The sequence below is a fragment of the Emticicia aquatilis genome, from assembly GCF_014644295.1.
GTDB lineage: Bacteria > Bacteroidota > Bacteroidia > Cytophagales > Spirosomataceae > Emticicia > Emticicia aquatilis.
In genome coordinates, this window is record NZ_BMKK01000002.1 from 288,357 (window position 1) to 403,699 (window position 115,343).

Below are 115,343 nucleotides of genomic sequence, written 5' to 3' on the forward strand. Positions count from 1 at the left end.
TGTTTGTAAATGAAAACACAAATGTTGTAAAAATACTATCATATATTTTCATTAAACATAAAAAATATTTGTTTATGAAAATATAAATATTTATGTTTGTACCCAAAGTATTCTTATTTCATTTAAAAATGGTCGAATGGGAGCGTAAAGAAATAATACTATTAGCCAAAGGGTTAGGACTTTTTTCAATAGGCATTTTTCTTATAGCATGGTTTGGAAACTGGGCTATTTATTTTTGGATGAATGATGTTACGACACTTCCAATCAAAGAGTTGAGAGGTGTATTGTTAGGGCTTTCATGCTTCTTTTTGGGTATAGGGTTCATCTTTGGGTCAGTTTTTATTTTTGAAAAAACAGTAAAATACAAACGGTCGGCGTTCCGAGAGGCGGTATTCCTATGGACAGTACTTAGACATTGGACACTGGAGTGGGTAGGCATAAAACAAAAGGAAGAAATATTAGCGGTAGAATGGCAACATTTCAAAGTCAAAGAATTAACCAAAGAAACTAATAATCCTGAGAAAAATATCCTTAAAGTTATTGACGAACAAAAAACTTCACCTAAACCTCAAATGCTAACAAGGTCAAACAAGGAGATAATCAAGACCACCCAAGCAACCGCAGTATTGAATGAGGAAGACGTTGCCAAAATCAAAATCAGTTTAAATTTTACAAACATCAATTCAAAATTATGAAAACACTAAAACTTCGTGTAACCAATCAAAACTTACAATTGTTTAGCATCTACCTAATTCTGAGCATCATTTTTTCTGTGTTGCCAAATGAAGTCATGGCACAAGGCGTTGTTGGCGGCTTAAAAAATATTAGTAAAACGGTGCAGCTTGTAGTAAATGTTGTTTTCACGATTGCTATTGTCCTCGGACTTATTTCTGTCATTATTGGATTCATCAGTGATAGCCCCAATAAAATCATGCGATTGGTTTATTTGATAGTGGCGGTTCTGCTTTGGTTCGGATTTACGTTTGTTTTTGAGCAAATCAAAACCGATGTGGGCGGACAAGGTGGCTTTAATGGTAATTGAGGTGAATATCAGAAAATCATTAGAAAAACCAACCCTTATTGCAGGAGTAGAAATGAGTGATTTGATGCTATTTCTTATTACAAGTTTTGGGTTTGTAATTGTGCTTAGTATCATGCGTACATTTTTGCCGATTCCTTCATGGGTTAATATGGTTTTGTTGGGATTACTGATAGCAGGTTTTATTGCTTTACGAAAAATAACAGCGAAGAAGCACGCCACATTTTTGAAAAGTCTAATCTATTGGTATTTGTCTGCTCCCAAAAAAGTAGAAATGTCTAAACCTAAATTATTCAGAGAGTATCATTCTAAATTTCTAAAATCAAACCAATGATAGACCAGCACAGAAATTTCGAGCAAGTGTTTCCCTATTTCGCTTTTGAAGACAATCTATTGATAATGTCTGATGGAAGAGTGGGAATTGGCTACCGTGTGCAAGGTGTTGAAATAGAGCGATTAAGCACGGGTGAATATAACAAGATTGGTGAAAATGTTTCGCAAGTCTTGAAAAGTTTAGAAATCGGTGCTTGTGTTCAAATGATGGGTTTTTATTATTATGACCAAGCTAATCTTTCGATGAAGGATAAAAACTATTACGAGCAGCGTTTCATTCATTCTTTTGGTGAAAGACCTATTCAACGCCACGAACAATACTTGTTTATCAGTTTTGGGGAAGAAAAAAACAAGGATTATACCTTGACCAATAATTGGTTTGGTCGGGGCGGTCGGGTCTTTGAAAATACATTTAAAGACATCTCATCGTACAAAAGAAAAATAGAAACGATTGCCAATCATTTTATTTCGATTGTCAGCATAGGCGATTTGAGCTACCAACGCTTGACTGAAGATGAGGTAATGAAAGTTCTTTGTCAATATTTCAACCTTGATTTTACACCTGACCAATATACTATCTTCAAAACCTTCACACCCGATAAAGAACGCTTGATTTTGGGAACGGATACTGTCAATATCATCAGTATGTCGGGGCAACCTACGAATGTCAATAATGACATGGATAATGGTTATAATGTCTCTTCTCCACAGTTGTATGCCTTGATGAATGAGTTAGAAATTCCTCATGTGCTGAGTGTTACATTCAAACCTTTGGATACCCAAAAGGCATATAACAAGATTGAATTTGAAGCAAAGAACATTGCTCGTCTGGATTTTTTGATGTCGGAACAGCACCGTGCCAAAAGTAGAGATATGTTCGAGTTCTTGAATGAGATTACAACCAATGGCAATTCTTTGTTGAATGTCTCTGTGCAATGTTTGGTTTGGAAGCCTTCGGGCGGTATGCCGCCCAGCGGCGTTCCACACAAACAAATAGAAGATTCCATTCAAAAAGTAATGAAAGCCTATCGAGAAATCGGAGCGGAATCTTATTTAGAAAATTTGGATACTACTAACCTTTTTGTCAGTAATGCCCCTTGTAATTCGTATCAGAATTTTCGTTGGTTATTAATGGATAATATGGTGGCAGCTTGTTATTTCACTACGACTGCCTTACTAAAAAGCGACAAGAAAGGTGATTTATTGTGCGATAGAATGGGCAATCCACTATTGGTTGATTTTTACGATACGATAAGATTTGAAAACAATAATTCTTTGACAATTGGGGTGCCAGGTTCGGGCAAAAGTTTCACGATGGGTAATTTGATTTTACAAAGATTTTATAGAGGTGAAAGACAAATAATTATTGATGTGGGTGGTACGTATCTTTCTATCTTTTATGCCATTCCGCCTGATAAATGCCGCTATTACGAGTACGACCCCGAAAAGCCATTAAGGTATAACCCTTTTTTAGTAAACTATGACGAAATCTCTGGCGAGTTCAGATTGACAGAAGCAAAAATGGAGTTTTTGATTAATTTGATTGCTACGATTTGGCGAGGTAATTCAAATCTTACTAATGCTGAAAGGAGTATTCTGAACAAGTTTTTGAATCAATACTTCGACGAGTATAACCAACAAAAACAAAGTACAATGCCTTGTATTTGTGGCTTTTATGATTTTTTAAATACTTTTCAGCAAGAAAACGATGGGAAAGATGTATATACAAAGATTGAAAAGAGTCTCAATATAGATGAATTACTCATCACTTTAGAACCCTTTGCAGTTGGGAGTTATCAAGCAATTTTGAATTCTGATAATAACTTCGACTTAGAACAACCGATAGCCTCTTATCCATTGATTTGCTTCGATTTAGCCAAAATAAAGGCTAACCCTACATTATATCCAGTTGTCGGAATGCTCATCATTGAACTATCCTGCGATATTATAGATAAATATCCCAAAGTAATCAAACGCATTTATATTGATGAAGCATGGTCGATGTTAGATGGTTTGTTGGGTGGTTTTATAGAATATATGTATCGAACTGTTAGAAAATGTGAGGGGACAATAAGCATCATTACCCAAGGCATTTCGGAAATCCAAAACTCTTCCATTGGTACTGTTGTCAAAGATTTATCTTCAACAGTTTTCATCCTTCGACATACCGATTCCAACATGATTGATAAAAACGTCAAATTCTTTGGATTGAACAAACACGCCGAAGACTTATTGAAGTCTTTACGAAAAGATGCCGCTGATAAATGGCGAGAAATTTTTGTCAAAAGAGCAGATTTAATCAATGTTTATCGGGTAGAAGTGCCGTCGAAAATTATCCCATTGCTTACCTCTCGTGCAGAAGAGCGTAACAAAATTCGAGAAATGGCAGAAGGTGGAAAATACTTTGATTATGCTATTAACCGCTTCGTAGAAGAATGGGAAGCAGAATACCATCCAGAGTGGCGATTCCCGACGGAACGCCGCCCGAAAGAACATGAAATTTAAACTAAATAATTATGACAGACACTATTTTGCAAGTTACCATTAGTGGTGATGCCTTATTTAAAACGGCTCAATTACTCGCCACCAAAGCAAAAGGAAATTGCTTAGAATTAGCAGGAATCATGCTATTCATTCATTTTGCTTATATGCTATTCAAGGTCTTAGTTTTTGGCGAATCTTATGGTTCAAATGTATTGAATCTAATTCGTGTCGTGGCATTAATGTTTCTGATTGGTTATTACAATGAATTGATGGGCTTGGTGGTTGGTGCAATCAATGAATTAGCCAATACCTACACGAAAGTTGATGACATATTGGCTCAAATGAAAAAGGTTTCAGGCGATGCCAACAATCCTTCTACCGAAGCAAGCGGTTGGGATTTATTAACAATGGATTTTGGAAAACTAATCAATGTAGTGCTGACCGCTATTCAGAATGGTTTATCTATGATTATTAGGCTTTTGTTAGAAAATGTCAAAAATGTGTTAGTCGCATTTACTTACTCGGTAGGTATTTTTGCCACTGCCCTCAGTACCGTTCCAGGTTTAGGAGGAACAATTACACATTGGTTTCGCTCAATGCTGAACATTCTCTTTTGGACACTTACGCTATCTGTTTTGGACAACTTGGTGGTTGGTTTATCAACCACAATTCAAACCACAACACAAGGAAGTGATATTGTCAATATGTTGGTTATCAACCTTGCTTTGATTCTGATGTATCTCGGAGTTCCGCTTTTAACCACACTTTACATTGGCTCTTCGGCGATTGGTGGCATTATCAGAAGTATTCAAGGAGTAACAGGGGGCATGGTCGCTGCTGGGGCAAGTGTAGCAGGAAAGTCAGTTTGGGAAAAATCAGCAGGAGCAAGAACCAAAGCATGGGAAGCAACTAAACAAGGCTTTTCAGATGTTTTTAGTAGAAATAACACTACAAATCGTACAAAACCATGATAGCGAAAACCCAAACGGCGATTAGGCATTTCTTTGCCGTTAATGATGTCAATAAATACATTGATAGACTTTTTAACCTTTTGAAAGCGAGTATGTTTCTATTGCTTCTTTCAAATATTCTTTGGGGAACTTTGTTTTGGGATGCTACTAAAAACTCAGACCAAAAGGTATTTGTACGTTCGGGCAAAGAAATGTTTGCCGCTTTATTAGCTGATAACGATACTCGCAACATCGGACAGGTAAGAGGCTTGATAAACACATTTGCCAAATTGTTTTTTGAAAGCGATGCAAAATCATTTAGTGAACGACTCAATGAAGGTTTTTGGCTACTAAACAAGCAAGATGCACAGGCCATTTACAAGAACTTTATTGATGAAAAAGTACAAGAAAATTACACCAAGTTCAATGCTTATTCCAAGATAAAAATAGATAGCATGGGTGTAGATATGTCGGTTGTACCTTACAAATGTACCTTACTTTTCAAACAAGCTATCTATTTCAATGAACAAGAAAAAATAAGCAACGTAGGGGCAATTTTTGAATTACAGCCAGTACCATATTCAGAAAAGAACCCATATGGATTACAAATTCAAAATTTTAACTATATCGAGTATAAACCAAAACTATAAAAATTATGAAAAAGCTATTACGAGCGGCTTTCCGTCGGGAGTCGTCACTCTGGACAGCATTCCGCTTTTCTTTGTTATTCATCTCATTTGCTATCTTTTCTCAAAAAAAGATAGACACCATTTATGTTAATGCTACATCAACAACTTACTTGATTTTTGATGATGCCATTACTCTTGTCAATTTGGGTAATACTGATTATCAAGCACAACCCGCATCAACCAATCAATCAAGTGTAGCTACACAAGTTCTGTTTTTAAAGGCGAAAAATACGAGTGCCAAGCCAACAACTTTACTTTTGACACACGGGAATCAGATTTATGAAGCATACCTAAACTACCAAGAACCCTTATCAAAAGCCTTTTATGATTATAGAGGCTTAGAGAAAAGAGTAGAAACGCTCAAAATAAAGGACGATAATATGCTACTGAATGATAAGTTTAAAAAGTTAGCATCTCTTAGTCCCAACATTTTATTTAAAGGCTATCAATCGGGTATTGCTGTTAAATGTGAAAACCTTCACAATGATGAAAATGGTACTTATCTTAAATTCTTGGTGAAAAATGAGAGTTCCATTACCTATGAAATAGATAATGTTTCCTTTTCATACATATCCAAAATGAAGAAAAAAGCTATTAATCGCTTACAATCATTAGGTATTGAGGAAGTAAATGCCTTGAAAAGTATTGAACCAACCAAAACCATTTCCCCACAAAAGCAGATTACCTATCTCTATTATGTGCCACTCTATGCAACAACCGACAATGGTTATTTACAAGTGATTTTCAGAGAAAAGAATGGTTTACGCAATGTAAGTATAGATATTCCTTTCAAAAAAATATTAAAAGCTGAAATGCTCTAATGACAAGCAAAAATGGAAACTGCGAATCAAAATGAAGGTGTGAAAGAAGAAACTAAAGCATTAACTTCTCCTGCAAAAAAAGCAAGCGGACGGCGTTCCGTTTTCAGTGAAAAGATGTTGAGCTTGTTTAGTAAAAACAGACTTGTCTTCATTTTAATAGGCTTGTTTTTACTACTCATTGTTTTCTATAGTGTGTCAAAATACGTTCGTCAAGAGATTGTTAAAAACATGACTTTTTCGATGCCCAAAATTGATGTAAGTCAAGATAATGAAAGGGCGGCTCTCCACAATAACGGCAAGAAGGATACTTTTGGTGATATGCTTGATGAAGTGAAAAAATCAGTTGATGAAGATAAAACTTCATCGGGCGGAGTTCTGTTGGGCGGCACTCCGCTAAAAGTCAATGACAAAGGTTTGAAAAACTATGGTGTGGGTAATGTATTCAAAGAAAATACATCAGAAACGAATAATTCATCTGAAATAACAGCCTCAAATTCACCTTTGACTCCTAATGTAATTGAGCAAGTTTCAGTCCCAAAAATAAGAAAAGAAGGTTATGGGGAAAGAAAAAGAATTGTAAAGTCTCGTGAACCTATCAAAGTAGCCACAGGAGAAAATCCATTTAATACGATTGTTTTGGAAAACACTACCAATAAAGTCCGTAACACACCGATTCATAAAAAAGAACTCGTCAAAGCAGCTATTTATGGTACGCAAGTGGTGCGAAATAATTCATCGGTCAGAATAAGATTATTAGAACCAATGATAATTGATGGTATTATCATTCCTGCCAACGCTCTATGCAGTGGCATAGCCATGATGGGCGGAAATCGCTTGATAATTATGATAACGGCTATCAAATCAGGAACTGAATTTATTCCTACAAAAATGGTGGTTTATGATAGTAACGATATGTTGCCAGGCATTGCGTATCTAAGTGATGATACCAAAGGGCAAATTCGTCAGCAAAATAATCAAGCAATTGATAACATTGACAATGCAGTTTATAACATTGGCAGTGCAACAGGAGTAGTTGGGCAAGTGGGGGCTGGCGTGGTAAGTGGTATTTCTCGGTCATTGCGTTATGGTGGTGTTCAGAAAAAAGCAGGAGAAATTGAGTTAAATGAAGGTTATAAAATATTCTTAAAACAAAATTAAATGATGAAAAAACTATTACGGGTGGCATTCCGCCTAAGTTGTTTGTTGTGCATGAATCTTGACGTTCAAGCCCAAGTATCTATTGACCCAACAGCAATAGAGCGATTAATTCAGTTAAAAAATTTGGTAGATAAAGCCAAAACTCAGATTGCACAATTAAAAAGTGTAACTAAACAAGGTGCTGCAACAAAGGCTAATACTACTGGTATTTTGGAAACAGGTTCAAAAATTGAAGACCTCCTGCGAAGCCCCGATGAGTATCTGAAACTGGCTTACCATTCAATGATGTACAACGATGCCACCGCCATCATGAAGTTGAATAGTGCTTTAAAAGGTTCTTTTACCTCTAACTTGAATACCAATTTTAAAATCTCAGATTTAACACCCTATATGGATGGTAAAAACTATTCCGATAAAAGTGGTTCAACTTTATACGACCTTGTAATGAAGGGAACAACCATTGATAACAAAAATGGTGTTCAGTCATTCAGTAATTTTTTGAGTAGTCAAAAATCCTTTATGAGTCGCCAATATGCTCTACAAACTGCTCTGCAAAAAAAGAAAATGCAGCAAGCCATGACTTACTATCAAATGGCCGAAGAATTAGAAAACAAAGCGATGGCAATTAATGATGGTGTAAAAAGCCGAAACAATGGCACGGCTTTTCGATTGAGTAATCAAGGCGTATTTGGCGATATAGGTAGCGATTTGGGCGGAGATTTATTTGGAGATTTGTTTTCTTCGGAGGGAATTTCAATGCCTTCCTTTTCATCGGGAACAATGACTGTCAATGGGAAAAATTATGTCATGGATGCGGTAGGCAATGTTTATGATGCTAACGGCACATTAATTACGAAAGATTTAAGTTTTGGGGCAAAAGAACAAGCATTAGATGCATTTCTAAAAGATAATCCTAATCTAAAAACGACACTGGGCAATGCTTTTAATGATTTTATGTCTAATCCTTTTGGGGCAATTGGGGCATTATTCAAAGGAGGTCCCAAAACACCACAAGATTATTTGGACGAAATTATGAAACAAAGATTAACAACTTTGAAACAAAACGAAGCCAATGCCATTCAAAATGAGATTTATAATAATATTATTAAAAATGCCTTCGCTGCAAAAAGTGATGATTATTCATCTTTGGCTAATAGTTTTGATGCAAGTCCCATCGGTAACTTATCAGGAATGTCAGCGGGACTACGAATGAACACTGGCGAACGAATACTGCTCAATAAAGCAAGCATTGATTTACTGACCAAAGCCCAAGAGCTACGAGAAAAAGGCGATAAGTTGATGTTGGAAGCCTTAGACCGTACCGAAACACAAAAACGCTTGGACGGTATTTGGTCAGCACAAATGTTTAGAAATACACTTTCTAACATTAAAATCTGATGCAGAAATTCATTTTTATAGGGCTAATTGCTTGTTTCTCATCTTGTCAAAATTCAAGTAACCATCTTTCCACTAATCCTCAAAAAGTAGCAATTGCTTATTGTCAGTTAGGCAATGAAGGTATCAAAGGCGATACGGCAAAATACAATTTGTATCGTAAAGGGTATCTTCAAGATAACATTACTCAAAAAGATATTTTCGGTGCGATGCTCATTTACAGTACTGCAAAAATGACTAAGAAAGGAACTGTTATAAGTTTTAAGAATCTGGAAGAACAGGAACTTAAAAAAGATGCTTCTGGACGTAAGGTCGAAGTAGAAGAGAAAATTCTGTTCATTTTTGAGAATAGATTAATGGATACTGTCGTAGTAAAACTTGTGTATGACAAAAATGTTTGGCGTTTAAAGTGGCAAAATATGGATGATTTAGAAAGAAAATAAATGATACGTCTTGCTTTTCTATTTTCAAATTAAGTAATAGATTTGTGTAATTGAAAAATACGCTGTAAATATATTTTAATACACAAAATAGAAATGGAACGAAACAAGCAAGCATATTTAGAAACGATTGATAATTACGCCCAAATCATTGCTGAACTCCCCCAGTTTTTAGACAATGCTGATGATACAATACATGAAATTGCGAGTAAGATTGATATTTCGTTTTCGGCACTAAGCAATAAAAAACACGGTCGCCGAGATTGGAAATATGAAGAAGTCAATAAATTAATGGAATTACTTGGCAATGAAAAGCAGAAGGAAGTAGCTAAAAACTATATTTTAATAGTCAATGATATTTTGCCCATCATTCAAGAAAATGGTATTCGATTCAGCTTTATCTTTGAAAAAGCTGGTATGACAGTAGGGAATTACCAAGTCAGAAGCAAATCAATTTCAGCGTGGGATGTTTCAGAAGTTCGGCGAATCATTGATGCTTTGAAGTTTTAAATTGCATATCAAAAACAATAAAGCCTGATAATCATATTGTAGATTGTCAGGCTTTATTGGGGTCAATCTGAAAAGTTGGGGGATTAGGCATAAATTTTTGAAAGCCTAAACAGGAAAAAGTTGACATTTCGTACCCCTCTAAACTGGTTTCTGAAAGCCTTTATCTTAGCATTGAAAGATTCTGCTGAAGCGTTTGTACTTCTATTGTCAAAGAAATTCAAAATTTTCTCATAATTATTCTCAATGGTTTTGGCAATAGTATTGAACGATTTGAAGCAAGCTTTTTCAACATCATTGTACCAAAGAGCCAATTTTTTAAAGGCAACAATTCTTTCTTTTGAATGAGTAAAAATATCAGATAGCATTCTGCTAAGTTGATAGGCTTGTTGTAAATCAGGATATAATCGAAATAAGATTTCTGCTCTATGCACTTGCGAAACTGACCAATCTTTCGGAGTGCCGAACCAGTTGTTTTTTGAAGAGTAAATAGCGACTACGTGCTAATAACTGCTTCAAAGTATCTCCATTAGCAAGTACATCTGCTATAAATGGTACTTTAGCTTCCTTAGCCAGTTCCATTTCTTTATTTTCTTGCTCAATAGCTTGCCATCTGTGGTCAATTCTGATTTTTTGAACAGCATCGCTGGCGAGCTGTTGAACGTGGAATCTATCGGCTACCATCTTAGCTTTAGGAAAACTTTTCTTTACAATTCTTTCCATTGTAGGTGCTAAATCCAAAGTTACTTCCTTTACCTTTTTTCTAACAGATTCTGACATTTTCAGCAAAATATCAATTACTTTATCACTTTCCGTACCTTTTATCATAGCTATCAAAGCTCCCTTGCGACCTTTACCAGATTTATTGGTGAGAATTGTGTAGAGTTCACCCTGTGATAAACTTGTCTCGTCAATTGACAAATATTCACCCATATTCTCTGGAAATAATAGCCAATCTTCTGCGTGGTCTGCCTCTTTCCAACTACTAAAATCACTCAAATGTGCGGCATACTGTTCTTGAAGTCTTTTACCATCTAAACCGTAGATTTCTCCCAATATTTTGCAACTTATAGGGGTATTATCTAAGTACTGCTTTTAAAAAAGTGGCGAATTCCTTCGTCATTCGAGTGCCATTTGCTACTAATTCCCAGTTTCGGTAAACTATTTTTCCAGTCTCTTCATTCAACCATTTTCTGCGTTTGATTTTTAGATAACACGCTTTGCCTCGAAGTGGGAAGTCTCGTACGGTTTCTTCATCAAAGAAACCCTTAGATTGTAGCTTTTGACCAGTATATTCTTTAGGATGAATATTCTTTTCAGATAAATAAAACGTGTAAGAATCACTCGTTTTCTGAGCATCGGTTAGTTCAAAATATTCCTGTAATTCTTCGGGTAGTATGAATTGTAGTAGGTTCGTTTCCAAATCATTTATTTTTTCTGCAAGATAAATGATTTTTTACCTTTCCCCCAACTTTTCAGATTGACCCCTTTATTGTTAAAATATAATTTTTGAAAATGTTATTTTACACTCAAATGCAATTGTGTATTGCATATTGTATTGCATGTAGTCAATTAGCGAAAAGAGTATAAATTAAAAAAGCCTCATAATCTGTTGATTATAAGGCTTTTAACTCTGCTCCCGAAGCTGGGCTCGAACCAGCGACCCTCTGATTAACAGTCAGATGCTCTAACCGACTGAGCTATTCGGGAAACTTTTTTCGGTTATAATTTCGTTCTTTATTTCTTCGTTCCGAAATCATAATGCAAAGGTAAGGGATTTATTTTTTGTTGTCAATACCTAAGTGAAATATTTTTTAACTTTTTTTGAAGTTTTTTTTAGTGTATTGATAATCAATGCCTTGCACGTTCGAGAATTAATTCCTTTACTTTACGAGCATCGGCCTTGGCAAAGTTTCTAATTAAAATTTCTTGTTCTCTTGCTCTTGCCTTGATTCTGATAGTTGAAAAAAAGATACCAGAGTCGATTTCTACACCTGCGATGTCGTTGTAGAAAACAAAGTTTTCGGTACTACTGAATACTTTTCGTTCTTTAAATGTTACGCCTTTTTCGCTGAAGATAACCTCGTCAGGTAATAAGGGATTTTTTAAGGTACTTGCTGAAAATCTTTCGTTCATATCTGTAAAATATTTAATAGTCAAAATTAGAATGGTACATAAACTACTTTCTTGGTCTCAAAGAATTCTTCGGCAAAGTGGTCGGATAAGTTGTATAACGAGTATTTTCCACCGAATTCTTCCAATTCTTCGGTTAAATCTCCGCCTTTTAGATACAAAATTCCATTTCTAAGGTCATTAAATTGATTCTTTGTTACTTTGTCTTTAATCCAACCGTAAAATGGTTTTAAACGAGTTACTGCACGACTCACGATGAAGTCATAGTCACTTGCTACGTTTTCTGCACGTTCGTGTTGAGCGGTTAAATTGGTTAGGCCGATTGCCTGTGAGACTTCTGTAACAACTTTTATTTTCTTGCCAATTGAATCAACTAAATGAAACTGGCAATCTGGAAATAATATTGCCAGTGGGATTCCGGGGAATCCACCACCAGTACCTACATCTAAAATTTCCGTGCCAGGCTTAAACTTCATCACTTTAGAAATACCAAGCGAGTGAAGTACGTGTTTTTCGTAAAGATTTTCAATATCCTGACGAGAAACCACATTAATCTGTGAATTCCAAAAACTATATAGTTCTTGCAACTGCCCAAACTGGTGTAATTGTTTTTCTGTAAGGTTTGGAAAATATTTTGTAATTAAGGAAACGTCTGACATATACAACTTACGGGCTTAACGCCATTTAATTTTCTTGGGATTTGAAAATAAAGTAATTAGACCAAAAATCAAGTAATAACCCGCATACAACATATCATAATACGGAATCTTCCATGAACTAACGGTATTATTGAGTTTTTTATTGGCTTTTGCCAGCACAATCCAACGAATAAATAGCCAGAAGAAAAAGACAAATGTAATCAAACGCATCCAATCATTATATAAATAAAAGTCCTGTAGGTTATAATCATCTAATAGATAAGTTGGAATACGTGACCACTCTGGTGCTTCAAACCATTCAGGTTTAATGAAAAATACAGGTAAAAACCAAAACCAACAGATAAGATGGCTGGCCGCTAAAAGCCCCAATGAGATTTTATCACGTAATTTATAGCGTTTACCTACTGAAAGGTGACGACGCTTTTGTGTTATCCATTCGCTCCATGTTTTCTTCGGAACAGAAATAATGTGTGCTTCTGGCTCAATACAGATTGCCACATTTTCTTGATTTGATGCTTCATTAACAAATAAATCATCATCTCCACCCAAAAGCCCATGATGACTTGCAAAGCCATTTGTTACCCAAAAGAGTTCTCGGCGGTACATCAAATTTCTACCAATACCCATATAAGGCATTTTTGATAAGGCGTACGAGAAATATTGGAGAGCCGTTTGAAAGGTTTCATAGCGAATTAATGAATTCAATCGACTATCGGCATATTCATAAGGCGAAAATCCTAACACAATATCTTTGCCTTGGGTCATTTGGGCAACCATATAATCAATCCAGTGTGGACTGGTTGGGCGACAATCGGCGTCGGTCAGCAAGATTATTTCTTTGGTAGCTTTCTTTATACCCATCGTTACTGCGTATTTTTTTGCAGTAAAGTGAGCAGGAAGACTCTCAATCCTTACAAAATTTACCTTTTTGTAGCCTCCTTCATTGAAAAGTAAATAATCGTAAGTTCCATCAACCGAGCGGTCATCTGAAACAATGATTTCAAAATTTGGATATTCTTGTGCTTCGAGTAGAGGAAGGAGTTCCTTCAGATTCTCAAGTTCATTCCACGCTGCTACAACAATCGAAACGCTTGGTTTCTTTTTTTGTTCGGCATCTGGCTCATTATCGTAGTGCGAAAGCAAACGAGTAAAAATCCCCAAGATATAAATGAGTTGGATAACTAAAGCAGTAAAAAATATGAACGGTAGTAAATAGTGCCAAAACACCATGCAAATGCGGTTTAGGTGAAACTTTGTGCAAATATACAAACCTTCAATGAAACCAATAGAAAGTTATTGCTAAAAATCAGTGAATAAATACTTGTATTAGCCAAAATGAAGGGTGAAATTTGCTGTATGAAATACGAATTACACAAAACAGACTCACAGTCGAAGGCCCGTGCTGGGAAAATCACGACTGACCACGGCGAAATTCTAACGCCGATTTTTATGCCAGTTGGAACAGCTGCAACCGTAAAAGCAGTGCATCAACGAGAGTTGGCTAATGATATTAAAGCTCAAATTATCTTAGGAAATACTTATCATTTATATTTACGCCCAGGTTTGGATATACTTGAGCGTGCAGGCGGACTTCATAAATTTAATGGTTGGAGTGGGCCAATCCTGACCGATTCTGGTGGTTACCAGGTGTTTTCACTGAAAGATATTCGTAAAATTTCGGAAGAAGGCGTGAAGTTTCAGTCGCACATTGATGGGTCGAGACATTTGTTTACGCCCGAAAATGTTATGGATACTCAGCGAACTATCGGAGCGGATATTATCATGGCATTTGATGAATGTGCTCCGTATCCGTGCGATTATAATTATGCTAAGAAATCAATGGAGATGACCCACCGTTGGCTAAAACGCTGCATCGACCGTTTTGATTCTACCGAAGGCAAATATGGTTATTCGCAAGCGTTGTTTCCGATTGTACAAGGAAGCGTTTATAAAGATTTACGTATTCAATCGGCAGAATTTATTGCGGAACAAAACCGTGAGGGAAATGCTATTGGAGGCTTAGCGGTAGGAGAGCCTGCCGAAAAAATGTACGAAACCATTGATTATGTCAATGATATTTTGCCGAAAGATAAACCTCGTTATTTGATGGGTGTCGGTACGCCAGAGAATATTTTGGAGGGAATTGCTCTCGGAATTGATATGTTCGACTGCGTAATGCCAACTCGAAATGCCCGAAACGGAATGCTATTTACAACGCAAGGTATTATCAATATCAGAAATGAGAAATGGAAAGATGATTTTACAGCGATTGATGAAGCACTCGGCGGTTATGTGAGTACGTTTTATTCAAAAGCCTATTTGCGTCATTTAGTAAAATGCGATGAGATTTTGTCAGCTCAAATTGCCAGTGTGCATAATCTGACTTTCTATTTGTGGCTCGTCGGGCAAGCCCGTGAACATATTTTGGCAGGTGATTTCTTGACTTGGAAAAACGCAATGGTGAAGCAAGTAATGCAAAGGTTATAGATAAAAAGAGGAAGTCTTCGCTCAAAGCGAATGTCGCCCAGCGAAGACTTCCTTAAAAAATGTCTATTCACTTCCTACTCACAAACTTATTCCCCTCAATATAAAACCGATAAGGCAAATCTGCTCCTTGTGTAATGCCGATTCGGGTAGTGGTAACGATTGAAAAATCATTATTGGTTGATGCAAGACAATGAAATTCTTCTGAATCGAGTGTTAGAAAATTAAAATCAAGCGTAATACCCATTGCTTGAACCAATTTAGCTGGGCCGCTGCATAGGTTCTTTAAATCATTGGTTTTTCGGCGTTTTTGCATCAATTCAATGCCTTCTGTGGGTTCTAAGGCCCGAATTAGCACGGCTTCGCCAATATCTTTTGCTCCGCTCGAAATATTTACACAATAGTGCATTCCATAAATCAGATACACATAGCACGTTCCTGGTCTTTCAAACATGGGTGCATTACGAGTTGATTTTTTCCGATAAGCATGGCAGGCTGGGTCGCCTTGAAGGTATCCTTCGGTTTCTACAATGATTCCTGCTGTACGTCCTTCTGGGCTTTCATGTACCAAAGTACAGCCCAAAAGTAGCTTAGATAAAGTCAATGTATCATGTTTTTCATAAAATTCTTTGGGAAGAATATTTTGCATCTGTACTTTTGGTAAACTTTAAGTTATTGTATGAAAAAAAACCTCTTTTTTGTTCTCTTGTCGCACTTTTGCATGGCACAAGATGATGTTGCAATTATCAAAAATGCTAACTGGGAAACTACGAAGTTGGGAAAAAAGTTTTATTGGAAACGAATACATTTTAAGCAAAAAGAGCTTTTTAGTGCCAATCAGTCCATCAATATTTTGGAGATTTCGCTCAATAATAAAAAAGTAAAGTTTGGTTTCGCAACCGTCGATTCGATGAAAACCGACCCACAAATCAAGCGTTCATTACAAAAAACAAGTAAAATCGCAGCCGATTTAGGAGCAAGCGCCGCCGTAAATGCAGGTTTTTTTGATATGAAAAATGGTGGTGCAGTTGATTTTTTGAAAATTGGAGGAACCGTAATAGACACAACTCGACTATCAAATGTTGCTCGTCTGCCTTTTCATTCTATTTCGGGTGTAATTATCGAAAATAATAAGGTAAGCATCATAAAAGGAGAACAAAAAGCGGGTTGGGAGAAAAACCTAACGCAAGAAAATGTTTTATTGACTGGACCTTTGTTAATGTATAATGGCGGAATGGAAGAGTTGGCCAAAACGCCTTTCAATGATAATCGTCACCCTCGTACGTGTGCTTGTGTAACAAATGATAAAAAATTGTTGTTGATTTCGGTAGATGGACGTTCTGCTGAGTCTTTTGGTATGACTTTGGCTGAGTTAAGTACATTGGCAAAGGCTCTGAATTGTAAAGATGCTATTAATTTTGACGGTGGAGGCTCAACAACAATGTATATCAAAGGCCAACCCGAAGGTGGTGTGGTGAATTATCCATCAGATAATAAATTGTTCGACCACGCAGGCGAACGTCCTGTGAGTAATATTTTTTATATAAAATAAGATATTGGATTTTAGACAAGAGATTATGGCCTCTCAAATCTCTTGTCTCTTGTCTTACTTCTCATGTCTCAAAAATGCAACAAGTACAATATAAATATCGCCCCGAAAACCTGACTATTTCAGAACCGAATAAGTACAAACCCGAAGATTTATATTCGGAAGAAATGGTACTGAATCTTGGTCCACAACACCCATCTACGCATGGTGTTTTGCGTTTGGAAGTGCTTACTGATGGCGAAATTGTAGTTGATGTTGTATCTCATTTAGGCTATTTGCACCGATGTTTCGAAAAGCACGCCGAAAGCTTGCCATTCAATCAAATTATTCCTTACGTTGATAGAATGGATTACGTGGCGGCCATGAATTCTGAGCTGGCGTATGTGATGGGGATTGAAAAAATGCTCGGAATCGACAAAGATTTGCCTAAAAGAGTTGAATATATTAGAGTTTTGGTGGCTGAATTAAACCGTTTGGCTTCTCATTTTATTGCAATCGGTACTTATGCACTTGATATTGGTGCAGCAACGCCGTTTCTTTGGATTTTCCGTGACCGTGAACACATTATGCGTATGCTCGAATGGCTTTGTGGTGCCAGAATGCTCTATAATTATGTTTGGGTAGGGGGCTTGTTTTATGATTTGCCAGTTGGTTTTGAAGAGCGTTGCCGAGAATTTATTGATTATTTGAAGCCAAAACTCGTTGAATTACAACAGCTTGTTATCGAAAATCATATTTTTATCAATCGTACGGCAAATATTGGTGTTTTGCCTTTGCCAATGGCCATTAATTATGGTTGTACGGGGCCAGTTTTGCGTGGTTCGGGACTAAAATGGGATTTACGCAAGGTTGACTCTTATTCTGTTTATGGTGAAATTGATTTTGACATTCCAGTCGGGAAAGGTGAAATGGGAAAAGTGGGGGATTGTTGGGATAGAAATAATGTGCGGGTGCTAGAATGTTGGGAATCAGTGAAAATAATTGAGCAATGTCTGGAAAAACTGACGAAAGAACATAAACGAACCACTGATTTCGACCCACAAGCACTCGTTCCTAAGAAAATCCGTCCACCGAAGATGGATTTTTATTGTCGTGCTGAAAATCCGAAAGGAGAACTGGGTTTCTTTTTCCGTACCGATGGCCGTTCGGATATTCCAACGAGAGTCAAAGCCCGTGCTTGTTCGTTTAATAATTTGTCAGTTTTACCCGAATTATCTCGTGGTGGAATGATAGCTGATTTAGTGGCAGTTATTGGCTCGCTTGATGTGGTGATGGGGGAGGTGGATAGATAAAGTTTAAAACAAAACTTGAAAAAGGTAGAAAATAAACATCAACTACCCTTTTCATTGTTTTGAGTTACTATTTGGGATTACGAAACATAAAGATTGTTAGTTGCTAAAATATATAATATTTCAGCGAATTTTTACTCTTGATAAGTAATAAATACTTTATACGGTTTATTCAAAATAACAGAGCTACTGGCGGCTGTATTACGGATGTAAACACTACCGTTTTCAACAAAAAAACTGTACTGAAGCCCAGCCACAGGATAACTTGGGGGAACATGTGTCTGACTTGCCGAAAGAGATACAACTAAAACTGTTACACTCACTATTTTGGCATCTGATAGCCCATGAGCTTGACTAACAAGTCCGCCTTCGGTAGTTGCGGTATTCCCTGTTAATAATTTGTGTTTGATAGCAGGGGCATCAGACCCCAGTTTAGTAAAACCATTTACCTCTAAGTCTGTTGTTGGTGCGGTTGTACTTATGCCCACATTTCCACTATTGGTGATGCTTAGGCGGCTGGTCCCGTTTGTATAAAAATCTAATCCCCAACGGTTTCCATTCAATGTTCGTTTAGAAGAAATACCTTCACCCGATGTAGAACCTCCGAAGATTAAAGCATTTGAAGTGAGATTGCCACTATTGCTTTCGGCAAAATCTATAGAAACTCTACCACTTCCTGCTATTCTGAAAAGCTCTTTAGAAGAATTTTCATTTATTGCAGAGTAAAAAACGTGGTCGCCCCATGGAGCATCTGTTTGGTAGCGGAGAACACCCCCATTGATGCCAAAACCATAATATTGGTGATTGTTGTTACCACCTTCATACAAAACAATTTTTCTGTTTTCCCAATTATTTGAAAACTGCAATGGTGCATTCGGGGATGAAGTTCCAATGCCGATATTACCGTTCCCTTTAATTCTGAATAATTCTCGTGAAGAGGTTGAGTTTATCCCAGAAAAAAACACATGGTCTGACCAAGTTGTATCAGTCTGGTACCTTAGCATAGCTCCGTTTATACCCAAACCAAAAAATTGATGGTCATTATTTTTTTCTCCCCATAACACTAATTTTTTATTGGCTATGTTACTTCCATACTGTATTCGTCCACCTGGTGTAATCGTAACAGATTGTTGAGCTTTCAAGGAATGAAAAATCAAAATAGTTAAGGCTGTAAATATTAGTTTTCTCATGAAAATAAGGTTTATTTGTTTGAAAATCAATCTATTAATGGAATATTCGATACATCAGAAAAGTATTATAAGTACCTCAAAATTTGGAGATTAATAGACATTACAAATAAACCTTTGTGTATAAATAAAACCTATTTTACAGCATAGACAAAAGGCTAAAATAGCGTGGACAATTTTTTAGAAAGGCTCAAATGAAACAGAAAATGTATTAAAAATCATTTTCATCAGCAATCTGGGATAACGTTAAGTCTGGGTATTTGCGACGTAACCGGTATCGAGTTTTGCGAATAGAGGCTGGTAAAATACCAAGCATATTACCCATGACTTTACTTGATAAATTGAGTTTTTCAAGAGCTAAAAGTCTTATTTCTGAAGAGGTTAGGTCTGGATATTTTCCAGAAATGTCTTTGAAGAAATTAGGATATAACTGCTCAAACAGTACTTTGAACTCGTCCCAATCATCTTTGGTTAAGATAACACTTTGATGTAATTCAGCTAAATAAATATTTTTTTCATCAATTCCCATTGAGCTGTTTTCTTCATTACTTTTTTCGAGCTCCCTGCTTATTCTTTCAATTTGCTCGTTTTTTTCTTTAATCACTCGTAAATAAGACTCCATTTCAATTTTGGCTTTTTCCAAAGAGTCAGAGAGTTTTTGTTGGTTTTGTTTGCGTTTTTTGTTCATCAATGAAACAACAACTCCAAAAAGTACCAAAAGTAGGGTAAAGAGTAAACTTCGGATATGGCTTTTATACTCAAAAGCCTTTCTTTCATGTTCAATCTTTAGATTACTCTCCATTACTATCAATTTTTTAGAATCAAGCTTGACTTTCAGAGTTTCCTTCAAATTCAGCAAAGAATCTTTGTACATGCCTCCCTGTCTAAAATCTCTAACCTTATCGTAATACATCGCCAGAGTTTCAAATTTTATTAAGTCATAGTTTGGGTATGACCAAACAGGCATTTTGAATTTTGGTGGAGCAATAAATTGCTTAGCTTTGTCCACCGAATCGGTCATTATAAGACATTGAGCAATATATAAACGAGAGATTACAGCATTTTCTGGAATAAATTTGTCATTTATCTGAGCGTCGGCATAAAGAGGCGGGAGTGCTTCCTTGTATTGACCTTGCAAACGATGAAGATTACCTAAATTTCCAAGTACCAGTGCTTCAAAATTCTTGTAATTCCTTTTTCGACTGGCAAGTATCCCATTTTTAAAAGCTTTTTCTGCTTTTTTGTATTCTTTGAGTTTTATATAGCATAACCCCAAATTATTATAATAACCATAGTGTGAATATAAATCTAAATCAGGCTTTTTTAGGGCTTTTTCGCAAAATTCGGCAGCGGTTTTGAAATCTTCAAAATAATAATAAACATCAAAAAAATGATTATAAAAATAGGTAGCATAAGGCAGACTATCGTAGGAGGCTTCTTCTAAAAGGCTTTTTGCTTGCAAATAAAAAGGCAGACTTTCGGCAAACTCTTTTTCTCCAAAAGCAAATTGCCCTCGAAGAATGTAATAGAAACCTTTTATTTCTGCGAATTCGGTTTCATTAAAAATTCTGCGAAGTTGACTGAGGTATTTATCTTTCGCTGCTAACGTCTTAGCGGTTTCAAATAAATGTTGTGCTTTTACTAATTGCAAATACTCTGATGCCCGAGCATCTTTCAAATTATCTGATACCCTTTGTAAACTATCTAAAATTTTGGGATAAATCGTTTTTTCACTATCTCTATGATAGCTATTAAGGGTAGCATCAATTAATTTATCAGCAGGTGAAAGTGATATTTGGGCATTTGTTTCAAAAATAGTGGCTATAAAAAAACTTATAATGTAAAGGGCTTTCAGCAAATTGGTCATCTTATTATACTATCAAAAATACTTTCATTCTAACTATGGCAAATTTATGGAGGTTGTTAAAGTGGAGTAGCTCAGATGCAGTTTTGTATTTTTGTAAATATAATAAAATTTACGATTTGGTGGCAATACCTTAGAAAGATTATCTCAAGAAATTTAGAGGCACAAGAACATTTTAATAGTAATGCCAAAAACTACTCTTTTTTCCTCCAAAAAATATAAAAAGGAATGCCAGTCGCAATCAAACCCAAGCCCATTAAGGCTTCATTGGGTTGATTGTAGATGGTGATGATAAGTAGAGATATGCAGAAAACTACAAAAAATGCGGGTACAAACGGGTAACCAACTACTTTGTACTTCCTTTCGATGTTTGGACTTTTGATTCTAAGAATAATTACTCCCAAAGCTGTACTTCCGTAATAAATAAACGATGCGAATACAAGCATATCAGTCAGTTGGTCGAAACTGCCAGACCATATTAAAAGTATTGACCATATTGCTTGTATAAAAAGTGAAAAGTCGGGTGTTTGAAATTTCGGGTGAATGGAAGATGCTTCTTTGAAAAATAAACCATCTCTCGACATGGCGTAGAATATACGTGCTGACATCATAATTGAGCTGTTTGTGGCATTCAGCGTTGTTACAAGTATCAAACAACCTACAAAAAGCACCCCGATTTTGCCAAGAATTTGATTTGCAACTTCAATTGCGGCTATTTTATTAGGTGTTTCATTGAGTTGAATGAAGTAATCTATTGGTAGAATATAAACGAAAACGATGTTGAGCAATACGTAAATCAAAATCACGATTCCTGTTCCAAAACCCAAAGCGAAAGGCAAGTTTCGTTGCGGATTTTTGACTTCTTCGCCAATATAACCGATATGATTCCAGCCTTCATAACCCCAAAAAGCCCCAAGACTTGCCAACATCATAGCTTTTGCTAAGCCCCAACCTTCGAGCGAGCCATTATTGAAATGACTACTTTTTTGTGTGAGATTTTCAAAACTTCCGTGTGAAGAACTCAACCCAAAGGTAATTAGTAGTAAAACCGCCCCAAACATCAGATAAGTAAGTACACTACTCAAACTCTCGGCTACCGTAATTCCTCGATAATTGAGCAGACTCAGTAAAATTACCAAGCTCGACGCCAGTATTTTGATAGAAAAATTATCAAGAATATTTACGCCCAAAACGATAAAACTAAGATTAAAATCAGCGAGTGGAACAAGGCTATTGAATGATTGTGCAAAAATATAAGCCAGAGCCGCAATTGAGGCGGTTTTCATAACCGTAAAGTTCCCCCAACCATACAGAAAAGCGAAAAATCTACCATAAATCTTCTGAAAATAGGCATATTCACCACCAGAATCAGGATACATACTCGCCATTTCAGCAGTTGATAATGCTCCTGCTAAACTGATGATTCCTGCCAAAACCCAACATAAAATCACCAAAATTGGTGAACCTAATTCGGCCGACATTGGAGCGATTTTTTTGAATACCCCAGAGCCAACAATTACACTCACTACTAAGATAGTAGCGGCTTGTAATCTAATTTTAGGTGTTAGTTTCGACATAGTAGAGCAAGTTTCCAACTTGCGAGAGGTTTGTTAAAAATAAAAATTACGCAATTTTCTCATATCCAAAACCCGCTTTCTGATTTATTTTAAGAAAACCATTTTCCAAAGTAAAACCAACAGTAACTAAATCTTCAGCCAAATCGAAACTACCATCAAGGTCGAGGTAGCGAGTGTTTTTGCACGAATATGCCACATGAAGAGCGGCAGTTATACTGGCAATACTTTCATCATTGCAACCCCAAAATAAATCAATATTGGCTTGTTGGGCTATATTGGCAATTTCTAATGCTCCCAAAATACCACCACATTTCATTAACTTGATATTAAAGATACCGAAAGGCTGATGAATAGCACTAAATGCCAAAGCAGATTTTGCATTTTTTAAAGATTCATCGGCAGCAAGTAATCTACACTCGTACGAACTGAGTGCGAATAACTCTGATTCTTTACCAACTTTTAGTGGTTGTTCGATTAATTCTAAGTTAGTTTTTGTGGTTTCGGTCAGAAATTTTTTTAATTGTTCTAAAGTATAACCCTGATTGGCATCGACTCTAATTTTTAGATTATTTTTATAAATTTCGTGCAGACGAATAATTCTTTCAATGTCTTCGTCAACGTCAATTCCTGTCTTTACTTTTATTACCTTGAAACCTAATTGAGCATAATTTTTAGCTTCTTCAAGGGTTTCATTCACACCCATAATGCCGATTGTTACCGAAGTGGGTAGAAACTTTATTTTTTGTCCATAAAAATCAATGATTGGAATATCTAAAAACTTCCCAAAAGCATCATGCAGTGCCAAGTCGATGGCCGCTTGTGTACCAGCCAGCAATGGAAAATGTTGATGGGTTTCAAAAATAATTTGTCGGAAATATCGAATATCTCGCCCAACAAAACTTTGTACAAAATCAGATTGCAAGTTTTGTAAGGTTTGCTGAGAATTTTCACCAATTACTTCTTCGGCTGGGCTGGCCGAACCTAAACCTACGATGCCATTTTCAAGTTCGATTTCCAGAAAAACTAACTCTACATCATAAAAAGTACTGTATGCAATCGTATAAGGCTTGGTTAAAGCCAGTTTTTTTAGATAAGGTGTAATTGATTTTATTTTCATGGTTATAAAGCAATGAGTGTCGGAATCAGTTTTTCTACACCTTCTTGTATAGGTAAAAGCACTGGCAATTGGAGCTTTTTCTCATAAAATGCTTGATATTCAAAGGCTTCCTCATCAGTGCATTTTTCGGTGTTAAGTGCTACCGCAATCACTTTTGAACCGAGTTTTTCGATGATTTCAATCTCCGATTCTACACTCGGAATCTCTCCCCAGTGTGGGTCATCATCAAAGTATTTGCGTTTGGGTGCGTGCAATAAAACTACGTGTTTAGCATTTCCCGAAATTAAAAACTCAAGTCCGCACGGGCCACTGGGATTGCGTAATGAAGATTGTCCTTCAAGAAATATAAAATCAGCGTGAGTATCTTTCCAGCAACTTACGATAGCTTTCTCTAATTCGCCCGAAACAAAATCATTGAGGGTAGAATCGAATATAAAACCATATTTTCCGCCCTGTAACCAACCAGTTTGACCAGTAAAAATCATTTGCCCGTTCAAACCGTTTCGTTCGCAGGATTGGCTAAGCATTCGGGCAGTTGTGCGTTTGCCCATCGCACAATCCATACCAATCACGGCAATTATTTTAGCTTTGACATCTCTTACTTCGCCTGTCCAAAAATGTAAATCTTTTCTACTTTTTGGCTTTCTAATATCTATTAATTCTACATTGTTTGCCTCAGCCAAAGCAAGGATTTCTGGTTTTTCGGATAAATATTCATGCAGACCATTGACAATCGAAATACCATTTTCGATAGCTATTTTAATGATATCGAGCATGGTTGGCGGTAAAACGCCACCAATTGTGGCAACGCCTATAATTAGATAATCAATTGATTGTAAATTGTTTATTGCGGAGTCGAGCGAATCAAAAACTGGAATATTTCTATGTTTTCCGTCAAGCACCTCACCCGCATCTTTTCCTGCTGTTTCTGCCGAATCTATCACACCAATAATCTCGTAGCGTTCTGTGCCTCTGATTAGTCCGTGGGCAGTTTTGGCATCACTTTTTTGCAATAAACCATTGGTAAGAATAACTGCGGCCCCCAAACCCCCAATGGGGGCAGACTGTGCATTAGTTGTTTGAATTTGATTTTCCATGAAATTATTTAATTAATTATCATTTTCAGTATTTAGCCCCCTTCGGGGGTTGGGGGCTATTAAAACTCCCGAATATTTACCCGTAGCTTTCTGTGATTGATATACGACTTGTCCATTTACCCAAACTTTTTCAATGCCCGTTGAAAGGGCTTTTCCATCTTGAATATTGGCATTGTCAATAACAGTCTCAGGGTTGAAAAGTACCAAGTCAGCATAATTCCCGTTGGTAATTATGCCTCTATCGTTTATACCTAAATTTTCAGCCGATAAACCTGTCATTTTATAAATGGCAGTTTCGAGTTGCATGAGTTTTTGTTCACGCACATATCTGCCCAGAATTTTTGTAAAAGTGCCATGTCCCCGTGGATGGCCACTTGATGCACCATCTGAGCAAATATTGGTGTGCGACCAAAGTAGGAAATTGGCAACATCGGCCTCATCCATTGATTTTCCCATAATTGCCTCAATTCCCTCATTAAAATCAGGGTTTTTCTCCTCAAATTCGGCGGCAATGGCTATTAAATTCATCAGGGTTTGTGATGGTTTTTCGTTACGTTCTTTAGCAATTGCCGAAATTGTTTTTCCTGCATAAGATTTATTTGGGGCAAAACGCACCAAAACTGACCTTTCTGGGTCAAATAATTGATTGACAGCAAATTCAGCACTGGCAGGATTGGTGTAATCTCGGTTTGGGAAAAGCACACGAAGGGTTGAATTCCAAAAATCATAAGGATAGCAATCAGCTGTGATATTGATTCCTTCTGCACGAGCCTTTTGTAACCTTGCCAACAACTGAGGAGACTTGCCCCATTGGTCTTTTTTTGCAATTTTTATGTGCGAAATCTGTACAGGAATTTTGGTTTCTCTGCCAATTTCTATGATTTCATCAATGGCATCATCCAAATTTATGTCTTCACTGCGAATATGACTCATGTAGCGACCACCGTTTTCGGCCACTATTTGAGCAAGTTGCAAAACTTCATCTCGGTTTGAGAAGAAAGCAGATTCATATTCCAAACCCGTAGCCAGACCCAAAGAACCTTTTTCTAATTCTTTTTTTAGTAAAACCTTCATTTTGTCTACTTCCGAAGGCTTGGCAGTTCGATACAGACTTTTGGCTCCCATTACTTCACTCCGTAGTGTCGAATGTCCTGTATAGGTGGCAATATTGACTGCAACTGGGCGTTTTTTGAAGAAATTTTTCAATGTATCCATCGGGTAGCTACCGCCATCTTGCCCAATTACAATAGTCGTAATTCCTTGACTAACAGCAGGTATTGCTTCGGGAACTTTATTGAGTCCCCCAAAATGGTGGCTATGGGTATCAATAAATCCAGGTGATAAAACCAATCCTTGTCCATCGGTACTTTCTTCATTCGGGAAAGTTATTAGATTACCAATTTCCCAAATTCTATCATCTTTCAATCGCACATCTGCTTTGCGGGCTACTGAGCCAGTACCATCAATGAGCTTAATATTTTTAATGAGTTGAGTAGTAGGGATTTTAGGTTTTTTGCCTGATAGAATAGCATTAACTAAATCTATTGCTATATCGTTTGTACCATTACTGAGAATGATAACTGTTGTTTTTTTACTCAGATTTCGTTCAATATAATTTTCAAAACCAACCCAACTGCCAGTATGACTGAGTGTTTCATCATCATCGCTGGTTTCCCAAGCAAAACCATAATTGTAAGTTTCTCCATTTTTCAATTTTACAGGCGTAAATGCCTCTTGTAGGGTTGCTTTACTTACTAATTTATTCGTATATAGAGCTTGTTCCCAAGTCAATAAATCTTCAACCGAAGAATAAATATTTCCATCGCCTACAACACCATCAAATCTCATAAGGTCATTCAAAGAGTTTTGTCCATTTTGACGCTCGAACCCATAAACCCGCTGAGTTTTTAGGCTCAACGGGCTTTTCATGTTTAGATAATAAACAAAGGTGTTTGTTAGAAGAAGTGGTTGGGTAATATATTTATCGAAAAATGTCTCAACTTTCATTTTTGAGGCTTTTTCAATGATTGATGCCAACAAAACATAGCCCGTATTAGAATATTGCCATTCACTACCCGACTCAAACTCAAGTTCTGGGCGAAGGTCTACCAGTAGACTAAGAACCTTTTCATTATTGAGGGTATCGAGTGTATTAGTGAATTTGGTTGCTAAATCGAAATACTCGGGCAGGCCTGAGGTGTGCGTCAATAATTGACGAATCGAGATTTTATCGTAGGGGAAATTCGGTAAATGTTTTTTTACTTTATCATCAAATTGTAGTTTGCCTTGTTCTTTCAAAATCATTGTCATCATAGCCACAAATTGCTTAGAAACCGATGCTAAATTAAATGATGAATTAGTAGCAAGGGCTTCTTGTGTTTGAATACTCGCAATTCCAAAAGCTTTTTTGTAGAGAGGTTTTCCTTCTTTGGCAATCAAGACAACGCCATTGAACATAGCTTGTTCATGTAGTTTCGTAAGTGCAGAATTGACACTTTCAATTTGTTGAGGAGTATATTGAGAATAGCTCAGATGCGTACAAAAAAACAAGAATAAAAGTATGAAATTTCGCATAATGATGATTTGATAAATGCTTTGAAATTTTGATAAAGTTAGTTTTTGTTCTTTTAAATAAGAAATTTTTCTAATATAAATAGAAATATGTGCTAATTTTAAGCAAAATATTCTTTTGAACTATAAAATGAGATAAACAAAAAGCAAATTATGCTGGATAATGTCGATAAACAAATCTTGGGGCTTTTGCAGAAAAATGCCAAGTTGACCATAAAAGAGCTGGCCGAAGAACTGAACCTTACGACTTCACCGATTTTTGAGCGAATTAAACGTTTAGAAAAAGAGGGAGTAATTGAGGGCTACGTGGCTTTGTTGAATCCTGAAAGAGTAGGGAAGGGGCAAGTAGTTTTTTGTAATGTTTCGATGCCGATTTATACCAAAGAGAATATCGAAAACTTTGAGAATATTGTTCGTTCAATGCCGCAGGTTTTGGAATGTTATCATTTAGCAGGCTTGGTTGATTATCAGCTAAAAGTTTATGTGAAAGACATTAAGGAATATGATGATTTTTTAAAACAACTGGCTGAAATTCAGATAGTTAAGGTGCATAGTAGTGCCGTTGTGTTGCATGATGTGAAGTATTCAACCGTAATTCAGATTGACTGATTTGTAGAGCGAACATCCTGTTCGCTTATTTCTCAATGGCGAACAGGATGTTCGCCCCACATTTAAACTTTTCTACGAATTACATCAAAAACGGCCGCTATGAACTTTAGTTTTTTAGTCGAATTCATAATTTTAATTTCTTCCCAAAGATTGGTTTCTCCATCTAAAAATTTGAAGATTTGCGAGGCAGGGTTTCGTTCGTACAGGCGTGCGAAAACTTCGGCAGCGGGAAGGCGTTTTTGTTCAAGGACATTCAACAAAACACTTGCGTAGAAGAAAAAGCGTTTCTGAAACCATGAAGTTTTTATTACTGGCGAACCAGTTTTTTCCAGTTGCTCAACAAGGGCTTTTAAGCGTTTTTGAGTATTCTGAAAAGTATAACCAGTAGCAGGATTGGTGTAACCACCAGCAGTGCCAATTCTGACGACATGCTTGCTCGGAAATTCATTAGTAGCCTCATCAGACATCGGAATTATTCCAAATTCATCTTCAATTACTTCATAGTCAACTATTTGTAATTTTTCAGAAATATATTTTTTTAACTCATCATCGTATTCCTTTTCTTCCAATAATCTCTCTGTAAAAAGCGTATATTCAACGATAGCGTTGTGTTCATCAAAAGGCAAAACGTACATAAAACGACATTCGTTGTATTGTTCTACGCCAAAATCCATCATTTCGGGTAGGGCAGGGTCAAATACTGGTTTTTCTGACCTGATTATCAAACCCTTGAAATGTTGCAATAAATTATGGTTTTTCGGAATATTGAGCTTGAGTTTGTAGGTGCTATCAAATACAAAATCGGCTTTGTAAGTTTCTCCAGTTGCTGTTTTTACAGTAGCATATTCATTATTATCGTCAATGCTTATTGCCGAATCTTTGGTAAATTGAATATTAGGTGACTTTCGTAATTCAGTAAGTACAAAATTATAAAAATCTATACCTCGGAGGAGTTTGTATTGATAGTCCCCGATATCGAGTTTCTGAATTTTGTTGGAAGCATCTCGGAAATTAACGGCATTCCATTTTTTATATAAAATATTTTCAAAAGTGCCTTTTTTCGACTCCCAAAAGGCCCAAGTACGGTCATTTTTATTTTTTTCTTGAGGTTCGATTACCAAAATGGAAGAATGGCCTAACTGACTATTTTGTAGATAATACGCCAACGAAAGTCCCGCCATTCCACCTCCACAGATAATAAAATCCCAGTTGTTAGTTTCCACTTTAATTAGGTTTTGCTAAAAATAAAAAATCCATAAGATAAACTGCTGCTTATCTTATGGAAGAACAAATTTATTGAAAATATGTTTGTTGAATATTTTCTTTTATACGTGTACGTGTCGTTCGGCGTGATAACTTGAGCGAACCAACGGACCCGACTCAACATATTTCAATCCACGACGTAAGCCTTCTTCACGATACATTGCAAATGTATCTGGATGAATAAACTCAATTACTTCGTGGTGCATTTTTGTTGGTTGAAGGTATTGTCCGAGTGTAAGAATATCTAAACCGTTTTCGGCCAAATCATCCATTGCTTTGAAAACCTCATCTTGAGTTTCACCCAAACCAAGCATAATACCCGATTTTGTGCGTTGTCCGTATTCTTTTGTTCTACGGATTTGCTCTAAACTACGTGCATATTTTGCTTGTGGACGCACATTTCTATACAAACGTTCAACTGTTTCCATATTATGTGAAACTACTTCTTGACCTGCCGAAATCATACGGTAGAGAGCTTCCCAATTACTTTTTGTATCAGGAATAAGCGTTTCGATGGTAGTTTTTGGAGAAACTTCCTTCACGGCTCTTACGGTCTGATACCAAATTTCAGCACCTTTGTCTTTTAATTCATCACGGTTTACTGAAGTCAGTACAGCGTGTTTTACTTGCATTAACTGAATCGCTTCGGCTACACGGCGTGGCTCATCAGTATCATATTCATTCGGGCGACCAGTTGCTACTGCACAGAATGTACAACTACGTGTACAGACATTCCCCAAAATCATAAAAGTGGCAGTTCCTTCTCCCCAACATTCGCCCATATTCGGGCAATTTCCCGACTGGCAAATTGTATGTAATTTATATTCGTCAACTAAGCTACGTACTTTTTTGAAATTTTCGCCAATAGGAAGTTTCACTCTCAACCAATCTGGGCGACGAGTACGTTGTTCGGTACTTACAACGGGTAATTCTATCATTATTTTACGGAAGTTTTACTGAGCTTGTTTCACTAAATTTATTTTTCAGCCAAACAAGAATAATTTGTTGATGCAAAGGTAAGGCATTATGCCTTTCGAGAAGCTATTTTTTTTGTTTTCTATTACCAAAATATACCGTCAGAAAGCCTGATGTATAAAATTGTGAGTTTTGCGTTAACTGACTCGACATGATTTCAGGCTTTTTGCTGAAAGCCTCGGCGGTTAGACCAATTTCAAAACCTGTTAGGCTATTGCCGAAGGTATTCATATCAATATTAGCAGCAACTTTAAAATGTACACCAGGATTCAACTGCATATTTTTGAAGAAATCTTGCCAAATACCGGCCGAACCTTGAATACGATTTAATTCTTTATGAATATTTGGGTCGTACTGAACAACTTCAATCTGACCACGACCAGTACGGTCGTATTTGATATAATAAGGTTTTTGAATGCCAATCGAAGGGCCACCAGCTACAATCAAGCTGATTCCTATGCCGTCTTCACCATTTTTCTTGAAATAAACAATTTCTCTACCGTATTGCGGACGAACCGAAAATAGATAATTGGTTTTGCCGTAAATGAATCTATTGGCTATACTCGTAGGCTCTGATTTTTCTTTAGGATGTTTGATATTAATAGCTTCGACAGCAATGTAGCGATGAAGTGGGTGTCCTTTCATACTACCAACGGCACTTGAGTGGCGAACCACGACTCCTCCCAACAACCCCGAATTGGTGTTGGTTGTGGCACCATAAGCCAGCATTTTATAATCCTCACTTGTTTTCTTAGGTGCAGGTGTAGTTGCTTTACGTTGAGCAAAAGTACTTATCGAAAAAAGTACAAAAAATATGCTTAGAAATCTGACAATTACGGAAGCCATTGTTTTATTCGGGATTAACAATATAAATATAAACGGAATTTTTTGAAAAATCATCTTTAATTTAACTAAATAAATTAAATGAATGTTCTTTGCTTTTGAAAAATACTTGTTTTTGCCTTATTTTGAAGTGTTTATTAATGAAATTAAAATTATTTAATCAAAGAAAATGCCTACTTCAAAAATAGTTTATCTTGGCGATTTGCGTACGCAAGCCACTCATTTGCAATCAAATGAAACAATTATTACAGATGCACCTGTTGATAATAATGGTAAAGGTGAAGCCTTTTCTCCTACTGATTTAGCTGCAACTTCACTCGGAAGCTGTGCAATGACAATCATGGGAATTGTGGCTAAGCGTGAAGGTGTTGATTTTAGTGGCTCAGAAATTGAAGTTACAAAAATAATGTCGGCCGAAGCACCACGTCGAATTGCTAAAGTTATTGTTGATTTTACAATGAAAACTCCAGAGGCTCTTTCGGAAGAGGTACAAGCAAAATATGTGAGAGCTGCTCATACTTGCCCAGTTTCGCTAAGTTTACACCCTGATATCGAACAAGTTTTTAATTTTAATTGGACTGTTGCTTAATAATATTTTGGTAAATGATGAATGTCTATCGTTCATCATTTACCATTGATATGCTATAATTGACTGACGATTTCATCAAAACGTATATCAAAGTGCGAAGCATCATAAACAGACTTTCCGTTTTTGATGATTAATACTTGAGGAGATTCGTGTTCAACATCAAACTCTTGAGCAATTTTATTTGAAATCGGTCTGAGTTTCAATAAATCAAGGTAGTAAGGTTTTAAATCCTTTGCTTCCTCATCTTTCCATGCTCTCTCTAATCTCGCTAATGCAGTTGCACTAATTGAGCAAGTTGTGCTATGTTTCAGAATCATAACTGGCTGATTATATGACTCTTGCTTGATTTCTTCTAACTGATTCTCTTCTGTAAGTTTATTCCAATTCATCTAATGAACATTATATGGTTTACAGATAAAACACTCCATCGTTGTGAAAAGTTTCGGCTGATAATTGGACATAAATGAAAACGAGGATTCCTAAATTTACTTGCTTTAGGAATCCTCGTCAGATATTTAGCTAATGATATTAGATAGATGCCAACATTCTTTCTCTTTCTTTGATATTTAATTTGAAACCTTTAAGGGCATCTTCACGATTGAATTGCCCTTTTCGCTCTAAATCTTCAATATATTCGGCAATTGTAAATAGTAAATTATCAATACTCTTTGTTGTTTGATATAAACTGAGTGAAATTCTAAAGCCAGAGTGAACTACTGGAACAACAGGATATGATGCCATACTCATCAAGAAGCCTGAATCCTTGAAGTATTTGCCAAATTTAAATAGAACATCGACACTTGCTCCAACTGCTAAGTAGAAAATTGGAGTATGACTAAAGTTTATAATTGGTAAATTTAATTGTTTGGCTCTGCTTTTAAAGTGAGTAATTAATTCATTTAATTGGGCTTGTTTTTCGTAAATTTCACTTGATAAATGAATATCTGCAATTTTTGATGCAGCTAAAATTCCTGCATGTGGTGTTGGAGCTGAAAAACGTATAGCGGCATTACAGGTTTCAACATAGGTCTTGATTTCTTTATTAGGAAAAATTAAGGCCGAACTCATCGCCCCAAAACCTTTGTTGAGAGCCGTAATTATGTATAACTTTTCGTGTTTATTTATTTTGTTCAGTACAAATCCTTTCCCGTTTTTGCCTATCCAACTCATGCCGTGAGCATCATCCAAATAGCAGTAAAAGTTGTCGTACGAATTTAGAAGAGTTTCTATATCTTGAATTGGAGCCGTATCGCCGTGCATTGAGTAAACGCTATCAGCAAGATACCAGATGTTGGTGTACGTTTCTCTAAGTACTTTTATCCTTTTTTCAAGGATTTCCATATTATTATGTTTTATGACCTCAATATGTCTACCTTCTACTTTCAGCAGATTGGCAGCCATTTTTACACTTTCGTGTGCAAATTGGTCCAAAATAATAGCATCATTACTACCAACAATCAATGGAATATATGCTAAATTACCAAGTGCGGTACATGATGCTATGATAGTTGGTAATTCAAAAATTTTTTCTAATTTCTCTTCTAATTCATTGAAATGGTCAAATGTTACATAGGTTCTTGATACAGAAGTTTGAAGTCCAAATCGTTGAATTCCTTCAATTGCAGCTTGCTTAACTCGTTCATCCATTTCAAATGCAAGGTAATTATTGCATATAAAATTTGTCATATCTTGCCCATTTAAATCGAAGGTACTGCCTGAAGAATTATCCAATTTTGCTCGAATTCTAATTAATTCAAGGTCATGAGCTTTTGTGAATACCTCTTTGATAAGTGATAGTCGAGAATCAATATTTTTCATATTTATAATGGGGCTAAGTGTATGATAATCCTCAAATATCAAAGATTGTGCCAACACAAATTTTTAATAGCAATATTCATTTTTTTTGTTTTTATTTGTAGAAAAATCGAACAATACATTTTCATGTTTAGACTTGTTCTTGCTTTTATTTTTTTAATTATTCTCGCTTCGATAAATTCGCTAAGTTTTGGTAATGGAACTGCACTTTGGTTTAAAATCATTGGGCACGGCCTTCTTATGCCTCTTTGTGGAGTAATTTACTTCATAAAGCGAGAGTGGCAGTTTAGCCATATAGATAAACTAATGATGCTTGTCTCCATAATAGGGTGTATATGTGATGTTGTTCTTTTTTTTGACCTGAATGAAAGGGGAGAGTTCTTACAGATTACAGCAGCTATTTTTTTGCATTTGATTTTCATTGTTATTTTTAGAAAAGAAAGAGCTTTTGTGTTTAATATTGGTAAAACTAATATTTTGAAAATACTTGTTCCTGTAATGTTTATATTCTTCTTTTTTGGCTTTGTTTTATTAAAGATTTTGCCAAATTTGTTGTATTTCATGGTAATTATCTATGCTGTTGAAGTAACAATATTAGCAATACTTGGATACTTTAGACCCGTGCCAAGAAAAAGTTACTGGTTTGTAGCAATTGGGGTTTCAGTACTCATTCTTAAAGATATTTTGTATAGCTATTATTTCTATGTTTTTAAAGGTAATCAACATTCTTTATATATACCTTTATACTGGTCTAATGCTATTGGTTATTTTTTGGTTATTTATGGTATTGCCATTAATCAAAATGCTAATAATGGAAAATATGAGAAAATATCAATTAAAGCAATAGTAGAAGCATCGAAAAATGTATTTAAAACTCTTAGAAATGAAATAGTCAATTTTAGTATTACTCGTTCTATATATAGATGTAAAACTCCAATTTGATTCAAATAAATATTCGCCTAAAGCGTTTGAGAATTTTTCAAACGCTTTTTTTGTATTTTTTTAAGAATGTTTCTTGAAATTTGTACATTTTTGTTACCTTTATTGTTGAAAATACAACCAAAGATTTTTTTCTGCCAACAACCCTAAAATAAACCAAAGAAACTCCAAATTAATTGATGAGCCTTAATACTGATAACATCCGTCTTGTATTTGGACTAAAACTTAAACAACTTCGACTCGACAAAGGAATGTCGCTTACAGAACTGGCACAAAAGTCAGGTCTTTCGATGTCGTATATTAATGAGATTGAGAAAGGGAAAAAGTACCCTAAATCTGATAAAATTGTGGCTTTAGCCGAAGCAATGGGGGTAGATTATGACACACTTGTTTCGCTCAAGCTCAATAAAAAGTTAGAACCAATCTCTGAATTACTGCGGTCAAACTTCCTGACAGAACTTCCCTTTGAAATTTTTGGGATTTCTCCTGCCGATTTACTCGAATTACTTTCTGATGCTCCTACCAAATTGAGTGCTTTTATTAGTACTATCATCGAAATTGGGAGAAGCTACAATATGTCGGTTGAGCAGTTTTATTTTGCAGTGTTGCGGTCGTACCAAGAAATGCACGATAATTATTTCCCAGAAATAGAAGAGGAGGTTGATAAGTTTTTAGCCGAACACAAAATTTCGCCCGAACAACAAGTTGATGAATACTTTTTATCGAACTTATTGACTGATAAATACGGCTTCACGATTAAGTATTTCGACGAAGAAGATTATCCAGATATTGTTAATATTCGCTCTGTATTTTTACCAAAAAACAATACTTTGCTCATTAATAAACGGATTACTTCTGACCAACGTGCATTTACGTTGGGGCGTGAATTGGGCTTTTTATACATGAAAATCAAAGAAAGACCTTATACATCTTCGTGGGTTGAGGTAAAATCATTTGATTCTGTACTGAATAATTTCAACGCTTCTTATTTTGCAGGGGCCATTCTTATTCGTAAAGAAAAGTTAATTGAGAAATTAGAATATTTGTTCAATCAAGAAACATGGAGTAATAAGACATTGATTGATTTAGCAGATTATTTTCAAGCTACACCCGAAACCCTTTATCACCGAATCAGCAATGTATTGCCTAAATACTTTGGAATAGATGGTATTTTCTTCTTACGTTTTGAATCTCCATCGGGGCAAAAAGATTATCATTTGACGAAGGAAATGCACTTGGCAAAACGCCATAATCCGCACGAAACACAAAAAGAACATTATTGCCGACGTTGGATTTCGCTCAATATCTTAGATGATATTTCTATTTTGCAGCAAAACGGAAAGTATAAAGAACCCTTAGTGGGCGTTCAGATTTCAAACTATGTTGATTCAGAAAATCAATATTTTGTAATGTCGATGGCTCGCCCTTTGAACATTATTTCACACTTAAATATTAGTGTGACAATGGGGTTTGAACTTAACGATAACCTCAGAAGTAAATTTAAGTTCTTATCCGACCCTAATATTGCTGTGAGAGAGGTAAATCAGACCTGCGAACGTTGTAGTTTGTTTGATTGTAAAGAAAGAGTGGCTGCACCTGCAATTTTACAGAAAAAGCGTCAACTCGAAAATATGAAAGCTGCTCTTAAATCTATGGGAGCATAGTTGCTGATATTTTTCAGAAAAAAATGTCTAATTACATACTAAATTTTGCTATTTTAAAGTTAAATAACCGAACCATACATTTCTCGACCTTATATGTTACAAACTGTTTTGCTTCAAGTTGACTCAACTGCTACCGCAGCTAATGCTCAATCTATCAATTACTTAAGCCTTCTACTTAAAGGAGGTATCGTAGTTTACCCAATCTTATTATTATTATTTGTGACAATATTTTTTATGATTGAACGCTATCTCTTCATCAAGAGTGCGTCAAACATTGACTTTGGATTTTTGAGGTCGTTGAAAGATAATATTTTGAGAGGAGATTTACGCACGGCAACAACTTTGTGTAAAAGCACTAACCTTCCAATCGCAAGAATCTTAGAGAAAGGGATTACTCGTATTGGCCGCCCAGTGAAAGATATTGAAAGTGCCATGGAGATTCAAGCCAATTTGGAGGTTTCAAAAATGGAGAAAAATATGGGGTATCTTGGTTTGATTGCTGGGGTGGCTCCAATCTTAGGTTTTGTAGGTACAATTTTGGGTATTATTCGTATTTTCTATGATATTGGTACAACAGGTAACTTTACAATCGAAATCATTGCGAATGGTTTGTACGAAAAAATGATTTCTTCGTGTTCGGGTTTGGTTGTTGGTTTGATTGCATATATTGGTTATCATGGCATCAATATGATGATTGATAAATTTGGTATCCAATTACAAGCAACTGTAATGGATTTTCTTGATACTTTGAATGAGCCAGTGCGATAATTAGCATTACACTGACAACAGTTGGCCGATTAAACATGGATTAGTTTATCTGCTTTATGCTTGTTAAAAATATTTTTGGTATTAAAACTCTTGACAGTCTTTTAGCGATTGTCGGCTAAGTATATGAAATTAAAAAGACAAAGAAGATTTGTAGCTGAGGTTTCAACATCATCCTTGAACGACATCATGTTTTTCTTGTTGTTGTTCTTCTTGATTATCTCTACACTCGGAAATCCGAATGTAATAAAGTTGTTGTTGCCTAAATCGTCAAAATCTACCCATGATGTGAGTAAACAACCTGTTTCGCTGACTATCACAAAGGATAAGGTATATTACATTAACTCAACACCGATTCCGTTTCCACAATTAGAAGAAAAGCTTTTAGGAGCAGTACAAGGTATGGAAGAACCAACTGTTGTATTACGTGCAGAGAGTTCATTAACAGTACAAGATTTGGTAGATGCGATGTCGCTTGGGGCAAAACTAAAAATCAGAATGGTGCTTGCTACTGAGCTGAATAACAAATAGTTGTTGTGAACTATGATATAAAAAACGCTCAAATTGCTGGTCAATTTGAGCGTTTTGCGTTGATACTAATGCCTATTACACCAAATAAATGCCATCATCTTCGATTCTGATAATTCGCTGACGATATAAAGCTCCAACAGCTTTCTTGAACGTTTTCTTACTCATTTCAAGCTGATACATTACATAATTTGCGTCGCTTTTATCAGTCACATCTAAGAAACCATTGTTGGCTTTAAGTTTTTCCAAAATCCTTTCAGCATTTGGTTCAACATTCGCATAGCCTTGTTTTTGGAGACTCAAATCAATGCGTTTGTCATCTCTGATGTTTTTTACGTATGCTTTCGTACGAGTACCGATTTTGATTCTTTGAAAAATCTCGTTTTCATAAATCAAACCTTTATATCGGTTATTAATGACGGCGTTCATGCCTAAATCGGTTTCTTCAAATACTAAAATATCTACTTCTTGGCTGATTGTTAAATCAATATTTTCTTTTTCAAAAAAACGATTCACTTTACAAGAAGCAACCAAACGGTCGGTGTCTTCATCTAAATATAAATAAACCGCATACCATTTATCAACCTCCATCTTTTTATTTTGCTCTCTGAAAGGTACAAATAAGTCCTTTTCAAGACCCCAATCAAGGAAAGCACCAACTTGAGTAACGGCTTTTACTTGCAAATAAGCAAACTCATTGAGTTGAATTTTGGGTTCGAGCGTTGTTGCAATGATTCTATCTTCCGAATCTCGGTAAATAAATACTTCAATATCATCGCCCACAATTACATCATCTGGAATGTATTTTTTTGGTAAAAGAACGTCATTTCCTTCGTCATCACCCAAAAACATTCCAACTCCCGTACCTCGTAGGATTCTTAAAGTATTTTTTACACCTAAATCAAGCATTTATTTTTAAATTGATAATGAATAATGAATAATTGAAAATTGACTTTGAATTTTTATTCTCAATTTTTAATTTTCAATTAGTTTAAGCTAATTCTAATTCGTCAACCCGAGTGCGAGTGTGGTCTAAGAAGTTTCGGATTCGGCCAGTGGCAGTTTCTAATTCTTCAGAAGATGCCAAAAACACAATTCTGAAATGGTCAGGTTTGATATAATTAAATCCAGTACCCGATACGACTAAAACTTTTTGTTCGCACAGCAAATCATAAGTAAATTGCTCATCATCTTTGAATGAGAATTTTCTTAAATCTATTTTTGGGAAAAGGTATAAAGCCCCTTTAGGCTTAACACAAGTAACCCCTGGAATATCAGTTATTTTGTAATGAACCAAATCTCGTTGCTTGCACAGACGACCAGTTGGAGCAACCAAATCATTTATGCTTTGATAACCACCAAGAGCGGTTTGGATAGCATATTGGGCTGGTACGTTTGCACATAGGCGTAAACTTGCCAATAGCGTAAAGCCTTCTACGAATGATTTTGCTCGGTGAGTTGCTCCGCTCAAAATTACCCAACCGCCACGGAAGCCCGTTGCACGGTAGTTTTTAGATAAGCCACCGTAAGTCATTACGAAAACGTCATCACTCAATGAACCCATTGGAATGTGTTTAGCACCATCGAAAAGGATTTTGTCATAAATTTCATCGGCAAAAACCATAAGATTATGTTCGGCCGCTATTTTTATGATTCCCTCTAAAACATCTTTGTCGTAAACTGCTCCAGTTGGGTTATTGGGGTTAATAACTACAATACCTTTAGTTTTTCGAGTAATTTTACGGCGAATATCATCTAAATCGGGGTTCCAGTCAGATTCTTCATCGCAGATATAATGCACTGGTTTGCCACCAGAAAGTGCCACTGAGGTGGTCCAAAGTGGGTAGTCAGGTGAAGGAATCAAGATTTCATCACCATCATTTAGTAGAGCCTGCATTGTCATTACGATTAGCTCACTAACACCGTTACCTATAAATATATCATCAATCGTTACGCCATGAATACCAATTTGTTGAGTGTAGTGCATGATAGCCTTTCGGGCGGCAAAAATTCCTAAGTGATGCACATAACCTTGTGCATTACGGATGTTCATAATCATATCATGAACAATCTCATCAGGAACATCAAATCCGAATGGGGCGGGATTGCCGATATTCAGATTAATGATTTTTTGCCCCATCGCTTCCAATTGTTGAGCTTTCTCGAAAACTGGCCCACGTATAGCATAACTCAAATTATTGAGACGATTACTTTTGTTGATATTGTTTAGCATCTTCAATAGAAATAATTTATATGCAAAATTAGTCAAAAATCATGCGTTATTTTGATTTTTACGAATAAAAATAAGGAAGGCTTCGCTCTGAGCGAAGCCTTCCTGTTATTAAAGCTCTAAAATATTAATTATCTGCTTTTTCGTTCAGTTTTTCGAGAAGCATTTTATTGAAATTTGCTTCGGTGCGTTTGAGTTCCGAAAACTGACGAGGAGTGATTGTTCGGAGGATTTTATTCATATATTCTTCCTCTAAATCAAGTTCTTTTCTCCGCAGCGTTATTACTTGTTTCTGAGCAGCGAGTATTTTATCATCGGTAGCAGCCAACGAAACAGCATCTTCCATGGTGCGGCGGATGTTCTTTTTAAGCTCTATTTTTTTGTTTTCGTACTCATTATAAACAGCCCAAAATTGTGGTGCTTGCTCAGGTGTAAGATTGAGCCGTTCGGTAATCATTCCGATTTTTGCCGAATGGATTTTTTGCATTCTGCCACCGCCGCCACCTTGTCGGTTTTGGGCAATCGAAAGCATTGGAAGCAACAGCAATATAAAAACTATTTTTTTCATTGTATTTGAGGTCTGACGAAACGTCTGACCAGTTTATGGTTTTACTCTATTACTTTTTGGTCAGACGTTTCCGTCAGACCTGTGTTAAATATCTTCTTCTAAATCTTGATTTTCGAGATGCTCCAAAATGTCTTTTTTATCTAAATTTAGCCCATCTAATGCCTTATTATCAGCAGTTTTTGCGGAGTTTTGTACTGTTTCTGCGGCAGTTTCATATTCGAGATAGCTCAAGTCTTGAGTTTCTAAATATGATTTTATTTCTTCATTACTTACTTTTTCTAAAGCAAGTTCGGTCTTGTTTTTTGTAAATTGAGGTATCCCAAACCACAAACCAACCATCAAAACAAGACTTGCTGCTGCTGACCAACGAATTTTTGAAGACTCCCACCAGTTAACTTTGATGATTTTAGGTTGCTTTGGAGCTGTTTTAGTTAAAATTTCATCAGTTAAGTTATCAAAATAATCTGCTGGAACTTTAAAAATATTATCTTTTCCGAATCTTTCAATGTTTGTGTTGATTTCGAGTTCTTGAAAATATTCTGCAGGAACTTTGAAAACATTTACTCGTGCTAAACTTTCTAAATCAATATTTTTCTTTTCGATTTGCTCAATTCTACCCATGATTTTGGCCGAAAGTCCTTCAAAATAACCCTCAGGCATGGCAAAAGGCGTTTGTTTTTTTGAACTAAGGCTTGTGGTAGATTCAGAAGTTTGTTTTAAAATAGACAAAGTAAGGTCATCAAAGTAATTATTTGGAACTTTGAAAACATTAACTTTTGCTATTTTATCAAGTGAAATCATGGTGTTTTTGCTTCAAAAATTTGTCTGAACGATATTTTGACAAACATATTTTAAAAAGGTTTAATTTTTTTCTTAAAAACTTGCCTCTTGACTATTGAGTGTCTCCTCGATTTTCTTGACTGCTAAATGATACGACGCCTTCAATGCTCCAACCGAAGTGCCTGTAATTTCGGCAATTTCTTCGTACTTCATATCATCGTAATATTTCATGTTAAATACAAGTCGCTGTTTGTCAGGTAATTGCAAAAGAGCTTTCTGTAGTTTTATTTGAATTTCATCGCCTGAAATATAATCTTGACTTATCGAACTTTCAAGTGTATTAAGCAAATCAAGGCTATCGTCGTTTTCGAGTGGCACATGATTTTGGCGACGCTTCTTTTGTAAAAAATTTAAACTTTCGTTAGTTGCGATTCGGTAAATCCACGTATAGAGCTGAGAGTCAGACCTAAAGTTTTGCAAACCTTGCCATACTTTAATAAAAGTTTCTTGCACGACATCATCGGCATCGTCGTGGTCAATGACCATCTTACGAATATGCCAATAGATTTTCTGCTGATATTTTTTTATCAGTTGACTAAAGGCATCGTGCCGTTTTAACTCGTCTTGAAATTGTAATAGCAGTTCCGAATCGGATATCATACAAAAATATTTTCTGTGATGTTGGTTGGACTGATAAATTTACCCAAAGTTTAATTTTTAGATAAATAAAATAAAAAAGTGCTAATTACGAAGCATGTAATCAGCACTTTTTTAATGAATAATTAATTATTATCCTTTTCTTGCAATCACTTTCAATGCTTTCTCTACGATTGTTGCAGCATTTAAGCCGTATTTTTCCATCAATTGAGCAGGAGTTCCTGACTCGCCGAATGAATTATCTACCGCTACGTATTCTTGTGGAGCTAAGAAGTTTTTCGCCAATGTTTGAGCAATTGCATCTCCCAAACCACCATTCATTTGGTGTTCTTCGCACGAAACCACACATTTAGTTTTACGAACCGATTTTAAAATCGCTTTTTCGTCGAGAGGCTTGATAGTGTGAATATTAACGATTTCAGCACTGATTCCTTTTGCTTCCAAAATCTCACATGCTTGGATAGCTTCCCAAACTAAGTGGCCTGTTGCGAAAATACTTACATCTTTACCTTCCGAAACCATCCATGCTTTTCCGATTTCAAATTTTTGGTCTGGTGCAGTGAAAACCGGCACAACTGGGCGACCAAAACGTAAGTAAACTGGACCTTCGTGTTCGGCAGCGGCGATTGTTGCAGCTTTTGTCTGATTAAAATCGCAAGGATTAATAACTGTCATATTTGGCAATGAACGCATCATGGCTAAATCTTCTAAGATTTGGTGAGTTGCACCATCTTCGCCTAATGTAAGACCAGCGTGCGAAACGGCAATCTTAACGTTTTTGTCAGAATAAGCTACCGACTGACGGATTTGGTCATACACACGGCTCGAACCAAAGTTAGCGAAAGTTGTAGCAAACGGAATTTTTCCGCCGATTGTCAAACCGGCAGCTACACCTATCATATTTGCCTCAGCAATACCACATTGGATAAAACGCTCAGGGTTTTCTTTGATGAATGTATCAATTTTCAATGAACCCACTAAGTCGGCACAGAGTGTCACGACATTAGGATTTGTGCGACCAAGCTCGGTCATGCCCGCTCCGAATCCAGAGCGTGTATCTTTTTTCTCGGTAAATGGATATTTTGTCATATTAAAAATTTCTCCGCTCCCCTGATAGAGAAGATTTTTGATTTTATCCCCCTTTAGGGGTTAGGGGTTTTAATGATTCTAATTTTTTAATAAAATATTTTGCACTTTGGCAATTTGAGTGTTTGGCGGCATTTTCGATTGAAAAACCATTTTTAAGCATTATACCGGCAAAAATGAGTTTATCACTAATGCCTCTTTTTTTGATTTCAATACTTTGCCGTTTCAAATAATCGAACGGCTTTTCAATACTTTCGGGTAAATCATGATAGTAAGAATCTTGTTCAAAATAGGATGAAATAGCTTTTGTATCTGCTAAAAACCAAGACTCGATTGCTTTAACAACAATGATTTTATTCACTTCGTCAGATGCAATTTCGTCTTTGGCGTCGATAACACAAGTTAAATCTTCTAAATCACGGATAACGAAAATATATTCTGCTCCGTTATCTTTTAAGATTTCAATAAAAGCCTCAATTTTTTCTTTATTCTTGAAAATATCCTTTCCTCTCTGACCTTTGGTGGGTAAAATACTTGGTAAAATTTCGATATTTCGTGATTGACAATACGCCTTGAAATTATCGGATAAAATTATCTTTTTTTCGGTATCACCTTCCACTAAAAATCCAACTTTTACCACGGTGTGCCACCTCCCAAAGCCCCCGATAACCAAACCTCAGCCATATCTAAACCATGAAGATTCATGCCTTTGATTTGCTTGATTTGGGTTTCACCATTGATTTTATCTACAACAATAACTTCTTCTGGTTGAAGACACTCGACTAATGTTTGTGAGTGCGTATTCAACCAAATATAATGACCTTTTTCTGCACAAGCATTTCTGAAAAAATCCACCAACTTTCTGATAACGTAAGGATTTAACCCATTTTCAGGTTCTTCGATACACAAAAACTGAGGCTCATCAGATTGATAAACGGCTGCCAATAAGGCGATTATATTGTAAGTGCCATCAGAAATGAGTTCTTTATTAAATGGTCTTTCGTAATGTTTCTGATATATTAAAAGGTTCTCATTACTACTAAACTCGCTTTTTTGAACTTCAATTCTATCAAATTCTGGTAAAAATAACTCTAACCATTCGCTTATTTCTTCTCGTTTTTCTTTGTTTTCGAGAAGGCGTTTTAGAACTTTTTCGAGGTTATCGCAGGAAAAAGATAGCTTGTTATTGGATTGAAAAGATATTCTTTCTTTCAATTTATTCGAGACAAATATTCTTGAAAAACTATCTTTATAAAACTCCTCTATTCTTTTAGGATTACGAGTTTGGTAAGTTCCACTTGCACCACTTAGCCAGTATCTATCTTCTAATCCACTGAAACTAATTGTAAGATATTTATTCTTATCTTCCCATAAATTTAACTCGAATACTTTTTCAACTAAATTTTTGTTGAAAATATTATTACCATCATAGATAGAATATAAATACTCAAGTGTAACATTTTGATAAAGAAATGATAATTCCAAAGCCTCAAAAATATTAGACTTACCACTTCCATTTGGGCCGACAAAAACGGTAAAAGGATTTGGCTCGTTGATAGTTAAATCAACGATAGACTTAAAATTCTTGATATGTAAAGATTTTATCTTCAAAATACATGTCTCCCTTTAGGGGTTAGGGGTTTAATAATCTCCCAAAGTCTCAGGCAATTGAGCCAATGCTGCTGCCAATTGCTCGTCGTTTGGAGCTACACCGTGCCATTTGTGGCTTCCCATCATGAAATCAACGCCAGCACCCATTTCAGTTTTTAATAAAATCATTACTGGTTGACCTTTGCCCAATAAACGTTTTGCTTTACGCAAACCCGCTACTACTTGTTCCATGTCATTACCATCTTTGATTTCCATTACATTCCAGCCGAATGCTTTGTATTTAGCTTTCAAATCACGGTTCGACATTACTTTTTCAGTCGGGCCATCAATTTGTTGTCCGTTTAAGTCGATGATACCAACCAAATTGTCCAATTTGTGGTGCGGAGCGGCTTGTGCTGCTTCCCAAACTTGTCCTTCTTGTTGCTCGCCATCGCCCATTAAGCAATAAACCGTAGTTTTTTCACCATTCAAACGCTTCGCTAATGCTGCACCAATTGCTACCGACAAGCCTTGTCCGAGTGAACCAGAGGCAATACGGATACCTGGAAGATGCTCATGCGTAGTTGGGTGACCTTGCAAACGTGAGTTTATTTTACGGAAAGTAGCCAATTCTGCTTTATCGAAATAGCCTCTGTGAGCCAAAACACTATAAAAAACAGGCGAAATATGGCCATTCGAAAGGAAAAATAAATCTTCGTTTGTGGCGTCCATGTTAAAAGTAAGGAACCCGCCTTTACCTTTACGGTTGTTGATTTTCATTTGTTGGAAGTAAAGGCCAACAATTACATCAGTACAACCTAATGAACCACCTGGGTGACCTGATTGACAGCCATGAACCATTCTAACGATGTCTCGACGTACCTGCGAAGCGATGTCTTGTAATTCTTTGGTTTGCATTTACAAATAATTATTAAGTGTCAAATATACAATTAATACAAAAGTAATAAAAAAATATAAAAAAGGAATGTTTTACTTAGTATTATGCAAAAGTAAGCAATACATCTTGCTTTAAAAACATAAAAACCTCACAGAAGCGAGGTTTTTATTGAAATCTATATTATTTGTGCAAAAAAGTATCAAAAAAACTTCGGAAAGAAGGCAGGTACTCTTTTTATGTAATCGGCATATTGTGGCTTGGTTTCTTGTAGTTTTTGCTCTAAAAGTGTTACACCAGAAACTTTCATCAACAAAAATGTCATTAAAACTGGGCTAAAAATGTAGAGGAATCCACCATTTGAAAATGCAAATAAATAAAAGCCCCACCAAAGAAGGGCATCACCAAAATAGTTAGGGTGGCGGGTTAAAGCCCAAAAACCTGTTTGGAGTACCTTTCCTTTATTTGCTGGATTTTTCTTGAATTGAGTTAGTTGCCAATCACCAATGGCTTCAAAAGTAAATCCTATTAACCAGAGTAAGATTCCTACGTAGTCAGCAATATTTAATGTGGAGGATGTTTTGGCAATAGCACGTACATATACCGCAGAAATTATCCAAAGTAGCACACCTTGAAGCAAGAAAACTCTAAGAAAAGATACCCACCACCAATTTAGCTGATATTGTTTTCGCCATTCTTGATAACGATAATCTTCGCCCTTGCCGATATTGCGGAAAGCTAAATGAATACTTAGTCGAAGTCCCCAAATACTGATAAGTATGCAATAGATAAGCGAACGAGTATCTGTTAGGTTCAGGTTTGTTCTATAAAACCAAGCTACGATTACAAAGCCTGTTCCCCAAAAAATATCAATAATGCTGGCATCTTTTACCATAAGGCTGATTATCCAAAGGATTGATAAACAAGATATTAAAACAACAAAACCTTCCCCAAATGGAAAAGGCTCTGTAATTAAGAATATACTTAAACCAACTATCAATAAGAGTAATACTATACGAATCATGTTTTTGATGTTTAGTGTTCAATTCATTGAATTCGTTGGCGGCTTAGATTTATCCTAAAATCTGTTCGGCGTGATTCTTTGTATCTACTTTCTGAATGATTTCTTCGATGATACCTTTTTCATCAATCACGAAAGTTGTGCGTACGATACCCATGTAAGTACGGCCATACATTGATTTCTCGGCCCAAACACCATAATCATTCACAATCTTTTGGTCAGTATCGGCCAGTAAATCAAAGGGTAGGTCGTATTTTTTAATGAATTTTTGGTGCGATTTTTCATCGTCAACGCTAACACCTAAAACTACATATCCTTTAGCCAAAAGAGCATCATAATTATCTCGGAGGCTACAAGCCTGTGCCGTACAACCAGGTGTGGCATCTTTTGGATAAAAGTAAAGAATTACTTTTTTGCCAAGAAAATCTGAAAGATTAACGACGTTTCCGTTTTGATTTTTTGCTTGAATTTTTGGAGCTGGACTTCCTACTTTTAGAGACATTTTTCTTGCTTTTGAATTTCTTTTTAGATGATGATTTTTTTGTAACTTTCTTTACGGCTCTTTGGGTAGCTATGTATTCGTCGATATTGACTTCATAAACAGCCAAATTGCCTACATTATCTGTTACTTCTAACTTCAAATCACCGCTAAATGTTTCAGAATCATTGAGTTTAATTGACCAAATCCTATTCGATTTGTATTCATAATCCATTAAAACCCATTGCCCATCGACATAGCAATTGAAGGTTTTTATTCCCGATAGGTTATCAGAAATTGAAAAACGAAGTTCGGTTGAGTCAATTCTTACAGGTCTGATAGCAGGTGCTTCGTTATCAGTAATTACCTGAAAATCACCCAGTTCCTTTGTCTTAAATTGTATTTTGCTACCGAGCCAAGTTCCGCCTAAATATTTTCGTCCATCATTGACATAATAAACCCCTGTTTTTGGTGAAATTACACTGCCAAAAGGCTGCCAAGTGACGGTCATGAAGTCTTTTAGCGGTATTTTCTCAGAGTTTATCGAAAGACGATTGCCAGTAACGGCCGTTTTTAGATATAAAGTATCATAAAGAGCATCGGCAAAGTCAATCTCTAAATTTGGTTCGGCATAAAACTGACCTTTTTTAGGTAAAATTTCTTGCTTAATGCTTAATCTTTCGGAGCTATTATCAACCTGCACAAAGTCGGCAATTCCTTTGTTCAAATCATGTAAATATACCGATTCTGCTCCTCTTCTGTAAGCCAATGGAACTGCCGTCGGGATACCTTTGTATTGTAAGATTGCCGAAGATGTTTTTGCATTTTTAGCTCTGATTGCCAGCGTATTTTCAGTGATTGAAGTTGAAATATTACCAGAAAAATTACTTTCTTCGGCAAGTTCGTCCGTGAAACTCTCATTGGGTTGGTCGCCTTGAATTGAGAATGTCATCATTGAAGTATTACCGTAAGTATCTTTTACTTCGATAGAAACTTGGTGCAGTTGATTATCACGAATGATAATTTTCCCTTTGTTTTCATCGGTTTCATAGATAGATAAACGATTCCCATCAGAAACGTAACATTTTTGAATTCTTACGCCGTTAGTTTCGGCAATGTCATAGTCAATATGAACATTAATATCTTTCGAGATGTCAAATGGCATTTTTTCAAGCCCCAGCTTATAAGTTGTCTTACCATCTACTTTTACTTCAAGGTCGGTTATACCGAGTCTGAAAGGCGATGTTTGGCTGCGGTCATAGGTGTTTAGTTCAAGACCAATTACTCCGTGAGCCTTCACGACGTTCGGAATTGTATAATTGCCATCGGCAGTTCTTGAAGGTGCTATTGATACTCGGCCAAATTCGCCATTTACACGAGAATAGGCATTGAGAGTTTTTAAGATAACTCGCTCAACAACAGGTGCTTGCGAATCTTGAATTTCCCAGAAATCAAATTTTAGAGGATTAATGGCATTTTCGGCTTCATCACGTATCTCAAAGTGGAGGTGTGGGCCACCCGATGCCCCTGTATTACCACCGATTGCTACAATTTCGCCTTTTCTTACTGGAAGGTCGTTTGGAGAAGGCGATAACTCAATATCCCATACTTGTTGATTGTATTCTTTCTGACGTACATACTGCTCGATTCGGTCATTGAAATTCTTTAAGTGACCATAAACCGTTGTGTAGCCGTTGGGGTGTGTAATATAAATAACGTTGCCATAGCCACCACGCATTACTCTAATCTTTGAAACGTAGCCATCAGCAGCGGCATATACTTGGTACCCTTCTACACCACCTGTACGAATATCGACGCCTGCGTGAAAGTGATTGGTACGCAAATCTCCGAAACCGCCTGACAAAGACGCTTGCTGCCCGGGCTGTATCGGAAACATGAAATAGCCTTTCGGGTAATCTTGGTTTTGAGTTTTTCTTCGTTGCCCGTAGGCTCTGTTTGAAGAGGTATCAGAAACCAAATATGTTATGAGCAAAAGCGTGCTTAGAATACGTGTTAAAATCATGGGTTTATAAGTGGGTAATTGCCAAATTTGTTTATTTGTTGTGGGGATAATTATTCATCAATCTTAATTAATTTTTGGCCTATCTAACATTATTTTACCTCAAATTCTAACATTTTTTCGCCTTCGATAAAGGCTGTTAGCGTATCACCAACTTTTACGGCTGCCACACCCGCTGGTGTTCCAGTAAAAATTATATCTCCAGTTTTGAGAGTAAAATACTTAGAAATAAATGCAATGATGGTGTCAATCGGATAAAGCATCATTGACGTATTGCCTTCTTGACGTAACTGTCCATTTACATCTAAATGAAAATTGAGGTTTTTTAAATCAGCAAATTTTGATTTAGGAACAAAACCTGAAATAGGAGCAGAGCCATTGAATCCTTTGGCCAAATCCCACGGTAAACCCTTCGCTTTTAATTTGGATTGAATATCACGTGCAGTAAAATCAATCCCGATTCCAATTTCATCGTAGTATTTATGGGCAAATTTCTCCTCAATATTTTTTCCCATTTTACTAATCTTCACAATTATTTCTACTTCGTGATGAATATCTTGCGAAAAATCAGGGTGATAAAAAGGTTCACCATCACGCAAAATAGCTGTTTCGGGTTTGGTAAAAATAACTGGTTCGTCAGGACGTTCGTTATTGAGTTCTTTGATATGTTCGGCGTAGTTTCTGCCAATAGCGATGATTTTCATGAAAAAATATTCTAAAAATTGAAGAAAGACTTTCGGATGAATTGACAATATTTGCACGTTGATTAGTCAATCATGTTTACAAAAATAGGCAATTAATCGTTTGGAAGTACTCATTTACTGGCATAATTTTTTAAATTACCTTAAAAATAGTCATTCAATTTTGTAATATTTGACGCAAAAATTCGTCTAAATGTAAATTTTAATATCTGATAAATAATGAAAACTTTTTTTAAATCTTCGATTGCCGCAGTAGCTTTAGTAATATTTATTTGGGCCTGCCAGCGTGTGCCACTTACTGGGCGTAAACAATTTGTTGGCTTAGTATCAAACGAACAAATGATGGCCATGAGCTTTACTGAATACAAAGGCTTTATGGATACATCTAAAGTTGTGTCTGCCTCAAATAGAGATGCCGAGATGGTAGCCCGTGTGGGAGGAAGAATCAAAACTGCTGTTGAGAATTATTTGATTCAAAATAATTACAGCCAAATAATTGACGGTTATCAGTGGGAATTTAAAGTAGTACAAAGCAAAGAATTGAATGCTTGGTGTATGCCAGGTGGAAAAGTTTGTTTTTATACAGGGATTTTACCTATTTGTAAAGATGAGGCTGGGGTAGCGGTTGTTATGGGACATGAAATTGCTCATGCCATAGCGAGCCACGGACGTGAGCGTGCAAGCGAAGCAATGGCGGCTCAAGGCATTACGCAAGTAGGAGCGGTGGCTGCGGGTGTTTACACCGGAAATCAACAAGTGATGGATATTGTTGGGCAAGTGTTAGGCGTTGGTTCACAGATGGGCGTTGTATTACCTAATAGCCGCCGTCAGGAATCTGAAGCTGATAAATTAGGTTTGATTTTTATGTCGATGGCTGGGTATAATCCACAAAATGCAGTTGACTTTTGGAAAAGAATGGCAGAAGCAGGAGCTAAATCTCAGAAACCACCGAAATTACTTTCGACTCACCCCGCCGATGAAGTTCGTATTGCTGATTTGGAGAAACAATTACCACAAGCCATAAAATATTATCAAGCCTATGGTGGTAAATAATTGATATGATAGTAATTAAAGAAATTGAAGCATCAGAAACTTGGCCACTTCGACACAAAGTGATGTGGCCAAGTAAGCCTTTAGATTTTGTAGTATTACCAAACGATGATGTTGGTATTCACTATGGTTTATTTGAAAAAGATATATTAGTATCAGTCATATCTCTATTTGTTGACGGTAAGAATGGGCAGTTTAGAAAATTTGCCACTGATGATTATTTTCAAGGAAGAGGATATGGAACGAAGTTACTTACTCACTTAATCGAAGAAGCAAAAAAACTTAAAATTACGCACTTAAAATGTAGTGCTCGAATGACGGCAATTGAGTTTTATGAGCGTTTCGGAATGAAGGTTGCCTCTGATATTATTAGAAAAAATGGCAAAGATTATGTAATCATGGAACTTGCTTTTGAGTAATAATGTATTTTGGATAAAACCTCCAAGCTTATGCTCGATTCTCTATCAAAACTTTATGACCGAGATTTACTAAAACTAAAGTCTGAAATTGAAGCCTATAAAAATGAAGCAGATTTGTGGCTCATAAAAGCTGAAATTAGTAATTCGGCAGGAAATCTATGTCTTCATTTAATAGGTAATCTAAATCACTACATCGGTCATCAACTTGGCGGAACTGATTATCAAAGAAATAGACCATTGGAGTTTTCGGATAAAAATGTTCCGAGAACAGTTCTAATAGAAAAAATAGAAGCTACACGAGCAATGCTCAAATCAATTCTGCCAAATCTCTCAAGTGAAACTTTAGCTCAAAATCATACCGAAGAATTTTATGGGGGTAATGACACCAATGAGTTTTTCTTGATACACCTGCTTTCACATCTCAATTATCATCTTGGGCAAATAAATTATCATAGAAGACTGATAAATTAGTATAACTAAGGAAGGCTTCCCTTTGAGGGAAGCCTTCCTTATATTATCTGCCAAAATCGTCCTGAACTCTCACAATATCATCTTCATCAGAAGGGTTTTCGGGGTCAGTATGTTGCCAAATTTCGGCAATAATTCCCCAGCCGTCCAGCCCAATCAAACGATGTCTTTCGCCTTGTTTTAAGTTTATAATCGTTCCAAGTGAAAGCGTTTGTAATTCGTTTTCTTCATCAGTTTCGCTGGTTACTACGCCTGCAACTCCACCAATTACTTTCCAAATTTCAGCTCTGCGAAAATGGTATTGCCACGAAAGACGCTTGTTTGGAGCAACCACCAAAATTTTTGGACTAAGTTTACGACCAACGCCGAAATCATTAACTGATAAGTGCGGAAAATATGTTTCAATAAACTTAGGTGCTTGCGATTCATCAAGTACAAAAAAACCTCCCCACGGGCGGCTTTGGTCTTGCTTATCAATGTTAAATCCTAAATCTGTTATTACTTTCTCAACTGCTTCAAAGACTGCTGTTTTTTCTGTTTCGGCCGAAAAATTCATGGGATTGTGTATGAATGAAAATTTAATGAATTAATTTTGTGAGCAAATTTACTGTTTTGTTTGGGTATTTCTTAGTTTTTCATGAATATACTAAGATTGTGTAATATTATGTTATTTTTATACTAAATCTCAACGTTTATCATGGCAGTTAGCAAAAAATACAAGTAGAAGAAAATTATGATAAAAGTTGAAAAAATAGATACATTTACCGGCCATCGAGACTGTGTGTATGCTTTGGAAGTTTCTGGAGAAGTAAATCGTTTTTTTTCGGCAGCAGGAGATGGTTTTGTGGTTAGATGGAATTTACAAAAACCCGATGTTGGTGAGCTAATTGCCAAAGTAGGCCATTCTGTATATTCGATGAAGTTTTTGCCTGAAAGTAATCATCTTTGGTTAATAGAAAACTTTGAAGGCATTCATGTAATAGATATTGATACTAAGCAGGAAATTCGTACGTTAAAGTTAGCACCGACAAATTATTTTGATATTCAGTTTTATCAGAATCATGCTTTTATTGCGGGTGGAGATGGCGTCGTTTCGATTATTGACATCGAGAGTTTGAGCTTCGTAAAGCATATCAAAGCTTCTGAAATGAGTGTTCGCTGTTTAGCGATTAATCCTGTAGAACGAGAGTTTGCGGCAGGCTTTAGTGACAATACCATCAAGGTTTTTGATTTAAAATCATTTGAACTAAAAAAAGTAATTGAGGCTCACCAAAACTCTGTTTTTACACTGAAATATTCGCCAGATTTTAAGTATTTGCTTTCGGGTAGCCGTGATGCTCGACTAAAAATTTGGGATTCCGAGAATGAATATAGCTTAGAAAAAGAAATCGTCGCCCATACTTTTGCCATTAATCATATTGATTTTAGTCCTGACCATAAGTATTTTGCAACTTGCAGTATGGATAAATCTGTGAAGATTTGGGATGCCGAAACTTTTAAACTTTTAAAAGTAATTGACCGTGCCAGACACGCTGGTCATGGGACTTCGGTCAATAAATTACTTTGGACACAATACAACAATCAGATTGTATCTGGTAGTGATGACCGAACTATCTCAGTCTGGAAATTGGAGTTTTTATAATGATTAAATGGCATCGTTTTTGAAGAAAACTATTAAAAAATAAATATTAAACATACTTTTTTTGTTACTTTTGCTGATTAACTTATATTTAATTAAATTTTTGATTGAAAATATTATTTTTTAAGTATTTCAGCAATCGAAAAGAGCAAGAACCCATTGCTCCATCATCAGAAAACGTTTCAGAATCCCCTAAAACATTTTTAAAAATGAAGATTACACCCCTCGAAATACGCCAACATGAATTCGAAAAAACTTTTAGAGGCTATAATATCGAAGAAGTAGATAGCTTTTTGGGTAACCTTTCTCAAGAATGGGAAAGAGTATTAAATGAAAGCAAAATGCTCAGAATGCAACTCGAAATAGCCGAAAAAGAAGCCAACAAGTTGCGTGAAATTGAAATGACGCTTTTCAAGACCTTGAAAACTGCCGAAGATACCAGTACTATGATTACTGAGCAGGCAAATCAACAAGCAGATAAGCATCTTCAAGAGGCGAAATTACAGGGTGAGAAAGTTTTGATTGAGGCTCAACAAAAAGCTAACAGTATTGTTAGACAAGCAGAAGAGCGTGCCAGATATATTAAAGAGGAGGTTTTGGGTGATGTAAAAGTATTGGAAAGAGATTTCCGTGCAATGGACCACTATAAAACTAATCTTTTGGTGCAAATGCGTAGCCTCTCGACGGCTACACTTGAGCATGTACAACGATTTGAAGATAAATTTGATAAAGAAGGAGTTGAGGCTAAATTCAAAGAAGCTACTTCGATGCTTACAGATGAACAAGCAACTCCATCAGTTGAAGAAGTAGTTACACCAGTTGAAGAAACTAAAGTTGCAGAAACAGTAGTTGAAGAGGTTGAGGAGATTGCAGAACCAACGGCCGAAGTTGAAGAGATAATTGCTGATATTCCAAGTATTACGCCAGAAACAAGCGAAGAAATAGTAGAAGAAGTTATCGAAGAAACATCTCCGATTGCTGAAGCTATTGCCGAGCCTGTAATTGAAGAAACTATAATCGAAACTCCTGTTGTTGCCGAAGAGCAAATAGAGGAAGTAGTAGAAGCACCAATTATTGAAGAACCAGTTGTTACGACTACAATTTTATCATCTTCGGTGAATAATTATGTCGAACCAACAGTTGAGCGTGAAGTTTCAAGAAATACACCAAAAGCAGATGAGTTAGAAATAATCGAAGGAATTGGCCCTAAGATAGCGATGTTGCTTTATGACTCGGGTATTTTTACATTTCGTGATTTAGCCATTACCCCTGTTTATAAAATCCAAGAGATTTTAGACCAAGCAGGACCACAATTTGCACGCCATGACCCAAGTACATGGACTCAACAAGCAAAACTTGCCGCTGAGGGTCGTTGGAATGATTTAGAGGCTTTGAAGTTTTATTTAGTAGGCGGAAGAGAACCTAAAAAAGATGAATTAGAAGAAGTTGCTCCAGTTGCTGAAGTTCATACCCCAACCGCACCAGTTGAAGAGGCTGTCATTACACCAGAGCCTGTTGCAGTGCTTGAAGAAGTTAAAGAACCAGTAGTTGAGGAAGTAAAAGAAACGATTGCGGCAGCTTCTCAAACGCCTACACCAGTTGAAAATAATCTTGATTCTATCACTGAAGAAATGCTTGAAAAAGTAAACAAAGTGAAAGCCGCAATCAGAAAAGCAATGGTAGAAAAAAATGATGTACCTGTAAAAGACAACACACCATTACCAACATTAAATGATATTATCGCAAAAAATGAAAGTGCTACAGGTAGTTCGTTTTTCGATAATCTATAATTGATAATATTTTTCAAAGAGGTTCAGGTTATACGCTTGAACCTTTTTTTGTTCATTTTTTAATCCTAAACGGTTTTCTTACGGAGACTACGGATACAAATCATTTATAATTAAATTGCTTTATGGGAATTATCTCACTTGAGGGTTTGGAGTTTTTTGCTTATCATGGATATTATGATGAAGAACAAAAAATTGGAAGTAAGTTTTCGATAGATATTGCAATTACGGCCGATTTGAGCCGTGCAGCACAGGAAGATAAGTTGAAGTTGACGGTCAATTATGAAGAGGTATATAAAATAGTAGCCGATGTCATGAAAGAAAGACATCGGCTACTTGAACACATCGCTTATAAAATTATTGAAGCTATTAAGACGCAATTTCCTCATATTGAGGCGGTTACTGTCAATGTTTCAAAGTTTAATCCTCCACTGGGAGGTATTTGCCACCGCTCAAAAGTGACGATTTCGGTTCCTTAATTGGGCTGTGGAGCAGAAAACTTCGAAGGTTTCCATTGGTTATTTCTTGTATTGACATCTGGCAATTTATTGTCAGGGTCAATAACAATGGTTTCAATAGCTGATTTTGAATCATAACGGAAACTCCATGTACTTCCTCTTTGCCAAATTTCATACGGAAGCTGTACACGTTTTTTTGTTCCATTAGCTTCCTTGATTTCAAGAGTCACGGGCATTGGCATCTTCTCTAAGTTTTCAATAGTAATCACCGAGCCTTTAGTTGGGTCTTGCTGCACGTAGGTTACATCCTTTACACCTTGGTCAATTTTCCAATCGTTGATGTACCAGCCTTTCCAGAACCAACCCAAGTCTTCTCCAGCGGCATCTTCCATTGTTCTGAAGAAATCAAGCGGTGTTGGGTGCTTAAATGCCCAACGGTTTACGTATTCTTTAAACGCATAGTCGAAACGTTTTTCTCCTAATACCAATTCACGGAGCATAGTAAGACCATAGCCAGGTTTCATATAAGCTGCAATGCCCAAATTATTATCTTGAATTACATCAGGAATATTGACAATTGGGTCACGGTCGTAGTAATAAGGAGTCATCTGACGAACATTTTCAGGACTGTAATATTCGCCATTATTAAAGTTTTTTGTAGAAAGTGAATTGATAAAGGTATTAAATCCCTCATCCATCCAAGCGTATTTACGTTCGTTGCTTCCAACAATCATCGGAAACCAGTTGTGCCCAAATTCGTGGTCGGTTACTCCCCAAAGGCTTTCGGTTTTATCACGGTAATCACAGAAAACGATTCCTGGATATTCCATTCCACCAACAACGCCAGCAACATTTACCGCACTTGGATAACTGTATTCATAGACATATTTCGAGTAAAATTCAATACAACCCTTTACGTACTCTGACGAACGCCCCCAAGCGTCATTTCCATTGCTTTCTTTCGGATAAACTGATTGTGCCAATGAAGTTTTTCCACTTGGTAAATTGATTTTACAGGCATCCCAAATAAATGCTTTTGAAGTTGCCCAAGCTACATCACGGGCTTGTTTGCATTTAAACTTCCATGTCAAAGTGCCATCTGTGCGTGGGCGAGACTTAGCATCATTTACCTCTTCTGCACTTCTAATCATTACAGTTTTATCGCTATTTTTCGCTTCATTTAAGCGTTTAATCTGTTCGGCCGTCAGTACTTCATTTGGGTTTATTAATTCGCCCGAACCAACTACAATATGATTATAGGGAACAGTGATGTTATACTCAAAATCGCCATATTCTAAATAAAACTCACCTGCACCCAAGTAAGGCAATGTATTCCAGCCTTCAACGTCATCATAAACGGACATTCTTGGATACCACTGTGCTACTTCGTAGATTATTCCGTCTTGAGTTTCTTGTTTACCCATACGGTCAGAGCCGTAACGAGGAATTTTGAAAGAGTACGAAATTTTGATTTTTACTTCTTCGTTTGGCAACATTGGCTCTGATAAACGAATCTGCATACGAGTATCATCAGTTAAATGTTCAGCATATACAGAGCGAGTGGAAACTTTTTTCCCATTTGTGGCATTTTTTTCTACACTTACAAACTGCACTGTGTAACCACCATCAAAACCTGTATTGCCGAAACGTCCACCAGCAATTGTGGTAGTTTTGCCACCTCTCGATTCGTTATTGAATTGATTTTGGTCAAGTTGTAGCCAAAGAAAAGGTAATTTATCTGGGCTATTATTTTTGTAGGTAATCTCAACATCACCAGCTAAGGTATTGGCGGCTTCGTCGAGTTTGATATTAATTTTATAATCAGCCTTGTTTTGCCAATACATTGGGCCAGGGGCACCAGTTCCGCTTCGATAAGCCGTGCCAGGCATAAAATTAAATAGTGGATTAAAGGCATCTCGGTGGTCGTATTTTGATGTAACAGGCGTTTGTGCCTCTGCATACTGACCAATCGCTAATGCACATACCAATAATATTTTATTGATTTTCATGAATTTTGAATGATGATTTGTGTAAAATGTATTAAAATGACTACTTTATTTTATAAAATAGGGGTTTGCCCTATCAAAACGGCAAAGTAGTGATTTTCGTTTATAAGAGATAACATTATTTTAGAAAAGTTGCATTCACGAAATATATTTGTTTCCGAGCAAAATGTGTTTTTTGTAGATTTATGTGGTAACTTTATAGGCGAGATTGAGTCTAATAAATAATAGTTGAATATGCTCATTTTTTTAGATTCAGAAACCTCCAACAATAATTTTTATCAGATTTTGTCTTGTCAAAAGGTAATTTTTTTCTAAATTGGCACAAAATTTTAATATATACTATTTCTGTAAACTTAATTTAGAACCTGATTGGAGCATTTTTCAAACAGAAATTTTAACAATTAACCAAAAATGAAATCTAAACTAATTTCCGTGCTAACTTTAGCAATACTTTTACCTTTTGTAGGGTTTGCTCAGCAACTTAATTCAAAATGTAATTTACTTCCTTACTCAATTTTTAAAGGAGCATCGGATAAAACACCAGTGGTATTGAATGTGCTTGGTACAAGTCCACAATTTGGTGAAATTCCAAAGCATACAGGTGTATCTGCTTATAATCACTTAAAGTCTGTTTATAAAAAGAATACTAAAAACAGCAGAGGTGAAATTGATGACCTTTTGCAAGCTTTGGGTTACACAGGTTTCAATGACCCTGCTTTCACAAGCAAAAGCTTAACTCCTGAGATACTTCCTGCTGGAACTGTCGGTTGGATGGGTGCTTATTCTCGTGGACACAAATATGCTTGGTCAAGATTAGGAAAAGATTTCCCAACTTTCAAAGTTTATGCTAAAGGCGGTGATTGTTTCCTTTATATTATGAAAAAATGTGGTAATGCGTTTTATACTCCTGCTCCAAATTGCCCAGTTAGCCCATGTCCATGTCCAGAAGGATATACATGTAATAGCCAAGGATGTTGCGAAAAAATCCCAGTTCCACCAGTTTTCTGTAAAACACAAACTATCAATATTACAGGTAGTGGCCAAGTAAGTAGCGGTGATGTATTGAATACAAGCAAAACTATGGAAATCGTTGCTGTAAATACAGCTTCGGGTAGCACAAAAGGTTTACTTTTAGGTTCGTATCCAGTTTCGGTTCGTTCTACTTATGATTTCAATGTAAAAGGCGAAGCTCAATATTCAAAAACGGTTGAGGTTTGTACAGAAGCAAATTCTGCTCCTGCACCAATGAATTTATCATTGCCATTAAACTTGAACTACAAAATAACTAAGAATGACGTTTTGGTAGGTGATGGTGAAAAATTATATTTGAATGTTACAGAAGACCAGTTCAAGGCATTGAGCAAAGCTTATAAAGCAGTAAACGTAACTACTACAGCTACTCCAAATTTAGAAGTTGCTTCTAAGAAAGTATCTTCAAGCACTGCTACCGAAACAATTTCAAGTGCTTTTGGTGGTGGAGAACCTAAATGTGCTGACCAAAAAATTAATTTCTTAGGTAAAACTGAAATTAAAGATGGTAGTTTAAAAAGTGCAACTAACGATGTAACAATCATTGGTGTTTATAAGAAAACTGGTAAATTAGACAAAGGCGAAATGGCTGAGAAATATCTTTGCCTTGGAAGCTTCCAAGTACCAGTTAAATCAGCTTATGAGTTTACAACATCTGGTGGTAGCGATGTTTCAAAAATCTTGAGAGTGTGTACCAAAGATGGTGTTGCTCCAGCTGACCAAAATATCAATGTTCCAGTTAAAATGACATATAGTTTCACTAAACAAGATGTAACTCTTGGTGACTACAACAAATTATATGTTTCTCTTACTGAAAAACAATACAAAGCTTTAAGCAAAAATTACAACCGTTGTTGCACAGAAGGTGGCGAAGGTAAATGTAAATAATACTAAAGCACAAGTATAAAAATATAGAGAAGCCCTATTCACATTGTGAGTAGGGCTTTTTTTGAATATAGACTTTTTAACGTCGGCAAGGTTCAAAACCTTGCCGACGTTGTTTATGACTAAACACATTTAAAAACGCACTTATTATCTCATATTGAAAAACAATACAAAGCTTTAAACAAAAATTACAACCGTCGTTGTATAGGAGCTGGGGAAGATAAATGAAAATAATACTGCGGCATAAGTTAATAAATATAGAAAAAAACTGTTCACATTGTGAATTGTGAATATGGATTCTATTTGAATATAGACTTTTTAACGTTGGCAAGGTTTTGAACCTTGCCAACGTTGTTTTATTTTTTACCAACTACATAAAAAAGCCCCACTTCAATTACCGAAGCAGGGCATGTACTAATTTATTTTGGAGTTTTTAGGTTTTTAATTTCTTCTTTTTTGCCGCAGGAAATAGCACATTATTCAATATTAAACGATAACCAGCCGAATTTGGATGAAGATTCAAGTCGGTTGGCTCTTCGCCTACATAGTGTTGATAATCTTCTGGGTCGTGGCCTCCATAGAAAGTCCAGAAACCTTTTCCAGCTGTACCATGAATATATCTTGCTTCGCCAATAGAGCGATTCTCTGCAAGAGTAATAACATCGGGTCTGATGTACTGCTTTTTAAATGCAGTGGTTTGACCCATGAAACCTTTAATCAAATTTGCGTGGTTTTGCGTAAGCATTGTTGGAATTGGGTCCCATTTTGCTGAGAATTGAAACAATGAAAAATAGTCATTATTTTCGGTTACACCACGTTCCTCTTGTTGATTATCAATACTCGAAAATTCCATTTCATAAGGATTTGTAATCAGTCTGAAATCTTTGAAAGCAAAACAATTATCATATTTTAGTTTACTTTCAGCATTTGGGTCGGCACCATCACCATCGTAAGGGGCTTCCACTATATCAACACCATCAGCCGCTAAAGCTATATCGAAGGTATCGGTTGCATTACACATGGCAAACATATAACCACCCCCGAAGACGAAATCTCTGATTTTTTTTGAAACAGCTAATTTTAAGTCTGGAATCTTTGTATAACCAAATTTCTTAGCAATTGTTTCGGCTTCTTGTTTTTGCTCTTGATACCATCCTTGCCCACGCATACGTAGGAACTTCCCGAACTGCCCCGTGAAATCTTCATGGTGGAGGTGAAGCCAGTCGTATTCTGGAAGTTTATTTTCTAAAACTTCCTCATCAAATATTTTATCGTACGGAATCTCAGCATAGGTCAAAACAAGTGTAACCGCATCATCCCACGGTTGGGTAGTTTTGGGTGAATAAACCGCAATTTTTGGAGCTTTATTCAACTTAACAGCATCCATATTGGCATCATTTGAGGCAATTATATTCAAAATTGATTGCGATTCTGCTTCTGAAATTACCTCATAACTTACACCACGAATAACACATTCGTTAATAAATGTCTGTGATGCCGTAAATAAAAAGCTACCACCTTTATAATTGAGTAGCCATTCAACCTCAGTTCCATGTGTTTTCAATAGCCAAAAAGCTATTCCGTAGGCTTTCAAGTGGTTTCGTTGAGTTTCGTCCATCGGAATCAAGATGCGGTTAGCAAATAGATTCGAAGATAACGAAAACGATAACAACACAAGTAGTGTTAGTTTTTTCATTATTTTCTATTAAAATTATGTATTCAAATGTAGCAATCTTTATACCAATTATCAACGAAATAGCTATTTGATTATTAGGTACGCTCTAACTATTTTTGAATTTTCTACTTAAAAATAATACCCATAAGCTGAAAAATAAGCGATATGGCTTAAAAAAATGATAAACGGTTGATTTGTATATTTTAATCGCTTGTTGATATGGAAACTCTTAGTGAATTTTGTATCAGATAAAAAAGCACTAAAAACTAAGTTTTTTGCTATAAAATTGCCAAATTTCTACGCCAACATCAGATGAATTTAAAAGAAAATATTAGCGAAGGCCTACGTTCAATCAAGGGTAATATGCTTCGGACTGTCCTAACTGCCTTGATTATTGCCATTGGTATAACTTCATTGGTTGGTATTCTGACGGCCATTGATGGTATGCAAAGCTCGGTTGATAATAGTTTTGCAGGTTTGGGGGCAAACTCATTTGATATAAAAGGGCCTCGAATGTTTCGTCGTCGAAGTGCGGGTGTGAACGAAAAAGATTTTCCTCCCATCGAATATCGAGAAGCAAAGCAATATAAGGAACTTTTTCAGGCAAAAAACTCTGGTGCAACTGTAAGTATTTTTACGAGTGTGACAGGTGCTGCTCAGTTGAAATACAAATCAATAAAGACAAATCCCAACAGCTTAATTCGAGGAATTGATACGGATTATCTCGATATGAAAGGATATAAACTGACCGCAGGACGAAATATCAGCGAAAATGATATAAACTTTACTAATAATGTAGTGATTCTGGCCAATGAATTGGCTGTATCGCTTTTTCCGAAAGAAAGCCCGATTGATAAAGAAATTAGTTTGTTGGGACTACGTTTTAAAGTTATTGGTGTTCTTGAGAAAAAAGGAAGCATTACGGGCGGAGGTGATGACCGAGTTGCACTTGTTCCGCTCGAAACTGGCCGCCAGATTGCTGGTAATAGAAAATTGACCTTTGATATTACGACTTCAGTTAAAAATGTATCCGATATGGACTACATATTAGGTGAGGCAGAGTCGGTAATGAGAAGAGTAAGAAAAGATGCAATCGGACAAGCAAAGTCTTTTGAGATAGAACGCTCCGATGCACTTGCCAAAGATTTTGAGGAAGTTACGGGCTATTTGAGAGTGGGAGGGTTCGGTATCGGAATTATAACACTTTTGGGGGCTGCCATTGCCTTGATGAATATCATGATGGTTTCGGTAACAGAACGCACCCGTGAAATTGGTATTAGAAAAGCTATTGGTGCAACGCCTTTCAAGATACGATTACAGTTTCTGATGGAAGCAATCGTGATTTGTATCTTAGGTGGAATTGCAGGAATCATTATGGGAATAGGTATTGGTAATGTGATAGCGAAACTGATAAGTGATAAAAGTAGTTTTATAATTCCATGGGCATGGATTATGATGGGTTTTGTTGTCTGCGTATTCGTAGGAATTTTATCTGGATTCTACCCCGCATACAAAGCCTCTAAGCTTGACCCAATTGAATCTTTACGATACGAATAGTTTTTAAAGAAGATAAAATATATGTATAGTAAAGTCTCGTAATAAGCACTTTACGGGGCTTTTTTATGTACATATAAAATTGAAAAATTATTAAACGGATACATTTGGCATAATGTTTGGAATATTTGGTTTGAAGAATCTAATGATTTCAGAATTGACTATTTCAATATTGTGTGATGAAAATTAATGTATTTATAGGTTTTGTTAGTAGTTTATTCGTTTTGTGTCTAAACAGCTTTGCTCAAAAAGAACATATCGAAGAACCAGTTGCTCCGAAAAGAGAAAGTATTGGACTTTTCTTTTATGATGGAATGGCTAAGGTGAATATTGGTGGTAAATACGGCTTTATTAATCGACAAGGTATTTTGCAAATTCCTTGTCAATATGATATGGTTACTGACTTTAAAGATGGCTTAGCCATTGTAACCGAAAATAACCGACACAGTTTCATTCGTTTAGATGGTTCGTTGCTCACTCCTTTGATTTTTGATAAATGTGAGCCTTTTTTCAATGGTTTTGCGATGGTAAGCTTTCAAAACAAATATGGGTTTATTGATAAAAGTGGTCGAATTGCAGTTTATCCTCGTCATGATTTTGCAATGGGATTTAGTGAAGGATTAGGTTTGGTAGGCAAAGATGGACATAATGGATACATAGATGTGAAAGGTAAATTGGTTATTGATTATCAGTTTGAGTTTTCGTTGCCTTTTTCTGAAGAATATGCCGTATTTATGAAAAATGGGAAGTTTGGGTATATCAATAAAAAAGGTAAAGTAGTGATTGAGCCGAAATATGATTTGGCAAGTTCGTTTCATGAAGGAGTTGCTTCGGTTAAAATAGATAACGTTGCTGGAGTGATTGACAAAAAAGGAAATTTTGTGGTAAAGCCAATCTATCAGACTGTTCGTAGTTTTAAAGAGGGAGTTTCGGTTGTGATGAAAAATAATAAGTTTGGAGTAATCGACCACAACGGAAAAGAAGTTATATCTCCACGTTATGATTTACTCGATGACTTTGATGATGGCATAGCTGTATTCAAAGCCAATAAAAAATATGGATTTGTGAATAAACAAGGCTACGAGTTTATACCAGCCACTTTTGATAAAGCCAGTGCCTTCGACCAAGGAATGGCTGCCGTAAAATTGAATGGTAATTTCCACTACATAGATTTACAGGGCCAAATAGTTTATACTTCGCCACTTGACCCTAAATATGATGAAGAGAGTAATATCGTAATTGCTAAACTTGATAAGAAAAAAGGCTACATTGATGGTAAAGAAAAAATCTTAGTAAGCCTCGACGATTCTTTTACTCCTGCTCGTGTGGTTTTATTGATTAATAGTAATGAATATGTGATTAGTAGTGCAGGTACACTAACATCAAAATAACTTAGGTGCGGTCTGAAGCCCAATTTATTTAAGAGAATTTCTTAAAAACTTTAGAATTTCGGTATGATACTTAAATGCTTTGTCTAATTCTTCTGGATACCAAACGAAATTATCTAAAATAATAAGACTTGTTTGAGTTTTTGGAAAATAGAAATTCATTGAGATAAAACCTGGGGTATAACCCGTTTGTCCGAGTTGTAGTAATCCTTCTTTATCATCAACCGTGATGCCGTAGCCATATTCGGTTCTGCCAAATAAAGGATGCTGACGAATAGCCAATGGTTGTTTGGTTTTCATCATCTCAAAAGTATTGGCTTTAAATAACTTTCCAGAGTATAAGCATTCATTCCATTTGATTAAATCATCGACGGTAGAAATAAATCCACCTGCTGCTGGATAATTTTCAAATGTTGCCGTTTCAAATACTAATTTTCCATTTTCTTGCTCCGAATAACCTTTGACTAAGTTTTTGTACTTTTTTAAGTCTGGATGAAAAGTGTTAAGCATCACACATTTCTTAAATAATTCATCCGCAAGGACGGAGAATGATTTATTATTAACGCTTTCCAGAATTTGTGCCATTAAGTCGTAACCAATTTGAGAATAGGCATACTGTGTACCTGCTCTGAACGAAAGAGCTTTGTTTAATGATACAATACCGTGAGTATGTGTCAGAAGTTGATGAATTGTGACTGTATCTGCCCAAGAAAGCTTTAGATTTGGTAAATATTTTCGGATTGGCGTATGAAGACTAACTTTACCTTCATCATAAGCACGCAATATTAATGCGGCTGTAAATTGCTTGCTAATCGAGCCAATTACAAATTGGTCATTTCTTTCGAGAGGTGTTTTCTTTTCTTTATTGGCAAAGCCTTTTATGGTTAAGTATTGTACTTTTCCGTGTTTAGTAATGGAAATAATTCCACTAAATGGTTTCTCGGTTTTTGCATTTATCAAAGAATCAATCTGTTTTGATAATGCCTTATTTAGTTGTCCAAAGGAATGGTGGAAAGCCAAAATACATAAGAGTATAGAGCAAAGAAGTATTTTTTTTAGTAACATTTTATACACTTGTAGCACAAGTTTTCAACTTGTGAATATTGAAAATAAGTTAATCCGCAAAAGTCAAATCTTCGGGCTTGGGGTAGGTAATCAATTTTGAGAAATCAACTTTCCAAAAATCCAAATCGAGTAACTGATTATTAGCACTTTGTGTTAATGTAATTACAACCTCCGTACCATCAGCATCTACATATTTTGCCTGAATGAGGTCATCTTTATAAGGTGAAATATCAGGATTTCCCATGCTTATACTTCCCATTTTTCCACCCTCATATTCTTCTACGTCCTCATTGATTGGGTATTGTTCTGTATTTAGCCCTAATTTTTTCAATAAAAATATGATTAAATTACGTTCGTTTTCTCTGATTTTTCTACGGTCTTCCATCGAATTTTTAATATTTTTCTCCAAAATTAAAGAAATTATGCTTCATAATTCAAAAAAAGAGCAGATAACCGTAAAATTATCTGCCCTGAGAATTGAATATTCGAAATCAACTTACTCCTTAATCACGAAATCAGAATCCTTGAGACCCTTATTTACTTTTACAGATTGCACTTCCGAAGTAATTTCACCCATTTGTCCTGCACTTCTTTTAGTTTGAGAAGGTAGCATCACATCAACTCCTTTGAATTTTTTATAGTTTAAATAAAAAACATTGTTTTCAAATTTACCTCTTGGCGTTTCGTTTACTGAATATGTTTTTACTTTCAAACCAGACTCAACATCATAAAAGTCATTCCATTTTTTTCCATCACTTGTAGTAAGTTCAAGTTTATAAGCATCTTTGTCTCCAACTTTTTCTTTGCCAACAACAGTCCGAGTGATTCCCATTTTATCGTAGAGTGTTTCTGAAAATGGATTGCTTCTCATTGCTGCCATTTGTGCTTCTTTACCTTCCATCGGTGGGCGACCACCACCGCCTCCGAAGCTACTATTATTTTTTAATTTATTTCCATCATAAATTGTACTCATCACTTCGTTGCCATTCGCAAAAACCGACATTGCGTAACGGTCTGGAAATTTGAATTTCATTTCAGTTTCTGATGTACCTCTTTGAGTTTCGCTTGTGCTACTGATTGTCAAATCTTGAATTTTGGCGATTGCTTCTTTTCCACCGATGGCTGCTAAGTATTTATCGATGATTGCATCGGCACTTGGTGTATCTTGTGCAAAAGTTCCGAAAGTGATTAAAGAAAATACGGTTACAATTAGTTTTTTCATTGTTTTTTAATTTTGATTGAATTTGATGTTTAGACAAACAATTTACCCAAATGTAAAGTTTTTATTTTAATGTGCATACAAAAAAAGGATAGAAGTATATAAAAAGCTGATAAATAATGACAAAAGAAAAAGTTGTAATTTTTTGGTATCGTCGTGACCTTCGTTTGGAAGATAACGCTGGCCTGTACCATGCTTTGAAGAGTGGATATAAGGTTTTACCAATTTTTATTTTCGATAAAAATATCTTAGATAAACTCGAAAACAAAAATGACCAGCGAGTAGAATTTATTCATAAGTCACTCACCGATATACAAGAGCAGCTTATATCTTTTGGTTCATCATTATTAGTGAAATATGGAAACCCCATTGAGATTTGGAAAAACTTAATTTCAGATTTTGATATAGCCGAAGTTTATACCAATCATGATTATGAAAAATATGCAATCGAACGGGACAAGCAGGTAGGGGAAATATTGAATGCAAATGGAATTGCGTTTTATACTTTTAAAGACCAAACGATTTTTGAGAAAAATGAAGTTTTAAGTGGGGCAGGTACACCCTATACGGTTTTTACACCCTACAGTAGAAAATGGAAAGAAACACTCAATGAGTTTTATCTGAAATCATATCCGACCGAAAAATATTTCCAAAACTTCATAAAATCAAATCCTTATGATTTGCCAACTTTGAATGAAATTGGTTTTATTGAGACAGAAAGTGTTTTTCCGAAAAAAGAATTGCGTGAAGAGTTAATAAAAAAATACGATGAAGTTCGTGATATTCCATCAATTCTCGGAACGAGCCGACTTAGTGTTCATCTTCGTTTCGGCACTGTTAGTATCAGAAAACTCACACAGAAAGCTTTGGCTTTAAATGAGAAATGGTTGAACGAACTTATCTGGCGAGATTTCTATATGAATATTCTTCACCACTTTCCTCATATTGGTGAAGGTAAATCATTTAGGAAAGAATACGATAATATTGTTTGGCGAAACAACGAAACCGAATTTAAAAAATGGTGTGAAGGAAAAACGGGTTATCCGATTGTAGATGCGGGTATGCGAGAACTCAACGCAACAGGGTTTATGCACAACCGAGTAAGAATGATTACTGCCAGTTTTTTGATAAAGCATTTATTGATTGATTGGCGTTGGGGTGAGGCATATTTTGCTGAAAAGTTGATGGACTTTGATTTCTCTGCCAATAATGGTGGCTGGCAGTGGGCATCGAGTAGTGGTTGTGATGCGGCACCGTATTTCCGAATCTTTAACCCAACATCTCAAACTCAGAAATTTGACCCTGAACTGAAGTATATCAAAAAGTGGATTCCTGAATTAAATAGTTTTGAATATCCTCGGCCAATTGTAGAGCATACTTTTGCTCGTGAACGAGTACTGAAAGCCTATAAAGATGCCTTAGATAAAAAGTAGAATGATTTGCTACTTCAATCCGAAGTGTGTATTTTTGATTTAGGGTTTTGGCCCTAAATCAAAAGTAATCCCATAAAAATGACATTTCTAAATCAATCGGCTCAATATATTTTTGAGAAACACCCACTCGCACAACTGAAAAATATTTGTGTGGTGTTGCCGAGCCGTAGAGCTGTTTATTATTTCAAACAATCTCTGGCCAAACTTTCTAATGTTCCGTTCATTGCTCCAGAGATTCTTGCCATTGATGATTTCGTAATGCAAATGTCAGGTGTCAATCAGATTGATGCCGTGAGTTTACTGTTTGAACTTTACGAGATTTTTAAAAAATATGACCCCGAAGTAAAATTTGAAAGATTTATTTCTTGGGCTCCAACTTTACTTCGAGATTTTGATACCATTGACTTATATTTAGTAGATAATCCAAAATCTATTTTTGAGTATATGAGCGAGGCGAAGGTTTTGGAAAGATGGAATCCCGCTCAGCTAAAAAGTGGAAAGCCAGAATTTGAGATAACTCCTATACTTGATAAGTATTTCAAACTCTTTGAGAATATATATAATGTATATACCGATTTGCAAAAATCTTTAACAGATAAAGGTTTAGCTTATCGAGGTATGGCCTATCGTATTTTAGCAGAATCTGTTAAACAACTTCTCATTGAGAAAAATGAAAATTCTATAATCTTTGAAAAATACTATTTTGTTGGTTTTAATGCCCTGAGTGCTTCCGAAGAAAAAATTATAGAAACCCTCGTTAAAACCAACCGAGCCGAAACTCTCTGGGATGCCGATACTTATTTCATGAGTCCAGAGTATAACCATAAAGCTGGGATGTTGCTGAGGTCTTATAAAAATAGTGGAAGGTTTGGAAAGTGGAATTGGCAAACTGATGAATTACTCAAAGGCGAAAAGCAAATGAGAATCATCGGGGTTGAAAATGCAACACTTCAAGCAAAAATCGCAGGACATATTTATGCGGAAGCTGTTGTCGAAAATCCAGAAGTGCCGACCGTAATTGTTTTGGCAGATGAAAATTTATTGCATCCAGTAATTTATTCACTCAACGAACGAATTGCTGATTTCAATATTACGATGGGACTTTCATTGCGTGGTTCAATGTTATTTACATTGATTGACGCAATTTTTGAACTTCAACAGAATATTGCCGAGTTCAAAACAAAAGATGGTGGAACTGTAAAAATGCCTAAGTTTAGCCATCGACATATTTTTAAAGTTTTGAATCACCCTTTCATAAGGCGATACGAACAAATTAAATATGCTCCCGAAATCAAGGCAAAGTCTCAGGAAAGAACGGTTTTTCGGAAAACACTTTCAGAAATTCTGAGAACCAATAAAGTTTATCTAAGTCAAGATGAAATGTTGGACTTAGGAGAAAACGAACCAATATTCAAAATTCTGTTTTCGAGATGGAGTGATAATCCTCAAAAAGCTCTTTTTGCATTTTATGATTTGATTGACGAACTTAGGAATGTTTATCGAGATTCAAATGATGCCATCGAAACCGAGTATCTTTATTTGTTCCTTACGATATTACACCGTCTTGAAAAAATACTATTTCAAAACCGCGAGTTGAGCCTGAAAAGTTTCAAGCATTTTCTATACGAACTCATTAAGCAAGAGAAAATTCCGTTTAGTGGTGAGCCAATCTCTAATCTTCAAATTATGGGTATGCTCGAAACCCGTTGTTTGGATTTTGAACGAGTTATAATTTTATCAGTGAATGAAGGGACGATTCCATCGGCAAAACATATCAATTCACTCATTCCATTTGATGCCTGTATCGAATATCATCTGCCAGTTCATTCTGACCAAGATGCTGTAATGGCTTATCATTTTTTTAGGCTACTACAAAGAGCAAAAGAAGTAGATATTTTATATGTGATTCCAAACGGTGAAGGCCTCGGAGGTGGGGGCAGTGAAAAGAGTCGTTTTATATTGCAGATAGAAAATGAATTAGTCAAGGCAAATAAAAATATTAAACTGTCTTATCCGAAAATCAATTTTGGAAAAGATACAGAAATCGAAGTAATTAATAAAATTGATATTTTCAAAAATGAAGAGATATTACAGAGTATCAGTAAGTTGATTGCCGAAAAAGGAATTTATCCAACCTCACTCAGTAATTATCTGAAATGCTCGCTTCAATTTTACTTTGATAAAATTGCCAATATTTCGAAGCGAGAAGAAGTTGATGAAAATTTTGGGGCAGATGTTTTTGGTACTTGGATACACAACACTCTTGAGAAAATTGATAAAGATTTCGGGCCTAAAATTTCAGAAGAAAACATCGAAACGATTATCGGTGAATTAGAGAAAAGACTCGATGATGCTTATCAAGAAAAATTTGGTGGTTTTGTTGTTGAGTCTGGGATGAATTACTTGCTAAAACAAGTAGCTGAGCAATTACTGAATGACTTCTTTGAAAATCAGAAAATCTCACAACGCTTCCCGTTAGAGGTTGTCCAAGCTGAACAACTCATTGAGGTGATTTTTGAAAAGATAATTCATGGGAAATTACAAAAAATAAAAATTGCTGGACGAATTGACCGAATCGAAAGAGAAGGAAAAGTGCTGAAAGTAATAGATTATAAAACGGGTAAAGTTGTAGCTAAAGAACTCGAACCGCCAAAAGATTTAACTTTGGAAGAAACCTTAGTCGAATCGGATAAAGAGAAATTAAGGCAGCTTTGGCTCTATCAATATTTAGTGACCAAATCAATGCTTGATGGAAAGTTAGTGTTAGCAGGGGAAAAGTTTGAAAATTATGTAGTAACTGCTAAAATTTATTCATTCCGTAATTTGAAAGAAAAATTAGAGGTAAATTTGAGTTTTGAAACAGACCCAACAATCTTTGGCTTTATCGAAAAATCAGAAGAAATTCTTACCCAAATTATTACAGAATTATTAAATCCAGCTATTAACTTTACACAAGCTACTGATACAAAAATTTGTGAAAGGTGTGATTTTAGAGGTATTTGCGGACGTTAAAACTTTTGCCACATTGAAACCAACTGATAAACCATCAACTAAAGGAATAAAAAATATTCCGTTTCTTGACCTAAAGTTGATAAACCGACCTTACGAAAAAGACATAAACGCTGCATTAAAAAATGCGGTTGCTTCTGGCTGGTTTGTATTGGGAGAAGAGGTGAAGAAATTTGAAAAAACTTTCGCAGAATATTGTGGAGTGAAGCACTGTATTGGAGTTGCCAACGGACTCGATGCCTTAGTACTTTTGTTGAAGGCTTCGCAATTTCCACCTGATTCCGAAGTGATAGTCCCTTCAAATACCTACATTGCTTCAATCTTGGCAATCACGTTGGCAGGTTTCAAACCAATTTTGGTTGAGCCAGATATTGATACTTACTTGATTGACCCCGCAAAAATTGAAGAAAAAATTACTCGAAATACAAAAGCTATTTTGGTTGTTCATCTTTACGGGAAATGCTGTGACATGGAGGCCGTGATGAGAGTTGCTCATAGATATGATTTGAAAGTTTTTGAAGATGCTGCTCAATCTCATGGGGCAACGTATCAAGGAAAGAAAGCAGGTAATCTGGCCGATGGTGCTGGATTTAGTTTTTATCCAACAAAGAATTTAGGTGCAATGGGTGATGCTGGTGCAATTACCACAAATGACGATGCTTTGGCCGAACGACTAAGAGCAAAACGGAATTATGGTTCTGGGAAAAAATATGTTTTTGATTATCAAGGGCTCAATAGTCGCTTAGATGAATTGCAAGCCGCAATTCTTAATGTTAAATTTTTGAACCTTGATTCTGATAATTTTATTCGCCAAAAAATTGCAAATAGATATTTATCCGAAATAAATAATCCGAATATTATTTTACCACCTGCCAATACAGTAAACCAAGATGCTTGGCATTTATTTGTAATAAGAGTTGAGAATCGAGAAAAGTTTAGAAAATATCTTACCGAAAATGGAATTGGTTCGGACATACATTATCCGATTGCACCCCATAAACAACTGGCCTACAGAGAGTGGAACAATCGTACTTTTGCCATTGCAGAAAAAATCCATGAAGAGGTAGTGAGTATTCCGCTCAACGTAACTCTAACCGAAAAGGAGATTACCTACATTATTGAAAAAATAAATAAGTACTAAAATTATAGTTAGTTATCAATTATATATTAATGATACCAAATAAATCAAAATTACTTTCTGTCGTAATACCTGTGTATAAAGGAGCAAAGACAATCGCTCATCTTGTAGAGACTTTGCAAGCCGAACTGAAGCAATACGATTTTGAAATAATTTTGGTAAATGACGGTAGCCCTGATGATTCCGAAAAAGTTTGTAAAACTTTAGCTGCTGAAAATTCAAATCTCAAATTTTACTCTCTCCGAAAAAACTTTGGTGAGTTCAATGCTGTAATGTGTGGTTTGAATCATGTTGAAGGTAAATACGCAGTTATCATTGATGATGATTTTCAAAATCCTCCGTCCGAAATTATAAAATTAGTTGAGAAAGCGGAGACTGAAAATTTTGATGTCGTATATAGTTTTTATGCTGAAAAGAAACATCACTTTTTTAGAAACTTTGGGAGTTGGTTAGTCAATCGATTGACTACTTCACTTTTACAAAAACCAGCCGATTTATATCTGTCAAGTTTTAAGCTTATCAATTTTGAAGTTGTCCAAGAAATTATCAAATATCGAGGGCCATATCCATATATTGATGCACTCATATTTCGAGTAACAAATAATGTAGGCAAAATTCAAGTTCAGCACAATGCTCGAATGGAAGGTGAGTCGAACTATACTATCAAAAAATTAATCACACTTTTTATGACTATCCTTTTTGGGTATTCAATTCTGCCAGTTCGTATAATTCTTTCCTTGGGTATTTTTTCGTTAGTACTTTCAATCCTGCTTATACTTCTCTATATATGTAGAGTAATACCAGATTGGGGAATTGCAATTTTTATTTTCTTCGGCGGAGTACAGTTAACCTCACTTGGTATTATTGGTGAATATGTGTCGAAGGCATTTTTATCACAAAATCAAACCCCGCAATACATTGAAAAGTAATTCCAGTTGAAATCCTATCCAAACCATTAGATAAAAATGCTTATTAATTATGACGAGTACAGGATGATGTATGATGCCGAAGAAAAACTTTGGTGGTACAGGATTCTGCATGAAAAAGTTTTAAGGGAAATTCAGAGTAGATTTCAAGAAAATAAGCAAATCAAAATTCTCGATGCTGGTTGTGGGACGGGCGGACTGATGAGTTTTTTGATAAAGCATGGCTACGAAAATATTCAAGGTTTCGATTATTCACTCGACGCTGTAAGTTTTTGTAAAGAACGAAATCTCGATGTTCAACAAACTGATATAACCAATTTTGGAAATGTATTCGGGCAAGAAAGTTTTGATGTAATTGTAAATGATGATGTCGTATATCAATTTGATAACTCAATTATTGCGAAAATTTTTCATACTTTTCAAACAATTTTAAAATCAGACGGAATCATCATTACTAATAATAATGCGTTCAATATTTTCTACGGGACACATGATATTGCAGTAGGAGGAAAGCAGCGTTTTACACTATCTGATTTTGAGAATACTTTAGAAAATCTGCCACTAAAAATTGTTCACCATACTTATTGGAGTTTGCTGTTATCTCCACTTATTTTGGTAGTAAGGCTCACTCAGCAAATCCAATTAAAACTAAATTTAATCGACCTAAAAAATATTAAATCAGATGTAACTGTACCTTCTGATTTTGTAAATAACTTTTTTTATCAAGTTGTAAAGCTTGAAGAAAAGCTGTTTAAGAAAGGTTTTTTCGGTAGTTCGTTGTTTTTAGTGCTTAGAAAAAAACTTTAAAAAAAAGTTAATTTATAAAATATTGATAGTCAATTAGATATACTTTTAGTAGGAAAAAAAGTTGAAAAATATTGTATTTTTTTTGTTTCGCTATTGACATTTAGAAAAAAACGCCGTACTTTTGTATCACAATAAGGCAATGACCAACGACATAGAGAGATGGCAGAGTGGTCGAATGCGGCGGTCTTGAAAACCGTTGACTCGCAAGGGTCCGGGGGTTCGAATCCCTCTCTCTCTGCTTCAAAGGCCGAATCGCAAGATTCGGCTTTTTTTTGTATCTTTACTTCCGTATAAATTTACTTCATATCAAACTTTATGTGGCAGGAACAAGATAATCGCCTTACCCGTACTTTCATCTTTAAAAACTTCTCCGAAGCATTTTCATTCATGACAAGAGTAGCCATGTTGGCCGAACAACATGAGCATCACCCGAACTGGTCGAATGTGTGGAATACTGTCAAAATCGAATTGACAACACACGATGCAGGGAATACAATTACTCAAAAAGACCGAGATTTAGCTGCCTCCATTGATAAATTATTTGATTAAGTGGTAGCAAAAAAAGTTCTCCACCTATGTTTGTAACTTGTTGATAATCAAGTGTTTATGGTTTTTTAGTAGATTTTCACAGTTGCTAAAAAACTTAATTTTAGGATTTTTTTATACGAAAATCGCCAAAATTGAGTGAAAATTAAGATTCAAAACGGCTGAGAATTGAATATTTTTTGGTTGTCTTATACTTTGTGCGATATATTTAATTCTCATTAGTTTTAAAATGCTGGTTTTCGTATAAAAAAATCCTAAAACCTATCATTCTGATATACTTTTCACCCTAATAAAACTATAAAAATGTCAACTTCGCTAAAAAAGCAAATTAGCCTATTCAGTCTGACAATGATAGCTATTGGTTCCAGTATTGGTTCTGGAATTTTTCGCACACCATCAGAAATTGCACGATACCTTCCAAGCGAAGGCCTAATGCTTTTAGTTTGGATTTTTGGTGGAATCATCGCTATCTGTGGAGCATTGACTTTTGCCAAAATTGCTGAAAATTTTTCAAGAGTTGGTGGCTTTTATGTTTATCTGAAAGAAGCATACGGTGAGCTACCTGCTTTTCTATACGGTTGGTCGATGTTGATTGTCATTAACACGGGTTCATTGGCTGCGTTAAGTTTAGTATTTACATCATACCTAAAAGTTTTCATTCCGATTTCCGAAAGTATGGAATTGGTCATTGCAGTTGTATCAATTACATTGCTGACATTGATGAATATTTTGGGAGTAAAATTTGGAAGCCTTTTTGCAAGTATTTTTACTTCAGCCAAATTGCTTGGTATTATTTCAGTGGTTTTTATTGGAATTTTATTCGGTACCAATATTGATGTTAATTTTATAAGTACTCATTTTCAACAAAATACGAATAATCTATCATTAATTTCAGCATTTGGTCTTGCTTTGATTGGGGTTAGCTTCTCTTATGGAGGCTACCAACATGCAACTTTTATCGCTGCAGAAGTGAAAGATGCCAGTAAAATTGTACCAAAAGCTATGATTTTGGGAATTATTGCAGTTTGTGCAGCTTATCTTTTTATAAATTTTGCTTATCTCAAACTTATACCTATCACCCAAATAGCAGATTCAGGAAGTGTTGCATCTGATGCAATTAGCACAGTTTGGATTTTAGGCGGTAAGTTTATTTCATTTCTCATTATTTTATCGGTGTTAGGAACTATCGGCATATACATACTCACAGCTCCTCGTATTTATTTTGCCATGGCTGACGACGGATTGTTTTTTAAGAAATTTGCTGAGATACATCCAAAATATCATACACCATTTTGGGCTATTATTTTTCAATCAGTCTGGACAATTTTATTACTTATTTTCTGGAAAACCTTCTCCAACTTAATTACCTATGTAGTTTTTGTGGATACTGCTTTTTTCTTACTTACTGCCGCAACTTATTTTACCCTTATCAAAAATAAAACGTTGCTCGGTAAACTAACTGCCATTATATTTATTGCTATGTGTAGTTTTATCGTGCTAAACACTCTAATCGAGAAGCCACAACAAGCCATTGCAGGTATTATTTTCTTAGCTATTGGTTCGGTTGTTTTTCTGTATTTCAAGAAGAGAAATATTAAATAAAAATATCCTAAGTAGAGGATTAAAAATAGATGACATTATTGTTTTGTGTAAAACATAAATAGCGAATGCTTTGTACTACTGTGGACTGTCGACCATTGACTACTTTACTAATGAGATAGATATAATTGACAAATATTTTTGACTGAGTATTCAATTAAATTTGTGTTGCCATATATAATTTACATACTCATAAATGCCTTATAATTAGACTTTTAAATCCAATTGTTATATAAAATGAACCAATCGTTTATCCTAAATCAATTAGCCGAAGACCGAGAAAATTATTTTCATGCTGTTGCTCCGCCAATTATTCAAACCAGCAATTTTGCTTATCCTACCGTTGACGAGTTTAAGTTTGCCATTGAAAATGAAAAAGATGAACATATTTATACTCGCGGGAATAACCCAACCGTGAAAATGTTGTGTCAGAAAATGGCAGCCCTCGAAGGAAGTGAAGATTGCTTGATGGTAGGAAGTGGGGCTGCAGCTATAAGTAATGCTGTAATTTCGCAGGTAAATGCTGGCGAACATATTGTAAGTGTAAAGAATCCGTACACTTGGGCCAATCATTTGATGACAAAGATTTTACCAAGATTTAATGTACAAGCTACATTTGTAGATGGCACTGATGTTGAGAATTTTATAAAAGCCTGCAAGCCAGAGACAAAACTAATTTATTTGGAGTCGCCTAATTCTTGGACTTTTGAATTACAAGATTTGGGGCAAATTGCGGCATTCGCCAAAAGTAGAGGTATAACAACTGTTATTGATAATAGTTATTGCACCGCATTATGCCAACGACCAATAGATTTTGGTATTGATTTAGTGATTTATTCGGCGACAAAATACTATAATGGGCATAGCGATGTAGTAGCTGGTGCAATTTGTGGCTCGAAGGAGAAAATTACACAAATATTCCACAATGAATTTATGACTTTTGGTAATATTTTGGCTCCGCAAAATGCTTGGTTAATGTTACGTAGTTTACGCACATTGCCGATTAGACTAAAACAATCGTCTGAAACAACCCTAAAAGTATTAGATTATTTGAGGAATTCTGATAAAATTGAGCGTATTTGGTATCCATTTAGTGAGGAAAACCCACAAATAGAACTTGCCAAACGACAAATGAAAATGCCAATGGGAATGTTTACTATTGCATTAAAGAATAGAAATATATCTACAATCAAGAAATTTTGTGAATCATTACAAAATTTTCTCATTGCGGTTTCTTGGGGAGGACACGAGTCTCTAATAATGCCTAAATGTGCATTTGTAGAAGCGAATGACCCACAAGTAAGTATGCTCCGATTTTACATCGGATTAGAAGAAGCCAGCACGATTTTAGAAGATTTAGACAAAAACTTAGCTATCTTATAGCTAAATAGCCATAAATCTAATTTAAAAATAAGCAAAAACATTCACCGATACATATTTTGATATGTACTGTTGTAATTAAGATGCAAAAATAAATCTTAATACCATGAATAAACATTACGAGGACGTGACTGTAAGCTTACCAAATAACCTTTTGGAGCATACAACTCTTTTTCTTCGTTCATGCGGGTCATTAAAAGACCACCGATAGCAAGTGAGGCAATTGTGAGTAATAACATAGTTTTGCACGTTTTATGGTGTAATATTTGTTATTTACTTTATTAAAAACAATGCCAATTAAAAATCAAGTGTTGATTGTTAGATTTTTTTATCGTAAAACCCGAAAAAATACGCTTGATGATTAGAAAAATAATTTAAAATATTTTTTAAAAGACAAGATTTTAATGGAATCTTTCTATAAAAACTATTTAAAGTACATTCTAATAGTAGTAAACATTACGAGGGCGTGACTGTAAATTTACTAAGTAGCCTTTTGGAGCGTAAAGTTCTTCAGTTTCACGAACTTTAGTCATCATGATTCCGCCGATTGCGAGTGCTAATGCTGCTAATAACATGGCTTTATGGGATTTATTAGGATTAAAGGGAAATAATTTATTCAAAAGTAGGTATTAAATATTTATTTGTCAAGTATTTTCAGAAAATTTTGAAAATTATATAACTTTTGAATACATAATTTTATTGAACGGTACTATCGTATGTGATTCGGGAGAAAAACGTCTTGTTTTTAAGTGATTAACTTTTGATATTTTAACTTGTTTTGGTGTTAGTAGGTATAAAAATTTGTACTTTTGTCGAAAAAAATCTGTGAAACTTGTATTAGTACCCACGCCAATTGGCAATTTAGAGGATATAACCTTACGAGCAATCAATGTTTTAAAATCAGCTGATTTGATTTTAGCAGAAGATACTCGTAATACGGGATTCTTATTGAAACACCTCGAAATCTCGAAACCACTTCAGAGTCATCATGCCTTTAATGAGCATCAAACACTCAATAAAGTGATTGATAGAATAAAAAAAGGTGATAAAATCGTATTAGTGTCTGATGCAGGTACACCAGCTATTTCTGACCCTGGTTTTTTATTAGTTCGTGAGTGTTTACGTAATGAGATTGAAGTTGAGTGCTTACCGGGCCCGACGGCTTTTGTTCCTGCCTTAGTAAATTCGGGTTTACCTTGTGATAGATTTACATTTGAAGGGTTTTTACCAGTAAAAAAAGGACGTCAAACTCGTATGAAAGCGTTGGCTGAAGAAGAAAGAACTATGATTTTCTATGAATCTCCTTTTAGATTGGTAAAAACATTGGAACAATTTACTGAATATTTTGGTCCAGAACGTCAAGCTTGTGTATCGAGAGAAATCACAAAAATGTTTGAAGAAAATGTGCGTGGTACATTGACCGAAGTCATTGCAAGCTTTGCCAATCGTACTGTGAAAGGAGAAATTGTCATAGTTGTAGCGGGAAAATAGTAGCCTATTATAACCTATAATTGAGTAATTAGTATGTTTGAAACTATCAAAAATCTTACTTTAGAGCAGTTAGTAATCATTACAACTACGCCACTTTATACAATTTTAATTGTTGGCGAGATTCTTTTGAGCAATTATCAGCATCGCCATTATTATACATTTAAAGATACCATTACGAACCTTTATCTAATGATTTTGAATGGTGGGCTGGATTTGATTTCAAGGGGTGTCACTTGGGGGATTTTAGCATGGGTCTATCAATTTCATTTTGCTGAGATTCAAAACCCAATTTTATATTGGTTCTTGCTTTTTGTAGCCGAAGATTTTGTGTATTACCTGCTTCACGTAGTTGACCATTACACCCGTTTTTTCTGGGCTTCACACGTTACACATCATTCGTCAGAGCAATTCAATTTAACCGTAGGTTTTAGGTCTTCTGTGTTCCAGCCGCTTTATCGTTTTATTTATTTTATTCCGCTTTCATTGCTTGGTTTCAAGGTTGTAGATATGGCAGTGATGTATTCGATTACTCAAATTTATGGAATTTTAGTTCATACAAGTTATGTTCCAAAATTTCGTAAAATGCCCTATAAGCTCTTAGAATACGTATTTGTGACTCCTTCTCAGCACCGAGTTCATCACGCCTCTAATACCGAGTATTTAGACAAGAATATGGGTATGTGTTTATCAATTTGGGATAGAATGTTTGGTACTTTTCAAGAAGAAATTGATGATTTACCAATCAAGTATGGTCTGACATATCCACTCGAAAATCGCGGGCCAGCCAATATTGTTTTTCATGCTTGGATAGATTTGTGGAATGACCTCAAAAAGCCTTCAAGTTTTATTATAAAAATCAAATTGCTTTTAATGCCACCAGGCTGGTCGCCTGATGGTAGTACCAAAACAAGTAAAGAATTGCGAGAGGAATTGGTTAGAGAACGAGTAGAGGCTTAATCGCCACCACCACATCCGCCACAACCTGAGCAACCACTGTCTCCACCACAACCACTATCACCTCCGTCTGAATCATACGAGGCACCACAAGAAGAACAACCACTACTACTTGAGTCATTACTTGTATTTGATTGATTTTGAGATGCTTTGACAAGTAGATACATGATGAATGCGAAAGCTCCCCAAAAAAGTATAGTTATTAGGGCAGTTTTTGTAGGATTGGCCTGTAAGATAATAAAGGGGATAGTAGAAAATAGTAAGGTTTTGGAGAGTATTTCAACGTTTGGCTTCGGGATGACCCAGTTTCTATGAAGGTTTACACGTTGAAATTTAATTTCTGAAAAACGTTTTTGTGAATGATGCCAAATATCGTCGGGTGGGAAAATACCAAATTTTTCTTTGTAGAGGCTCTCGGATGTCTCATAAAAGTTTTTAAACTTTTCTCTTTCGTTATCTCCTCCTTTGGTTGGATTGTGGTGAATTTGCTGACCGAGCGTATTCTGACAAAAATCTATCCAGTAAGACTTGGTGAAGGTGAGATGCAAATGCCAAACTTGGTCAACGGGGTCGGATGGAGTCACGCCTGAATCGGAAATGCAGCAGAGGAAAATAAACCTTTTGTACTCGTCAATTACTCTTTGGGTGTAAATTTTGCTCCACCCATTTTCTCTTGCGAGTCGTTCGGAGAATTTGAAACTAGCGGAATCATCGTCTAATTCAAAGGCTTGAATTTTCTCAAATAATTCCATTTCTTTGTCTGTCATAGGCTGTGTTTTTTGATTTCTATGAAAATTTACAAAGTTTTTCTGTAAACTCAAACGATTAAGCCGTAATTTTGAGGCGTAATCATGTAATTTAATATTCCCTTAATAATGACTTTATTACAGAACAAAGTTGCCTTAGTTACAGGTGCATCACGTGGTATCGGACGTGAAATTGCTAAGAAATTTGCCGAACAAGGAGCAAACGTAGCTTTTACATATTTATCAAGCATTGAAAAAGGTCAAGCTCTCGAAGCTGAATTGGCCGCCTATGGAATCAAAGCTAAAGGTTATCGTTCGGATGCCTCTGATTTTGCTGCTGCTGAGCAGTTGGTAACAGATGTTGTATCTGACTTCGGAACACTCGATATATTGGTAAATAATGCGGGTATTACTCGTGATACTCTCTTAATGCGAATGTCTGAAGAGCAATGGGACGAAGTATTAAGGGTGAATTTAAAATCAGTATTTAATCTTACAAAGGCAGCCACAAAGCCAATGATGAGAGCCAAAAGTGGTTCAATCATCAATATGACATCGGTGGTTGGTTTAATGGGAAATGCTGGCCAAGCCAACTACTCAGCTTCAAAAGCAGGTATCATTGGCTTCACAAAGTCAGTAGCTAAAGAATTAGGTTCAAGAAATATTCGCTCAAATGCTATCGCTCCAGGTTTTATCGAAACAGAAATGACTGGCGAGTTAAATGAGAAAGCTTTGGAAGACTGGTTGAAAAATATTCCACTTAAACGTGCAGGACAAGGAGAAGATGTAGCCAATGCGTGCGTTTTCTTGGCTTCTGATATGTCGAAATATATTACAGGTCAAACCCTCCAAGTAGATGGTGGAATGTTGATGTAAGAAAAGAATCGACAAAAAGCTCATATTAAGTGTCGTCAGGTAGAAGTTTTCTTCTGCTTGACGACATTTTTTTGTATCTTGGCAGAATATTTGAACAGCTATTCTTGTTATAATTGAGTGCTTTATTGCAATTTTGAAATATTCTTCGACTTGGAATAGATTAGCACCTAATAGACCATCGACCTTATATATTAATGAAATCAGAATTTATTTTTCAATCTTCACCTTGGTTTATTTTACTATGCTTGTTGGCTGGTGGGATTTACGCTTTCATACTTTATCAAAACAAAAAAACTTTCAGTCCTCTACAAAATCGAGTTTTGGCCATTATTCGTGGGCTTTTGGTAAGTTTATTGGCTTTTTTGTTGATAAATCCACTCTTACGCAATAATAAATCTACGATTGAAAAACCAACAGTTGTACTGGCCGTTGATAATTCTTCTTCAATGACTCATGGCGGACAGGCCAAATTAGAAGCTTTGAAGAAAAATCTACAACAATTAAAAGAGTCTATCGAAGCAAAAGGAGCAAGTGTTGAGATTCAAAGCCTCGATGAAGAGACTGATAATCAGAATATTAGCGATATTAAATTCACAAAAAAGAGGTCAGATTTATCGCAAATGTTGGCAAACATCAAGTCGAGTTATGAAGGAAGAAACCTGACCGATGTGATTTTGGTATCTGATGGTATTGCTAATGAAGGTATTTCTCCAACTTACGGTAAATATAACTTTAATATTCATGCAGTCGGATTAGGTGACACAACTCAGAAACGTGATGTAAAATTGAATGCTATTTATGCCAACAGAATTGCCTATTTGAGTAATAAATTCCCAATTCAAGCCGAGGTGTCGAGTTATGGTTTTCAAGGGAAATCAACAACGGTTTTATTAAAACAAGCAGGAAATGTCGTTGATAAACAAGTAGTTAGCTTTGAGAAGCAAGATGATTTGAAACAAGTGACGTTCTACGTTACCGCACAACAAAAAGGAATGCAACGCTTTACAGTCGAAGTTGTACCGCTAAATGCCGAGTTTTCGACTAAAAATAACGCAAAAGATGCGTATATTGATATTGTAGATGGCAAAGAGAAAGTGTTGCTTGTGGCACTTGCACCGCACCCTGATGTAAAGGCATTAAAAAGTATCATTGAAAAGAATGATTTATATGAATTAACCATCAAAATTGTTCAAAGTGATGATTTGAATCAGATTGGCTCACAACCGTTCGATGTTTTGATTTTACATCAATTGCCTGATATTTACGGAATGGGCGGAAATGTAGTCAGTCGTTTACTGGCACAAGGAAAACCAACTTTATTTGTATTAGGTAATCAAACTAATATCACCAGCTTTAACGGAATGCAGCAAACACTTTCGATTGCTGCTCAAGCAGGAAAGGCCGATAAAGTAACTGCAAAGTTTAATAATAACTTCAATTTATTTAATCTTGATGGTGATAAACTAAGTCTTTTAGAACGACTTCCGCCTATTTTAGCCCCTTTTGGCGATTATAAACCAACAGCAGGAAGCGAAATAATCCTTTATCAAAGAGTGGGCTCGCTCACAACTCCTAAGCCATTGTTGATTGCTAATACAACTTCAGCTCGTAAATCGGCAGTTTTAGCAGGCGAAGGGCTTTGGTTGTGGCGTTTAGAAGAGTTTTCGTTGACCGATAAACAAGAAATTATCGATGAGGTTTTAATGAAAACTCTGCAATTGATTTCGGTTAAAGACGATAAACGCAAATTGAGGGTATATCCAATATCACCAGATTTTTCTATTGATGAAAAAGTAATCTTTGAAAATGAAGCTTACAATGATATTTATGAGCGAATCTACAACCAAGATATTAAATTAGACATCACCGATGAAAAAGGTAAAGTAAGAAGCTTTAGCTACACCACAACGAAAGATAATAGCCGATTTGAGATAACAGGCTTGCCTGAAGGTGTGTATCGCTATAAGGCTTCTACGCAAGTTTTAGGCAAAGGCGAAATAGTAGATGGGCAGTTTATCGTAAGAAACACTGACCTGGAAAATCTTAATACCACTGCCGATTTTAATATGTTGCGTACGCTCGCAACCCAAAACAATGGCAAGTTTTTCGTAGCAAATCAACTTGAAAAATTGAAAGACTTTTTATCATCCAACAAAGCCCCTGATAAAGTGACAAGCGTTGAGGAAATGAATGAGTTTATCAATATGAAATGGGTTTTCTTTGTATTATTATTGCTCGCCACCGTAGAATGGGGCGTAAGAAAATATCTCGGAAGTTATTAAATTATCAATGACTTTAATTTATAATCAAATTCGCTATATGATTCAATAAGAATTGTATAGCGAATTTTTTATGTCTATTTCTACAAATTCTTTATTTATCTTCTATACTGCTTTATTTTCAACTAATTTTGCATAATACTTTATAATTAACAAAATAAAAGAACAACCAACTAATGAATATAGGCGATAAAGTAAGGCTCATACATTCAAAAGAAGAGGGTATCGTAACTCGATTTTTGAAGAATGATGTTGTAGAGGTAGAGATTGAAGAGGGCTTTAAATTACCCGTATTGCGAAAAGAATTGGCTGTGGTTTCAAAGGCTGAAGACAAAGCTTTTAAACCCCAAGCACGTGTACAAGAAACGATTGCTCCTCAAAGGTCATCATCTGAAAGAAGTAGTTCCCATGTTAAAGCCGACAAAGGTATTTACTTGGCATTTTTACCTATTAATGATAAATTAGTTTCGCTACATATCATTAATAATAGTGACTGGGATTTACCATATTCGCTCACTTGTGGCTCTGAAAAAACTCACCGTGGGCTAATGGGGGGCTTTCTGAATGCTCGTAGTTTTCAGAAATATCCAATTGATTTAGACCTAAAAGACTTCGACGATTGGGGTAATCTCTCTTTTCAAGCCTTTTATTATAATTTTGGTTATTTCACCGAGCGACCAACTTTTGTAAAAAGAATGCGTTTGCGGGCCAATACTTTCTTCAATCATAAAAAATCAGCACCGATTTTGGCCAAAGATTGTTTTTTATTTCAGTTAGATGCCGAAGATTTACCATTGGTAATCAATCCAGCCGAATTGAAAGAGAAAATGATGCAGCCAAAAACGGAAGAAATTCCGCTCAAAACTGTTGAAAAACCTGCTCCAACTATTGATTTGCACATTGAGCAACTGACTACTAACTTTTTAAGTATGAACAATGCTCAAATGCTTGACCTGCAATTACGTACGTTTGAAACTAAATTCGAAAACGCCATTGCTACTGGTATGGACGAAATCGTTTTTATTCATGGTGTAGGCAATGGGATTTTAAAACAAGAAATTCAGAAGAAATTGGCTGGGCATAAAAATGTGGCTTGGTTTCAAGATGCACAAAAAGAAAAATTTGGCTACGGAGCCACACGCATTAAAATAAAGTGATGCTTTTTGAAGTTATTTGTCAAACTAAAAATAATCTATTATTAAATTAATCAATGAAAAGTAATTTAGCGAGTCCCAAATTTATTGCTATTGCCTTTTTTACAACATTCTTTACGTCTTTTTATGCCATCGGGCAGAAATCAAACCCCGAAGCCCCAGTCGAAAATTATTTACAAGATACCGTACTCGTGCAGAAGATTCCTTCAAATATTAGTATTCCATTCGATATTGCCATGAGCGACATCGAAAAACAAATCAATGCAACTGTTACGGGCCTAATCTATGAGGATAATAGTTATACCGATGATAACAATGATAATTTTAAGTGTAAGGTTTGGAAAAAGTCGAATATCCTAATCACGGCCGCCACAAACGACGTCTTTGATTTTACGGTTCCGATTAAAGTTTGGGCCGAAAAGGGTATCGGAGCGTTTGGTATCATGAAGTATATTCCATTAGAATTTGAGATGAATCTAAAATTCTCAACCCGATTCACTATCAAACCCGACTGGTCTGTGCAAACCTTTACCACGCCCAATGGCTACGAATGGATAACAAAACCTAAGGTAAATGTAGGTTTTGATGTTCCACTCGATTTCATCGTCGGAAAAATCATAGATAATAACCACACTAAATTTGCCAAATCGCTTGATGATGCCGTAGCCAAAAACATGACTATAAAGCCTTACGTGATTCAAGCTTGGAATGCTGCCATGCAACCATATTTGGTGTCAGAAGAATATCATACGTGGGTGAAAATCACCCCTTTAGAGATTTCAATGGTACCATTAAGAACTGTCGGACGGAATATCAAATCTGTAATTGGTATTAAAGCCTATACTGAAACCCTTACGGGAGACCGACCGTTTACGCCTTTTTCGGTTAGTTCTGTTCCCAATCTTAAAATTGTGACTGGAATCCCAAATGATTTTCAAGTTGGTTTAATGAGCGATGTGTTATTTACTGAAGCAGCTGCTCAGGCGAAAAAAATGTTTGTTGGCCAAACCTATGATTTTCAAGAGGGAAAATATAAAATAGAAATCACCGATATTGATATTTATGGTAGCAATGAGTTTTTGGTTATAAAGGCAGATATCAAAGGAAGCCTAAAAGGGGCGGTTTATATCAAAGGAATTCCTGTTTATGACCCAGTGAAGAAGAAAATCGTATTATCAAATTCGCAATTTGATATAAAAACTAAAAATATCTTAGCCAAAGCTGCCGCTTGGTTATTGGAAGGTAAATTGGTGAAAATGATTGAAGACGAGTATGGTTTACCAGTAGATGAGTTAATAACTTACGCAAAGCAGAATATCGAAACCGCTATGAATACCGAATTTAAGAAAGGAGTGAAGCTAAGTGGTAAGATAGATGCCGTTCAGCCTGATAAAGTATATCTAACTCCTACAAGCATTGTGGCACTCGTAATGGCAAAAGGTAAAGTTGAGGTAAAAGTCGAAGGTTTATAAATAATCTTAGGCTAATATTCATAGTTATTCATAAAACCTGTAAGGTCTTTAAGGCCTTACAGGTTTTTTTTATACCTTTGCATCAGAAAAAGTAAGCCGTCTTATCGCAGTTATCTTTCGGGGTGGCTGAGGAAAGTCCGAACAGCAAAGAGCATCATGCTACCTAACGGGTAGGGAGTAATCGGGCGACTGATTATTTACAGCCAGTGCAACAGAAAATAAACTACCGCAGCAATGCGGAAAAGGTGAAAAGGTAGGGTAAGAGCCTACCGCTCGGTTGGCAACAAACGAGGCACGGTAAACCTCATGAGCTGAAAGACCAAATAAACCGACAGCCCCTCGGGGCTAAGGCTGCTCGTCTGAGTCGGAGGGTAGGTTGATAGAGGCAAGTAGTGATACTTGTTCGAGATAAATGATAAGAACCGTTATTAGTTATCGGTTATCGGTTATTTGTTATTAGTTTTGATTGTTAGTGATTAGACCTGTAACCAATAACCAATCAACTGATAACTGATTTCAGTACAGAATTCGGCTTATAGGCTTATTTTTTCTTTTGCAAAACCTCAAAATCCGATAGAAAATTCCTCAAATCTTATATTTTTCTACAAACCACTCAATAAAATTTCTTCTAAATATTTGATTTTCAATGCAATAGTGATACCTTTGCAGTCCAAATAAAACGGGGACGAGTTCCCCAACTTTAAATCAAAAAAAAGAAATGGCAGTTAAAATCAGATTAGCAAGAAGAGGACGCAAGCAAGCACCAGTTTATGACATCGTAGTAGCTGACTCACGCTCACCTCGTGATGGTAAATTCATCGAGAAATTAGGTCAATACAACCCACAATCAACTCCAGCAGGAATCTCATTGAAAGATGATAGAGCTGTGTATTGGTTAATGGTTGGAGCTGAGCCAACAGATACTACAAGAAAAATCTTGTCTGTAAGAGGTGTTATGTTGAAAAAACACTTACAAGTAGGTGTTGCAAAAGGTGCTATCACGCAAGAAGTTGCTGATGCTCGTTTTGAGGCTTGGTCTAAAGAAAAAGAGGCAAAAAGAGAAGTTAAAATTGCTAAATTAACCGAAGGTAAAGATGCAGCTAAGAAAGCAGCATTTGAAGCAGAGAAGAAAAAACGTGCTGATATGGAAGCCGCTCAACAAAAAGCAATAGCTGAGGCAGAAGCTGAGGTTGCTGCTCAAGAAGCAGAGGCTACAGAAGAAGCTCCAGTAGCTGAAGCTACTGAGGAAACATCTGCAGAGGCATAATTCTAACAATTTGCAGTCATTTATAAAAAATCCTCGCCCAACAGCGGGGATTTTTATTTAAAACTAATTTGCTCGATATGACAAAAGAAGATTGTTATTTAGTGGGTAAGCTAACCAAAACTCACGGACTCAAAGGAGAAATGGCTATTTGGTTAGATGTAGATTATCCCGAAGAATATGAAGACTTAGAATCTATATTAGTTGAGATGAAAGGCGAGTTGATTCCTTACTTTGTTGAGGAAATCCAAATCAGAGCCAATAAGTCAATCATTAAGTTTGAAGATATAGATACAATTGAAGCAGCTCAAAAACTCATCAATTGTGATTTGTATCTGCCAAATGATAATTTAGAAGAGTTAGACGATGACCAATTCTATTATCATGAAATTATAGGTTTCAGTATTGTTGATGAAACGCAAGGTAAGCTCGGGACTATTACGGCCGTTTATACTGCCGAAGCACAAGACCTAATTGCGATGAATTATCAAAATAAAGAAGTGCTAATTCCTGTAAGTGATGAAATCGTGAAGACGATTGACCGTGAAAAAAAAGAACTTTACACCGATTTACCAGCGGGCCTAATTGAAGTCTATTTGGATGAAGATGGAACGCCCGACGATGCAGATGAGGAAGAATAAGAAGTTTTGAAATGATGGAATCAGAAAAAAATATTGCCGCAGAAACGCAAAGTTCTGGACTGAGAATTGACATTATATCGTGTGTACCACGCTTATTGGATAGCTTCTTCGACCACTCAATTTTGAAGCGTGCCAAAGATGCTGGCCACGCCGAAGTAGTCATTCATGACCTCCGTGACTACTCGATTCAGAAGCAAAAACAGATTGACGATTATGCTTTTGGTGGAGGGGCTGGAATGGTACTCGGAATTGAAACAATTGCTCGATGTATTCGTAGTTTGCAAAGTATTAGAATATATGACGATATAATTTACATGACTCCCGATGGAGAACGCTTTCAGCAAAAAATGGCAAACCGCCTTTCGATGAGTAAAAATCTCATGATTCTCTGCGGACATTACAAAGGCATTGACGAGCGTGTAAGAGAGCATTTTATTACGAAAGAAATCTCGATAGGGGACTATGTTCTATCGGGAGGAGAGTTGCCAGCAGCCGTAGTGAGTGATGCTCTCATTCGCCTTATTCCTGGGGTTTTGAATGATGAAACATCAGCACTTACCGATTCTTTCCAAGATAATCTTTTGGCTCCGCCAGTATATACTCGACCAGCTGATTTTGAAGGTTGGAAAGTGCCAGAAGTTTTACTCTCTGGACACGAGAAGAAAATTAATGATTGGCGAATGGAGCAATCCATCAAACGCACCCAAGAGCGTCGACCAGATTTATTACAGTAACAAAAAGACTTGACTATAAGTCAAGTCTTTTTGTTCTCTTTTCGTTTGGAAGTTTACTTAAGGATTAATTCAGCGGGTCATTTTTTATTCATATACAAAGTAATACTATTTTGCTCTGCTTTTTAAGTCTTCTATTAATAATGCTGTTCTAAATTCTACTCCACTTTTAGTCAAGTGATATGGGGTATTAAACATCATTGAGTCAGGCATCATGTACCTTTTTGCTGTACCTATAATATTTAGTTTTGAATGATTCAATTCATCTTCAATTTTCTTGATTTGATTGATTGAGTTTTTAAAACTTGATGCTTGATAGCACGGAAAAGAAACTAAGAGTACAGCTCCTTTTTTAGTTATTTCCTCATTGTATTTCTCAAAATATTTAATCACCTCATAGTTAAAATCTCCACTGATAGTAGGAAATGGTATGAATCTTTCTGGCTTCTTGCCCCAGTGGGTATATGTATCCCCATACTTATTGAATGAATTAACAGAATATACATCACTTTCCTGAATATTTATGTACTCAGTTATTTTGTATTTACTTAAGGCATATTTTGGTAAAAAACTGACGATATTGAATAATTGCTGAATGTCAAGATATTTTATGTTTGAAAAATCCACATCAAATATAATCCTCATTAATTCTTCCGAGCCCTCATCAAGGTTTCTATAATAATGTCCGTACTCAGGAATCAAAACAACAATGTCGCCCTTTTTAATGTTTTCTACAGTATTATCAATCATGTATTTTATCCCAATCAAAGCATGAATTCCAGTATTAATAGGATTTAGACCTAATTTTGAGTAAACAGTTTGACTATTTAGTCCAAAGCATGTATTTGACCCCCCAACAAAAATAACACGAGGCGATTGGGTGTTTCTCAATAAAGAGTTTTTATTAATACTCGCCATTAATAATGATTTTGAAGCTCGTGGGGTTGTTGGCATTACTAAGCCACAGATAATAATGGTTGGTATTGGAAGTAAAAAAAGTAAAGTCTTAAATATAAATTTTTTCATAATAGTCCTAAAATTGGAAATAAATAAATTGCTGTTCTTTACCCGTGGATAGGAGTATCGAAATGAATATTGCACTTATGATTATATAGTAAAAAATGTACCTTATTGAGCGTTTGTATTTAAGTGCAAATTTTTCAATAGCATAGAGGTCTTCTCTACCTGTCCATTCTATTAGCATAAATAATACTATTAGTATTAATATAACGAGAACTTGTCTCATATCATCAAATTTTGGGGTGCTGAAAAGAGATGATGAAAATATATCTGAAATATAATTCAGTGCATGAGAGATATTTTCGGCTCTAAAAAATATCCAAGCGAAAATAGTTAAAGTAAAAGTCAACAACATTTGAGTTAACTCTGTAATTGTTGGAAGAGACCTGCCTTTGGCCACAATATCAATATTATTACGATTGGTTTGTAATACCACCGATGGTAATATAAAAAGAGCGTTCAATGCTCCCCATGTTATAAAGGTCCAATTTGCTCCGTGCCAAAATCCACTCACAATAAAAATTATAAATGTATTTCTAATACGCATCCAATTGCCGCCTTTACTTCCTCCTAATGGAAAATACAAATAGTCCTTAAACCAAGAAGAAAGTGAAATATGCCAACGTCTCCAAAATTCTGCAATATCTCTTGAAAAATAAGGATAGGCAAAGTTTCGGAGGAGGTCTATTCCAAATAATCGAGCTGTGCCTAAAGCTATGTCTGAGTACCCCGAGAAATCTCCATAAATTTGAAAAGTGAAAAATATAGCACCGAGAAAGAGTGTGCTTCCATTCATATCTCCAGAATTATTGAATGCTTGATTAGCAAATATCGCACATTTATCTGCGATAACCACTTTCTTAAATAATCCCCAAAGTATTTGTCTTAATCCATCAACTGCTCTAAGATATTCAAACTTTCTTTCTTTTTTTATTTGTGGCAAGAGATGTGTTGCTCTTTCAATTGGCCCAGCAACTAAAAGTGGAAAAAAACTAACAAATACAGCATAATCTACAAAATTCTTTTCTGCCTGTATTCTTTGTTTATAGATATCAATAACATACGAAAGCCCATGAAAGGTGTAGAACGAAATACCAACTGGTAGTACCACCTTAATCATTAATGGGTTTATTTGCCATCCTAAATATGACATTGTATTGGCGAAGGATTCTGAGAAAAAATTAAAGTATTTAAAAATACCAAGAAAACCGAGGTTTACAACTATGCTTAACCAAAACCAAAATTTTCTTTCATTTTGATTAGTGGCGTATTGCATTTGTAAGGCTGTGAAGTAATCAAGTAAGGTTGAAAACATCAGTAGAAACATGAATCTCCAATCCCAGCACGCATAAAAAAAATAACTTGATATTAGTAATAGTAAATTTTGAAAACTCAGATTTTTATTTGTTACGAACCAATAAAGAACGAAGACAATAGGTAGGAATATTGCAAATTGTAACGAGTTAAATAGCATTATGTTTGGTTATATGTATTAAATTATTTTTGTCTGAAGAGAATATTGTTTTAGGTATAAAAATCAAATATACTAAGGTTATGTAGTACTTTTATATAGCTAAATGATTTTATACTATTTTTTGATAAAATTTGAGAATAAATATGACTTTAAAAGTTAAATTTTGCTTTCATTGATTTTAGTGTGTAGAGGTAGCAGATTGTTATGAGTAGTTTCACATTTCTTTCAATTCCTTTCTAAGAATTTCAAAAAAAACGCTTGGCCTTTCGAGCCAACTGAAATGTCCGCTTTGTTCGATGTAATAAAGTTTAGAATTTTTAGCTTTACTATCGAAAATTGATTGGTTACCATCGTTTACAAAATCTTGTCTGCCTTGTATTATTCTTATTGGTATTTCTAATTTTAAGGCATCGTTCGATATGTCCCATTTCCAATAATTTTTATTCAACCAATAAGCATAATTAAATGAATCATTATAATAAAATTCATTTTCATCGTTAGGTACAGATTTTAAAAACGGAACTACCTTGCTCTTGTCAAAGAAGTAGGCTTTTAATATAATACTCTGTGTCCTAAACTCTCTGTCAGGGCCACTCAAAAGAGTATCTTTTTCAATTATCTGCAATTGCTCCATATCCGTTTCACTGAGCCTTATCGAAATGTTATCCCATGAATAACGTTGAAACTGATTATTGGTACCTATAAACGCAAGCAATACTATTTTACGAACCATTGCGGGGTATTTTGATGCGTATAAAAGACCAAAATGAGTACCATAACTGTGCCCAATAATTGTCCATTTATTGATTGCTAATTTTTTTCTTACTTGTTCAATATCAGAAACAATTTTTTCAGGACTTACCCAGCTACTGTCGGATTTTCTTTTTTGAGACCTCCCTGTTCCTTCATAGTCAATAAGTATGCACATATTATTATTCAATGAATCTGCAATGCCACGCATATAATAACTCGAAAACCCTGGTCCGCCTTGCAAGAAGACAATTGCATCTCCTTTACCTTTGGTATAATAATGAAGATACCCGTGTTCGATTTTTACGGAGTCATGCTTATATTGAGCGAAAATTGAATAGTAAGGTATTGAAAGGATTAAAGCCGTGATTATACACTTTAGTACTTGATTCATTTTAAAACATAGTTATAAGTATAAAACTATTTATAATATTATTATCCTACAAATAAACCGATAAAATAAATATATGATTAATACAAAAGGTATTTAATAAATGTATTTAAAATAATAAAAAGTATAATTTTTAATATTTGTTTAAATAATACATTAAATATAAAAAGTATTTAATGTATTTATAGTTACTATCTTTTTACCCTTTAAACCCTGCATTTTCCTTGCAAAATCAATAAAAAAATAGTAAATTTGTATATCATTCGACGAGAATAGTACAATAAAAACCTAAAAAAATCATATAATTATCTTCATTTAAGTAAAATTAAAGGCTAATGGCTGAGGAAACAGAAAATTTAATTCCAGCGGACGACGATTCGCTATCTTCCAACAACGGCACAATTATCCCAATCAACATCGAAGACGAAATGCGTGGTGCATACATTGATTATTCAATGTCAGTTATCATTTCACGTGCTTTACCCGATGTTCGTGATGGACTAAAGCCTGTTCACCGTCGTGTGCTTTACGGTATGGCAGAGCTGGGAGTTTATCACAATCGTGCGTATAAAAAATCAGCCCGTATCGTAGGAGAGGTATTGGGTAAATTCCACCCACATGGCGACTCATCAGTTTATGGTACAATGGTGCGTATGGCTCAACCTTGGTCGTTGCGTTATATGCTCGTTGATGGACAAGGTAACTTTGGCTCAATTGATGGCGACTCGCCAGCTGCCATGCGTTATACTGAGGCTCGTTTGAAGCGTATTGCCGAAGAACTTTTGGCCGACATCAACAAAGAAACCGTTGATTTTCAACCAAACTTTGATGATTCCCTCGAAGAACCATCAGTAATGCCTGCTAAGATTCCTAATCTATTACTCAATGGTTCGTCTGGTATTGCAGTAGGTATGGCCACTAATATGGCTCCGCATAACCTTTCGGAGGTAGTAGATGGTATTACGGCGTACATTGATAATAACGAGATTACGGTCGAAGAATTAATGCAACACATCAAGGCTCCCGATTTCCCGACGGGTGGTGTGATTTATGGCTATAATGGCGTTAAATCGGCATTCGAAACAGGGCGTGGACGTATCGTAATTAGAGCTGTTGCTAATTTTGAAGTTTCAAAAACTGGCAAAGACCAAATCGTTGTTACCGAAATTCCGTACATGGTTAATAAGGCCGCAATGATTGAGAAAACTGCTGCTTTGATTAACGATAAGAAAATCGAAGGAATCTCTGATATGCGTGACGAGTCTGACCGTGACGGTATGCGTATTGTATATGACCTCCGTAAAGACGCAGTGCCAAACGTAGTTTTGAATAACTTATTCAAATATACTGAGCTTCAATCTTCTTTTAGCATCAACAACGTAGCCTTATCTAAAGGTCGCCCGGTAACGGTTAACCTAAAAGATATGATTCGCTTCTACGTTGACCACCGTATGGAGATTGTCACACGTCGTACACAATACGACCTCCGTGAAGCACAAAAAAGAGCTCATATCTTAGTTGGTCTTTTAATTGCCCTTGATTACCTCGATGCTGTTATAGCACTCATTCGTAAGTCGAAAGATGCCGATGAAGCAAAAGCAGGTTTGATGTCTGGCGATTTTATGACTGCCAAAGAAAAAGAAGAATTCTTACTTACTGGTGTTCAACGCTTACAAATCGTTGAGACGTATGATAACGATGCCGCTAACGGAATTATCCTTAGCGAGATTCAAGCAAAAGCTATCTTAGATATGCGTTTGCAACGTCTCACCGGATTAGAGCGTGATAAAATCATTGCTGAATACAACGAAATTAAAGCTTTAATTGATGATTTAAGGTCAATATTGGCATCAGAAGAGCGTAAACGTAATATTATCAAAGATGAGTTAGCAGAATTGAAAGCTCGTTACGGTGATGCACGACGTTCTAAAATCGAAATGGCCGCGGGTGAATTCAGCATCGAAGATATGATTCCAGATGATGAAATGCTCGTTACGATTTCTCACCAGGGATACATCAAACGTACTCCATTGCAAGAATATCGCACACAAGGCCGTGGAGGTACTGGTTCTCGTGGTGTTAAAACTAAAGATGAAGATTATACCGAACATCTTTTTGCTGCAACCAATCATAATTATTTATTATTCTTTACACGCAAAGGGCGTTTATTCTGGATGCGTGTTTTTGAAGCACCTGAAGGAGCAAAAACTTCAAAAGGTAGAGCTATTCAAAACCTTATCAATATCGAAGCCGATGATAAAATTCAAGCGGTTTTGAATGTAAAAACACTTTCTGATGAGGATTACATCAATAATAATTATATCGTAATGTGTACGGAAGACGGAACCGTGAAAAAGACTCTTTTGGAGGCTTACTCTCGTCCACGTCAAGGAGGTATCATTGCTATTAATATCGCCGAAGGCGATAACTTATTGGATGTAGCACTCACCAACGGCGATAATAACATCGTAATTGCTGCTCGTAATGGTAAAGTAGTTCGTTTCCACGAATCAGGTACACGCCCGATGGGTCGTACTGCAACTGGTGTGCGTGGTATCAACCTCGAAGAAGGCGACCGAGTTATTGGTATGGTCTGTGTATCGAGAGAAGATACTCAACTCTTAGTTGTATCAGATAAAGGCTACGGAAAACGCTCTGACATTGACGATTATAGAGTGACATCAAGAGGTGCTAAAGGTGTAAAAACGCTAAATATTACTGATAAAACTGGTGCTTTGGTGGCTATCAAAGAAGTAACTGATGATGATGATTTGATGATTATCACCAAAAAAGGTGTTGCTATCCGCATTAAAGTATCAGATTTGCGTGTAATGGGCCGAAATACACAAGGCGTAAAACTAATTCGCATGAGCGATTCTGACGATATTGCATCGGTAACTCGAATCATTCGTGAAGAGGAGGAAGACGTTGAAAATCCAACTGATGGAGCAGTAGATGAATCATCAGCAACCGAAGTAACTGATTCGCCAGAAACTCCAACAGCAGAATAATTAATCTAAAATAGAGTAGGAGAGAAGGGTTTTTCAATAAACAATTATCAGTGTTCTGATTTTTATCATAAATAACTACTCATCAGTATTTTATGCTAAAATCTAAGAAATACTTGATAATTGTTTATTTAACTTTATCAACTGATAATGTTAAACCTTTGTTAATTGCTCAGAAATTTTATATTTTCGACTAAATAATTGGTCTAAACCCTAAATTGAAAATAATTATCACCAAAACCGAATTTATCAAATGAAAAAAATCATTTTAGCGTCTGTAATGACAGTATTTACAACAGGCGTTTATGCACAGGGTGCTATTGATGCCCAATTGAAAGAAGCCCAATGTAAGACCGCTACTGATAATATAGCTAAAGCCGAAAAAGCAACACAAGACCCCAAGAAAGGAGTAAAATCAGCAACATGGGTAAAATTGGCTGAATCTCAAATCGAAATGGCTATTGACTGTGGCAAAGACTCATCAGCTTCTGAAAAAGCATATAACACATATATGAAAGCCTTAGAAGTAGATAAAGCAGCAGGAGGGAAGGGTGTAAAGGATATTGAAACTGCCATGTCTGGTACAACTTCAAGATTATATACTTCATTAATGCAACAAGGTGCAGGTTTCTATAATTCTAAGAACTTCAAAAACGCTCTTAAATTATTCAAATTGGCATCTGCAACAAGCCCTAAAGATACAATCGCAACATTATACGCAGGTATTGTAGCTCAGCAAGGACAAGAATTAGCCGATGCAAAAACGTATTTTGGCAAATTCATTGAGCAAGGAGGAAAAGACGTAGCAGTATTCTATGGTTTGTCTGAATTATACAGAAACGATAAAGAAAGTGCTAAAGCAGTAGAAATCTTGAAAAAAGGTATTGCTGTAAATCCTAAAGATAAAGATTTGCAAAGCTCGCTTATCAACGCTTACTTAGGTGGTGGCATGATGAACGAAGCGATTGATATGATGAAGCAAAGAGTAGCAAGTACTCCAAATACTCCGGAGAATGCTAAAAACTTAGCTGAAGATTTCAAAAACTTAGGTACATTATACGAAAATGGAGCAGGGGAGTTTGAAAAGAAAATCCGTCCACTTGAAAGCGAATTGAGTGTAGCTGCACGTGAAAAAGCTGAAGCAGAAAAAGATTTAGCCAATGTAGAAGGTAAAAAAGCAGCTCAAGAAGACGAATTAAAGCGTTTGAATGATAGATTGAAAAAAGAGCCTAAAAATGCCGCTTCAATCAAAGGTAGTATTGCTTCCGTAACTCAAATGATTGCATCTGCTAATTCTGAAGTAGAAGCTGCTAAACAAAAGATTGCAAAAGCAACTCAAGCAGCTCAAAATGGTAGCAAAAATGAGGCAGAATTGAAAGAATTGAAAGCAAAAGAAGCAGAATTGAAAGATTTAGCTGTTGCGAACTACAAAAAAGCTCTTGAAATCGACCCAGCTAACTTTGATGCTAACTACAACTTAGGTGTTTATTATTTCAATTCAGCGGTTGTAGCTAAAGGTGCAGTAGATAGAATGGATATGAAAACTTACAATGAGAAGGGCAAAGCTATCGAAGAACAAGTTTGTGCAACATTCAATCAATCAAAAGTTTACTTCGATAAATGCAAATCGTTGAAAGCAGATGACCAAGATACAAATGCTAATCTTGACAACTTGAAAGGGGTACTTGAGCAATGTGCTAAACGTAAATAATTGATTATCAGTTATTTGTCAATAATATTTTTAAGAAAAAGTCTGCTGAGAAAATTCTCAGCAGACTTTTTTTATGGGAGAGAGTATATTAGAATGGAGTTATAAAAAGTATTATTTAACATAATGTAAATTATAAAACTCGCATTTATATATAGATTTATATCTATTAAGTATATATATTATAATAGTTACTGTATTCCTACTCACGCACTCAGCTCTCTCTTCACTATATTTCCTCTCGCCTTCACTACTCCATACTTCCTTTGACTATACTTACATCTCACCACTCTCGTATAATTATTTCTGCGTAGAAATATATGTTTGGGCTTCCATTTGTCCTTTCATATCCTTTCTGAGAATTGAATAAAAAATATTAACTGATACATTGTATATGAATATCGAATTCTCAGAAAGCTCAAAAATGGCTTTTTTGCTCGGTATGAAGGTTTTATAAATGTCATAAGCAAAAGTTACAAGACAATAAAACGATTTTGTTTATATTGAGTTTTTATTAAAATCTAAAATATCTTTATGAATAGCGTACAAACTCGCAATAGATATTCTTAAATAAATTTAGTGAATTATAAAAAAGAAATTTATAAATAATTAACAGTCAATTAGTTATGAGAATATATGTGTGTTGATAAGTGACTTGAAAAGTATTCAAAAGGTGCATTTTTGGAATATAAAATCCACAAATGCAGAAAAATCCACGTGGAACATTTGTGGAAAAGTTGTAAATTCTTGTGAATATCCACTTTTAAGGAATAGAGTCCCCTACCGAATAATTGTTAATTAGGTCTTCACAGAATAAATTATAGTAATTATCATCGACCTTTACAATTAGCTTATTTTTCTTCAAATACTCGTCAAAACCCTTAGAAACTACTATTTTAGTGCCTTTTACCTTATTTAGAAACACAATTGAATCATAATAATTAATATATGTAGGCTTTGTAGTATCCTTCAGAGCCTTAATTTCTGCTTTTGTAACTACAATAGTATCTTTTTGTATGCTCGTTGGCATACTTTTATTCGATTCTTCAGTAAAAAAGTATTTATGTAATTGGTAGCCAGAGGCAGCGAAGATGATTGCGGTAAGAGCATAGTATCCAATTCTTCTGGATGAATCTTGTTTTGACTGAATACTATGCTCGTTATATATAGGATTGTCAGGAATCTCCTGTACAGTCTCTTTATTCAGAACTTGTTGCGGAAGTTCTAATTTTTGAAATTCAAATTTTGTCTTTTCCAAAAGGTCACAAAAGTTTTTGTATTCCTAAAATAATAGGATTCGGGACGGTTGATAAACTTTTTACGATTCTTCTTGGGTTCGACGCAAATATAATTTATTGTGGAGTGAAAATCAAAAGATTAGCTCATAAATGCTTTGAGAGCTTTAGGTTTACGGCCAACCTTCTTACGCATCTTTACTTTCTCCGGGCGTTCTTTTATTTTTTTGTCTTCAAAAAATACTCCAAGAGCTTCTATGATAATATCTTTCTGAGACATCCCTTCCCAATATCCATAGTCTTTCATTTGTTCAACCAGTTCATTCGGACAGTCAAATGTTACTTTAGTTGATGGGCCAGAATCTTGAATCGAACTTAATATATTGTTTGCCTGAACTGCTGCTGCATTTTCGGCTGTTTTGCCAGTTGGAACTAAACTTTCAAAAGTGAAATTTTTATTTTTTGCCATTGTATTGAATTTTTACTTTAGAATACTCGTGAGTATTATCAAATATTTTGTTTGTGAGGATATTATTGCTTTAGGCTACCCAAAATCTCTTTGGTTAAATTATAATAATCCATTGCACCATTACTGTCGGGCGAATAAGAAAATATATCTAAGCCATTTGCTTGTGCTTCCGAAACCGCAATATTATCACGGATAGTTGTCTTGAAAAATTTATCACCCAATTGTTGTTTGGTTGCTTCAATCAAATCATTACTTAGTTTTTTATTTATCTTAGGATTATATCGGGTAGCGAAAACACCACCTAAATGAGTATTTGGGCTAATCTGTTGTAGCTCCGAAGAATAAATCAAGAAATTACGTAAACCTTCATAACTTAAAAACTCGGCTTGAAGTGGAACCAAGTACATATCGCAAGCAATAAGTGCAATACGAGTCATACCCGAAAGTGTGGGTGGACAGTCAATCATGATAAACTCATAATTCTTTTTGACTTTATCAATCAGTAACTTTAAATTAAATGGGAATACTGGCGAAGCTTTAATGGTATCTTCTTTTGCATTCAATTCAGCCGAACTTGGAAGTAAATCACCAATCGCAGTCTGGATGACAACTGTGTCAAAAGATAATTCACCAGTCAGATAATTGCCTACGTGATTTCTCCCTACTTGAGCCTCTTGTACTCCGAAGCAACGGGTCAAACTTGCCTGCCCATCGAGGTCAATGAACAATACCCTCGCTCCTGCAAATTTCTGAAACGCCGCTCCTAAGTTTTGAGTTGAAGTGGTTTTACCTACCCCGCCTTTGTTGTTAACTACGCTAATAATCATTGGATATGAAAGAATAATATTTACCCGCAATATATGGCAAATAAAATATATCAACAATATCAATGTAATTAATTTTATCCACAGTATTTTAAAATAAGAAAATATCAATCAAAATATAATTACATATAGTTTAATACTTTTAAATAATATGAATTTATATAAAGCTATAAATGTTCTATTTTAATGGTTATTTTAAATAGTATATTTTATTTATAATGTAATAAAAAAAATATATAAATTAATAGTTTTTTTCTTTCATATATTATTGAAAATACAATATGTTTATTTGTAATTAAAATAATAAAAATTACAATAATTAATAAAAGTATATATATATTAAAATGTTATGTAATAAATTAATTAATAAAAAGTATTATTAGTATAAAACTAAATATATGTCACAACAATATAAATCAGTATAAATAGTATAATAAAAACTTAAAGTTAGCTGTTTGAGTGCTTGTAAAAGAGGCGTTTTAAAGGGTTGAATTTTTATGAAATGATAAGATACCTTACTTAGTATGTTGAAGTTATTTTAAGCGTGTTTTTAGTGGTAAAAATGAGGGCTACTTTGTTTGTAAATTGGATGGAAATATCTCGTATTGGCGGAAACTGTTGTTTGAGAGAAGAATTAGTCAGATGTAGACAAAAATATAGACAATTTGTGTAGTCATAAAACAGAAAAAAGAAGAAAGTAGCCTTCCTCCTTTTTTCTGTTTTGTAAAAATCTGTAACTTAAAATTTGAGTTTATTTAAAATAGAATCCGCTTGGAGCTATCTCAGTTTTTACTGAATCGATTAGTGTTCCTGAAGCTTGATACCTGAAAATATATCCAGCCTGTTTGTAAGATGGAATCAAACTGGTAAAAATTTGTCCACTTTTAGAATCAAATCCAACTGAAGAAAATGTACGATTGATAAAAGTTTTACTCGTACCAGTGGCTATATCGATTGCATTAATTTCTCCTTTAAGTTTATATCCGTCGGCTGAGTCATAAAAATTGTAAGTACAGTAAAGCGTTTTTTTATCCGAGCTTATACTTAAACTACTCGGAGATTTTTTATCATTGCTCCCTGCTTTAAGTTTTGTCTCAACTAATCTTGTGCTTGGATTAAACAACCTTAATTCTTTTTCTGCAACCATCCAGATTTTATTCGAGGCATCTAAAATAAAATTACTCGGATTCGCACCCACTTCAATCGTAGCTGATACTTCGTCTTTTTGTGTGTCAATCACCTTTATCGTTTTTTGACTGCCTACATTACCAACGTATGCGTTTGTCCCAATTACTACGATGCTCTCGGCTCCTTTATCAACTGGAATTTTTTTCGTGATTTTGTTGGTCGCTAAATCCAGCACAGCAACGAAGCCTTGCTTGTAAGAATAGTCAGGATTAAAAGTATCCCAGCAAGTGATGTAAGCTTTGTTGTTTCCCGCTTTTACAACTTTTCTCGGATTATCAATTTCTCCTTTAATACTTGCTATGCTTTTAAATGTGTGTGCATCTACAATTTCAATGGCATCTTTTCCATCGGTTGAGTTATCTATTAATATAATCCCTTTTTCGTCCATTTCTGAGTAGTCTGTTACTCCCCCGGCAATTGAACGATTATTCTCCTTTAAAAATATATCAATCGAAGCCGTCTTGCTATTACGGCTCACTAAAGATAGTGTACCGTTGTTATCAAAGAAATTTCCAGAGTTAATTACAAATACGCCTTCGTCATAAGGTTGTGCCGGAATGCTTTCATTTTTGTCGCATGAGATAAGCGTTAAAGTCGTTAGTGAAATCAAACTTAGATTTCTGAATGTGCGTGTTGATAAAAAATTGTCTAACATTTTCTTTGGGCGGACTTACCGCAATTTTCTGTGAATAATTATTTTATATGAAGTGTGTGAATTACTGATGAAAATTAAACACTGCCGCTAACTGGAAATTAATGCCAGGCATGGCGTTGCGTTTGACGTTGGGGTAAACTGTGTTTGTAAGATTATTAGCTTGAAAAATCAAGTTGGCATCTTGAGACATAATTTTGATTTTGTGTGTAAAAGTTGTGTTGATAATAAAGTATGGCGGAAAAGGCTGACCAGAGTGGTCGAAGGTAAAATAACGAGTAGAATTAAAGCTGCCTTGTAGGCTAATATTCCATAGTTTTTGACCGTAATAAATACTACCTGAAATTGCATGGCGAGGTACATAAATAAGTTGCTTACCGATGAGGTCTTGGGAGTAAACATCGTACACTTTTTGTTGAGAAGCGTGAGTCAATGAATACGCTAAAATTAAGCCCGCAGAACGTTGTTGTTGGAAGTCATTGTATTTCAATGATGAGTTTATTTCTAAACCTTTACTCAAGACCTGCTGGAGGTTTTCTACCCTATAGTTTTTTTCTGGGTTCCAGTACGTCCAGTTATCAATTAGGTTATGAAAAGCATTTATCGAAATGGAAGATTTGTAGTACTGCCCATGTAATTGTTTGTAATCAAATCCAATCTCTTTATTGAAGCCGTTTTCTGGTTGAATAGTAGGATTGCCCAAAACTTTCCAATAACGTTCATTTAATGTAGGTAGTCGATAACTACGAGCAATATTACCCAAGAAATCTAATTGACTAATTTTATTCGTAAAAAGATTGAAATTCAATCCAAATGCGGGTGTAAATGGTGCTTTGTATCGACTTGAAAATGCTTGTCGAAGGTTTAAAGTTGTTATGAGCTTATTTGTTTTTCCATTAAAATCAAATCCTTTACGGATGAGTGCGTAGGCATCTCCCCTATTTTCATGGATAATAGCAGGCCCATAACCGTCAACTCTGGTGGCATAATGAACGAATTCGCCCCCAGTTCTGACGGTCGGACCATTCTGCTTTGCAGCTGTTTTATGGCTAATAAAGTCGTGTTCGGTACGAATGATGTATCTATCAGTTGAGGCATGGCTTGGATTTTGGAAGTCACCTTTGCCGTAATCTAAAATATCTCTGATAAAACCCAACTTTACAGAAGTATTATCAAGCTGAGTGCCTGTGATAATACGATAGGCTTGTGTTTGAGTAATTTCTCTAAAATCAACGATATTTGGCTGAATAGTTAGTTTGTTATCGGTAAGCCAAGCATTAAGGTAAATAAGTCTATATGACGATGGTTTATTCGTATTAAATCTAAAATATAAATCCTGCACGAATCCTTTTTGGGTCGTCTCAGAAGGCTCAATCGGATATTCTCTTCCGTTCTTGTCGGTCCTAACGGCATCTACTGGAGAAATTTTACCATTGAAATTTCTGATGTTTCCGCCATAAAATAAGGTCTTTCCACTTAATGAACCCATTTTAAATGACTTATTGAAACGTGTACCAGCATTCAAATTTCCACTTCTAAAACTCCCATATTGTCCGCCAATAATAGCATTGATGCCTTTGTTATTCCAGTTAGGTACAGAGCTAAGCAATATACTTCCACCAACAGCATCGCTACCTACACAACTCGCCGACGAGCCATATTGAATAGCCATTTGGTCGAAGCCCATCAGTGGAATGGTAGATAAATCTGATAGTCCGACGGTCGGTGAATTGATATTCAAACCGTTCCATAAAACTGCCGTGTGGTTTGCTGAAGTGCCACGAAACGATATAGTTGTGAGCTGCCCAGAGCCGTAAGATTTGAGAGCAATTGGTGCTTGAAATTGTAAAAATTCGGAAAGGTTTTGATACTGAAATCGAGCCAAATTGATGGAGTCAATTTTCTGAACTTTAAGACCAGCCATGAACTTTTCGGGGGAAAATCCGAATACTTGAACTTCACTCAACTGCTGACAATCTTTACAATCTGTCGACAAATTTTGTTGTGAAAATGCTCCTACTGATATGCCCAGTCCCCAGCCTAAAAGCAACATTTTTTGAATGTTTTTTGGGCTGTAACTAACCATTTTTTTGATACGCCGTAGTGCAGCGTTTGATGGATTTTGCATCAGAAAATGAATAAAAGTTTTGTGCAAAAAGCATCAATCAAAGCCCAATAAAACAGCCAGCCGATGCTCTTCGACAAATAAAAAAACAAGGATTTTTATTATGATTCGCAGCATTGCTTTTCCTCCGAAAGCAAATGATACACGTAAATTACGGCAGGTCTCCTGACTCACCTCACTGATTGCAACACCTTCCCGCTCGATTTAGAAGCAGTGGTAAAGCTAAGTATGCCATAGACAAGGCAATCAGTTTTCAGAACCAAATGTTCTGAGGAGGTTTACAGTTGCGGGGACAGTTCTCGGTTAGAGCATTGCTGCTGGACGAGATTCCCTATTAAGCTAAAAGCACAAAAGAAGATTATGCCGATAGCACCGTAATTCGTTACAAAGGTAAGGGAATAAATTTGAATTGAAAAAGAAGATAAAAATATGTTTGGTGGTGGAGGAAAAAAAACAGCCAAAACAAACGATATGTGTTTTGGCTGTAAAGTTAATTTTTAATGAATCTCAATTTGGGAATAATATTTTTTAGTTGGTCTTAAATTCCTGGATTGTTCCGTCAGTAAACACAACCATGATGCGAGCAATGCTTCCGTGGCTGAAATTTGACAAAATGGCAGGATTCAGATTTTGTTGTACAGGATTTAGCTCGGGCGATTTTCTTTCATTCGATTCTCGTGGAGAATACTCAGGACGTTTAATGCTCGTAAGTGTCTGATTATTAGTAGGTTGGGGTGTTGTTTTAATAGCAACATCATCATCTTCTAAAAACCAGTTGAAGCCTAATTCTGGGTATCTACGGTACATTTTCTGTACAATTTCGAGACTTGGCTTGTTTCTATCCGATAAAATGTGTGAAATACTCGGACGAGGCACACCTATCTCGTCGGCAAACTTGGTTGATGTCAAATCTTTCTCACTTATAAAGCGTCTGATTTTTTCGTTGAGGTTCATTTTGTTACAAAGTTAAATTATGAATTTTACATAATGAAACAGTATAAAATAGTAAATAGTTACAATTATAAACTGATTATGTTACAAATATAAATAGTTTAACAATGCAAACCAAATACTTTTGTAAATATATTTTTAGGATTGTAAATAGCGATATGATTCGAGCTATTTACAAGGTGTTTACAAAAATTAACTGTTTGATTGTCAGTTATTTATGTGCTTTATTGTATGTGTCGTTTATCTTTTTGTAAGTAGTATTATTGAACATCGTAATTTGTTTGGGCAGAGAGTGAAATAGAATAGAAATGGCTCAGTTGGCTTATTCAATAGGTATATAGAGTTTTTATCGAATTTATAACATAAGTAAATTTTTTGACAAATGTTTTGCAGAATAAAATATTTCTGTTATATTTGTAAACAGAAACTCAAACATGATAACAAGTGCTTTTCTATATAAATTAAAAAATTATCGACTTACGTTGCTTTTCTAATTAACAAGAATTTTAAGAAAATTTTAAGTAAAAGGTTTACATTGAGGGTAGCAATACCACAATTTGGGATTCAATCGTCATAAACTCCTGTCTTTCTGAGGTGGGAGTTTTTTATTTTACTAACGCTCCAATTGCTAAATGATAAGACATTTTGTCGGTCTTTTTATTTTTTCTATCTAATTTTGAGTTTATCAGTGGCTTATGAGAGTTGGATATTTACCTTCGGATTCGCACAAAATAATTTCTGAGAGATTCTGAGATTCTTGATTTAGGCATGAAATTATTCAAACCGTCAAAAAATATTTTTTAAAAAAAACTGTCGCATTCGCCATTTTTATAACTTAACGCATTCGCAACAAAAAATTTCATTATAAATAAACATCTCCCCTACGCACAAGAGAAAACACCATGAGTAGAAACAAAAATGTATTTTTTATTGAACAACTGGATATAGCTAAACATCAGTTAAGAGGTCTTCTGTTGGTTACGCCCATGGCAATTATATCTGGGCTTGTGGTTGCATTTTTCCTTTGGTTGCTTGATGCAGTTACACATATTAGGTGGAGCAATAGTTGGTTGATTTATCTTTTGCCCTTTGCAGGGGTAATCATTGTGATGCTTTACAAGCACTTTGGTAAAGGCACAGAAGCTGGAAATAATCTGATAATAGAAGAGATTCACGAAAGTACCGATAAAGGAGTTTCTATTCGCATGACTCCGTTAATAATTTCTACAACTGTACTTACACATTTGTTTGGAGGTTCGGCTGGCCGTGAAGGAACGGCAGTACAGATTGGAGGTAGTATCGCTTCTTATTTGTCAAGGCTATTGAAACTTAAAAAAGTAGATAATAGAATATTGCTCATGAGTGGCATAGCAGCGGGCTTTGGGGCTGTATTTGGAACTCCAATCGCAGGAGCAATATTTGCAATGGAAGTGCTAACAGTTGGGAGAATAAAATATGATGCTTTATTGCCTTGCTTGTATGCTTCAACTCTCGCTGATTTGGTCTGCTCTGCTTGTGGGATAACTCACACGCATTATCATATCATCTATCAGGATGCTCACACATTAATTGGGTCTCTGGGTCTAAACCTAAATTTGAGTTTGTTGGTGAAAGCTTTAGCAGCTGGAATTGCATTTGGATTGGCAGCTTTGTTGTTCATTAGACTTTCAGAGTTAATAAAATCAACTGCCAGCAAATACATCAAACAAAGTTTATTAATTCCGGTAGTTGGTGGAGGATTAGTTTTGTTGATAAGCTATATGCTAAACACTGATGATTATCTGGGGCTTGGAGTGAATACTCAAAACGGAACAGGAATAAGTATTGTATCTGCTTTTGAAAGTAAAGTAGATTCTTTTAGCTGGCTATGGAAATTACTTCTTACTGCTATAACATTAAGTATGGGTTTTAAAGGTGGAGAAGTGACACCATTGTTTTTTATTGGTGCAACACTGGGTAATTCAGTAGCGGTTTTATTGGGTGCTCCAATCGACTTATTTGCGGGATTAGGATTCATTGCTGTTTTTGCTGCTGCTACTAACACGCCAATGGCAAGTATTATTTTGGGAGTAGAATTATTTGGTGGAGAATATCTATTATACTATGCTATTTCGTGCGTTTTAGCGTATTATTTTAGTGGTCATAAGGGAATTTATCATACACAACGTGTGGAGGTCTCTAAAGGGCTTAAAAACAACTAAAATAAAGATTTTGAGGAGGTTCTTTCAAATGTGTTTAACAAGTGGAGGATTTATTCACAAAAACGCCCATTCAAGAAACCTGAATGGGCGTTTTTTATAAACTGAAGTATTTATTTGCTGATTAAACAGACACATTGTTTTCTCTCAAAGCTTCATTTAACGAAGTTTTAAGGTCTGTACTTGCTTTTCTTTGGCCGATAATCAATGCACACGGAACACCAAACTCTCCAGCTGGATATTTTTTAGGCAGCATTCCAGGAATTACAACCGAATTTTCAGGTACATAACCAATATATTCTGTTCCTGTATTTACGTCGATAATCTTAGAGCTACCTGTTATTGTCACACCAGCACCTAAAACTGCTCTTTTTCCAACTCTGGCACCTTCTACAACAATACATCTTGAACCAATAAATGCTCCATCTTCAATAATAACCGGAGAAGCTTGTGGTGGTTCTAACACTCCACCGATACCTACGCCGCCACTTAGGTGAACGTCTTTACCGATTTGGGCACAGCTTCCAACGGTTGCCCATGTATCTACCATAGTACCACTATCTACGTATGCTCCAATATTTACATAAGAAGGCATCATGATAACGCCTTTTGCTAAAAAAGCTCCATAACGAGCAACAGCTGGAGGTACAACACGAACTCCTAAGGCATCATAACCAGTTTTAAGCTTCATTTTATCGTGGTATTCAAATATACCAACCTCTTGTACTGACATTTGTTGCATTGGGAAGTAGAGGATGATTGCTTTCTTTACCCAATCATTAGTAACCCAGCCGTCTGAAGTAGGTTCTGCTACTCTTAATTCTCCTTTATCAACTAAATCTACAATTTGTTTTATTGTTTCTTGCGTATTTTGTTCTTTTAATAACTCACGGTTATCCCATGCTTGTTCGATAATTTCCTTTAGATTCATTGTTTAAATAATATGTAAATTAATTGTTTACTTTTGTTGGCTTAAATTGCTTATAATAAGACTTTTATGATTATATTTTAAGGTTTTTTTAAGGATTCGTTTTGTTTTAATTCATTGTACTTTTCTAAGAAGAATAATATTTGGTGTTTACATATTTGATAATATTTCCTCTATTATTAACAGTAATCAAAGATAGGAATGATAGAGGTAAAAACCAAGTCTATTGTATAAAGAAATTATTTATGAGGAGGACTCTCCTACTTACGTATTAAATAATAGAATCACCAAACTCATATCTAATGCCTAAATATACAAAGATACGGTTAGTTTTTATACATAAATCTAAATTCTATTATAAAAATATCTAATAATTTTAGTAAATATCACTAAAAGATAATTTTTAATTTAGTTAGTATTACTAATTAAATTAGTATATTATTTTTTTTTAGTAATTATAATTCCTGTAAGTTTTATATATTTCTTTATTCTTTCCCATAATTTTATTAACTTGCAGCGTATTACTTAAACCAAAATTTTACGTAAATGTCAAAAGTTAAAGTAGCAATTAATGGATTCGGACGTATCGGTAAATTAGCGTATCGTCAAATTTATAACATGGAAGGAATTGATGTAGTCGCAATCAATGACTTAACAAGCCCTTCAACACTTGCACACCTTTTAAAGTATGATAGTGCTCAAGGCAGATTTAACGCTACGGTTACATCTACTGAAAATAGTATTATAGTAAATGGTGATGAAATCAGAATCTACGCTCAACGTAATCCTGCGGATATTCCATGGGCTGAGCATGATGTTGATGTAGTTTTAGAATGTACAGGTTTTTTTACTGATAAAGATAAAGCTGCTGCACACTTAACTGCAGGAGCAAAAAGAGTAATTATCAGTGCACCTGCAACTGGTGATTTGAAAACAATCGTCTATAATGTTAACCACAATATTTTAGATGGTAGCGAAACTATCATTAGCTGTGCCAGCTGTACAACCAACTGCTTAGCACCAATGGCTAAAGTTTTGAACGATAGTTTTGGAATTATTGCTGGTAGTATGACAACAGTTCACGCTTATACAAATGACCAAAATACATTGGATGCTCCACATGCTAAAGGTGATTTGAGAAGAGCGAGAGCGGCGGCGGCTAACATTATACCAAATAGTACTGGTGCTGCAAAAGCAATTGGTTTAGTATTACCAGAATTGAAAGGTAAATTAGATGGTGGTGCTCAACGTGTACCTACTATCACTGGTAGTTTGACAGAATTAACTTGTATTTTAGAAAAAACTGTAACTCTTGATGAAGTAAATGCCGCAATGCAAGCTGCTGCAACTGAAAGTTTTGGTTATAATACAGACGAAATCGTAAGTTCTGACATCATTGGAACAACTTTTGGTAGCTTATTTGACGCTACTCAAACTAAAGTTGTAACAGTTGGTGATAAACAACTTGTGAAAACTGTAAGTTGGTATGACAACGAAATGAGTTATGTAAGTCAACTTGTAAGAACTGTAAAGTATTTTGCAACTTTGATTTCTAAATAATATTTCAATCAAAAAGGGGCTTAAAAGCCCCTTTTTGATATTTATTTTCTATTTTTCGATGCTAAATAATTGATTTTATAGCCCTGAGCTACAAATAAACGCTCGTAATGAGTTTCGATTCCATAATGCTCAACCAATAGTGGCGAGGTATATAAATCAGTAGTTTGTCTTAAAACTTCAAACCCTGCAGCTGGAATGGTATCCAGCGAATATTCAAATAATGGGTAATTATCAGTTTTAAAGAAAAAATCTCCATCATTTTTTAGAATTTTCTTGTAAAGTCCTAAATATCGACTGTTTGTAAGCCTTTTTCGTTCTTCTTTATCTCTTGGTTGTGGGTCTGGATGAATCAACCAAATCTCATCAACTTCGTTATCTTCAAAAAACTCTTCTAAAAATGCCATTGAAGTCCTCAAAAAAGCAACATTGGTTAATCCCCAATCATTAGCACGTTTACTTCCACGAGCAATTCGGTCGCCTTTTATATCAATTCCAATAAAATTTTTATCTGGAAATTCCTTTGCTAAACCTGTAGTATATTCGCCTTTACCACAAGCCAGTTCAAGAACAATCGGATTTGAATTTTTGAAGTATTTTTCTCTCCACTGTCCTTTTATAGTCGTATAGAGTTCTTTTCCTCTTTCGACAACATTTTCAGATTCAGCATTATACTGGAATCTTGGTAGTTTTCTTCTTGCCACTCTCCTACTTTATTTATAAATTATTGATTATCAATCACTTAATAACTACACACTCTCTATTAATACTATATTATAAAAAGTATTGTATGTATTATTATTTTGTAAAATATAGAAATATTATTATGTATAGTATTTATTAGACTATAAGTTATCTAACTCAGCAACCACAAAAGTACTGCCACCAATATAAATTAAATCATCTCTTTGAGCCTTTTCTTGAATAAATTTCAAAGAATCATTCACGCTGAGAATTGAATATCCTGATATTCCGTGCGACTCAGCTATTTTTATCAAATTCTCAGAGGCCAGTGAACGAGGTGTATTTGCTTGACAGAAACAATAAGTACCATCTTTAGGGAATAATTCCAGAATTTCGTCAACGTTCTTGTCCGTTACAAAACCAAGTATAAAGTATTTCTGCTTGATATTTAACTTCTTGATTTGGTCAAGTACAATTTTCAAACCATGTTCATTGTGTCCAGTATCACAAATAGTCAACGGTTTTTCCGATAAAATCTGCCATCTACCTTTCAGGGAAGTTAAAGTAACAACTTTAGAAATTCCATTAATGATTGCCTCATCAGAAATACTATAAGACAAACTTCGTAAAATCATTACAGATTGAACAACTCCCGCAATATTTTTTAATTGATAAGGACCAATTAATTGTGAATTTAAGTCTTTGAAAATAAGCCTCGGAGAATCAATTTCAATATTGAAAACATCAACTATTAAATTAGTTGAATTAGTTTCCTTTTCAACAACACTAAAATTTTCAGATGCAAAGTAAATTTCGGAATTCGTAGATTTTGCTTTATCAATAAATACCGGCTTTGTTTCATCATTGTACTCAGAAATAACAACTGGAATATTCTCCTTAATAATACCTGCTTTTTCTGAAGCAATTTTTGGAAGTGTATCGCCAAGTATATTTACATGGTCAAAACCAATGTTTGTGATGACACTTAAAATCGGTGTGATAATATTTGTTGAATCTAATCGTCCACCCAAACCAACTTCTATGACAGCAATATCAACATTTTCATTTGCAAAGAAATCAAATGCAATGGCTACACTTAATTCAAAAAAAGAAGGTTTTAGTTCTTCAATAAAACTTTTATGTTCTTTTACGAATGTAACAACATTCGCTTTTTCAATAGATTTGCCATTAATCCTGAATCTTTCAGTGTAATCTTTCAAATGTGGCGATGTATAAAGGCCTGTTTTATAGCCAGCACTTTGAAGTATAGCAGCTAAATAATGAGAAGTACTACCTTTCCCATTTGTACCAGCAACATGAATTGATTTAAACTTTAGATGTGGATTTCCTAAATATTCACTTAATTTTAGAATATTGGTCAGACTTCCCTTAAAGGCTTTCTCTCCATCACGATGGAAAACTGGAAGTAAAGAATATAAATAATCTATTGTTTCTTCGTAAGTCATTCTTTAAAAATACTTTATGCAAAGCTACTAAGATAGTAGCAAAAGAGAAAAGGATTTTAACTGAATAGTAGAATAAGTTGAGGCAAATAAAAAAGGACACCTTTGAAGGTGCCCTTAAATCTTGCAATTTTGAATATCAATTTCCAGATTGAATATTGATTGTAATCGTACCTGTTGCTCTCGGAGGTGGAGTTCCTTCGGGAGAAAGTACAGAACTCAATTTTTGTTGAATATAATTTTTATAGAAATTTTGAACCGATGGACTAACAGTTGAAGAAACAACGCTTATACCAACTACATCGCCAGAATCATCAACAGTAACTTTGAAAACAATTTTACCAGTTTCAGAAGAACCATCATCTGGCAGAGAAAGCTTTCTTTTATTCCATCCGCTCAGACCGCCAATAGAAGCACCAGAACCTCCTCCTTTGCCAGGTTTGCCCATCATACTTTTACCATCGAGTGTTCCTCTTGGGTCACCTTTATCACCCACTTCACCTTTTTTGCCATCACCATTATTATTTCCACCAACACCATCTCTTGTTCCGATTGTACCATTTGACGAGCTATTTGATTTTGCTCCACTTCCAGAACCTGTACCGCCTTTTTTCATAATTGACCCTTCTTCAACCGAACGCTTTACTGGTTCAGGTTTTGGAGGCTCAACTTTTGCAGGTGCTGGTTTTGCCTTTGTTTCAACTGGAGTAGGTTTTACTACTGGTTTAGTTTCAACTTTTTTTACTGGCTTGTTATTTTCTTTTTCAGTGACAGGGCTTTTTTCATCATCGGCTGTAATGACTGGTTTTGCTGGAGCCTCTTTTACCTTTACTTTTTCAACCTTCTCAACTGGTGGTGGGGTAACTATAGGTTTTGTTTTTAAAGGTTTAGCTTCTGCCTCATCTTTTTCTGATGGTTTTACATCATAATTATTGGGAGATATATTGGCTTTATTGGTTGTTTGGATATCACCACTACCGACTAAATCAACACCATAGTTTAGTTCAACACCTTCAGCTTCTTCGGGAGGTGAATACATTAACTTTAAAAAAAATAATAATCCTAAAAATAAAGCATAAACGACCAAACTCAATAAAAAAGCGGTTGTTTGATGTTGCTTATTTTCGTTATCGAGTGATGCTGATTGCATAGAAAAATGTTTAATAAATTAGGAATAATATACTTATAAAAAAACCTGTAAGTGTTTTGCTTACAGGTTTTTAAAATAAATTGATTAGATTAGTTCGCTTTTATAATTGCAGGTTTTTCTCCGATTAACTTTGTGTGTTTCTCAGAAAGCTGAGTTGCTTCGGCATAAGACCCAGCCTCGGCTGCAACCACCTTCGATAATTCACCAACTTTAATAACTTTTGGAGTAAAGCCATTCTTGATAAGAATTGACTGCAACTTTTCTACGTTTTCTAAACTTTTAAAAACACCTGAAACAATCAAATAACGCTTTTCGGCTGTATTTATTGTTGCGGTAGCAGCTTCAACAACTGGTGTTACCGCTGGTTTTTCTATTTCTTTTTTAGACTCTACTTTTTTTGGAGCCGTTTCGATAACCGATGTTGTAGGTTGAACAGGAAGTGTTTTAAGTTCTGTTGTAGCTACTGGTTGGTTATCAAAATTAGGTTTGATAATATCAGTTTCGGCCGTTGGAGTTTTTACTGAAACTTTTTGAACGACTTCTTCCTTTTTAGGAATATAATCTAATGGGTTGAAACTACTTTTAGCAGTCTCATTACTACTTTTAGGGCCTGAAAAAAGCACCACAAATAAACCAGTCGACAAAAGTAAAATTGGAATTGAATAAAGTGCGTATGTCCAACCAGTAGATTTTCTTACAGCTGTACTTGAATAAGATGATTTATGAACTAATAATTCATCATCATCTTCTTCAAAAGTCTGGCTGTAAGTATATTTCTCTTTCGCAATTTGGCGAGGAAATAGACTATCAAAACCAAAACTTTCGCTGTAAAAGTTATTTTTTCTATCTGGTTCGAAAACTAAACTGTTTTCTTCGTTAAGCACAAAATTTCCAACTTTATCAAAACTAAAAGATTTTTCAGTTGCTAATGAATCTTTTATATCTGTTACAAAAGATTGAATTTTTCGTTTAGCTTCATCAATAGTTACACTTTCTCTACGTGAGATATGAGTAGCCAATAATCCATCATCCTGTTTTAAAATTTCATTGAAAGCTATTCTTTTTTGTGGTGGCATCAATGAGCCACTGATTTCATTAAAACTTGAGGGCAAATAATTTGCAATGAAAGCCCCAAAGTTTGGTACGGTCACGTAGTCGTGTTCGTAAAGTAAGGTGCGTATATGGTCAGCAACTGGTCTCATAAGAGATATTATAAAATTTGGAGTCCTTTGTAATGCTAAGTTAAAACGAAAAATTGACTCCTACAAGAAAATTCAAACCTTGTTGCGGATAATATAGATAGCGTTCGTATTTTTTCCCTAAAATGTTATTCAATTTGACAAATGCAGTGAATTGTTTCCCAAACAGATAGTCGAACTCGGTATTCATATCAAATATTGCTTTGTTTGTTACGATTGCATTTGTTGTAGGATTTTTGGCAAAAGTTTTACCGATGTATGCTAAATCTAAGTTGGCAATCAATCTATCAGATACGATTAAAGTATTTCCCCATTTAACAGTTACGAGCGGACGATGAAATGGTTTTTCGTAGGCTCTTTTTTGATAATGGTTTATTTCTGTACGCAAATATGTACGCCAGATTTGGGCTGGTTGGTAGTTTAATTGCACGTTTACGTTAACGTATTGAGTTTTAAGACTATCATACAAAACAGTAAATTTTGCAGTATCACCTAACATTTCGGTGGCTTTTGGTGAATAATTATTGAAATAGTAAAGGTTTTTGTAATAACCCATTGAGCCTCTGAAATTGAAACTAAAACCAGAACCAATATCTCCTTTTCCACCAACATAATATTCTTGAAGTTTTTCGGTATTCAACAATTTGGTTTGTTGTTTTAGATATGGATTTTCGTTTAAGAAACTTCCAAGTGTATTTCTAATAATATCTCCGTCGTAACCTGCAAATACATAAATCAAATTTGGCAATTTGTAAGTGAGTTCAACAGTCGGAAAACCTTTGGTACGGTTAATTTTCTTTACCTCATCAAATTCATTGACTGCTTTATAACCAATACTTGCACCAAAACGATTAAGGTTTACTTTAAATGAAGGTTCAACTCTAAATAAATTTCTCTTGTCAACTTCACCATCGCTACGCTGTGCCATATTTGCATCTGCATCAACTAATGCGATGAATTTATCTTCAATGATAGGAAAATAGGCATTAAAAGTAGTTGTCCAGTCAGTTTCTTGAGCCGAATAATTATCTTTTAATGAGCGGATGTTTGTTTTCAAGGCATAATCCACTCTCGGATTAGGAGCGATATTCTCAAAACCTACGTTAAAATTGAGAGTGTTTAAAATTTGTTTGATTTCTTTTCGGTCGAATTCTACTCTCGGACGTTTATAGCCATAAAAATAATATTGGTCTCGATTATAAGATAAACCTCCATTTACTTGAAATTTCTCAGCTAAATATTTGCCAGTCAATTCGGCTTTGTCATACATATTTGCCGAATTTTTATCATCAACTGGCCCACGAGTAGTTGAATTGTGCATGGCATGAACGCCAAAAATCATCTTGCTATCTTGAGCCGAATTGACATATAATTCTCCGAAAATTCTTCCAAAGTTACCCGCACCCAAACTGATGTAATTATTATATTTTTCCTCCTCTTCTTTCTTTTTTCCACCATCAGGAGAAACCACGGTTGGGTTAAATTTTACTTCTTCGATACCCTTTAGTTTTCTATCAAAGAAAGAATATTTCATCTGACGGTCTTCAGGATTCGTTTTAACTGGTGGTATTTTTTCAAAGACTCGATTGGCTGGCGGCAACTCAACTTTGCGGTCTTTTGTAATTACAATGTCGTCATCGAGCTGTGCGAAAACACTCGCTGAACTTGATAAAATTATGCCGAGAGCTAAGATTATTTTTTGAGAAAATAAATTATCTTTAGCTGAAATATTATTTAATTTGATAAAATTCATGATTTTAAGTTTTTTTTAAGTTCAACCACTTAACTCTTTGGTTATAAGTATTTAGCGAAAGTTAAACTAACAGCTTATTCTTTATTTTCTATATCTTTTAATTTCTTCTTAGCTGCATCAACTGTTTCTGGAGTATCTGAGTTTTCGATTACTGATTTGAGGGTTGCCT

General features: G+C 35.5%; 106 protein-coding genes, 2 tRNA genes, 1 other RNA gene and 1 riboswitch (1 of these 110 only partly in view). Of the genes, 52 read left to right on the forward strand and 57 right to left on the reverse strand.

The window, feature by feature from the left end; genetic code table 11:
- Positions 1 to 92 precede the first annotated feature (92 nt).
- From IEX65_RS05415 to IEX65_RS05465, 11 genes are all read left to right on the forward strand, one after another.
- Positions 93 to 695 (forward strand): hypothetical protein, encoded by a 603-nt coding sequence (locus IEX65_RS05415; protein WP_188765008.1) that lies wholly within the window; start codon positions 93 to 95, stop codon positions 693 to 695.
- Positions 692 to 1,042, forward strand: a complete 351-nt coding sequence (locus IEX65_RS05420; RefSeq protein WP_188765009.1) for a hypothetical protein — start codon at positions 692 to 694, stop codon at positions 1,040 to 1,042. The genes IEX65_RS05415 and IEX65_RS05420 overlap by 4 nt, the downstream gene beginning before the upstream one ends.
- On the forward strand, positions 1,008 to 1,373 hold the full coding sequence (locus IEX65_RS05425; protein WP_188765010.1) for a VirB3 family type IV secretion system protein: 366 nt from the start codon (positions 1,008 to 1,010) through the stop codon (positions 1,371 to 1,373). The genes IEX65_RS05420 and IEX65_RS05425 overlap by 35 nt, the downstream gene beginning before the upstream one ends.
- Positions 1,370 to 3,877 (forward strand): TraG/VirB4 family ATPase, encoded by a 2,508-nt coding sequence (locus IEX65_RS05430; RefSeq protein WP_188765011.1) that lies wholly within the window; start codon positions 1,370 to 1,372, stop codon positions 3,875 to 3,877. Before IEX65_RS05425 ends, IEX65_RS05430 begins: the two co-directional genes overlap by 4 nt.
- Before the next feature lie 11 nt (positions 3,878 to 3,888).
- Positions 3,889 to 4,827, forward strand: a complete 939-nt coding sequence (locus IEX65_RS05435; protein WP_188765012.1) for a hypothetical protein — start codon at positions 3,889 to 3,891, stop codon at positions 4,825 to 4,827.
- Positions 4,824 to 5,456, forward strand: coding sequence for a hypothetical protein (locus IEX65_RS05440; protein WP_188765013.1), 633 nt, complete (start codon positions 4,824 to 4,826; stop codon positions 5,454 to 5,456). The genes IEX65_RS05435 and IEX65_RS05440 overlap by 4 nt, the downstream gene beginning before the upstream one ends.
- A gap of 5 nt (positions 5,457 to 5,461) precedes the next feature.
- The gene (locus IEX65_RS05445) at positions 5,462 to 6,316 is read left to right on the forward strand and encodes a DUF4138 domain-containing protein (RefSeq protein ID WP_188765014.1); all 855 of its coding nucleotides are present in this window, start codon (positions 5,462 to 5,464) and stop codon (positions 6,314 to 6,316) included.
- Positions 6,317 to 6,328: 12 nt separating this feature from the next.
- Entirely contained in the window at positions 6,329 to 7,474 is a 1,146-nt protein-coding gene (traM, locus tag IEX65_RS05450) for a conjugative transposon protein TraM (protein ID WP_188765015.1), read from the forward strand.
- A 3-nt stretch (positions 7,475 to 7,477) separates the two neighbouring features.
- Positions 7,478 to 8,872 carry a hypothetical protein gene (locus IEX65_RS05455; RefSeq protein WP_188765016.1) on the forward strand — a complete coding sequence of 465 codons (1,395 nt, stop codon included), beginning with the start codon at positions 7,478 to 7,480 and terminating at the stop codon, positions 8,870 to 8,872.
- The gene (locus tag IEX65_RS05460; RefSeq protein ID WP_188765017.1) at positions 8,872 to 9,312 is read left to right on the forward strand and encodes a hypothetical protein; all 441 of its coding nucleotides are present in this window, start codon (positions 8,872 to 8,874) and stop codon (positions 9,310 to 9,312) included. Before IEX65_RS05455 ends, IEX65_RS05460 begins: the two co-directional genes overlap by 1 nt.
- Positions 9,313 to 9,405: 93 nt before the next feature.
- Positions 9,406 to 9,819, forward strand: coding sequence for a hypothetical protein (locus tag IEX65_RS05465; RefSeq protein WP_188765018.1), 414 nt, complete (start codon positions 9,406 to 9,408; stop codon positions 9,817 to 9,819).
- An 83-nt stretch (positions 9,820 to 9,902) separates the two neighbouring features.
- Here IEX65_RS05465 and IEX65_RS28220 read toward each other — a convergent pair whose 3' ends face one another.
- The 7 genes from IEX65_RS28220 to IEX65_RS05495 all read right to left on the reverse strand — a co-directional run bounded on the left by IEX65_RS28220 (position 9,903) and on the right by IEX65_RS05495 (position 13,838).
- Entirely contained in the window at positions 9,903 to 10,250 is a 348-nt protein-coding gene (locus IEX65_RS28220) for a transposase (RefSeq protein WP_374757851.1), read from the reverse strand.
- A complete protein-coding gene (locus IEX65_RS28225) occupies positions 10,243 to 10,872 on the reverse strand; it encodes an ISAon1 family transposase (RefSeq protein ID WP_374757852.1) in 630 nt (209 codons plus the stop codon). The genes IEX65_RS28220 and IEX65_RS28225 overlap by 8 nt, the downstream gene beginning before the upstream one ends.
- Before the next feature lie 22 nt (positions 10,873 to 10,894).
- Entirely contained in the window at positions 10,895 to 11,239 is a 345-nt protein-coding gene (locus IEX65_RS05475) for an ISAon1 family transposase N-terminal region protein (RefSeq protein ID WP_188765019.1), read from the reverse strand.
- Between the two features lie 213 nt (positions 11,240 to 11,452).
- Positions 11,453 to 11,526: transfer RNA gene (locus IEX65_RS05480), tRNA-Asn, on the reverse strand.
- Positions 11,527 to 11,667: 141 nt separating this feature from the next.
- Positions 11,668 to 11,952 carry a hypothetical protein gene (locus tag IEX65_RS05485; protein ID WP_188765020.1) on the reverse strand — a complete coding sequence of 95 codons (285 nt, stop codon included), beginning with the start codon at positions 11,950 to 11,952 and terminating at the stop codon, positions 11,668 to 11,670.
- A gap of 26 nt (positions 11,953 to 11,978) precedes the next feature.
- Positions 11,979 to 12,608 carry a 16S rRNA (guanine(527)-N(7))-methyltransferase RsmG gene (gene rsmG / locus IEX65_RS05490; RefSeq protein ID WP_188765021.1) on the reverse strand — a complete coding sequence of 210 codons (630 nt, stop codon included), beginning with the start codon at positions 12,606 to 12,608 and terminating at the stop codon, positions 11,979 to 11,981.
- A 15-nt stretch (positions 12,609 to 12,623) separates the two neighbouring features.
- A complete protein-coding gene (locus IEX65_RS05495) occupies positions 12,624 to 13,838 on the reverse strand; it encodes a glycosyltransferase (RefSeq protein WP_188765022.1) in 1,215 nt (404 codons plus the stop codon).
- 126 nt (positions 13,839 to 13,964) lie between these two features.
- Here IEX65_RS05495 and tgt point away from each other — a divergent pair, with 126 nt between their 5' ends.
- Entirely contained in the window at positions 13,965 to 15,095 is a 1,131-nt protein-coding gene (gene tgt, locus IEX65_RS05500) for a tRNA guanosine(34) transglycosylase Tgt (protein ID WP_188765023.1), read from the forward strand.
- A gap of 67 nt (positions 15,096 to 15,162) precedes the next feature.
- Here tgt and IEX65_RS05505 read toward each other — a convergent pair whose 3' ends face one another.
- On the reverse strand, positions 15,163 to 15,741 hold the full coding sequence (locus tag IEX65_RS05505; protein ID WP_188765024.1) for a DNA-3-methyladenine glycosylase: 579 nt from the start codon (positions 15,739 to 15,741) through the stop codon (positions 15,163 to 15,165).
- A gap of 30 nt (positions 15,742 to 15,771) precedes the next feature.
- Here IEX65_RS05505 and IEX65_RS05510 point away from each other — a divergent pair, with 30 nt between their 5' ends.
- Together IEX65_RS05510 and IEX65_RS05515 are read left to right on the forward strand one after the other, a co-directional pair.
- On the forward strand, positions 15,772 to 16,644 hold the full coding sequence (locus tag IEX65_RS05510; protein WP_188765025.1) for a phosphodiester glycosidase family protein: 873 nt from the start codon (positions 15,772 to 15,774) through the stop codon (positions 16,642 to 16,644).
- A 74-nt stretch (positions 16,645 to 16,718) separates the two neighbouring features.
- A complete protein-coding gene (locus IEX65_RS05515) occupies positions 16,719 to 17,933 on the forward strand; it encodes an NADH-quinone oxidoreductase subunit D (protein WP_188765026.1) in 1,215 nt (404 codons plus the stop codon).
- Between the two features lie 131 nt (positions 17,934 to 18,064).
- On the opposite strand, the gene IEX65_RS05520 is transcribed toward IEX65_RS05515, so the two are convergent.
- From IEX65_RS05520 to IEX65_RS05545, 6 genes are all read right to left on the reverse strand, one after another.
- Positions 18,065 to 19,120, reverse strand: a complete 1,056-nt coding sequence (locus IEX65_RS05520) for a hypothetical protein (protein ID WP_188765027.1) — start codon at positions 19,118 to 19,120, stop codon at positions 18,065 to 18,067.
- 208 nt (positions 19,121 to 19,328) lie between these two features.
- Positions 19,329 to 20,984 carry a tetratricopeptide repeat protein gene (locus IEX65_RS05525; protein WP_188765028.1) on the reverse strand — a complete coding sequence of 552 codons (1,656 nt, stop codon included), beginning with the start codon at positions 20,982 to 20,984 and terminating at the stop codon, positions 19,329 to 19,331.
- A gap of 191 nt (positions 20,985 to 21,175) precedes the next feature.
- Complete coding sequence (locus IEX65_RS05530) at positions 21,176 to 22,558, reverse strand: APC family permease (protein WP_188765029.1); 1,383 nt, start codon at positions 22,556 to 22,558, stop codon at positions 21,176 to 21,178.
- 46 nt (positions 22,559 to 22,604) lie between these two features.
- Positions 22,605 to 23,675, reverse strand: a complete 1,071-nt coding sequence (locus IEX65_RS05535; RefSeq protein ID WP_188765030.1) for a mandelate racemase/muconate lactonizing enzyme family protein — start codon at positions 23,673 to 23,675, stop codon at positions 22,605 to 22,607.
- Between the two features lie 2 nt (positions 23,676 to 23,677).
- Positions 23,678 to 24,772 (reverse strand): N-acetyltransferase DgcN family protein, encoded by a 1,095-nt coding sequence (locus tag IEX65_RS05540; protein ID WP_229250538.1) that lies wholly within the window; start codon positions 24,770 to 24,772, stop codon positions 23,678 to 23,680.
- A gap of 12 nt (positions 24,773 to 24,784) precedes the next feature.
- Complete coding sequence (locus IEX65_RS05545) at positions 24,785 to 27,346, reverse strand: serine hydrolase (protein WP_188765031.1); 2,562 nt, start codon at positions 27,344 to 27,346, stop codon at positions 24,785 to 24,787.
- Between the two features lie 150 nt (positions 27,347 to 27,496).
- Here IEX65_RS05545 and IEX65_RS05550 point away from each other — a divergent pair, with 150 nt between their 5' ends.
- Positions 27,497 to 27,952 (forward strand): Lrp/AsnC family transcriptional regulator, encoded by a 456-nt coding sequence (locus IEX65_RS05550; RefSeq protein ID WP_188765032.1) that lies wholly within the window; start codon positions 27,497 to 27,499, stop codon positions 27,950 to 27,952.
- 62 nt (positions 27,953 to 28,014) lie between these two features.
- Here IEX65_RS05550 and IEX65_RS05555 read toward each other — a convergent pair whose 3' ends face one another.
- The 3 genes from IEX65_RS05555 to IEX65_RS05565 all read right to left on the reverse strand — a co-directional run bounded on the left by IEX65_RS05555 (position 28,015) and on the right by IEX65_RS05565 (position 31,036).
- Entirely contained in the window at positions 28,015 to 29,175 is a 1,161-nt protein-coding gene (locus tag IEX65_RS05555) for a lycopene cyclase family protein (RefSeq protein WP_188765033.1), read from the reverse strand.
- A gap of 102 nt (positions 29,176 to 29,277) precedes the next feature.
- Positions 29,278 to 30,153 (reverse strand): lipoyl synthase, encoded by an 876-nt coding sequence (gene lipA, locus IEX65_RS05560; RefSeq protein ID WP_188765034.1) that lies wholly within the window; start codon positions 30,151 to 30,153, stop codon positions 29,278 to 29,280.
- A gap of 103 nt (positions 30,154 to 30,256) precedes the next feature.
- Positions 30,257 to 31,036, reverse strand: a complete 780-nt coding sequence (locus tag IEX65_RS05565; protein WP_188765035.1) for a hypothetical protein — start codon at positions 31,034 to 31,036, stop codon at positions 30,257 to 30,259.
- Positions 31,037 to 31,202: 166 nt separating this feature from the next.
- Here IEX65_RS05565 and IEX65_RS05570 point away from each other — a divergent pair, with 166 nt between their 5' ends.
- Complete coding sequence (locus IEX65_RS05570) at positions 31,203 to 31,622, forward strand: OsmC family protein (RefSeq protein ID WP_188765036.1); 420 nt, start codon at positions 31,203 to 31,205, stop codon at positions 31,620 to 31,622.
- 53 nt (positions 31,623 to 31,675) lie between these two features.
- Here the strand turns inward: IEX65_RS05570 and ytxJ are convergent, their stop codons facing one another.
- Both ytxJ and IEX65_RS05580 read right to left on the reverse strand, forming a co-directional pair.
- Entirely contained in the window at positions 31,676 to 32,011 is a 336-nt protein-coding gene (gene ytxJ / locus IEX65_RS05575) for a bacillithiol system redox-active protein YtxJ (RefSeq protein WP_188765037.1), read from the reverse strand.
- Positions 32,012 to 32,150: 139 nt separating this feature from the next.
- Positions 32,151 to 33,440 (reverse strand): aminotransferase class I/II-fold pyridoxal phosphate-dependent enzyme, encoded by a 1,290-nt coding sequence (locus IEX65_RS05580; RefSeq protein ID WP_188765038.1) that lies wholly within the window; start codon positions 33,438 to 33,440, stop codon positions 32,151 to 32,153.
- Between the two features lie 123 nt (positions 33,441 to 33,563).
- On the opposite strand from IEX65_RS05580, the gene IEX65_RS05585 reads away from it, so the two are divergent.
- The 4 genes from IEX65_RS05585 to IEX65_RS05600 all read left to right on the forward strand — a co-directional run bounded on the left by IEX65_RS05585 (position 33,564) and on the right by IEX65_RS05600 (position 37,336).
- Positions 33,564 to 34,379 (forward strand): hypothetical protein, encoded by an 816-nt coding sequence (locus IEX65_RS05585; RefSeq protein WP_188765039.1) that lies wholly within the window; start codon positions 33,564 to 33,566, stop codon positions 34,377 to 34,379.
- Positions 34,380 to 34,555: 176 nt separating this feature from the next.
- Positions 34,556 to 36,040 carry a helix-turn-helix domain-containing protein gene (locus IEX65_RS05590; RefSeq protein ID WP_188765040.1) on the forward strand — a complete coding sequence of 495 codons (1,485 nt, stop codon included), beginning with the start codon at positions 34,556 to 34,558 and terminating at the stop codon, positions 36,038 to 36,040.
- A gap of 93 nt (positions 36,041 to 36,133) precedes the next feature.
- Positions 36,134 to 36,808: a MotA/TolQ/ExbB proton channel family protein gene (locus IEX65_RS05595; protein WP_188765041.1), complete on the forward strand. Its 675-nt coding sequence runs from the start codon at positions 36,134 to 36,136 to the stop codon at positions 36,806 to 36,808.
- A 123-nt stretch (positions 36,809 to 36,931) separates the two neighbouring features.
- Positions 36,932 to 37,336: an ExbD/TolR family protein gene (locus IEX65_RS05600; RefSeq protein WP_188765042.1), complete on the forward strand. Its 405-nt coding sequence runs from the start codon at positions 36,932 to 36,934 to the stop codon at positions 37,334 to 37,336.
- 75 nt (positions 37,337 to 37,411) lie between these two features.
- Here the strand turns inward: IEX65_RS05600 and IEX65_RS05605 are convergent, their stop codons facing one another.
- From IEX65_RS05605 to IEX65_RS05665, 13 genes are all read right to left on the reverse strand, one after another.
- The gene (locus IEX65_RS05605; RefSeq protein ID WP_188765043.1) at positions 37,412 to 38,242 is read right to left on the reverse strand and encodes a CvfB family protein; all 831 of its coding nucleotides are present in this window, start codon (positions 38,240 to 38,242) and stop codon (positions 37,412 to 37,414) included.
- Positions 38,243 to 38,324: 82 nt separating this feature from the next.
- The gene (locus IEX65_RS05610; protein ID WP_188765044.1) at positions 38,325 to 39,566 is read right to left on the reverse strand and encodes a pyridoxal phosphate-dependent aminotransferase; all 1,242 of its coding nucleotides are present in this window, start codon (positions 39,564 to 39,566) and stop codon (positions 38,325 to 38,327) included.
- 124 nt (positions 39,567 to 39,690) lie between these two features.
- Positions 39,691 to 40,131, reverse strand: coding sequence for a Spy/CpxP family protein refolding chaperone (locus IEX65_RS05615; RefSeq protein ID WP_188765045.1), 441 nt, complete (start codon positions 40,129 to 40,131; stop codon positions 39,691 to 39,693).
- A gap of 84 nt (positions 40,132 to 40,215) precedes the next feature.
- On the reverse strand, positions 40,216 to 40,932 hold the full coding sequence (locus IEX65_RS05620; protein WP_188765046.1) for a hypothetical protein: 717 nt from the start codon (positions 40,930 to 40,932) through the stop codon (positions 40,216 to 40,218).
- Positions 40,933 to 41,004: 72 nt separating this feature from the next.
- Positions 41,005 to 41,568 (reverse strand): RNA polymerase sigma factor, encoded by a 564-nt coding sequence (locus IEX65_RS05625; RefSeq protein WP_188765392.1) that lies wholly within the window; start codon positions 41,566 to 41,568, stop codon positions 41,005 to 41,007.
- A 132-nt stretch (positions 41,569 to 41,700) separates the two neighbouring features.
- Complete coding sequence (locus IEX65_RS05630) at positions 41,701 to 42,657, reverse strand: transketolase family protein (RefSeq protein WP_188765047.1); 957 nt, start codon at positions 42,655 to 42,657, stop codon at positions 41,701 to 41,703.
- Between the two features lie 43 nt (positions 42,658 to 42,700).
- The gene (locus IEX65_RS05635; RefSeq protein ID WP_188765048.1) at positions 42,701 to 43,294 is read right to left on the reverse strand and encodes a DUF4276 family protein; all 594 of its coding nucleotides are present in this window, start codon (positions 43,292 to 43,294) and stop codon (positions 42,701 to 42,703) included.
- Positions 43,288 to 44,265, reverse strand: coding sequence for an AAA family ATPase (locus IEX65_RS05640; RefSeq protein ID WP_188765049.1), 978 nt, complete (start codon positions 44,263 to 44,265; stop codon positions 43,288 to 43,290). Before IEX65_RS05640 ends, IEX65_RS05635 begins: the two co-directional genes overlap by 7 nt.
- 30 nt (positions 44,266 to 44,295) lie before the next feature.
- Positions 44,296 to 45,162 (reverse strand): transketolase, encoded by an 867-nt coding sequence (locus IEX65_RS05645; RefSeq protein ID WP_188765050.1) that lies wholly within the window; start codon positions 45,160 to 45,162, stop codon positions 44,296 to 44,298.
- Between the two features lie 179 nt (positions 45,163 to 45,341).
- On the reverse strand, positions 45,342 to 46,163 hold the full coding sequence (locus tag IEX65_RS05650) for a DUF1295 domain-containing protein (protein ID WP_188765051.1): 822 nt from the start codon (positions 46,161 to 46,163) through the stop codon (positions 45,342 to 45,344).
- 49 nt (positions 46,164 to 46,212) lie between these two features.
- A complete protein-coding gene (gene bcp, locus IEX65_RS05655) occupies positions 46,213 to 46,662 on the reverse strand; it encodes a thioredoxin-dependent thiol peroxidase (protein WP_188765052.1) in 450 nt (149 codons plus the stop codon).
- Positions 46,595 to 48,661, reverse strand: a complete 2,067-nt coding sequence (locus tag IEX65_RS05660) for a M23 family metallopeptidase (protein WP_188765053.1) — start codon at positions 48,659 to 48,661, stop codon at positions 46,595 to 46,597. Before IEX65_RS05660 ends, bcp begins: the two co-directional genes overlap by 68 nt.
- 89 nt (positions 48,662 to 48,750) lie before the next feature.
- Positions 48,751 to 49,404 (reverse strand): fumarylacetoacetate hydrolase family protein, encoded by a 654-nt coding sequence (locus tag IEX65_RS05665; protein WP_262891836.1) that lies wholly within the window; start codon positions 49,402 to 49,404, stop codon positions 48,751 to 48,753.
- A 174-nt stretch (positions 49,405 to 49,578) separates the two neighbouring features.
- Between IEX65_RS05665 and IEX65_RS05670 the strand changes: the two genes are divergently transcribed.
- From IEX65_RS05670 to IEX65_RS05680, 3 genes are read left to right on the forward strand one after another with little or no spacing between them, the layout of a single operon-like run.
- On the forward strand, positions 49,579 to 50,412 hold the full coding sequence (locus tag IEX65_RS05670) for a M48 family metallopeptidase (protein ID WP_188765055.1): 834 nt from the start codon (positions 49,579 to 49,581) through the stop codon (positions 50,410 to 50,412).
- A 5-nt stretch (positions 50,413 to 50,417) separates the two neighbouring features.
- On the forward strand, positions 50,418 to 50,828 hold the full coding sequence (locus IEX65_RS05675; RefSeq protein WP_188765056.1) for a GNAT family N-acetyltransferase: 411 nt from the start codon (positions 50,418 to 50,420) through the stop codon (positions 50,826 to 50,828).
- Between the two features lie 30 nt (positions 50,829 to 50,858).
- Positions 50,859 to 51,299 carry a DUF1572 family protein gene (locus tag IEX65_RS05680; protein ID WP_188765057.1) on the forward strand — a complete coding sequence of 147 codons (441 nt, stop codon included), beginning with the start codon at positions 50,859 to 50,861 and terminating at the stop codon, positions 51,297 to 51,299.
- Between the two features lie 43 nt (positions 51,300 to 51,342).
- Here the strand turns inward: IEX65_RS05680 and IEX65_RS05685 are convergent, their stop codons facing one another.
- Positions 51,343 to 51,852, reverse strand: a complete 510-nt coding sequence (locus IEX65_RS05685; RefSeq protein WP_188765058.1) for a cupin domain-containing protein — start codon at positions 51,850 to 51,852, stop codon at positions 51,343 to 51,345.
- A gap of 177 nt (positions 51,853 to 52,029) precedes the next feature.
- Between IEX65_RS05685 and IEX65_RS05690 the strand changes: the two genes are divergently transcribed.
- From IEX65_RS05690 to folB, 3 genes are all read left to right on the forward strand, one after another.
- Positions 52,030 to 52,938, forward strand: a complete 909-nt coding sequence (locus IEX65_RS05690) for a WD40 repeat domain-containing protein (RefSeq protein ID WP_188765059.1) — start codon at positions 52,030 to 52,032, stop codon at positions 52,936 to 52,938.
- 206 nt (positions 52,939 to 53,144) lie between these two features.
- Entirely contained in the window at positions 53,145 to 54,725 is a 1,581-nt protein-coding gene (locus IEX65_RS05695; protein ID WP_188765060.1) for a DivIVA domain-containing protein, read from the forward strand.
- Between the two features lie 122 nt (positions 54,726 to 54,847).
- Positions 54,848 to 55,201 carry a dihydroneopterin aldolase gene (gene folB / locus IEX65_RS05700; protein WP_188765061.1) on the forward strand — a complete coding sequence of 118 codons (354 nt, stop codon included), beginning with the start codon at positions 54,848 to 54,850 and terminating at the stop codon, positions 55,199 to 55,201.
- Here the strand turns inward: folB and IEX65_RS05705 are convergent.
- A complete protein-coding gene (locus IEX65_RS05705; protein ID WP_188765062.1) occupies positions 55,198 to 57,189 on the reverse strand; it encodes a M1 family metallopeptidase in 1,992 nt (663 codons plus the stop codon). The two genes, folB and IEX65_RS05705, sit on opposite strands and share 4 nt — an antisense overlap.
- Before the next feature lie 408 nt (positions 57,190 to 57,597).
- On the opposite strand from IEX65_RS05705, the gene IEX65_RS05710 reads away from it, so the two are divergent.
- Positions 57,598 to 59,103, forward strand: a complete 1,506-nt coding sequence (locus IEX65_RS05710; RefSeq protein ID WP_188765063.1) for a hypothetical protein — start codon at positions 57,598 to 57,600, stop codon at positions 59,101 to 59,103.
- A gap of 430 nt (positions 59,104 to 59,533) precedes the next feature.
- On the opposite strand, the gene IEX65_RS05715 is transcribed toward IEX65_RS05710, so the two are convergent.
- Entirely contained in the window at positions 59,534 to 60,796 is a 1,263-nt protein-coding gene (locus IEX65_RS05715; RefSeq protein ID WP_188765064.1) for an asparagine synthetase B, read from the reverse strand.
- 291 nt (positions 60,797 to 61,087) lie between these two features.
- Here IEX65_RS05715 and IEX65_RS05720 point away from each other — a divergent pair, with 291 nt between their 5' ends.
- Both IEX65_RS05720 and IEX65_RS05725 read left to right on the forward strand, forming a co-directional pair.
- A complete protein-coding gene (locus tag IEX65_RS05720) occupies positions 61,088 to 62,332 on the forward strand; it encodes an ABC transporter permease (protein ID WP_188765065.1) in 1,245 nt (414 codons plus the stop codon).
- Between the two features lie 176 nt (positions 62,333 to 62,508).
- Positions 62,509 to 63,720 carry a WG repeat-containing protein gene (locus IEX65_RS05725; protein WP_188765066.1) on the forward strand — a complete coding sequence of 404 codons (1,212 nt, stop codon included), beginning with the start codon at positions 62,509 to 62,511 and terminating at the stop codon, positions 63,718 to 63,720.
- Between the two features lie 24 nt (positions 63,721 to 63,744).
- Here IEX65_RS05725 and IEX65_RS05730 read toward each other — a convergent pair whose 3' ends face one another.
- The 3 genes from IEX65_RS05730 to IEX65_RS05740 form a co-directional block, all read right to left on the reverse strand.
- The gene (locus IEX65_RS05730) at positions 63,745 to 64,677 is read right to left on the reverse strand and encodes a serine hydrolase domain-containing protein (RefSeq protein ID WP_188765067.1); all 933 of its coding nucleotides are present in this window, start codon (positions 64,675 to 64,677) and stop codon (positions 63,745 to 63,747) included.
- 154 nt (positions 64,678 to 64,831) lie between these two features.
- Positions 64,832 to 65,191, reverse strand: coding sequence for a DUF6984 family protein (locus IEX65_RS05735; RefSeq protein ID WP_229250540.1), 360 nt, complete (start codon positions 65,189 to 65,191; stop codon positions 64,832 to 64,834).
- Between the two features lie 87 nt (positions 65,192 to 65,278).
- The gene (locus tag IEX65_RS05740) at positions 65,279 to 66,004 is read right to left on the reverse strand and encodes a LolA-like protein (protein ID WP_188765068.1); all 726 of its coding nucleotides are present in this window, start codon (positions 66,002 to 66,004) and stop codon (positions 65,279 to 65,281) included.
- A 116-nt stretch (positions 66,005 to 66,120) separates the two neighbouring features.
- Here IEX65_RS05740 and IEX65_RS05745 point away from each other — a divergent pair, with 116 nt between their 5' ends.
- The 9 genes from IEX65_RS05745 to IEX65_RS05785 all read left to right on the forward strand — a co-directional run bounded on the left by IEX65_RS05745 (position 66,121) and on the right by IEX65_RS05785 (position 76,842).
- Positions 66,121 to 67,434 carry a cryptochrome/photolyase family protein gene (locus tag IEX65_RS05745; RefSeq protein ID WP_188765069.1) on the forward strand — a complete coding sequence of 438 codons (1,314 nt, stop codon included), beginning with the start codon at positions 66,121 to 66,123 and terminating at the stop codon, positions 67,432 to 67,434.
- Between the two features lie 78 nt (positions 67,435 to 67,512).
- Entirely contained in the window at positions 67,513 to 70,446 is a 2,934-nt protein-coding gene (locus tag IEX65_RS05750) for a PD-(D/E)XK nuclease family protein (RefSeq protein ID WP_188765070.1), read from the forward strand.
- Between the two features lie 13 nt (positions 70,447 to 70,459).
- On the forward strand, positions 70,460 to 71,584 hold the full coding sequence (locus IEX65_RS05755) for a DegT/DnrJ/EryC1/StrS family aminotransferase (protein WP_188765071.1): 1,125 nt from the start codon (positions 70,460 to 70,462) through the stop codon (positions 71,582 to 71,584).
- A gap of 29 nt (positions 71,585 to 71,613) precedes the next feature.
- Positions 71,614 to 72,510, forward strand: a complete 897-nt coding sequence (locus IEX65_RS05760) for a glycosyltransferase family 2 protein (RefSeq protein WP_188765072.1) — start codon at positions 71,614 to 71,616, stop codon at positions 72,508 to 72,510.
- Positions 72,511 to 72,546: 36 nt separating this feature from the next.
- Positions 72,547 to 73,314 (forward strand): class I SAM-dependent methyltransferase, encoded by a 768-nt coding sequence (locus IEX65_RS05765; RefSeq protein ID WP_188765073.1) that lies wholly within the window; start codon positions 72,547 to 72,549, stop codon positions 73,312 to 73,314.
- Between the two features lie 153 nt (positions 73,315 to 73,467).
- A tRNA-Ser gene (locus IEX65_RS05770) sits at positions 73,468 to 73,552 on the forward strand.
- A 77-nt stretch (positions 73,553 to 73,629) separates the two neighbouring features.
- Positions 73,630 to 73,863 (forward strand): 4a-hydroxytetrahydrobiopterin dehydratase, encoded by a 234-nt coding sequence (locus IEX65_RS05775; RefSeq protein ID WP_188765074.1) that lies wholly within the window; start codon positions 73,630 to 73,632, stop codon positions 73,861 to 73,863.
- Positions 73,864 to 74,163: 300 nt separating this feature from the next.
- The gene (locus IEX65_RS05780) at positions 74,164 to 75,462 is read left to right on the forward strand and encodes an APC family permease (RefSeq protein ID WP_188765075.1); all 1,299 of its coding nucleotides are present in this window, start codon (positions 74,164 to 74,166) and stop codon (positions 75,460 to 75,462) included.
- 234 nt (positions 75,463 to 75,696) lie between these two features.
- Positions 75,697 to 76,842: a trans-sulfuration enzyme family protein gene (locus IEX65_RS05785; RefSeq protein WP_188765076.1), complete on the forward strand. Its 1,146-nt coding sequence runs from the start codon at positions 75,697 to 75,699 to the stop codon at positions 76,840 to 76,842.
- 95 nt (positions 76,843 to 76,937) lie between these two features.
- On the opposite strand, the gene IEX65_RS05790 is transcribed toward IEX65_RS05785, so the two are convergent.
- Both IEX65_RS05790 and IEX65_RS28110 read right to left on the reverse strand, forming a co-directional pair.
- On the reverse strand, positions 76,938 to 77,078 hold the full coding sequence (locus tag IEX65_RS05790; protein WP_015031035.1) for a hypothetical protein: 141 nt from the start codon (positions 77,076 to 77,078) through the stop codon (positions 76,938 to 76,940).
- Positions 77,079 to 77,279: 201 nt separating this feature from the next.
- Complete coding sequence (locus tag IEX65_RS28110) at positions 77,280 to 77,414, reverse strand: hypothetical protein (RefSeq protein ID WP_015031034.1); 135 nt, start codon at positions 77,412 to 77,414, stop codon at positions 77,280 to 77,282.
- A 250-nt stretch (positions 77,415 to 77,664) separates the two neighbouring features.
- On the opposite strand from IEX65_RS28110, the gene rsmI reads away from it, so the two are divergent.
- Positions 77,665 to 78,330: a 16S rRNA (cytidine(1402)-2'-O)-methyltransferase gene (gene rsmI, locus IEX65_RS05795; RefSeq protein ID WP_188765077.1), complete on the forward strand. Its 666-nt coding sequence runs from the start codon at positions 77,665 to 77,667 to the stop codon at positions 78,328 to 78,330.
- Between the two features lie 33 nt (positions 78,331 to 78,363).
- A complete protein-coding gene (locus IEX65_RS05800; RefSeq protein ID WP_188765078.1) occupies positions 78,364 to 79,287 on the forward strand; it encodes a sterol desaturase family protein in 924 nt (307 codons plus the stop codon).
- Here IEX65_RS05800 and IEX65_RS05805 read toward each other — a convergent pair.
- The gene (locus IEX65_RS05805) at positions 79,284 to 80,051 is read right to left on the reverse strand and encodes a glycine-rich domain-containing protein (RefSeq protein WP_188765079.1); all 768 of its coding nucleotides are present in this window, start codon (positions 80,049 to 80,051) and stop codon (positions 79,284 to 79,286) included. The genes IEX65_RS05800 and IEX65_RS05805 overlap by 4 nt on opposite strands.
- A gap of 108 nt (positions 80,052 to 80,159) precedes the next feature.
- Between IEX65_RS05805 and fabG the strand changes: the two genes are divergently transcribed.
- The 8 genes from fabG to trmD all read left to right on the forward strand — a co-directional run bounded on the left by fabG (position 80,160) and on the right by trmD (position 88,450).
- Positions 80,160 to 80,906 carry a 3-oxoacyl-[acyl-carrier-protein] reductase gene (gene fabG, locus IEX65_RS05810; protein WP_188765080.1) on the forward strand — a complete coding sequence of 249 codons (747 nt, stop codon included), beginning with the start codon at positions 80,160 to 80,162 and terminating at the stop codon, positions 80,904 to 80,906.
- A gap of 194 nt (positions 80,907 to 81,100) precedes the next feature.
- A complete protein-coding gene (locus IEX65_RS05815) occupies positions 81,101 to 83,188 on the forward strand; it encodes a vWA domain-containing protein (RefSeq protein WP_188765081.1) in 2,088 nt (695 codons plus the stop codon).
- Positions 83,189 to 83,361: 173 nt separating this feature from the next.
- On the forward strand, positions 83,362 to 84,342 hold the full coding sequence (locus tag IEX65_RS05820; RefSeq protein WP_188765082.1) for a Smr/MutS family protein: 981 nt from the start codon (positions 83,362 to 83,364) through the stop codon (positions 84,340 to 84,342).
- Positions 84,343 to 84,395: 53 nt separating this feature from the next.
- A complete protein-coding gene (locus IEX65_RS05825) occupies positions 84,396 to 85,811 on the forward strand; it encodes a DUF4403 family protein (protein WP_188765083.1) in 1,416 nt (471 codons plus the stop codon).
- Between the two features lie 88 nt (positions 85,812 to 85,899).
- Positions 85,900 to 86,363, forward strand: an RNA gene (gene rnpB / locus IEX65_RS05830) — RNase P RNA component class A.
- A gap of 166 nt (positions 86,364 to 86,529) precedes the next feature.
- Positions 86,530 to 87,078 (forward strand): 30S ribosomal protein S16, encoded by a 549-nt coding sequence (locus tag IEX65_RS05835; RefSeq protein WP_188765084.1) that lies wholly within the window; start codon positions 86,530 to 86,532, stop codon positions 87,076 to 87,078.
- Between the two features lie 77 nt (positions 87,079 to 87,155).
- Complete coding sequence (gene rimM, locus IEX65_RS05840) at positions 87,156 to 87,716, forward strand: ribosome maturation factor RimM (RefSeq protein WP_188765085.1); 561 nt, start codon at positions 87,156 to 87,158, stop codon at positions 87,714 to 87,716.
- Positions 87,717 to 87,775: 59 nt separating this feature from the next.
- Positions 87,776 to 88,450 (forward strand): tRNA (guanosine(37)-N1)-methyltransferase TrmD, encoded by a 675-nt coding sequence (gene trmD / locus IEX65_RS05845; protein ID WP_188765394.1) that lies wholly within the window; start codon positions 87,776 to 87,778, stop codon positions 88,448 to 88,450.
- Positions 88,451 to 88,555: 105 nt separating this feature from the next.
- Here trmD and IEX65_RS05850 read toward each other — a convergent pair whose 3' ends face one another.
- The 3 genes from IEX65_RS05850 to IEX65_RS05860 form a co-directional block, all read right to left on the reverse strand.
- Positions 88,556 to 89,473, reverse strand: coding sequence for a hypothetical protein (locus IEX65_RS05850; protein ID WP_188765086.1), 918 nt, complete (start codon positions 89,471 to 89,473; stop codon positions 88,556 to 88,558).
- A 7-nt stretch (positions 89,474 to 89,480) separates the two neighbouring features.
- The gene (locus tag IEX65_RS05855) at positions 89,481 to 90,782 is read right to left on the reverse strand and encodes an MBOAT family O-acyltransferase (RefSeq protein ID WP_308424947.1); all 1,302 of its coding nucleotides are present in this window, start codon (positions 90,780 to 90,782) and stop codon (positions 89,481 to 89,483) included.
- A 373-nt stretch (positions 90,783 to 91,155) separates the two neighbouring features.
- Complete coding sequence (locus IEX65_RS05860; protein WP_188765088.1) at positions 91,156 to 92,085, reverse strand: alpha/beta hydrolase; 930 nt, start codon at positions 92,083 to 92,085, stop codon at positions 91,156 to 91,158.
- 332 nt (positions 92,086 to 92,417) lie between these two features.
- Between IEX65_RS05860 and gyrA the strand changes: the two genes are divergently transcribed.
- Positions 92,418 to 95,093 carry a DNA gyrase subunit A gene (gene gyrA, locus IEX65_RS05865; protein ID WP_188765089.1) on the forward strand — a complete coding sequence of 892 codons (2,676 nt, stop codon included), beginning with the start codon at positions 92,418 to 92,420 and terminating at the stop codon, positions 95,091 to 95,093.
- A 250-nt stretch (positions 95,094 to 95,343) separates the two neighbouring features.
- The gene (locus IEX65_RS05870) at positions 95,344 to 96,801 is read left to right on the forward strand and encodes a tetratricopeptide repeat protein (RefSeq protein ID WP_188765090.1); all 1,458 of its coding nucleotides are present in this window, start codon (positions 95,344 to 95,346) and stop codon (positions 96,799 to 96,801) included.
- 760 nt (positions 96,802 to 97,561) lie between these two features.
- On the opposite strand, the gene IEX65_RS05875 is transcribed toward IEX65_RS05870, so the two are convergent.
- The 6 genes from IEX65_RS05875 to IEX65_RS05900 all read right to left on the reverse strand — a co-directional run bounded on the left by IEX65_RS05875 (position 97,562) and on the right by IEX65_RS05900 (position 104,245).
- Complete coding sequence (locus IEX65_RS05875) at positions 97,562 to 98,056, reverse strand: hypothetical protein (protein WP_188765091.1); 495 nt, start codon at positions 98,054 to 98,056, stop codon at positions 97,562 to 97,564.
- Between the two features lie 119 nt (positions 98,057 to 98,175).
- Positions 98,176 to 98,502 carry a hypothetical protein gene (locus IEX65_RS05880; protein ID WP_188765092.1) on the reverse strand — a complete coding sequence of 109 codons (327 nt, stop codon included), beginning with the start codon at positions 98,500 to 98,502 and terminating at the stop codon, positions 98,176 to 98,178.
- A gap of 62 nt (positions 98,503 to 98,564) precedes the next feature.
- Positions 98,565 to 99,329 (reverse strand): ParA family protein, encoded by a 765-nt coding sequence (locus IEX65_RS05885; RefSeq protein WP_188765093.1) that lies wholly within the window; start codon positions 99,327 to 99,329, stop codon positions 98,565 to 98,567.
- A gap of 748 nt (positions 99,330 to 100,077) precedes the next feature.
- Positions 100,078 to 101,169, reverse strand: coding sequence for a YncE family protein (locus IEX65_RS05890; RefSeq protein WP_188765094.1), 1,092 nt, complete (start codon positions 101,167 to 101,169; stop codon positions 100,078 to 100,080).
- A 61-nt stretch (positions 101,170 to 101,230) separates the two neighbouring features.
- Positions 101,231 to 103,294, reverse strand: a complete 2,064-nt coding sequence (locus tag IEX65_RS05895) for a TonB-dependent receptor plug domain-containing protein (protein WP_188765095.1) — start codon at positions 103,292 to 103,294, stop codon at positions 101,231 to 101,233.
- A gap of 135 nt (positions 103,295 to 103,429) precedes the next feature.
- Positions 103,430 to 103,683: riboswitch (cobalamin riboswitch) on the reverse strand.
- A 136-nt stretch (positions 103,684 to 103,819) separates the two neighbouring features.
- Positions 103,820 to 104,245 (reverse strand): helix-turn-helix transcriptional regulator, encoded by a 426-nt coding sequence (locus IEX65_RS05900; protein ID WP_188765096.1) that lies wholly within the window; start codon positions 104,243 to 104,245, stop codon positions 103,820 to 103,822.
- A gap of 899 nt (positions 104,246 to 105,144) precedes the next feature.
- On the opposite strand from IEX65_RS05900, the gene IEX65_RS05905 reads away from it, so the two are divergent.
- Positions 105,145 to 106,443 carry a voltage-gated chloride channel family protein gene (locus IEX65_RS05905; protein ID WP_188765097.1) on the forward strand — a complete coding sequence of 433 codons (1,299 nt, stop codon included), beginning with the start codon at positions 105,145 to 105,147 and terminating at the stop codon, positions 106,441 to 106,443.
- Positions 106,444 to 106,564: 121 nt separating this feature from the next.
- On the opposite strand, the gene IEX65_RS05910 is transcribed toward IEX65_RS05905, so the two are convergent.
- Entirely contained in the window at positions 106,565 to 107,371 is an 807-nt protein-coding gene (locus tag IEX65_RS05910) for a 2,3,4,5-tetrahydropyridine-2,6-dicarboxylate N-succinyltransferase (protein WP_188765098.1), read from the reverse strand.
- Between the two features lie 543 nt (positions 107,372 to 107,914).
- Between IEX65_RS05910 and gap the strand changes: the two genes are divergently transcribed.
- Positions 107,915 to 108,928: a type I glyceraldehyde-3-phosphate dehydrogenase gene (gap, locus tag IEX65_RS05915; RefSeq protein WP_188765099.1), complete on the forward strand. Its 1,014-nt coding sequence runs from the start codon at positions 107,915 to 107,917 to the stop codon at positions 108,926 to 108,928.
- Between the two features lie 41 nt (positions 108,929 to 108,969).
- Here gap and trmB read toward each other — a convergent pair whose 3' ends face one another.
- The 6 genes from trmB to IEX65_RS05945 form a co-directional block, all read right to left on the reverse strand.
- The gene (gene trmB / locus IEX65_RS05920; RefSeq protein WP_188765100.1) at positions 108,970 to 109,629 is read right to left on the reverse strand and encodes a tRNA (guanosine(46)-N7)-methyltransferase TrmB; all 660 of its coding nucleotides are present in this window, start codon (positions 109,627 to 109,629) and stop codon (positions 108,970 to 108,972) included.
- Between the two features lie 141 nt (positions 109,630 to 109,770).
- Positions 109,771 to 111,075 (reverse strand): bifunctional folylpolyglutamate synthase/dihydrofolate synthase, encoded by a 1,305-nt coding sequence (locus IEX65_RS05925; RefSeq protein WP_188765101.1) that lies wholly within the window; start codon positions 111,073 to 111,075, stop codon positions 109,771 to 109,773.
- A gap of 136 nt (positions 111,076 to 111,211) precedes the next feature.
- Complete coding sequence (locus IEX65_RS05930; protein WP_188765102.1) at positions 111,212 to 112,222, reverse strand: hypothetical protein; 1,011 nt, start codon at positions 112,220 to 112,222, stop codon at positions 111,212 to 111,214.
- Positions 112,223 to 112,311: 89 nt separating this feature from the next.
- Complete coding sequence (locus IEX65_RS05935; RefSeq protein ID WP_188765103.1) at positions 112,312 to 113,424, reverse strand: HU domain-containing protein; 1,113 nt, start codon at positions 113,422 to 113,424, stop codon at positions 112,312 to 112,314.
- 40 nt (positions 113,425 to 113,464) lie between these two features.
- Positions 113,465 to 115,174: a porin family protein gene (locus tag IEX65_RS05940; protein WP_188765104.1), complete on the reverse strand. Its 1,710-nt coding sequence runs from the start codon at positions 115,172 to 115,174 to the stop codon at positions 113,465 to 113,467.
- A 74-nt stretch (positions 115,175 to 115,248) separates the two neighbouring features.
- Positions 115,249 to 115,343: the end of a tetratricopeptide repeat protein gene (locus IEX65_RS05945; protein WP_188765105.1), read on the reverse strand. 2,944 nt of this gene lie beyond the right edge of the window; 95 of the gene's 3,039 nt are visible here — the last part of the coding sequence; the start codon falls outside the window, past its right edge; it ends in the stop codon at positions 115,249 to 115,251.

Coding starts and splice junctions, on each gene's coding strand:
- IEX65_RS05670 (WP_188765055.1), top strand. CDS start 49,579: ATGAAAACTTTTTTTAAATCTTCGATTGCCGCAGTAGCTTTAGTAATA.
- IEX65_RS05460 (WP_188765017.1), top strand. CDS start 8,872: ATGCAGAAATTCATTTTTATAGGGCTAATTGCTTGTTTCTCATCTTGT.
- IEX65_RS05590 (WP_188765040.1), top strand. CDS start 34,556: ATGAGCCTTAATACTGATAACATCCGTCTTGTATTTGGACTAAAACTT.
- IEX65_RS05910 (WP_188765098.1), bottom strand. CDS start 107,371: ATGAATCTAAAGGAAATTATCGAACAAGCATGGGATAACCGTGAGTTA.
- IEX65_RS05825 (WP_188765083.1), top strand. CDS start 84,396: ATGAAAAGTAATTTAGCGAGTCCCAAATTTATTGCTATTGCCTTTTTT.
- IEX65_RS05925 (WP_188765101.1), bottom strand. CDS start 111,075: ATGACTTACGAAGAAACAATAGATTATTTATATTCTTTACTTCCAGTT.
- IEX65_RS05440 (WP_188765013.1), top strand. CDS start 4,824: ATGATAGCGAAAACCCAAACGGCGATTAGGCATTTCTTTGCCGTTAAT.
- IEX65_RS05445 (WP_188765014.1), top strand. CDS start 5,462: ATGAAAAAGCTATTACGAGCGGCTTTCCGTCGGGAGTCGTCACTCTGG.
- IEX65_RS05630 (WP_188765047.1), bottom strand. CDS start 42,657: ATGACAAAATATCCATTTACCGAGAAAAAAGATACACGCTCTGGATTC.
- IEX65_RS05885 (WP_188765093.1), bottom strand. CDS start 99,329: ATGATTATTAGCGTAGTTAACAACAAAGGCGGGGTAGGTAAAACCACT.
- IEX65_RS05525 (WP_188765028.1), bottom strand. CDS start 20,984: ATGACCAATTTGCTGAAAGCCCTTTACATTATAAGTTTTTTTATAGCC.
- IEX65_RS05890 (WP_188765094.1), bottom strand. CDS start 101,169: ATGTTAGACAATTTTTTATCAACACGCACATTCAGAAATCTAAGTTTG.
- IEX65_RS05505 (WP_188765024.1), bottom strand. CDS start 15,741: ATGCAAAATATTCTTCCCAAAGAATTTTATGAAAAACATGATACATTG.
- IEX65_RS05680 (WP_188765057.1), top strand. CDS start 50,859: ATGCTCGATTCTCTATCAAAACTTTATGACCGAGATTTACTAAAACTA.
- IEX65_RS05790 (WP_015031035.1), bottom strand. CDS start 77,078: ATGTTATTACTCACAATTGCCTCACTTGCTATCGGTGGTCTTTTAATG.
- IEX65_RS05860 (WP_188765088.1), bottom strand. CDS start 92,085: ATGAATCAAGTACTAAAGTGTATAATCACGGCTTTAATCCTTTCAATA.
- IEX65_RS05510 (WP_188765025.1), top strand. CDS start 15,772: ATGAAAAAAAACCTCTTTTTTGTTCTCTTGTCGCACTTTTGCATGGCA.
- IEX65_RS05685 (WP_188765058.1), bottom strand. CDS start 51,852: ATGAATTTTTCGGCCGAAACAGAAAAAACAGCAGTCTTTGAAGCAGTT.
- IEX65_RS05585 (WP_188765039.1), top strand. CDS start 33,564: ATGTTTAGACTTGTTCTTGCTTTTATTTTTTTAATTATTCTCGCTTCG.
- IEX65_RS05940 (WP_188765104.1), bottom strand. CDS start 115,174: ATGAATTTTATCAAATTAAATAATATTTCAGCTAAAGATAATTTATTT.
- IEX65_RS05530 (WP_188765029.1), bottom strand. CDS start 22,558: ATGTCGAAACTAACACCTAAAATTAGATTACAAGCCGCTACTATCTTA.
- IEX65_RS05435 (WP_188765012.1), top strand. CDS start 3,889: ATGACAGACACTATTTTGCAAGTTACCATTAGTGGTGATGCCTTATTT.
- IEX65_RS05880 (WP_188765092.1), bottom strand. CDS start 98,502: ATGGCAAAAAATAAAAATTTCACTTTTGAAAGTTTAGTTCCAACTGGC.
- IEX65_RS05580 (WP_188765038.1), bottom strand. CDS start 33,440: ATGAAAAATATTGATTCTCGACTATCACTTATCAAAGAGGTATTCACA.
- rsmG (WP_188765021.1), bottom strand. CDS start 12,608: ATGTCAGACGTTTCCTTAATTACAAAATATTTTCCAAACCTTACAGAA.
- IEX65_RS05785 (WP_188765076.1), top strand. CDS start 75,697: ATGAACCAATCGTTTATCCTAAATCAATTAGCCGAAGACCGAGAAAAT.
- folB (WP_188765061.1), top strand. CDS start 54,848: ATGGGAATTATCTCACTTGAGGGTTTGGAGTTTTTTGCTTATCATGGA.
- IEX65_RS05760 (WP_188765072.1), top strand. CDS start 71,614: ATGATACCAAATAAATCAAAATTACTTTCTGTCGTAATACCTGTGTAT.
- IEX65_RS05775 (WP_188765074.1), top strand. CDS start 73,630: ATGTGGCAGGAACAAGATAATCGCCTTACCCGTACTTTCATCTTTAAA.
- IEX65_RS05900 (WP_188765096.1), bottom strand. CDS start 104,245: ATGAACCTCAACGAAAAAATCAGACGCTTTATAAGTGAGAAAGATTTG.
- IEX65_RS05545 (WP_188765031.1), bottom strand. CDS start 27,346: ATGCGAAATTTCATACTTTTATTCTTGTTTTTTTGTACGCATCTGAGC.
- IEX65_RS05520 (WP_188765027.1), bottom strand. CDS start 19,120: ATGAGAAAACTAATATTTACAGCCTTAACTATTTTGATTTTTCATTCC.
- IEX65_RS05605 (WP_188765043.1), bottom strand. CDS start 38,242: ATGCTTGATTTAGGTGTAAAAAATACTTTAAGAATCCTACGAGGTACG.
- IEX65_RS05805 (WP_188765079.1), bottom strand. CDS start 80,051: ATGACAGACAAAGAAATGGAATTATTTGAGAAAATTCAAGCCTTTGAA.
- IEX65_RS05765 (WP_188765073.1), top strand. CDS start 72,547: ATGCTTATTAATTATGACGAGTACAGGATGATGTATGATGCCGAAGAA.
- gap (WP_188765099.1), top strand. CDS start 107,915: ATGTCAAAAGTTAAAGTAGCAATTAATGGATTCGGACGTATCGGTAAA.
- IEX65_RS05745 (WP_188765069.1), top strand. CDS start 66,121: ATGACAAAAGAAAAAGTTGTAATTTTTTGGTATCGTCGTGACCTTCGT.
- IEX65_RS05695 (WP_188765060.1), top strand. CDS start 53,145: ATGAAGATTACACCCCTCGAAATACGCCAACATGAATTCGAAAAAACT.
- IEX65_RS05430 (WP_188765011.1), top strand. CDS start 1,370: ATGATAGACCAGCACAGAAATTTCGAGCAAGTGTTTCCCTATTTCGCT.
- IEX65_RS05870 (WP_188765090.1), top strand. CDS start 95,344: ATGAAAAAAATCATTTTAGCGTCTGTAATGACAGTATTTACAACAGGC.
- IEX65_RS05800 (WP_188765078.1), top strand. CDS start 78,364: ATGTTTGAAACTATCAAAAATCTTACTTTAGAGCAGTTAGTAATCATT.
- IEX65_RS05750 (WP_188765070.1), top strand. CDS start 67,513: ATGACATTTCTAAATCAATCGGCTCAATATATTTTTGAGAAACACCCA.
- IEX65_RS05610 (WP_188765044.1), bottom strand. CDS start 39,566: ATGCTAAACAATATCAACAAAAGTAATCGTCTCAATAATTTGAGTTAT.
- IEX65_RS05850 (WP_188765086.1), bottom strand. CDS start 89,473: ATGAAAAAATTTATATTTAAGACTTTACTTTTTTTACTTCCAATACCA.
- fabG (WP_188765080.1), top strand. CDS start 80,160: ATGACTTTATTACAGAACAAAGTTGCCTTAGTTACAGGTGCATCACGT.
- IEX65_RS05855 (WP_308424947.1), bottom strand. CDS start 90,782: ATGTTTTCAACCTTACTTGATTACTTCACAGCCTTACAAATGCAATAC.
- IEX65_RS05550 (WP_188765032.1), top strand. CDS start 27,497: ATGCTGGATAATGTCGATAAACAAATCTTGGGGCTTTTGCAGAAAAAT.
- IEX65_RS05820 (WP_188765082.1), top strand. CDS start 83,362: ATGAATATAGGCGATAAAGTAAGGCTCATACATTCAAAAGAAGAGGGT.
- IEX65_RS05715 (WP_188765064.1), bottom strand. CDS start 60,796: ATGAAAAAACTAACACTACTTGTGTTGTTATCGTTTTCGTTATCTTCG.
- IEX65_RS05620 (WP_188765046.1), bottom strand. CDS start 40,932: ATGATTTCACTTGATAAAATAGCAAAAGTTAATGTTTTCAAAGTTCCA.
- bcp (WP_188765052.1), bottom strand. CDS start 46,662: ATGTCTCTAAAAGTAGGAAGTCCAGCTCCAAAAATTCAAGCAAAAAAT.
- lipA (WP_188765034.1), bottom strand. CDS start 30,153: ATGATAGAATTACCCGTTGTAAGTACCGAACAACGTACTCGTCGCCCA.
- IEX65_RS05495 (WP_188765022.1), bottom strand. CDS start 13,838: ATGGTGTTTTGGCACTATTTACTACCGTTCATATTTTTTACTGCTTTA.
- IEX65_RS05740 (WP_188765068.1), bottom strand. CDS start 66,004: ATGAAAAAACTAATTGTAACCGTATTTTCTTTAATCACTTTCGGAACT.
- IEX65_RS05660 (WP_188765053.1), bottom strand. CDS start 48,661: ATGATTTTAACACGTATTCTAAGCACGCTTTTGCTCATAACATATTTG.
- gyrA (WP_188765089.1), top strand. CDS start 92,418: ATGGCTGAGGAAACAGAAAATTTAATTCCAGCGGACGACGATTCGCTA.
- IEX65_RS05690 (WP_188765059.1), top strand. CDS start 52,030: ATGATAAAAGTTGAAAAAATAGATACATTTACCGGCCATCGAGACTGT.
- IEX65_RS05935 (WP_188765103.1), bottom strand. CDS start 113,424: ATGAGACCAGTTGCTGACCATATACGCACCTTACTTTACGAACACGAC.
- IEX65_RS05600 (WP_188765042.1), top strand. CDS start 36,932: ATGAAATTAAAAAGACAAAGAAGATTTGTAGCTGAGGTTTCAACATCA.
- IEX65_RS05720 (WP_188765065.1), top strand. CDS start 61,088: ATGAATTTAAAAGAAAATATTAGCGAAGGCCTACGTTCAATCAAGGGT.
- IEX65_RS05535 (WP_188765030.1), bottom strand. CDS start 23,675: ATGAAAATAAAATCAATTACACCTTATCTAAAAAAACTGGCTTTAACC.
- IEX65_RS05895 (WP_188765095.1), bottom strand. CDS start 103,294: ATGCAAAATCCATCAAACGCTGCACTACGGCGTATCAAAAAAATGGTT.
- rimM (WP_188765085.1), top strand. CDS start 87,156: ATGACAAAAGAAGATTGTTATTTAGTGGGTAAGCTAACCAAAACTCAC.
- IEX65_RS05675 (WP_188765056.1), top strand. CDS start 50,418: ATGATAGTAATTAAAGAAATTGAAGCATCAGAAACTTGGCCACTTCGA.
- IEX65_RS05705 (WP_188765062.1), bottom strand. CDS start 57,189: ATGAAAATCAATAAAATATTATTGGTATGTGCATTAGCGATTGGTCAG.
- IEX65_RS05645 (WP_188765050.1), bottom strand. CDS start 45,162: ATGCAAACCAAAGAATTACAAGACATCGCTTCGCAGGTACGTCGAGAC.
- IEX65_RS05905 (WP_188765097.1), top strand. CDS start 105,145: ATGAGTAGAAACAAAAATGTATTTTTTATTGAACAACTGGATATAGCT.
- IEX65_RS05725 (WP_188765066.1), top strand. CDS start 62,509: ATGAAAATTAATGTATTTATAGGTTTTGTTAGTAGTTTATTCGTTTTG.
- IEX65_RS05420 (WP_188765009.1), top strand. CDS start 692: ATGAAAACACTAAAACTTCGTGTAACCAATCAAAACTTACAATTGTTT.
- tgt (WP_188765023.1), top strand. CDS start 13,965: ATGAAATACGAATTACACAAAACAGACTCACAGTCGAAGGCCCGTGCT.
- IEX65_RS05540 (WP_229250538.1), bottom strand. CDS start 24,772: ATGGAAAATCAAATTCAAACAACTAATGCACAGTCTGCCCCCATTGGG.
- IEX65_RS05570 (WP_188765036.1), top strand. CDS start 31,203: ATGCCTACTTCAAAAATAGTTTATCTTGGCGATTTGCGTACGCAAGCC.
- IEX65_RS05595 (WP_188765041.1), top strand. CDS start 36,134: ATGTTACAAACTGTTTTGCTTCAAGTTGACTCAACTGCTACCGCAGCT.
- IEX65_RS05930 (WP_188765102.1), bottom strand. CDS start 112,222: ATGCAATCAGCATCACTCGATAACGAAAATAAGCAACATCAAACAACC.
- IEX65_RS05615 (WP_188765045.1), bottom strand. CDS start 40,131: ATGAAAAAAATAGTTTTTATATTGCTGTTGCTTCCAATGCTTTCGATT.
- IEX65_RS05835 (WP_188765084.1), top strand. CDS start 86,530: ATGGCAGTTAAAATCAGATTAGCAAGAAGAGGACGCAAGCAAGCACCA.
- traM (WP_188765015.1), top strand. CDS start 6,329: ATGGAAACTGCGAATCAAAATGAAGGTGTGAAAGAAGAAACTAAAGCA.
- IEX65_RS05565 (WP_188765035.1), bottom strand. CDS start 31,036: ATGGCTTCCGTAATTGTCAGATTTCTAAGCATATTTTTTGTACTTTTT.
- IEX65_RS05710 (WP_188765063.1), top strand. CDS start 57,598: ATGAAATCTAAACTAATTTCCGTGCTAACTTTAGCAATACTTTTACCT.
- IEX65_RS05415 (WP_188765008.1), top strand. CDS start 93: ATGTTTGTACCCAAAGTATTCTTATTTCATTTAAAAATGGTCGAATGG.
- IEX65_RS05465 (WP_188765018.1), top strand. CDS start 9,406: ATGGAACGAAACAAGCAAGCATATTTAGAAACGATTGATAATTACGCC.
- IEX65_RS05455 (WP_188765016.1), top strand. CDS start 7,478: ATGAAAAAACTATTACGGGTGGCATTCCGCCTAAGTTGTTTGTTGTGC.
- IEX65_RS05780 (WP_188765075.1), top strand. CDS start 74,164: ATGTCAACTTCGCTAAAAAAGCAAATTAGCCTATTCAGTCTGACAATG.
- ytxJ (WP_188765037.1), bottom strand. CDS start 32,011: ATGAATTGGAATAAACTTACAGAAGAGAATCAGTTAGAAGAAATCAAG.
- IEX65_RS28110 (WP_015031034.1), bottom strand. CDS start 77,414: ATGTTATTAGCAGCATTAGCACTCGCAATCGGCGGAATCATGATGACT.
- IEX65_RS05425 (WP_188765010.1), top strand. CDS start 1,008: ATGTGGGCGGACAAGGTGGCTTTAATGGTAATTGAGGTGAATATCAGA.
- IEX65_RS05515 (WP_188765026.1), top strand. CDS start 16,719: ATGCAACAAGTACAATATAAATATCGCCCCGAAAACCTGACTATTTCA.
- IEX65_RS05650 (WP_188765051.1), bottom strand. CDS start 46,163: ATGATTCGTATAGTATTACTCTTATTGATAGTTGGTTTAAGTATATTC.
- IEX65_RS05485 (WP_188765020.1), bottom strand. CDS start 11,952: ATGAACGAAAGATTTTCAGCAAGTACCTTAAAAAATCCCTTATTACCT.
- IEX65_RS05815 (WP_188765081.1), top strand. CDS start 81,101: ATGAAATCAGAATTTATTTTTCAATCTTCACCTTGGTTTATTTTACTA.